This is a genomic window from Collinsella sp. An7 (assembly GCF_002159335.1).
Lineage (GTDB): Bacteria > Actinomycetota > Coriobacteriia > Coriobacteriales > Coriobacteriaceae > Coprousia.
This window is the reverse complement of the sequence record NZ_NFHP01000002.1, coordinates 1-115,343: the sequence shown is the minus strand read 5'-3', so window position 1 is coordinate 115,343 and position 115,343 is coordinate 1. Positions and strand designations below refer to the sequence as shown.

The 115,343-nt window shown below is 65.6% G+C and carries 100 protein-coding genes and 2 tRNA genes (1 of these 102 running past the window's edge); 82 read left to right on the top strand and 20 right to left on the bottom strand.

The window, feature by feature from the left end:
* The 3 genes from argJ to B5G20_RS02655 all read left to right on the top strand — a co-directional run.
* Nucleotides 1-816: the 3' portion of a bifunctional glutamate N-acetyltransferase/amino-acid acetyltransferase ArgJ gene (gene argJ / locus B5G20_RS02665; RefSeq protein WP_087354798.1), read on the top strand. 465 nt of this gene lie to the left of the window's left edge; 816 of the gene's 1,281 nt are visible here — the last part of the coding sequence; the start codon falls outside the window, past its left edge; the stop codon is at nt 814-816.
* Between the two features lie 108 nt (nt 817-924).
* Nucleotides 925-1,962 carry an acetylglutamate kinase gene (gene argB / locus B5G20_RS02660; protein ID WP_239286839.1) on the top strand — a complete coding sequence of 346 codons (1,038 nt, stop codon included), beginning with the start codon at nt 925-927 and terminating at the stop codon, nt 1,960-1,962.
* A gap of 283 nt (nt 1,963-2,245) precedes the next feature.
* Nucleotides 2,246-3,529, top strand: coding sequence for an aminotransferase class III-fold pyridoxal phosphate-dependent enzyme (locus tag B5G20_RS02655; protein WP_087354796.1), 1,284 nt, complete (start codon nt 2,246-2,248; stop codon nt 3,527-3,529).
* Between the two features lie 963 nt (nt 3,530-4,492).
* On the opposite strand, the gene B5G20_RS02645 is transcribed toward B5G20_RS02655, so the two are convergent.
* A tRNA-Thr gene (locus tag B5G20_RS02645) sits at nt 4,493-4,568 on the bottom strand.
* A gap of 708 nt (nt 4,569-5,276) precedes the next feature.
* On the opposite strand from B5G20_RS02645, the gene B5G20_RS02640 reads away from it, so the two are divergent.
* The 9 genes from B5G20_RS02640 to nagA (B5G20_RS02600) all read left to right on the top strand — a co-directional run bounded on the left by B5G20_RS02640 (nt 5,277) and on the right by nagA (B5G20_RS02600) (nt 14,317).
* A complete protein-coding gene (locus B5G20_RS02640; RefSeq protein ID WP_087354792.1) occupies nt 5,277-7,085 on the top strand; it encodes a beta-galactosidase family protein in 1,809 nt (602 codons plus the stop codon).
* A 1-nt stretch (nt 7,086) separates the two neighbouring features.
* On the top strand, nt 7,087-7,551 hold the full coding sequence (locus B5G20_RS02635; protein ID WP_087354790.1) for a PTS sugar transporter subunit IIB: 465 nt from the start codon (nt 7,087-7,089) through the stop codon (nt 7,549-7,551).
* Nucleotides 7,552-7,671: 120 nt separating this feature from the next.
* Entirely contained in the window at nt 7,672-8,559 is an 888-nt protein-coding gene (locus tag B5G20_RS02630) for a PTS sugar transporter subunit IIC (RefSeq protein ID WP_087354788.1), read from the top strand.
* Entirely contained in the window at nt 8,540-9,370 is an 831-nt protein-coding gene (locus tag B5G20_RS02625) for a PTS system mannose/fructose/sorbose family transporter subunit IID (RefSeq protein ID WP_087354786.1), read from the top strand. Before B5G20_RS02630 ends, B5G20_RS02625 begins: the two co-directional genes overlap by 20 nt.
* 189 nt (nt 9,371-9,559) lie before the next feature.
* On the top strand, nt 9,560-10,183 hold the full coding sequence (locus tag B5G20_RS02620) for a hypothetical protein (protein WP_087354784.1): 624 nt from the start codon (nt 9,560-9,562) through the stop codon (nt 10,181-10,183).
* 195 nt (nt 10,184-10,378) lie between these two features.
* On the top strand, nt 10,379-10,813 hold the full coding sequence (locus B5G20_RS02615) for a PTS sugar transporter subunit IIA (protein ID WP_087354782.1): 435 nt from the start codon (nt 10,379-10,381) through the stop codon (nt 10,811-10,813).
* A gap of 75 nt (nt 10,814-10,888) precedes the next feature.
* A complete protein-coding gene (locus B5G20_RS02610) occupies nt 10,889-11,620 on the top strand; it encodes a GntR family transcriptional regulator (RefSeq protein WP_087354780.1) in 732 nt (243 codons plus the stop codon).
* A 64-nt stretch (nt 11,621-11,684) separates the two neighbouring features.
* A complete protein-coding gene (locus B5G20_RS02605; protein ID WP_087354779.1) occupies nt 11,685-12,848 on the top strand; it encodes an SIS domain-containing protein in 1,164 nt (387 codons plus the stop codon).
* A gap of 299 nt (nt 12,849-13,147) precedes the next feature.
* Nucleotides 13,148-14,317: an N-acetylglucosamine-6-phosphate deacetylase gene (nagA, locus tag B5G20_RS02600; RefSeq protein WP_087354777.1), complete on the top strand. Its 1,170-nt coding sequence runs from the start codon at nt 13,148-13,150 to the stop codon at nt 14,315-14,317.
* Nucleotides 14,318-14,750: 433 nt separating this feature from the next.
* Here the strand turns inward: nagA (B5G20_RS02600) and B5G20_RS02595 are convergent, their stop codons facing one another.
* From B5G20_RS02595 to B5G20_RS02585, 3 genes are all read right to left on the bottom strand, one after another.
* Nucleotides 14,751-16,367, bottom strand: a complete 1,617-nt coding sequence (locus tag B5G20_RS02595) for a UDP-glucose--hexose-1-phosphate uridylyltransferase (protein WP_087354775.1) — start codon at nt 16,365-16,367, stop codon at nt 14,751-14,753.
* Nucleotides 16,358-17,563, bottom strand: a complete 1,206-nt coding sequence (locus B5G20_RS02590; RefSeq protein ID WP_087354773.1) for a galactokinase family protein — start codon at nt 17,561-17,563, stop codon at nt 16,358-16,360. The genes B5G20_RS02595 and B5G20_RS02590 overlap by 10 nt, the downstream gene beginning before the upstream one ends.
* Before the next feature lie 175 nt (nt 17,564-17,738).
* Nucleotides 17,739-18,833, bottom strand: coding sequence for an aldose epimerase family protein (locus B5G20_RS02585; protein ID WP_087354771.1), 1,095 nt, complete (start codon nt 18,831-18,833; stop codon nt 17,739-17,741).
* A 266-nt stretch (nt 18,834-19,099) separates the two neighbouring features.
* Here B5G20_RS02585 and B5G20_RS02580 point away from each other — a divergent pair, with 266 nt between their 5' ends.
* The 8 genes from B5G20_RS02580 (at nt 19,100) to B5G20_RS02545 (ending at nt 28,128) form a co-directional block, all read left to right on the top strand.
* Nucleotides 19,100-19,864, top strand: coding sequence for a DeoR/GlpR family DNA-binding transcription regulator (locus B5G20_RS02580; protein ID WP_087354769.1), 765 nt, complete (start codon nt 19,100-19,102; stop codon nt 19,862-19,864).
* Nucleotides 19,865-20,180: 316 nt separating this feature from the next.
* Nucleotides 20,181-20,609, top strand: a complete 429-nt coding sequence (gene lacA, locus B5G20_RS02575) for a galactose-6-phosphate isomerase subunit LacA (protein ID WP_087354767.1) — start codon at nt 20,181-20,183, stop codon at nt 20,607-20,609.
* A gap of 12 nt (nt 20,610-20,621) precedes the next feature.
* Nucleotides 20,622-21,140 carry a galactose-6-phosphate isomerase subunit LacB gene (gene lacB / locus B5G20_RS02570; RefSeq protein ID WP_087354766.1) on the top strand — a complete coding sequence of 173 codons (519 nt, stop codon included), beginning with the start codon at nt 20,622-20,624 and terminating at the stop codon, nt 21,138-21,140.
* A 200-nt stretch (nt 21,141-21,340) separates the two neighbouring features.
* Nucleotides 21,341-22,276, top strand: coding sequence for a hexose kinase (locus B5G20_RS02565; RefSeq protein ID WP_087354764.1), 936 nt, complete (start codon nt 21,341-21,343; stop codon nt 22,274-22,276).
* Between the two features lie 420 nt (nt 22,277-22,696).
* Complete coding sequence (locus B5G20_RS02560) at nt 22,697-23,548, top strand: class II fructose-bisphosphate aldolase (RefSeq protein WP_087354762.1); 852 nt, start codon at nt 22,697-22,699, stop codon at nt 23,546-23,548.
* A 354-nt stretch (nt 23,549-23,902) separates the two neighbouring features.
* Complete coding sequence (locus B5G20_RS02555; RefSeq protein ID WP_087354761.1) at nt 23,903-25,189, top strand: DUF4143 domain-containing protein; 1,287 nt, start codon at nt 23,903-23,905, stop codon at nt 25,187-25,189.
* Nucleotides 25,190-25,625: 436 nt separating this feature from the next.
* Complete coding sequence (pyk, locus tag B5G20_RS02550) at nt 25,626-27,086, top strand: pyruvate kinase (RefSeq protein WP_087354760.1); 1,461 nt, start codon at nt 25,626-25,628, stop codon at nt 27,084-27,086.
* 511 nt (nt 27,087-27,597) lie between these two features.
* Nucleotides 27,598-28,128 carry a DMT family transporter gene (locus B5G20_RS02545; protein ID WP_239286837.1) on the top strand — a complete coding sequence of 177 codons (531 nt, stop codon included), beginning with the start codon at nt 27,598-27,600 and terminating at the stop codon, nt 28,126-28,128.
* A gap of 57 nt (nt 28,129-28,185) precedes the next feature.
* Here B5G20_RS02545 and B5G20_RS02540 read toward each other — a convergent pair whose 3' ends face one another.
* Complete coding sequence (locus B5G20_RS02540; RefSeq protein ID WP_239286836.1) at nt 28,186-29,280, bottom strand: beta-eliminating lyase-related protein; 1,095 nt, start codon at nt 29,278-29,280, stop codon at nt 28,186-28,188.
* Nucleotides 29,281-29,401: 121 nt separating this feature from the next.
* Here B5G20_RS02540 and hisS point away from each other — a divergent pair, with 121 nt between their 5' ends.
* The 14 genes from hisS (at nt 29,402) to hisE (ending at nt 46,826) form a co-directional block, all read left to right on the top strand.
* Nucleotides 29,402-30,724 (top strand): histidine--tRNA ligase, encoded by a 1,323-nt coding sequence (hisS, locus tag B5G20_RS02535; RefSeq protein ID WP_087354756.1) that lies wholly within the window; start codon nt 29,402-29,404, stop codon nt 30,722-30,724.
* 294 nt (nt 30,725-31,018) lie between these two features.
* On the top strand, nt 31,019-33,787 hold the full coding sequence (locus B5G20_RS02530) for a phosphoenolpyruvate carboxylase (protein WP_087355252.1): 2,769 nt from the start codon (nt 31,019-31,021) through the stop codon (nt 33,785-33,787).
* Nucleotides 33,788-34,573: 786 nt separating this feature from the next.
* Complete coding sequence (gene aspS / locus B5G20_RS02525; RefSeq protein ID WP_087355250.1) at nt 34,574-36,328, top strand: aspartate--tRNA ligase; 1,755 nt, start codon at nt 34,574-34,576, stop codon at nt 36,326-36,328.
* 363 nt (nt 36,329-36,691) lie between these two features.
* Nucleotides 36,692-37,537 carry an ABC transporter substrate-binding protein gene (locus B5G20_RS02520; protein WP_204207629.1) on the top strand — a complete coding sequence of 282 codons (846 nt, stop codon included), beginning with the start codon at nt 36,692-36,694 and terminating at the stop codon, nt 37,535-37,537.
* Nucleotides 37,538-37,660: 123 nt separating this feature from the next.
* Nucleotides 37,661-38,935, top strand: a complete 1,275-nt coding sequence (locus tag B5G20_RS02515) for an amino acid ABC transporter permease (RefSeq protein WP_239286835.1) — start codon at nt 37,661-37,663, stop codon at nt 38,933-38,935.
* Between the two features lie 41 nt (nt 38,936-38,976).
* The gene (locus B5G20_RS02510) at nt 38,977-39,786 is read left to right on the top strand and encodes an amino acid ABC transporter ATP-binding protein (RefSeq protein ID WP_087354752.1); all 810 of its coding nucleotides are present in this window, start codon (nt 38,977-38,979) and stop codon (nt 39,784-39,786) included.
* A 190-nt stretch (nt 39,787-39,976) separates the two neighbouring features.
* Complete coding sequence (hisD, locus tag B5G20_RS02505; RefSeq protein ID WP_087354749.1) at nt 39,977-41,413, top strand: histidinol dehydrogenase; 1,437 nt, start codon at nt 39,977-39,979, stop codon at nt 41,411-41,413.
* A gap of 1 nt (nt 41,414) precedes the next feature.
* Entirely contained in the window at nt 41,415-42,521 is a 1,107-nt protein-coding gene (gene hisC / locus B5G20_RS02500) for a histidinol-phosphate transaminase (RefSeq protein ID WP_087354747.1), read from the top strand.
* Entirely contained in the window at nt 42,518-43,231 is a 714-nt protein-coding gene (hisB, locus tag B5G20_RS02495; RefSeq protein WP_087354745.1) for an imidazoleglycerol-phosphate dehydratase HisB, read from the top strand. Before hisC ends, hisB begins: the two co-directional genes overlap by 4 nt.
* A 126-nt stretch (nt 43,232-43,357) precedes the next feature.
* Entirely contained in the window at nt 43,358-44,317 is a 960-nt protein-coding gene (locus B5G20_RS02490; RefSeq protein ID WP_087354743.1) for an imidazole glycerol phosphate synthase subunit HisH, read from the top strand.
* A complete protein-coding gene (locus tag B5G20_RS02485) occupies nt 44,314-45,105 on the top strand; it encodes a HisA/HisF-related TIM barrel protein (protein WP_087354741.1) in 792 nt (263 codons plus the stop codon). Before B5G20_RS02490 ends, B5G20_RS02485 begins: the two co-directional genes overlap by 4 nt.
* Nucleotides 45,099-45,881, top strand: coding sequence for an imidazole glycerol phosphate synthase subunit HisF (gene hisF, locus B5G20_RS02480; protein ID WP_087354739.1), 783 nt, complete (start codon nt 45,099-45,101; stop codon nt 45,879-45,881). The genes B5G20_RS02485 and hisF overlap by 7 nt, the downstream gene beginning before the upstream one ends.
* Before the next feature lie 256 nt (nt 45,882-46,137).
* A complete protein-coding gene (gene hisI / locus B5G20_RS02475) occupies nt 46,138-46,455 on the top strand; it encodes a phosphoribosyl-AMP cyclohydrolase (RefSeq protein WP_087354737.1) in 318 nt (105 codons plus the stop codon).
* A 53-nt stretch (nt 46,456-46,508) separates the two neighbouring features.
* Complete coding sequence (gene hisE / locus B5G20_RS02470) at nt 46,509-46,826, top strand: phosphoribosyl-ATP diphosphatase (RefSeq protein WP_087354735.1); 318 nt, start codon at nt 46,509-46,511, stop codon at nt 46,824-46,826.
* 71 nt (nt 46,827-46,897) lie between these two features.
* On the opposite strand, the gene B5G20_RS02465 is transcribed toward hisE, so the two are convergent.
* Entirely contained in the window at nt 46,898-47,824 is a 927-nt protein-coding gene (locus B5G20_RS02465; RefSeq protein WP_087354733.1) for a PHP domain-containing protein, read from the bottom strand.
* A gap of 142 nt (nt 47,825-47,966) precedes the next feature.
* Here B5G20_RS02465 and B5G20_RS02460 point away from each other — a divergent pair, with 142 nt between their 5' ends.
* On the top strand, nt 47,967-48,338 hold the full coding sequence (locus B5G20_RS02460) for an arsenate reductase family protein (protein WP_087354732.1): 372 nt from the start codon (nt 47,967-47,969) through the stop codon (nt 48,336-48,338).
* A 203-nt stretch (nt 48,339-48,541) separates the two neighbouring features.
* Nucleotides 48,542-49,324: a nickel pincer cofactor biosynthesis protein LarB gene (larB, locus tag B5G20_RS02455; RefSeq protein WP_087354730.1), complete on the top strand. Its 783-nt coding sequence runs from the start codon at nt 48,542-48,544 to the stop codon at nt 49,322-49,324.
* A gap of 111 nt (nt 49,325-49,435) precedes the next feature.
* Here larB and nagA (B5G20_RS02450) read toward each other — a convergent pair whose 3' ends face one another.
* The 5 genes from nagA (B5G20_RS02450) to B5G20_RS02430 form a co-directional block, all read right to left on the bottom strand.
* Nucleotides 49,436-50,605, bottom strand: coding sequence for an N-acetylglucosamine-6-phosphate deacetylase (nagA, locus tag B5G20_RS02450; protein ID WP_087354728.1), 1,170 nt, complete (start codon nt 50,603-50,605; stop codon nt 49,436-49,438).
* A 12-nt stretch (nt 50,606-50,617) separates the two neighbouring features.
* A complete protein-coding gene (locus tag B5G20_RS02445; protein ID WP_087354726.1) occupies nt 50,618-51,439 on the bottom strand; it encodes a glucosamine-6-phosphate isomerase in 822 nt (273 codons plus the stop codon).
* A 287-nt stretch (nt 51,440-51,726) separates the two neighbouring features.
* A complete protein-coding gene (locus B5G20_RS02440; protein ID WP_087354724.1) occupies nt 51,727-52,800 on the bottom strand; it encodes an ABC transporter substrate-binding protein in 1,074 nt (357 codons plus the stop codon).
* Between the two features lie 116 nt (nt 52,801-52,916).
* Nucleotides 52,917-53,708: an ABC transporter ATP-binding protein gene (locus B5G20_RS02435; protein ID WP_087354722.1), complete on the bottom strand. Its 792-nt coding sequence runs from the start codon at nt 53,706-53,708 to the stop codon at nt 52,917-52,919.
* The gene (locus B5G20_RS02430) at nt 53,684-54,463 is read right to left on the bottom strand and encodes an ABC transporter permease (protein WP_087354720.1); all 780 of its coding nucleotides are present in this window, start codon (nt 54,461-54,463) and stop codon (nt 53,684-53,686) included. Before B5G20_RS02430 ends, B5G20_RS02435 begins: the two co-directional genes overlap by 25 nt.
* 409 nt (nt 54,464-54,872) lie before the next feature.
* Between B5G20_RS02430 and B5G20_RS02425 the strand changes: the two genes are divergently transcribed.
* From B5G20_RS02425 to B5G20_RS02340, 18 genes are all read left to right on the top strand, one after another.
* Nucleotides 54,873-55,943 (top strand): LacI family DNA-binding transcriptional regulator, encoded by a 1,071-nt coding sequence (locus tag B5G20_RS02425; RefSeq protein ID WP_087354718.1) that lies wholly within the window; start codon nt 54,873-54,875, stop codon nt 55,941-55,943.
* A 48-nt stretch (nt 55,944-55,991) separates the two neighbouring features.
* Nucleotides 55,992-57,146, top strand: a complete 1,155-nt coding sequence (locus B5G20_RS02420) for a class II fructose-bisphosphate aldolase (RefSeq protein ID WP_087354716.1) — start codon at nt 55,992-55,994, stop codon at nt 57,144-57,146.
* A gap of 3 nt (nt 57,147-57,149) precedes the next feature.
* On the top strand, nt 57,150-58,310 hold the full coding sequence (locus tag B5G20_RS02415; RefSeq protein ID WP_087354715.1) for a diphosphate--fructose-6-phosphate 1-phosphotransferase: 1,161 nt from the start codon (nt 57,150-57,152) through the stop codon (nt 58,308-58,310).
* 58 nt (nt 58,311-58,368) lie between these two features.
* Nucleotides 58,369-59,208 carry a triose-phosphate isomerase family protein gene (locus B5G20_RS02410; protein ID WP_087354713.1) on the top strand — a complete coding sequence of 280 codons (840 nt, stop codon included), beginning with the start codon at nt 58,369-58,371 and terminating at the stop codon, nt 59,206-59,208.
* A gap of 30 nt (nt 59,209-59,238) precedes the next feature.
* The gene (locus B5G20_RS02405) at nt 59,239-60,735 is read left to right on the top strand and encodes a lactate racemase domain-containing protein (protein WP_087204962.1); all 1,497 of its coding nucleotides are present in this window, start codon (nt 59,239-59,241) and stop codon (nt 60,733-60,735) included.
* Between the two features lie 153 nt (nt 60,736-60,888).
* On the top strand, nt 60,889-62,151 hold the full coding sequence (locus tag B5G20_RS02400) for a glucose-6-phosphate isomerase (protein WP_087354711.1): 1,263 nt from the start codon (nt 60,889-60,891) through the stop codon (nt 62,149-62,151).
* A gap of 16 nt (nt 62,152-62,167) precedes the next feature.
* A complete protein-coding gene (locus B5G20_RS02395) occupies nt 62,168-62,470 on the top strand; it encodes a hypothetical protein (RefSeq protein WP_087354709.1) in 303 nt (100 codons plus the stop codon).
* A 174-nt stretch (nt 62,471-62,644) separates the two neighbouring features.
* On the top strand, nt 62,645-64,108 hold the full coding sequence (locus B5G20_RS02390) for a LarC family nickel insertion protein (RefSeq protein ID WP_087354707.1): 1,464 nt from the start codon (nt 62,645-62,647) through the stop codon (nt 64,106-64,108).
* A gap of 159 nt (nt 64,109-64,267) precedes the next feature.
* On the top strand, nt 64,268-64,645 hold the full coding sequence (locus tag B5G20_RS02385) for a hypothetical protein (RefSeq protein WP_087204958.1): 378 nt from the start codon (nt 64,268-64,270) through the stop codon (nt 64,643-64,645).
* 231 nt (nt 64,646-64,876) lie between these two features.
* The gene (gene yfcE, locus B5G20_RS02380; protein ID WP_087354705.1) at nt 64,877-65,446 is read left to right on the top strand and encodes a phosphodiesterase; all 570 of its coding nucleotides are present in this window, start codon (nt 64,877-64,879) and stop codon (nt 65,444-65,446) included.
* A 3-nt stretch (nt 65,447-65,449) separates the two neighbouring features.
* Nucleotides 65,450-66,319 carry a nucleoside triphosphate pyrophosphohydrolase gene (gene mazG / locus B5G20_RS02375; protein WP_087354703.1) on the top strand — a complete coding sequence of 290 codons (870 nt, stop codon included), beginning with the start codon at nt 65,450-65,452 and terminating at the stop codon, nt 66,317-66,319.
* A 138-nt stretch (nt 66,320-66,457) separates the two neighbouring features.
* Nucleotides 66,458-67,747 carry a phosphopyruvate hydratase gene (gene eno / locus B5G20_RS02370; protein ID WP_087354701.1) on the top strand — a complete coding sequence of 430 codons (1,290 nt, stop codon included), beginning with the start codon at nt 66,458-66,460 and terminating at the stop codon, nt 67,745-67,747.
* A 283-nt stretch (nt 67,748-68,030) separates the two neighbouring features.
* Complete coding sequence (locus B5G20_RS02365; RefSeq protein ID WP_239286834.1) at nt 68,031-68,996, top strand: septum formation initiator family protein; 966 nt, start codon at nt 68,031-68,033, stop codon at nt 68,994-68,996.
* A gap of 53 nt (nt 68,997-69,049) precedes the next feature.
* A complete protein-coding gene (locus B5G20_RS02360; RefSeq protein WP_087354699.1) occupies nt 69,050-70,051 on the top strand; it encodes a hypothetical protein in 1,002 nt (333 codons plus the stop codon).
* 81 nt (nt 70,052-70,132) lie between these two features.
* A tRNA-Val gene (locus tag B5G20_RS02355) sits at nt 70,133-70,208 on the top strand.
* Nucleotides 70,209-70,777: 569 nt separating this feature from the next.
* Nucleotides 70,778-72,223: a DHA2 family efflux MFS transporter permease subunit gene (locus B5G20_RS02350; protein ID WP_204207628.1), complete on the top strand. Its 1,446-nt coding sequence runs from the start codon at nt 70,778-70,780 to the stop codon at nt 72,221-72,223.
* Nucleotides 72,224-72,381: 158 nt separating this feature from the next.
* Nucleotides 72,382-72,951, top strand: a complete 570-nt coding sequence (locus B5G20_RS02345; protein WP_087354695.1) for an isochorismatase family cysteine hydrolase — start codon at nt 72,382-72,384, stop codon at nt 72,949-72,951.
* Between the two features lie 410 nt (nt 72,952-73,361).
* Entirely contained in the window at nt 73,362-74,645 is a 1,284-nt protein-coding gene (locus B5G20_RS02340) for a solute carrier family 23 protein (protein ID WP_087354693.1), read from the top strand.
* Between the two features lie 83 nt (nt 74,646-74,728).
* Here the strand turns inward: B5G20_RS02340 and B5G20_RS02335 are convergent, their stop codons facing one another.
* The gene (locus tag B5G20_RS02335; protein ID WP_158094370.1) at nt 74,729-75,238 is read right to left on the bottom strand and encodes a GNAT family N-acetyltransferase; all 510 of its coding nucleotides are present in this window, start codon (nt 75,236-75,238) and stop codon (nt 74,729-74,731) included.
* Between the two features lie 103 nt (nt 75,239-75,341).
* On the opposite strand from B5G20_RS02335, the gene B5G20_RS02330 reads away from it, so the two are divergent.
* Both B5G20_RS02330 and B5G20_RS02325 read left to right on the top strand, forming a co-directional pair.
* Complete coding sequence (locus B5G20_RS02330) at nt 75,342-75,716, top strand: peptide chain release factor-like protein (RefSeq protein WP_204207627.1); 375 nt, start codon at nt 75,342-75,344, stop codon at nt 75,714-75,716.
* Between the two features lie 202 nt (nt 75,717-75,918).
* The gene (locus tag B5G20_RS02325) at nt 75,919-76,908 is read left to right on the top strand and encodes a CorA family divalent cation transporter (RefSeq protein ID WP_087354689.1); all 990 of its coding nucleotides are present in this window, start codon (nt 75,919-75,921) and stop codon (nt 76,906-76,908) included.
* Between the two features lie 264 nt (nt 76,909-77,172).
* On the opposite strand, the gene B5G20_RS02320 is transcribed toward B5G20_RS02325, so the two are convergent.
* The gene (locus B5G20_RS02320; RefSeq protein WP_087354687.1) at nt 77,173-78,156 is read right to left on the bottom strand and encodes a D-isomer specific 2-hydroxyacid dehydrogenase family protein; all 984 of its coding nucleotides are present in this window, start codon (nt 78,154-78,156) and stop codon (nt 77,173-77,175) included.
* Between the two features lie 398 nt (nt 78,157-78,554).
* Here B5G20_RS02320 and B5G20_RS02315 point away from each other — a divergent pair, with 398 nt between their 5' ends.
* Nucleotides 78,555-79,718, top strand: coding sequence for an SLC13 family permease (locus tag B5G20_RS02315; RefSeq protein ID WP_204207626.1), 1,164 nt, complete (start codon nt 78,555-78,557; stop codon nt 79,716-79,718).
* 100 nt (nt 79,719-79,818) lie between these two features.
* Here the strand turns inward: B5G20_RS02315 and B5G20_RS02310 are convergent, their stop codons facing one another.
* Together B5G20_RS02310 and B5G20_RS02305 are read right to left on the bottom strand one after the other, a co-directional pair.
* Nucleotides 79,819-81,318 (bottom strand): ABC transporter permease, encoded by a 1,500-nt coding sequence (locus tag B5G20_RS02310; RefSeq protein ID WP_087354683.1) that lies wholly within the window; start codon nt 81,316-81,318, stop codon nt 79,819-79,821.
* Nucleotides 81,319-81,320: 2 nt separating this feature from the next.
* On the bottom strand, nt 81,321-82,211 hold the full coding sequence (locus tag B5G20_RS02305; RefSeq protein ID WP_239286833.1) for a type II toxin-antitoxin system RelB/DinJ family antitoxin: 891 nt from the start codon (nt 82,209-82,211) through the stop codon (nt 81,321-81,323).
* Between the two features lie 121 nt (nt 82,212-82,332).
* Here B5G20_RS02305 and B5G20_RS02300 point away from each other — a divergent pair, with 121 nt between their 5' ends.
* Nucleotides 82,333-82,881, top strand: a complete 549-nt coding sequence (locus B5G20_RS02300; RefSeq protein ID WP_087354679.1) for a DUF5714 domain-containing protein — start codon at nt 82,333-82,335, stop codon at nt 82,879-82,881.
* Between the two features lie 152 nt (nt 82,882-83,033).
* Here B5G20_RS02300 and B5G20_RS02295 read toward each other — a convergent pair whose 3' ends face one another.
* On the bottom strand, nt 83,034-87,254 hold the full coding sequence (locus B5G20_RS02295) for a M60 family metallopeptidase (RefSeq protein ID WP_087354677.1): 4,221 nt from the start codon (nt 87,252-87,254) through the stop codon (nt 83,034-83,036).
* A gap of 505 nt (nt 87,255-87,759) precedes the next feature.
* Here B5G20_RS02295 and B5G20_RS02290 point away from each other — a divergent pair.
* From B5G20_RS02290 to B5G20_RS02270, 5 genes are all read left to right on the top strand, one after another.
* The gene (locus B5G20_RS02290; RefSeq protein ID WP_087354675.1) at nt 87,760-89,313 is read left to right on the top strand and encodes a SpaH/EbpB family LPXTG-anchored major pilin; all 1,554 of its coding nucleotides are present in this window, start codon (nt 87,760-87,762) and stop codon (nt 89,311-89,313) included.
* A 3-nt stretch (nt 89,314-89,316) separates the two neighbouring features.
* Nucleotides 89,317-90,297: a class C sortase gene (locus B5G20_RS02285; RefSeq protein WP_087354673.1), complete on the top strand. Its 981-nt coding sequence runs from the start codon at nt 89,317-89,319 to the stop codon at nt 90,295-90,297.
* A gap of 112 nt (nt 90,298-90,409) precedes the next feature.
* Entirely contained in the window at nt 90,410-91,105 is a 696-nt protein-coding gene (locus tag B5G20_RS02280) for a hypothetical protein (RefSeq protein ID WP_143750202.1), read from the top strand.
* Nucleotides 91,106-91,305: 200 nt separating this feature from the next.
* Nucleotides 91,306-91,863, top strand: a complete 558-nt coding sequence (locus tag B5G20_RS02275) for a TetR/AcrR family transcriptional regulator (protein WP_087354669.1) — start codon at nt 91,306-91,308, stop codon at nt 91,861-91,863.
* An 80-nt stretch (nt 91,864-91,943) separates the two neighbouring features.
* Entirely contained in the window at nt 91,944-92,369 is a 426-nt protein-coding gene (locus B5G20_RS02270) for a hypothetical protein (protein WP_087354667.1), read from the top strand.
* A gap of 53 nt (nt 92,370-92,422) precedes the next feature.
* Here B5G20_RS02270 and B5G20_RS02265 read toward each other — a convergent pair whose 3' ends face one another.
* The gene (locus B5G20_RS02265) at nt 92,423-93,040 is read right to left on the bottom strand and encodes a hypothetical protein (RefSeq protein WP_087354665.1); all 618 of its coding nucleotides are present in this window, start codon (nt 93,038-93,040) and stop codon (nt 92,423-92,425) included.
* A gap of 181 nt (nt 93,041-93,221) precedes the next feature.
* Here B5G20_RS02265 and B5G20_RS02260 point away from each other — a divergent pair, with 181 nt between their 5' ends.
* From B5G20_RS02260 to B5G20_RS02250, 3 genes are all read left to right on the top strand, one after another.
* Nucleotides 93,222-93,938, top strand: a complete 717-nt coding sequence (locus tag B5G20_RS02260; RefSeq protein WP_087354663.1) for an alpha/beta hydrolase-fold protein — start codon at nt 93,222-93,224, stop codon at nt 93,936-93,938.
* Nucleotides 93,939-94,059: 121 nt separating this feature from the next.
* The gene (locus B5G20_RS02255; RefSeq protein ID WP_087354661.1) at nt 94,060-94,575 is read left to right on the top strand and encodes a hypothetical protein; all 516 of its coding nucleotides are present in this window, start codon (nt 94,060-94,062) and stop codon (nt 94,573-94,575) included.
* On the top strand, nt 94,576-94,758 hold the full coding sequence (locus B5G20_RS02250) for a hypothetical protein (RefSeq protein ID WP_087354659.1): 183 nt from the start codon (nt 94,576-94,578) through the stop codon (nt 94,756-94,758).
* A 240-nt stretch (nt 94,759-94,998) separates the two neighbouring features.
* Here the strand turns inward: B5G20_RS02250 and B5G20_RS02245 are convergent, their stop codons facing one another.
* The gene (locus tag B5G20_RS02245) at nt 94,999-96,018 is read right to left on the bottom strand and encodes an AraC family transcriptional regulator (protein ID WP_087354657.1); all 1,020 of its coding nucleotides are present in this window, start codon (nt 96,016-96,018) and stop codon (nt 94,999-95,001) included.
* A 127-nt stretch (nt 96,019-96,145) separates the two neighbouring features.
* On the opposite strand from B5G20_RS02245, the gene B5G20_RS02240 reads away from it, so the two are divergent.
* From B5G20_RS02240 to hemH, 3 genes are all read left to right on the top strand, one after another.
* Nucleotides 96,146-97,996: an ABC transporter ATP-binding protein gene (locus tag B5G20_RS02240; protein ID WP_204207625.1), complete on the top strand. Its 1,851-nt coding sequence runs from the start codon at nt 96,146-96,148 to the stop codon at nt 97,994-97,996.
* Nucleotides 97,997-99,772, top strand: coding sequence for an ABC transporter ATP-binding protein (locus B5G20_RS02235; RefSeq protein WP_087354655.1), 1,776 nt, complete (start codon nt 97,997-97,999; stop codon nt 99,770-99,772).
* A gap of 148 nt (nt 99,773-99,920) precedes the next feature.
* Nucleotides 99,921-100,943: a ferrochelatase gene (gene hemH, locus B5G20_RS02230; protein ID WP_087354653.1), complete on the top strand. Its 1,023-nt coding sequence runs from the start codon at nt 99,921-99,923 to the stop codon at nt 100,941-100,943.
* Nucleotides 100,944-101,128: 185 nt separating this feature from the next.
* Here hemH and B5G20_RS02225 read toward each other — a convergent pair whose 3' ends face one another.
* Nucleotides 101,129-102,121 carry an IS3 family transposase gene (locus tag B5G20_RS02225; protein ID WP_158094369.1) on the bottom strand — a complete coding sequence of 331 codons (993 nt, stop codon included), beginning with the start codon at nt 102,119-102,121 and terminating at the stop codon, nt 101,129-101,131.
* Complete coding sequence (locus tag B5G20_RS10280) at nt 102,040-102,327, bottom strand: transposase (RefSeq protein ID WP_158094368.1); 288 nt, start codon at nt 102,325-102,327, stop codon at nt 102,040-102,042. Before B5G20_RS10280 ends, B5G20_RS02225 begins: the two co-directional genes overlap by 82 nt.
* A 762-nt stretch (nt 102,328-103,089) precedes the next feature.
* Between B5G20_RS10280 and B5G20_RS02215 the strand changes: the two genes are divergently transcribed.
* The 13 genes from B5G20_RS02215 to B5G20_RS02160 all read left to right on the top strand — a co-directional run bounded on the left by B5G20_RS02215 (nt 103,090) and on the right by B5G20_RS02160 (nt 115,231).
* Nucleotides 103,090-103,602 carry a hypothetical protein gene (locus B5G20_RS02215; protein ID WP_087354647.1) on the top strand — a complete coding sequence of 171 codons (513 nt, stop codon included), beginning with the start codon at nt 103,090-103,092 and terminating at the stop codon, nt 103,600-103,602.
* A 43-nt stretch (nt 103,603-103,645) separates the two neighbouring features.
* Nucleotides 103,646-104,554 carry a sugar transferase gene (locus B5G20_RS02210; RefSeq protein WP_239286832.1) on the top strand — a complete coding sequence of 303 codons (909 nt, stop codon included), beginning with the start codon at nt 103,646-103,648 and terminating at the stop codon, nt 104,552-104,554.
* Nucleotides 104,554-105,696: a glycosyltransferase family 1 protein gene (locus B5G20_RS02205; RefSeq protein ID WP_087354643.1), complete on the top strand. Its 1,143-nt coding sequence runs from the start codon at nt 104,554-104,556 to the stop codon at nt 105,694-105,696. The genes B5G20_RS02210 and B5G20_RS02205 overlap by 1 nt, the downstream gene beginning before the upstream one ends.
* 2 nt (nt 105,697-105,698) lie before the next feature.
* Nucleotides 105,699-106,808 carry a glycosyltransferase family 4 protein gene (locus tag B5G20_RS02200; protein WP_239286831.1) on the top strand — a complete coding sequence of 370 codons (1,110 nt, stop codon included), beginning with the start codon at nt 105,699-105,701 and terminating at the stop codon, nt 106,806-106,808.
* A 35-nt stretch (nt 106,809-106,843) separates the two neighbouring features.
* Nucleotides 106,844-107,965: a polysaccharide pyruvyl transferase family protein gene (locus B5G20_RS02195; RefSeq protein WP_087354638.1), complete on the top strand. Its 1,122-nt coding sequence runs from the start codon at nt 106,844-106,846 to the stop codon at nt 107,963-107,965.
* Entirely contained in the window at nt 107,959-109,113 is a 1,155-nt protein-coding gene (locus tag B5G20_RS02190) for a Coenzyme F420 hydrogenase/dehydrogenase, beta subunit C-terminal domain (protein ID WP_087354636.1), read from the top strand. The genes B5G20_RS02195 and B5G20_RS02190 overlap by 7 nt, the downstream gene beginning before the upstream one ends.
* 185 nt (nt 109,114-109,298) lie before the next feature.
* The gene (locus B5G20_RS02185) at nt 109,299-110,366 is read left to right on the top strand and encodes an EpsG family protein (RefSeq protein WP_143750200.1); all 1,068 of its coding nucleotides are present in this window, start codon (nt 109,299-109,301) and stop codon (nt 110,364-110,366) included.
* A 38-nt stretch (nt 110,367-110,404) separates the two neighbouring features.
* A complete protein-coding gene (locus tag B5G20_RS02180; RefSeq protein WP_087354632.1) occupies nt 110,405-111,460 on the top strand; it encodes a glycosyltransferase family A protein in 1,056 nt (351 codons plus the stop codon).
* A gap of 94 nt (nt 111,461-111,554) precedes the next feature.
* Nucleotides 111,555-112,715 carry a polysaccharide pyruvyl transferase family protein gene (locus B5G20_RS02175; protein WP_087354630.1) on the top strand — a complete coding sequence of 387 codons (1,161 nt, stop codon included), beginning with the start codon at nt 111,555-111,557 and terminating at the stop codon, nt 112,713-112,715.
* Nucleotides 112,716-112,720: 5 nt separating this feature from the next.
* The gene (locus tag B5G20_RS02170) at nt 112,721-114,160 is read left to right on the top strand and encodes a polysaccharide biosynthesis C-terminal domain-containing protein (RefSeq protein WP_087354628.1); all 1,440 of its coding nucleotides are present in this window, start codon (nt 112,721-112,723) and stop codon (nt 114,158-114,160) included.
* Between the two features lie 275 nt (nt 114,161-114,435).
* On the top strand, nt 114,436-114,618 hold the full coding sequence (locus tag B5G20_RS10275; protein ID WP_158094367.1) for a hypothetical protein: 183 nt from the start codon (nt 114,436-114,438) through the stop codon (nt 114,616-114,618).
* Nucleotides 114,566-114,976 (top strand): hypothetical protein, encoded by a 411-nt coding sequence (locus tag B5G20_RS02165; RefSeq protein WP_143750199.1) that lies wholly within the window; start codon nt 114,566-114,568, stop codon nt 114,974-114,976. Before B5G20_RS10275 ends, B5G20_RS02165 begins: the two co-directional genes overlap by 53 nt.
* Nucleotides 114,977-114,979: 3 nt before the next feature.
* On the top strand, nt 114,980-115,231 hold the full coding sequence (locus tag B5G20_RS02160; protein WP_239286830.1) for a hypothetical protein: 252 nt from the start codon (nt 114,980-114,982) through the stop codon (nt 115,229-115,231).
* The last annotated feature ends 112 nt before the right edge of the window (nt 115,232-115,343 follow it).

Genomic DNA, 115,343 nt, shown 5'->3' with positions numbered 1-115,343 from the left:
GCGGACGCCGCGCGCGCCATCATGACCACCGACACGCATCCCAAGGAGTACGCCGTCACCTACGAGACGGCCGACGAGGCCTACGCGGGCGCGACCTTTACCGTGGGCGGCATGTGCAAGGGCTCGGGCATGATCATGCCCAACATGGCCACCATGATTGCCTGTCTCACCACCGACGCTCCCGTCTCGCCCGAGGTGCTGCACGAGCTTCTGGTGGGCGCCGTCAACCGGACCTTCAACAAGGTGACGGTCGACTCCGACACCTCCACCAACGACACGTGCCTCATGCTCGCCTCCGGCTCCGCCGTGGCGGCCGAGCCCGACTGCGAGGTTCCCGGCATCACCCCGGGGACGCTCGCCTACGAGGAGCTCGAGCGCGCGATCGGTGTGGTGTGCGAGACGCTCGCGCGCGCCATCGCGGCCGACGGCGAGGGTGCCTCGCGCCTCGTGACGGTGCATGTTGACGGTGCGGCCAACGATGCGGAGGCCGACCTTGCCGCCCGCGCCGTCGCCAACTCGCCGCTCGTAAAGACCGCTATCGCTGGGCACGACTGCAACTGGGGGCGCATCGCCATGGCGCTCGGCAAGTGCGGAGCCCGCTTTGACCAGGCCGATGTGGCGATCGATATCATGGGGCTTCCCGTGTGCCGTGGTGGCCTCACGGTGCCCTTTGACGAGGACGAGGCCCTCAAGCGCTTTGAGGCGCCCGAGATCATCATCGCGGCCGACCTCGGCGCAGGCGAGGGCGAGGCGACCGTGTGGACCTGCGACCTCACGCACGACTACGTCTCCATCAACGGCGACTACCGTACGTAGACCGCAGCGGGGTCGCCGCCCCTGCGGCGGCAGTCCCCGGTGGCGCCCTGCCGGTGCCGCTCCGAACCGCGGGCTCGCCCGCCCCGTTGTGATCACCAGGAGGTCAGCATGTTTCAAGAAGACGCCCTGCCGGGTAGTCCCTTCGTTCCCACGGGAGAGTTCTATATGAAGTACGCACGCGATCGGCGCTCGCCCATCTCCAACGAGCAGACGGCGCAGCTCCTCTTTGAGGCGCTGCCCTGGATCAAGAACCTCACGGGCAAGACCATCGTCATCAAGTACGGCGGCGCGGCCATGGTGGACGAACAGCTGCGGCGCGACGTGATGGCCGACATCCTCCTGCTCAAGATCATCGGCGTGAACATCGTGATCGTGCACGGTGGCGGTGCGGCCATCAACGAGGCTCTCAGTCACTACGACCTGCCAGTGGAGTTTAAGGGCGGCCAGCGCGTGACCACGCCCGAGGTGATGGAGATCGTGCGCGAGGTGCTCGTGGGCAAGGTCAACCAAGAGCTTGTGGCGGCGCTCAACCAGCACGGCAACGTGGCCGTGGGCGTGTCGGGCACCGACGCCGGCACGATCGTGGCCGAGCAGCTCGACCCGGAGCTCGGGCGCGTGGGAAAGATCTCGCGCGTTAACGCCGACTACCTCGAGAGCCTCATGCGTGGCGAGTACATCCCCGTGGTGGCCACGGTGGCTCAGGGGGAGGACGGCGGCTTCTATAACATCAACGCCGACGTGGCAGCGGGCGCCGTGGCCGCTGCCGTGCACGCGCACAAGGCGATCTTCCTCACCGACGTCGACGGCCTCTACGAGGACTTCTCTGACAAGACCTCGCTTATCTCCAACCTCACGCTCGAGGAGGCGGATGAGATGATTGAGCACGGCGACATCGCCAAGGGCATGATTCCCAAGCTGCAGTCGTGCGTGACCGCGCTCAAGGGCGGGGTCTTCCGCGCGCACATCATCAACGGTACGACTCCGCACGCGCTTCTGCTCGAGCTTCTGACCGACGCGGGCCTGGGCACGGTGATTCACTCCACCCGGGTTGCCTACGAGCTCGACCGCGAGCCGCACCCGCTCGGGACCTTTGCCTCGCGCCTTGCCGAGAACATCGACGGCGCGGGCGAGGAACCGGTGGCGTAGCGGCGGCGTGCGCTGGGCGCGGGGCAACGTGGCCCGTGCGGTACGAGCCGGACGGCCTGGGCGCGGGGCGGCCCGTTCCCAGTGGGCAGACCGCCGTTGCCGCAGATTGTCACCTACGAGGTTAAAAAACGGGCCCTAGGTGACAATCTGCGGCAGCGGCGTAAACGGGATAACGGCATTGCCGCATTTTTGTTACCTGAGGGCCTTCGCTGGCCACCGTAGGAGACAATCTGCGGCAATTGCGATAGCAGAGTAGCGGTATTGAACGAGAAAGGCGAACGACATGTCCTTTGAACAGGAGCGCGTATTGGAGGGCACCTACGTAATGCCCACCTACGGACGGATGCCCGTGGAGTTTGCGAGCGGCTCGGGGATGACCCTCGTCGATAGCGAGGGCCGCAGCTACCTCGACTTTCTAGGCGGCATCGGCGTGTGCGCGCTCGGCCACGCAAACCCGGTGCTGACACAGGCCATTTCCGAGCAGGCGCAGAAGCTCCTCACCGTCTCCAACTACTTCTATGCCGAGCATCGCGGCGAGGTGGCGGCACTCCTCTCCAAGCTCGCCAACGATGACCTTGCCGGCGCCCGGGCGATCGTGGACGCCGTGGACGCGGGCGACTCCGAGGCGCTCGCCGCTGCGACCGCCCCTGCGGAGGGCGAGCAGGTGTGGCAGACGTTCTTTGCCAACTCGGGCGCCGAGGCCAACGAGGGCGCCATGAAGCTCGCGCGCCTTTACGCTCAGCGCCAGGGCAACGGCGGCAACACGATTGTGTGCCTCAAGGGCGGTTTTCATGGGCGAACGCTCGAGACCATCGCGGCCACCATGCAGGATTGGCTGCAGGAGAGCTTCCGTCCGCTGCCGGGCGGCTTTGTGGCGTGCACGCCCAACGATGTAGACGAGCTGCGGGCCATCTTCGAGCGCCTGGGGAGCGAGATCTGCGCGGTGCTCTTTGAGCCCATCCAGGGCGAGAGCGGCGTGCATCCGCTCACGCCTGAGTTTGCCGAGGCGGCGGCCGAGCTCGTGCACGGTGTGGGCGGCGTGCTCATCTCGGACGAGGTGCAGGCCGGTATCTTCCGCAGTGGCAAGCCGTTCGCGGTGCAGCTGCTCGGTGTGACGCCCGACATCATGAGCCTCGCCAAGGGCATCGCCGGCGGTATGACCATGGGTGCCTTTACCGCGCGGTCCGAGATCGCGTCTGCGTTCCGTCCGGGCGACCATGGCTCCACCTTTGGCGGCAGCAGCCTCGAGGTGGCGGCAGCATGGGCGACTCTCTCGGAGCTCGTCCGTGGCGACTATGCCTCGCATGCCGCCGAGGTGGGGGAGTACTTGGCCGAGCGTCTTGCCGAGGTGCCGCACGTAACGGAGGTGCGCGGGGCGGGCCTGATGCGCGGCGCCGACCTCGACGAGGCCGCGGGCGATGCACACGATGTGGTGTCGCGCCTGCTTGAGGAGGGCATCGTCGCCAACGCAACCGGTGCGCACACGTTGCGCTTCCTTCCGCCGCTCATCTGCAAGCGAGCGGATGTTGACGCACTCGCGGCGGCGCTCACCTGCGTGCTGGGGTAGGCGCTGGTCATAGCGTTTCGGGGCGCTTCGCCCTGCGTGATCCCTTGTGCCTGGTCCCCGCTACGTCCGACTCCTTCTATCTTGACCCCGTCATGCCTGTTGACCCCGTCATGTCTGATCTCTTCTGTCTCGTTCGTTCTATTAGAACGAATCGGACAGAATGGGCTCCGTTTTTGACCGATTCATTCTGCTAGAAGGAATCGGACGCAGCGATAGGCGGGTGCATGGCGCGGAGGGCGCGACGCGGACGCGCCGGGCCGGACGCACGGTTGGGTGGATGGGCCCGAAGGTGAAGAAGGCGAACAGCGGGGCATCGGGTTCGAAGGCGGGGAGGGCGCAGCGGCGCTGCCCCGGCGCGGCCTGAGGCCGTAGGCGCCCGCCGCGGCTGTCCGGGGCGCGAGAGCCTAAAAATGGGTTAGAGCGAAAACGCCCCCAGCTGACCCGTTCAGAGCTCTCGTGGAGGTGAGAAGCCGGCCCTTCCCCGGGGCGTCGTGTGGATCCCCGGGCGCGCGTCGGCCGTTTGCCTGCGTGCCGCCGGCCGCGTCTCGATCAAGTGCGCCCCGGCCGACCGCGCCGTGCAAAAGGCCCGTCAGTGAACCCGGCGATGAACCCGCAAATGAACCCGTGAGGGGAGCGCAGGTAGGGGGCGTGCGTTTTCGCGCGCAACGCGCCCGCTCGCGGGGAAACCGCCCTGTAGCGCATCTGCGGGTTCATTGCCGCGAGAAACGCACGGAGCGCCTTGGCAAAAGGCCCAGCCGTGAACCCGCGAATGCACCCTTCGGCGCACTGCGCCGTACGGTGCCGCGCGTGGCTGTGCAGGGTCGCTTCGGCGCTTCCCGCCTCGCGCGCTGCGCTGGCAAAGACGCTCATGCGCTTTGCCTAGCTCCGCGACCTCATCGGTTCGAATCCATGAGAGGGGCTCATACCAAAAACGCCTCCTAGCTAGGAGGCGTCGAAAAATCATGGAGCCAGCAATCGGACTCGAACCGATGACCCCCGCTTTACGAGAGCGGTGCTCTACCAACTGAGCTATGCTGGCGTCCTTATGGATGGCGCGAGAGCCGCACCAACGAGTGACTATATTACGTGGAAATGCCGCGCGGCGCAAGATGCCCACAAGAAAATGCTCGACGTATGTTGCTGCGGCGCTATCGGTCCCCGGCGCAAAGCGCGGCATGGCGTCCATCGCGTTATGCAGCGGAGTGGGGTAAAACGCCCCCGCTCGGGTTCATCTGAACCGGATAGTTAGGTACCCGGCCATTACACCAGCGGCAAATCATGGGCCAAATCGGGCACGATTTGCCGCTCAGGTAATGGCCGGGTACCTAACTATCCGGCTGTGTGGGGGTCAGGTAGGGACGAGAGGGGTCCCGCGGCTGGCCACAGCCGCCCTGGCGGGTGCCCAGTGCCGTCCCGCAGTCGCGCGCACCTACCGCTCCGCGCCCATTTTGACCCCCTAGTGACGAATGCTGTTCACGCGTCAATACCAGTGGTCTAACAGTTGGGGTTGTTACTACCAGTTAAACACTTGGTAAACAGTCACCTCGACGGTGGTTCTCAAATCAGACACCACTTTACCTGCGGAATTGTTTGCTACCGCTCGCGGGGCAAATCATACCGTTCGGCGTTTGCTTCACAATTCTTCGATAACTATTCGGAAAGTGTGTATGATAGCAAGCATCGGGTCCAACCCCCTCGGCACCGCCGTGGGCGTCGACCCCAGGGGAAGGATCGAGCAAGGAGGAGCATGCACACGTTTGAGATCAGCGACCGGTTTCTGCTCGACGGAGCGCCGTTCACGATCCTGTCCGGCTCCATTCACTACTTCCGCGTTCACCCCACCGATTGGCACCATTCCCTCTACAACCTGAAGGCCCTCGGCTTCAATACGGTCGAGACCTATGTTCCCTGGAACTTGCACGAGCCTGAGCGCGGCAGCTTTGACTTTGCCGGTGCGCTCGACCTCGCGCGCTTCCTCGACGAGGCGGCCGAGCTCGGCCTCTGGGCGATCGTCCGCCCGAGCCCGTTCATCTGCGCCGAGTGGGAGTGGGGCGGTCTGCCCGCGTGGCTCCTGGCCGACCGCGACATGCGCCCGCGTTCGCGCGATCCGCGCTTCCTTGAGCGCGTCGCTGCCTACTACGACGAGCTCATGCCCATCCTCACCGAGCGCCAGATCACGCGCGGCGGCAACATCATCATGATGCAGGTCGAGAACGAGTACGGCTCATACGGCGAGGACAAGGAGTACCTCCGCGCCATCCGCGCGCTCATGACCGACCGCGGCGTCGATGTGCCGCTGTGCACCTCCGACGGTCCGTGGCGCGGGTGCCTCCGCGCGGGCACGCTCATCGACGACGATGTCTTTGTCACCGGCAACTTTGGCAGCCGCGCCGCCGAGAACTTCAAGAACCTCAAGGCCTTCCACGAGGAGCACGGTAAGAACTGGCCCCTCATGTGCATGGAGTTCTGGGACGGCTGGTTTAATCGCTGGGGCGAGAACGTCATCACCCGCGATGCCGACGACCTCGCCGCATGCGTCCGCGAGCTCCTCGAGCTCGGCGGCAGCATCAACCTCTACATGTTCCACGGCGGCACGAACTTTGGCTTTATGAACGGCTGCTCGGCCCGCCATACCCACGACCTGCACCAGGTCACGAGCTACGACTACGACGCCGTCCTCAACGAGGAGGGCAACCCCACCGAGAAGTGGTACCGCCTGCGCGACGTAGTGCGCGAGCTCTTCCCCGAAGCGGAGCAGGCCGAGCCGCTCATCAAGCAGGCCGTTACCGTGCCCGCCGACCGCATCCGCCTGACCGGCCGCGCGGGGCTCTTCGAGAACCTCGAGAACCTGAGCGCCCCTGTGCACGCGCTCTACCCCTGCTCCATGGAGGACCTTGGCCAGTCTTATGGCTACACCCTTTACCGCACGAGCATCGAGCGCGACGTGGCCGAGGGCACCGAGGAGCGCATTCGCGTCATCGACGGGCGCGACCGCGCGCAGGTCTTTGTTGAGGGCGAGCTCGTGGCCACGCAGTACCAGGAGCACATCGGCGAGGACATCCGCACGCCGCTGCCTGCGGCCGAGAGCCGCCTCGACATCCTCACCGAGAACATGGGCCGCGTGAACTACGGCCACAAGTTCTTGGCCGACACCCAGCGCAAGGGCATCCGCACCGGTGTGTGCGTCGACCTGCACTTTGCAACCGGGTGGGACATGTATCCCCTCCCGCTCGAGGACATCTCGGGCGTTGACTATACCGCCGGCTGGCGCGAGGGCACGCCCTCGTTCACCCGCTTCGAGTTCACGCTCGACGAGCCGGCAGATACCTTTATCGACACCACGGGCTTTGGCAAGGGTGTCGCGTTCGTCAACGGGGTTAACGTGGGGCGCTACTGGGAGATCGGTCCCATCATGACGCTCTACGTCCCGCATGGCCTCACGCGCGCCGGCGCAAACGAGCTCGTTCTGTTCGAAACCGAGGGCCGCACGGCGGACACCATCTCCCTGTGTGCCGAGCCCCTCATCCGTCACCTTGAGACCGAAGGAGTTGAGTGACATGATCGTTGGAGCACGAGTTGACTTCCGTCTGATTCATGGCCAGGTGGGCAACCTTTGGGCCAACGCCCGTCAGGTGAGCCGCTTTATGGTCGTTGACGACCAGATCGCCGAGGACGCCACCCAGAAGCAGGTCCTTCGCATGGCCACCCCCGCCACCTGCAAGCTCTCGGTTCTTCCCGTCGAGAAGGCCGCGGCCAACATCACCGCCGGCAAGTACGACGCGCAGCGCCTATTCATCGTGGTCAAGAAGCCCGAGACCTATGTCAAGCTGGCCAAGGCCGGCGTGAAGTTCGACCAGATCATTCTGGGCAACATCACCTCGATGGATATTGTCAAGAGCTACAGCCGTAACCTCAACTGCGGCCAGGATGACGTCGACGCCCTCACCGAGCTCAAGGAGATGGGCATCCCCATGGTCATCCAGCTCACCCCGCAGGATAACCCGGTCGACTTCTCCCTCTAGTCCCGCTGGGGGAGTGCATCCGACCACCCAAACTTGGTGCTGAGCCGTGAGGGGAGATGCACGGCTTGACATAACGTAGGGAATGTACGTTTACGTTCGAAGGAAAGAAGGAGGAAAACCATGATTGCTTGGTGGCAAATCATTTTGCTCACGGCATATGCAGGCTTCCAGATCATGGACGAGCTCGGCTGGTACTCCAGCGCGGGTTCCGCCGTGTTCTCCGGTTTCATCACCGGCCTCATCATGGGCGACATGGCAACGGGTCTCTTCATCGGTGGTAGCATGCAGCTCACCATCCTGGGTGTGGGCACCTTCGGTGGCGCGTCCCGTATCGACGCCAACTCCGGTACCCTGATCGCCACGGCGTTTGCCGTGAGCTCCGGCATGGACCCCGAGCAGGCGCTCGCCGCCCTCGGCGTGCCGGTGGCCGCCATCCTCGTCTACACCGACATCCTCGGTCGTATGGCCAACACCTTCTGGGGTCACGCCTGCGACGCCGATATCGAGAAGATGAACTGGAACGCCTACAACTTCCATTACTGGATGGGTGCCGTCTCCTGGTGCCTCTCCCGTATGGTCCCCGTGTTCCTGGCCCTCGCATTCGGCCAGCCGCTCGTCGAGGCCATCACCGCGGCCCTCAACGGCGACTTCGCGTGGCTGGGCAACGGCCTGACCCTCGCCGGCGCTATGCTTCCGGCCGTGGGCTTCGCCATCCTGCTCCGCTACCTGCCCGTTAAGAAGCACATCGCCTACCTGATCCTCGGCTTCGTGATCGCCGCCCTCCTTGGCACCGCCTTCACGAGCATCGTGACCATCGGTGGCGACGTGGCGACCATCGCCGGTGCCACGGAGACCACCATCACCGGTGGCAACTTCAAGAGCCTGTCCATGCTGACGGTCGCTCTCATCGGCTTCGCTCTGGCCTACATCTACTATCAGCAGCATCAGAACGCTCCCGTTGCGGCTGTCTCTGCTGGCGTGGAGGGAGATGACGACGATGAGCTCTAAGACCACCGGCTACAAGCTCACCAAGGCTGACTTCCAGCAGATTAACCGCCGTAACCTCGCTGGCTTCCAGGCTGGCTGGAACTACGAGCGCATGCAGCACTCCGGTTATCTGTGGATCATCCTGCCCCAGCTCCGTAAGATCTACGGGGATGGCACCGAGGCCCTGAAGACCGCCTGCCGCACCCAGTGCTCGCCGTTCTTCAACACCTCGAACTTCCTCAACACCATCATCACCGGTATCGACCTCGCCATCGAGGAGACCGACGGTCTCGACGGCATGGAGACGGTCGCCTCCCTCAAGACCGGCCTGATGGGCCCGCTCGCCTCCATCGGCGACTCGATCTTCGGCTCGCTGCTGCCGACGATTTTCGGCGCCCTCGCGGCCAACATGGCCATGCAGGGCAACCCGCTCGGCATCTTCATCTGGATCGCCGTTAACATCGTGGTCGACTGGTTCCGCTGCAAGCAGACCTACATCGCCTACGATCAGGGCATGAAGCTCGTCACCACGATGAGCGACCGGCTCAACTCCATCACCGACGCCGCCACCGTCATGGGCGTCTTCATGGTCGGCGCGCTGATCTCCACCAACGTGGGCGTCGTGCTCAACATCGTCCCCGACATCGGCGGCGTTACCGTCGACGTTCAGGACATCCTGAACACCATCTGCCCCAAGCTCGTGCCCGCGGCCCTCGTTGGCTTCGTGTACTGGCTCCTCGGCAAGAAGGGCATGACCTCGACCAAGGCGATTCTCATCATCCTGGTCATCGGCATCGTCCTCGGTGGCCTCGGCCTCGCCGTCAAGGGCTAAGGGTAAGGTCCCCCTCCGGGATGCCCGGGCACGCTCCGGGCATCCCCGTCGCTCGGCGACCGTACGGGCGGGCGCGCATCTCACGGTCGGAACGCTGCGGTTCCCTCCCATTCTCCCGAGGTGCGCGCCCGTTTTTCACATTCGGGCGCAGGCCCGAGCGAGCAGATACCATACGCGGAAAGGTTCATCGTGAGACCAGAGGTCGTAGCGTTCATCATCGTGGTCGTCGTGTACTTCGTGGGCAGCGAGGGCCTTAAGCGCTATTACGACGCCAAGATCCAGGCGTTCTACAACGCCGGTCTCTTTGACGAATGTCTCGATGAGCTCAATAAGTTTCTGCCGCGCATCCTACTCACCACGTTTAAACAGCACTACTACCGCTTCCTCGTGCACGATGCGCGCGGGGACCGCGAGCTGGCGGAGCGCATGATCGAGCTGCTCGTTCGTATGCGCAACTCCGCCAAGCGGCAGGCTCAGATTCTGCCCATCGCCTTTAACTACTTTGCCGAGAACGGCAACAAGAAGCGCGCCAAGGAGCTCTTGGCCGAGCTCAAGGAGACGAAGGGGGCCGACAAGGCGGTTATTGCCGATTGCCAGCTCACCTACGAGATCGTCTTTGGCAAGCGCTGCGACATGATCGACAAGATGGAAGCCATGCTGCCCCGTGCCAACCAGCAGCTCAAGGGGAAGCTCTACTACCTGCTGGCAAAGCAGTACGCCAACGCCGGCAACCGCGAGCGCGCCCGCCACTACCGCGCAGAGCTCAATGAGCTCAGGCGCCGCGAGCGCGAGGTGCAACCCAACGAGGCCTAAACGGCCCAGGCGCGGACCCGCCCCGGCGGTGCCGCGCATACGCGTGTCTGCGCAAGTTGCTCCCACGCCTTCCGTGCGATGCGGCGCGGTGCAACGGCGCGCGCCCAAGTTTGACTATTCCCGGGCACGCCCGCCCGTTCCATTTGGTCTTAACCCCAAGAAGGAGTGGGGTTTGCACAAAGGAGGTACCAACCCATGATCGGATTCATCCTGACTGGCCACGGCCACTTCTCCAACGGTCTCAAGAGCGCCATCGACATGGTTGCCGGCGAGCAGCCCGCCTTCGAGATCGTTCCCTTTGAGGGCGACAAGGCCGGCGAGTACGCCGACACGCTCCGCGCCGTGATCACCAAGATGGCGGGCGAGTGCGAAGGCGTGCTCGTGTTTGTGGACCTCCTCGGTGGTACCCCCTTCAACCAGTCGATGCTCGTCTCGGCCGATGTGGACAACATGGCCGTCGTGGCCGGCACCAACCTGCCCATGCTCGTCGAGCTCATCATGACCCGCAGCTTTGGCGACCCGACCCTGGGTGAGCTCGTGGAGAAGGCCGTCCAAGTGGGCAAGGACGGTGTCACCACCATGACGCTCGGCGCCGCTGCCGCTGACGACGACGAAGACGACGAGATGTAGCAAGCAGGGCGCTGTGGCGGGGAGCGTGCCGGCCAGACGCTCCCCGCGGCACGGCGCATGGCGGAAGAGGACTCCATGGCCATGCGGGCAAAGCGACAGCCGCTCTACGACCAGCTCGTAGACATCCTGTCACAGAAAATCGAATACGAGTACCGTCCGGGAGACCTCATGCCCTCCGAGCGCGAGCTTTCGGAGCGCTATGGGCTCTCGCGTACCACGGTGCGCCTTGCGCTCCAGGAGCTCGAGCGCCTGGGGCTCGTCGTGCGCCAGCACGGCCGCGGCACGTTCGTGGCCGACCGCTCCGCCCGCACCACCAACCTCCTCTCCTCCTACAGCTTTACCGAGCAGATGCGCGAGCTTGGGCGCACGCCCGAGACCACCATCCTGGAGTTTGCCGAGCAGGACGCCGATCCCAAGATCGCCGAGTGCATGCGTATGCGGCCTGGGGACCGGCTCTTTAAGCTCAAGCGCCTGCGCTCCGCCGACGGCATGCCCATGATGGTTGAGCGCTCGTACCTGCCGGTGCGCAAGTTCTTGTCGCTCCGCCGCCCGCTTCTCGAGCAGAAACCCCTCTACGACATCATCGAGCAGGACTTCCACGAGGAGATCCGCGTGGCGGAGGAGGAGTTCTACGCGAGCATCGCCCGGCCGGCAGATGCGCGGCTGCTCGGCATCGCCGAGAACGCGCCGGTGCTCGACTTGGTGCGCACCACCTACAACGTCAACAACGAGGTCGTTGAGTACACGCTCTCCGTGGCGCGCGGCGACCAGTTTAAGTACAAGGTCTATCACCATCGCGGGGAGTAGCCCGCAGCCGGCCTCCGGCATGGTGCAGGGAGGCCCGGCCCAGAGTAACCAGAAAGGAACGAGCATGTTCGAGAAGTCGACCGACGAGCTCAAGGCGATGGGTGCCGATATCACCACCGCCGAGATCGCCCAGCAGCCCGATCTGTGGGAGGACACCTTCCAGATCTACGCCGACCACAAGGCAGAGATCGAGACCTTCCTTGCCGAGGCCAACGCCATGGGCGAGGGGCGCACCGTGGTGGTCTTTACCGGCGCCGGCACCTCCGATTACGTGGGCGACACCTGCGCGAGCTACCTCCGCCGCGCCGGCGACACCGACACCTACGACTTCAAGCCGATCGCCACGACCGATATCGTCTCGGCGCCCTACGACTACCTGCGTCCGGCCGACCCCACGATCGTGGTGTCGTTCGCCCGCTCCGGCAACAGCCCCGAGAGCCTCGCTGCGGTTCAGATCGCCAAGCAGGTTGTCAAGAACGTCAAGTTCCTCAACATCACCTGCGCGCCTGAAGGGCGTCTCGCCGTCGAGAGCGCCGACGACCCGGATGCGCTGACGCTCCTCATCCCGCGCGCGAACGACAAGGGCTTTGCTATGACCGGCAGCTTTAGCTGCATGACGCTGCTCGCTACGCTCATCTTTGACACCGCCTCTGACGAGCAGAAGAAAGCTTGGGTCGACGAGATCGCCAAGATGGGTCGCGAGGTCATCGCCCGCGAGGACGAGATTGCGAGCTACCTTGCCGGCGACTTTAACCGCGTGACCTACTTGGGCTCCGGCTCCTTTACTGGCCTTGCCCAGGAGGCCCAGCTCAAGATCCTCGAGCTCGCGCACGGCCTCGTGGCCACCTCGTGGGACAGCTGCATGGGCTATCGCCATGGACCCAAGAGCTTCGTTGACGACAAGACCCTCGTCTTTGTCTTTGTGAACAACGACCCCTACACGCGCCAGTACGACCTCGACATCCTGAACGAAATCGACGGCGACGGCATCGCCCAGAAGACCATCGCCATCCAGCAGGACGTTGAGCCCGCCTTTGAGCACGAGGCCTTCACCTTCAGCGGCTACGAGGCGCTGCCTGAGGGCTACCTCGCCCTGCCGTTTATCATGGTGGGCCAGACCGTGTCGCTCCTGAACTCGGTGCGCGTGGGCAACACCCCCGACACCCCGAGCCCCACCGGTACCGTGAACCGCGTGGTGAAGGGCGTGACGATCCACCCGTTGGGATAGCGCACCTGAGCGGCCTCCCGTGGCACCCGATCTTGTCCCTCAATCGTCGGTGGCCGCACGTGTTGATGGGTCAGTTGGGGACGTGTTCCGTTTGACCCATTTCGTGACAAGGGGGACAGGTTATTTTGTCACGTGGCAAACGAACCTGTCCCCATTGTCACAGGGTCGTCGGGTGGCAAAAACGGGCTCGTCCCCAAATTCCCGCTGTGGCGCAGGGCGCGGCGGGGTATCTTGCAGGCAGGGTGTTAGTTCGGCGCGCGCCGCAAGCGGCGCCGCAAGAGTAAGGAGAGCGCGTAACGATGAGTACCTTTGCGATCAAGGCCGACCGCTTCGTCCTGCCGGGGGCGACCATGCAGGGCGGCTACCTCACCATCAAGGACGGCGTCTTTGGCATGTGGAGTGCCGAGGAGCCCGCGTGCGAGATCCGCGACTATACGGGCTGCATCGTGGGCCCGGGCCTCGTGGACACGCACATTCACGGTTTCCACAACCACGCGACCACCGACTGCGACCCCGACGCCATCGACGACTCGAGCATTGCGCTCGCCCAGTCGGGCACGACGGCCTGGGTGCCCACGACCTTTACCGAGTCAGTCGACGACATCGCCCGCGCCTGTGCCGCCATCGCAGAGGCCGACGAGCGCCGCGACGACGACTTCCGCGGTGCGCGCATCGCCGGCATCTTCCTCGAGGGCCCCTTCTTTACCACGGCGCACGTGGGCGCCCAGAACCCGGCCTTTCTCATCGACCCGGACGTTGAGATCTTCGATGGCTGGCAAGAGAAGGCGGGCGGCCGCATCGTCAAGAGCGCGCTGGCAGCCGAGAAAGACGGTGCCTGCGACTACATCGCCGCTCTCGACCAGCGCGGTGTGGTAACCGCAATCGGCCACTCCGACGCGCACTACGACGAGGCGCTCGCCGCCGTCAACGCCGGCGCGAGCTGCTTTGTGCACACCTACAACGGCCAGCGTGGCCTGCATCACCGCGACCCGGGCGTGACGGGCGCCGCCATGACCACCCCCGAGACCTATGCCGAGATCATCTGCGACGGCAAGCACGTGGTGCCGGGCGCCATCAAGGCACTCGTGGACGCCAAGGGCTGGCAGCACTGCGTGCTCATCACCGACTGCCTCATCTGCGGCGGCATGCCCGAGGGCGAGTACGTCTCGGGCGGTATGGCCGTCGTCATGAAGGACGGCCTGTGCTACCTCAAGGGCGAGGACGGCGCCACCGGCAACATCGCCGGCTCGGTGCTCACCCTCGCACGCGGGGTCAAGAACATGGTCGACTGGCAGATTGTGACGGCCGAGCAGGCCATCCGCATGGGCACCGAGGTCGCGGCGCGCTCCGTGCGCGTGGACGACCGCTTTGGCTACATCAAGCCCGGTCGCGCGGCCGACCTCACCATCTTCAACGCCGATATGACGCTTGCGGACACCTACGTGGGCGGCGTTTCCGTTACCGCGTAGCCGGTCGGTACAAGTTCGCACGCCAAGCGAGCCGGGGGCAGCCGCCTCCGGCTCGTTTTTTTTCGCGCGGGGCGGGAGCGGGCGCTGCGGTGGCTTGCTTCTGGTTCCCCGTTTAGCCCCGAGGGCGCCCTTAGGTGACAATCTACGGCAGCCGTGAGCTGGCCTGCTGCCGTTGCCGCGTTTTGTTATATAAGAGGGCTTCAAGCCGCCCTTAGCTAACAAAGTGCGGCAACCATGAACAAGCGTTTTCGCCGTTGTCGCAGATCGTCACCTAAGGCGGTTCTAGGTGGGCCTTAGGTGAAAAAGTGCGGCAACCGCAGCGTTGTCCTTCACGGTTACCGCAGGCTGTCAAACAACAGCGGGGCCGAGGGTGGTTGCCCTCGGCCCCGCTTGTGTACGTGCGATGCTCAGACTTGCGCAGACTTGCGACAGGTTACAGCGCGTCGATGAAGCGCTGCTGTGCGGCGCGACCCGCCTCGTCCCACTTAAAGACGCCGGCGTCCTCGAGCACGTGGCCAAAGACGGCGCCGACCTCCTCGCGCAGGATCGCGTCCACATCGCCCGCGGCGATCTCGTCGCTGCGATGCGCGTAGATGCCGCTCGCCCACGTGGCGTGGGAGGAGCACGCCGGGTCGGACTCCAGCGTGGCAAGAACATCGATGGGGGACTGCCCGGCATCCGCGGCGGCCTTGAGGTGCGCGCCCGTCACCGCGAGCTCATCCTTGAGGCGCGCGGGCAGGATCGCGAGGCCCATGACCTCGATGAGCCCGATGTTCTCCTTCTTGATGTGGTGGTACTCCGCGTGCGGGTGGAAGACCCCCAGGGGATGCTCCTCGCTGGTGATGTTGCAGCGCAGCGCGAGGTACGCCTCATACCGCTCGCCGCCCACGCGGCCCTCGGTATCCACGCGGCGGATGACCGGCGTCACCGTGTTGTGGGGCGTGCCGTCCGGCGTGCGGGCGATGACGTCGACCTTCTCATCGGTCCAGTCGCGCCATGCGTCGATGACGTGCACGCAGGCGTCGAGTAGACGCTCCCGGTCGGCCCCGCGCAGGCGGAGCACCGAGAGGGGCCAGGTGAGCACCACGCCCTCGATGTCCTCAAACCCGGGGATGGTAAAGCTCTCGGCAACCTCGGCGTGCATCATGGGGAAGACGTGCGCGCCGCCCTGGAAGTGGTCGTGCGAGAGGATGGAGCCGCCCACGATGGGCAGGTCGGCATTGGACCCAATGAAGTAGTGGGGGAGCGTGTCCACAAAGTCAAAGAGGCAGGTAAGGCTCGCACGGTCGACGTGCATCGGGCGATGGCGCGCGCTCATGGCGATGCAGTGCTCGTTAAAGTAGGCGTACGGGCTGTACTGGAAGCCCCAGCGCTCGCCGCCGAGCTCGATGGGCACGATGCGCAGGTTCTGGCGTGCAGGGTGGTCGCCCGAAGGGCTCGCCGCGCCACGGCCCGAGTAGCCCTCGTTCTCAATGCACAGTTGGCAGGCGGGGTACTTCTCGCCGGTGTTCTTGGCGGCGCCGGCCGCGGCGATGTCGCGCGGGTCCTTTTCGGGCTTGGAGAGGTTGATGGTGATCTGGAGCTCGCCCCAGCGGGTAGGCGTGGTCCAGCCGATGTTGCGCGCGATGGCGCTGCGCCGCACGTAGCCGGCGTCGCAGCAGAGGCGATAGAACCAGTCGGTCGCCGCCTTGGGGCCGGCCTCGTCCGCCAGCTCGTCAAAGCGCGCGGCGATGACGGAGGGGCGCGGCAGGAGCGCGCCCATCACGCGCATCGCGGCGCGGTCGTGGCCGGTCGAGGTGTCCTCGACGCGCCCGTTTTGGGCAGAGGCCTCGGCGAGCACCGCGAGCGTGGCGTCGAGGTCAAAGTCCGCCGGCGCGACGGCCTCGCCGAGCGCCCAGCCCTCGGCGGGCGCGGGACCCTCGGCCCCGATCTGGTCGAGCACGGTGTTGTAGGCCCACACGCGGTCGGCGGGCTCGATCATGCCCGCGCTCACGGCGTAGTCGACGAGCGCCGAGGCGGCGGCACCCCAGGTGTCTGCGGTTACAGCCATGCGGCGGTCGCCCCCTCCTCGGAGATGTGGTAGTGGCGGCACGCGCCCTCGCTCAGCCAAGCGTCCATCTGGCGCGCGAAGTCGTCTACCATGTCGATCGGCACGAAGCACTGGATGGAGCCGCCAAAGCCGCCACCGTGGATGCGGATGGCGCCCTTGCCGCCGAGCAGCCGCTCGGCCAGGCCGAGGGCGAGCATCGCGGGCTGGAAGGAGCCGCCCGTGGAGACGTTCTGGAGGAACATACCCGAGCTTGCACCCGAGGCGCGGGTGAGGGCGAGGAACTCGTCCACGTTGCCGGCGTTGAGGGCGTCCCAGCGCTCGTCCACAAGGTCGTTCTCGTACCAGTAGTGGATGGCGCGCAGCACGGCGCGATCACCCAGCTTCTCGCGGAGCTCGGGGATACGCGCGTTAAAGGCGGCGGGGTCGACCTCGCAGAGGCGCTCGACGCCAAACTCGCGCGCGACCTGCTGCATCTCCACGGGCACGGCGGCGTAGTCGTCGGTAAAGGGCGCGTGGTCGCAGCCCACGTCCACGAGGCAGAGCGCATAACCCGCGGCATCGAAGTCAAAGTCGAGCTTGGCCGTGGCGGGCTCGCTCTCGCGGAAGTCCATAAAGGCGAGGCCGCCCATGCATACGGCGAGCTGGTCCATGAGGCCGCAGGGCTTGCCAAAGTAGCGGTTCTCGGCCATCTGGCTCATCTGCGCGAGCTCGACCGGGGCGATGGCGCGCCCGGGCCAGAGAAGCTCCATGGCGCGGCCGTACGCCGCCTCGACGGCTGCCGAGCTGGAGAGGCCGCCGCCTGAGGGCACGGTGCAGACGAAGGCAAAGTCAAAGCCGACGGGGGTGCGGCCCGTGTCGGCGAGGGCGCGCGCCATGCCGCGCACGAGGCTGGCCGAGGAGACCTTCTCCTCCTCAACGGGATCGAGGTTGTCGAGCGTGATGCCAAAGCTCGGGTAGCCCTCGTCGGCCACGCGGATCTGGTCGGTGCCGTTGGCGGCCGCCACGCCAAAGACCGCCACGTCCACGGCGCCGGCGATTACGTGGCCGCCCTCGTGGTCGGTGTGGTTGCCGGCGATCTCGGACCGGCCGGGGGCGTAGACCGCAACGAGCTTGGTGTCGGGCGCGGGCGTGCCAAACTCTTCCTCAAAGAGGGCGCGGGCGCGCGCGAACTCAGGGGCTTGCGTAAAGTCGGACATGGACGGTACTTCCTTTCGACGGCCCCGTGCGGGGCGGTTGATGGACGAGTGGAGCGCCGCGGTAGGTCGGGGTTGGCCGATCGGGCGCGGCGGGGGACGGGCGGTGAGCCGGCGCGCGGAGCCGGCCGCTGGGTCTTGATTGCCGGGTCGGCACCGCCAGAGCCGTCAGCGCGGCTTACCCCTCGACGTGCGCCTCCTGCGCGCCGAGGGTCTCGGTGGTGCCAAAGCGGTAGACGATGGTCTCTTCGTAGGGGTGCTCGGGTGTGCAGATGGGCTGCGGCCAGTCTGCGTGGTGCATGCCGTTGGGGTAGTACTCGGGCTCCACGGCAAAGCCAGCACGCGGGCCGTAGGCACCGCCGTCCTTAACGGGCTCGTCGTCGAGCCAGTTGCCGGTGTAAAGCTGGATGCCGGGCTGGGTGATAAAAACCTCGAGGGCGCGCCCGCTTGCGGAGTCCTCGGCCGCGAGTGCGCGCCGGGGCGCCGCACCGGGCTCAAAGCCGTCCACGCAGAAGCAGTGGTCGTAGCCGCGCCCGAGGCGGATCTGCTCGTCCTCTGAGCCGAGGCCCTCGCCGAGCCGCTTGCCATAGCGCAGGTCGAAGGGCGTGCCGGTTACCGGCTCGACCGCCCCGGTGGTAACGGAGTCCTCGCGGATGGGCAGGTAGCTCGCCGCCTCGATGGTCACCATCTGGTCTTCGACGGTGCCGGAGCCGTGCCCGGCAAGGTTGAAGTAGGTGTGGTTGGTCATGTTCGCAAACGTGGGGCGGTCGGTCTCGCAGCGCTGGGTGAGCGTGAGCGTGGAACCCGTCAGCTCGTAGCGCACGGTGGCGGTGCGCTCGCCAGGGAGGCCGAGCTCGCCGTGGGCGAGCATGCAGCTAAAGGTAACGGCGTTTGCCGCCTCGTCCACCGTGGCACTCCACAGGCGCTTGTGGAAGCCGTGGCCGAGACTGGTGTGGAGGTTGTTCTCGCCCTCGTTGGGCTCGAGGTGCCAGACCTCGCCGGCAACCTCAACCGAGGCGCCCTCCGTGCGGTTGGCCACGGGGCCGATCGTTCCGCCGTAGCAGGCGGCGTTGACGCCGGCGTAGCCCGCGAGCTCGCCAAAGCCGAGCACGATGTCGGCCGGCTCGCCGGTATGGTCGGGGCAGGTGATGCCGAGCACCGTCGCGCCAAAGTCCGACAGGCGCACCTCAACGCCGCAGTCGGGCGAGGTGAGCGTGAAGACGTGCGCCTCCTGCCCGTCAGGCGTGCGGCCAAAGCGATCGATTGCGATCATCGAGCCTCCCTTGGTGTTCGGGCGGTGTCCGTACTGTTTCATTATGGGGCTAGCGGTGCGCGGGGTGTGCGTAAACTATCGACCAATTTGCGATATGCACAGTGGTGCGGGGTGCGAGGTCGGGGAGGTCCGGGCTGCACCTGCGTGGTCCGCTCCCGCCCTCCGCGCGTTACCGCCCCACGTCCTCGATGCTACCGAGGCGCGATGGTTTGTGGCCGCGGGGTACAATGGGGCTCCGGCAGACGCGGCAAGACAAGGGGCCCGGCATGATCAAGGCAGAGCGGCAGCAGAGCATCAAGGGGCTCGTGGACGAGCGCGGCTCGGTCTCGGTGCGCGAGATCGCCTCCGAGCTTGGGGTCTCCGAGATGACGGTCCGCCGCGACCTCGAGGAGATGTCGGGTGCGGGGGAGCTCGTGCGCGTGCACGGTGGCGCCCGGAGCATGGCCGGTCGCCGGCCGTCGATGCTTCGCCGCGAGTACAGCCACGCCGAGAAGCGCAGCCGCAACGTCGCCGAGAAGCGTGCTGCGGCCGAGCGCGCCGTTGCGCTCATCGAGGCCGACACCACGGTCTTTTTGGGGGCGGGCACCACGGTTGAGCAGATGGTGCCGCTTCTGCCGGCGTGCCACCTGCGCATCGTGACCAATTCCCTCGCGATCTTCAACCTCTTGGAGGCGCGTCCCAACCTGGAGCTTTGCCTTATCGGCGGCACGTACCGCCCCCGTACCGCCGCCTTTGTGGGGCCGCTCGCCGAGGATGCCATCGCCAAGCTGGGGCTCGATATCGCCTTCATCGGGGCCAACGGTATTGCCGCCGGCGAGGTGAGCACCTCCAACGCCGAGGAGGGGCGCTTTCAGGAGCTGGCGTTTGACAAGGCTGACGCGCGCTACCTCGTAACCGATGCGAGCAAGCTCGGCCGCCGTGACTTCTACACCTTCTACCACCTTATCAAGCTCGATGGGCTCGTGTGCGACCCCGGCATCGCTCCCGAGGCGCGCGCCCGGGTAGAGGAGTACTGCGAGGTCATCGTGTAAAACCGGCAGCGTCCGCAGCGTCTCGTGCCACGCGGGTGCTAGAGACGCTGCCTCTGGCGTGAGCGCGCTTTTGGCTGCTTGGCCGCACATCGATCGCCGCGCCCTCCATGGGCAGCGCGCCTAGCGCAGACAGCGCACGGACAGATGGTGCATCGGGGCGCTCCTCGCCAAACCACTGCTTCGCCTAAAAGCACAATATCAAACAAATTCATACGTATTATTCAGTAATATGTTTGTATATGTTGAATACATTGTTTAATTGTGTTCTAATAAACTAGAAATAAACAATATCGAACGTTTCCAATAAGGAGGACGCATGAGAGTCGTTATCTCATCCGACACCGAGGGCATGCCCCTCAAAGAGACCGTCAAACAGGCGCTCATCGCCGACGGGTATGAGGTGGTCGACTATGCCGAGGTCCCGGCGGCCGACTGCATCGACTCGGCGCTTGCCGTGGCGCACGATCTGCTTGAGCATGAGGACTCGCTCGGCTTTGCCTTTGATGGGTACGGCGTGGGGAGCTACATGGCCGCCACGCGCGTAAAGGGTATGGTCGCGGCCAACATCTCCGACGAGCGCAGCGCCTACATGACGCGCGAACACAACAACGCCCGCATGATCTGCATGGGTCCGAACGTCGTGGGCACCGAGGTTGCCAAAAAGATCGCGCGCGAATTCCTCGCGGCGGACTACGCCGGCGGGCGTCACCAGATCCGCGTCGACATGCTCAACAAGATGGCGTAAGGAGAACCGACCATGATTATCGCTTTAGGCTGCGACCACATCGTGACCGATGAGAAGACCTATCTGCACGACCGCCTCGAGGAGGCGGGCTACGAGGTGCTCGACGTGGGCACCTACAGCCACACCCGCACCCACTACCCGATCTTTGGCAAGGCGGTGGGCGAGGCCGTGGCGAGCGGTCGGGCCGACGCCGGCGTGGTGCTCTGCGGCACGGGCATCGGCATCACCAACTCCGTCAACAAGGTGCCGGGCGCGCGCTGCGCCCTGGTGCGCGACATGACGAGCGCGCTCTACGCCCGCCGCTGCCTGGGCGCCAACGTGGTGGGCTTCGGCGGCAAGATCACCGGCGAGTTCCTCATGGCCGACATCATGCTCGCCTTCCTCAAGGCAAGCTACGAGCCCACGCCCGAGCACGACGCCTTTGTGGCCAAGCTCGACGCCATCAATCAGGCCGACCCAGTAGCCCAGGCCGACCCGCACTTCTTTGACGAGTTCTTGGAGAAGTGGGACCGCGGCGAATACCACGACTAGGGGGCGGCGCTGCTGCGGGACGTTGTACGGGACGCCCGCCCAGCCGCGGGGTGCTGCGACGCGCCGCGCGGCCTGTTGCGGGGCCTGGCAACGGGGCGCTCGTCCAGCCGCGAGGTGTTGCGACGCGGCGCCCGCCCCGCGCATACCGTCCCCGCGGGGGTTACAATAAGGCCACGTTTGGCCTGCTTCAAGGAGGACCCATGATTCTCACCGTTACCATGAACCCGTCAATCGACACGGCCTACCAGCTCGATCACCTCGTCATCGACGACGTTAACCGCGTAACGCCCATCAAAACCGCGGGCGGCAAGGGCCTCAACGTCAGCCGCGTGCTTGTGCAGCTGGGCGATGACGTGCTCGCCACGGGCCTCCTCGGCGGCCACATGGGCGAGTTCCTCGCCGACCGTATGGACGACGACGGCATCCCGCACGACTTTACGCCCATCGCGGGCGAGAGCCGCATCTGCATCGCGGTCCTCCACGACGGCAACCAGACGGAGTTCCTCGAGAGCGGTCCCACGGTTGCGCCCGAGGAGCTCGCCGCCTTCAGCGCGCACTTTGCCGAGCTCGCGGCTAAGGCCGATTGCATCACCATCTCGGGGAGCCTCCCCAAGGGCATCGATGCCGGCTACTACGCCGAGATGGTCAAGGTTGCCGCCGAGGCCGGCAAGCCGGTTTTGCTCGACACCTCGGGCGCCGCGCTTGACGCCGCCCTTGCCGCTGACGTAAAGCCGACGCTCATCAAACCCAACCTCACCGAGATCAACGGGCTCCTCGGCACGAGCTTTACCCCCGACGACCTGCCGGCCCTCCAGCAGGCGCTCGCCGAAGACGCGCGCTTTGCCGGGATCCCCTGGGTCGTGGTGACGATGGGCGGTGCGGGTGCCGTGGCCTTCCACGAGGGCACGGGCTACCGCGTGATTATGCCTAACATCCCGGCCGTCAACGCCACCGGCTCGGGCGACTCCACCATCGCGGGCTTTGCGCACGCCATCGCCGCCGGGGCTGACGACGACACGGTGTTGAGGTGCGGCAATACCTGCGGAAAGCTCAACGCTATGGATCCCCAGACGGGCCACCTCGTGATCGACCGCTGGGACGAGGTCTACAACGCCGTCGAGGTGACGGAGCTCTAAGAGCGACGCGGCGGGAGACGGCGCACCGGGGCTGGAGCCGTCCCGCAGGGCTGTTTGAGGCTCCTCTGGCCACGGTTTTCGCTCTGCAAAAAACTCGACCCCGGATGTGAGTGTATCTTTTGGGAACCTCCGGTAGCACCCCATTTTGATGACCCGAGCGCCATCGTTTCCGCAGGAAAGCGCTTTAGCATGCTGCAGTGCTACTCGCACATCCCAAAAGATACACTCACATCGGGCATCGAGTTTTAGCGAGAGGGCTCCTCGGCCCAGAAAAAGGGGCCTCGGGGGGCGAAGCGCGGCGGGAACGACGGGCCTTTGCGCTGGTACGCCCATTTTGGCCCAGTTGGCGCCGGTTGCCTGGCATAGAATAGACGCTGGTGATTGCCCGTGCTGCACGGGCGCAGACGAAAGGAGAGCGCAATGCTCGTTACCACCAAGGAGATGCTGCTCGACGCGCAGAAGAACCATTACGCCGTCGGCGCCTTCAACATCGAGAACCTCGAGTTTGTCATGGCTGTGCTTGCCGCCGCCGAGGAGACCAAGTCGCCCGTGATCATGCAGACCACGCCGGGCACCGTCAAGTCGGCCGGTCTTGATTACTTCTACGGCATGGTCAAGGCTGCGGCCGAGCGGGCGAGCGTTCCGGTGGCCCTGCACCTCGATCACGGTGACGGCTTTGACCGCTGCATGCAGGCCCTGCGCACGGGCTACACCTCCGTCATGATCGACGGCAGCCACGTGGGCTTTGAGGAGAACATCGCCCTCACCAAGTCGGTCGCCGCGGTGGGCGCCGCCATGGGTATCCCCGTGGAGGCCGAGCTCGGCAAGGTCGGCGGCAAGGAGGACGACGGCCCGGCGGTGGAGGGCGAGAACCCCTACACCGACCCCGCGGAGGCCGCCGAGTTTGTTGAGCGCACCGGCTGCACCTCGCTCGCCATCGGCGTGGGCACCGCGCACGGCGTCTACACCGAGACCCCGCACATCGAGCAGGACGTGGTGAAGGCGTGCGCCGCCTCCGCCGGTGTGCCGCTCGTGCTCCACGGCACCTCCGGCGTGCCCGACGAGCAGGTGGCCGAGGCCGTTAAGAACGGCATCTGCAAGGTCAACTACGCCACCGAGCTGCGCCAGGCGTTCATGCGCGGCTTTATGGGTTTTATGGCCGAGAACCCGGATGTGTTCGACCCGAAGAAGCCGGCCAAGGAGGGCATGGCCGAGATCACCAAGCTCGTGAAGGTGCGCATGGAGAACCTGGGCTCCGTGGGCCGCGCGTAACTCCGGATAGCCGATCTGCTCCCTACGGGCCGGCGCGCTGCTTCCACGCGAATGTCCTCGGCGCAAAAAGCGCGCCTGCGGGATGTTCGCTCAGGAAGCAGCGTGCCGGCCCTGCGCGTATCGGGCTTTCTGCGTAGGGCGCGAGGGGCCATCTTTGGCGAAAATGCCTTGTGGTTGAAATCGATATTTACGGGGTTCCAATTCGATATTTTCGGGTATCTCAATCCAATGATTACGGGAACTTCAATCCAATATTTACGGGGAATCACTTCAATAATTACGGGAGATTCAGTCCGATATTCGCGGTATAATTGCGCTGTACCTGCTAAAACATGCGGCTAGGGCGATGATCTCGTGACGCTCAAGAAGAACGGCTACCTTCCCCGTTACATCGACGAAGTCGTTGACCGGCACCTCCGTGCTTTTGGTGCGGTGGAAATTACGGGCACGATGTGGTCGGGCAAGACGTGGACCGCCATGGCCCATGGCAGTAGCCGCGTGTCGTTCGACAATGACCAGGCTCGGGCTCTCGCCGAGCTCGATGTTCAGGCGGTGCTCGACGGGGATAGTCCGCATATTATCGATGAATGGCAGGAAGTGCCTGCTGTTTGGGATGCCGTTCGCAACAAGGTTGATGACGCAGCGGGCGAGCGCGGCCTGTTCATCCTGACGGGCTCTTCTCGTCCCGCTCGGGGCAAAACGCACCATACGGGGTCCGGCAGGATCTCGCGCGTGCGCATGTGGCCCATGAGCCTTGCGGAGCTCGGGTTATCGACCGGGCGGATTTCACTCGCCCGGCTTTTCGACGGAGAATTCGAAAGTGGCTCGACGTCGACCGACTTGCTGGATATAGCGCGCTGGATCTGCCGGGGTGGTTGGCCGGCGGCGCGCGACCTCGATGATTCCGCGGCGCTTCTGGTGCCAGATCAATACCTCGAGGCGTTGCTCGCAAAAGATGACGACAAGGCTCCCGCCTCTGAACGGAGTCTTCGCTCCTGCTTGAGGTCGCTGGCGCGCAACATCGGAAGTGCGGCGAAGCTTCAGACCATTGCCGCAGATATGGGCTTGCCCGTCGACGTGGAGCATCGGGATGCGAGCGAGCGCAATGTGAGCGCCATCATCGATTATTTAGAGAACCGCTATGTTCTATGCGACCTGACGGGATGGGATGCCCCCATCAAGTCCCCGCAGCGCCTGCGCGTCAAGCCCAAACGCTGCTTTGCGGATCCGTCGTTGGCAGCATCTCTCCTCGGTGCCGCGCCTGAGCGACTCTTGGGGAATCTTCAGCTCATGGGTCAGCTGTTTGAGGAGCTCTGCTTGCGCGATCTGCGCGTGTACGTTGAGGCCATGCCGGAGGCGGGTCCGGATGCTCTTCACTACTACCGCGATTCCGATGGGCTGGAAGTCGACGCAATCATCGAGCTCCGCGACGGGAGATGGGGCGCCATTGAAATCAAGCTGGGGGCCAACAAAGCGGCGGACGCCGAGGGCAACCTGTTGCGCCTCAAGAGGAAGATAGCCAACAACCCCGCGGCTCGAAATCCCGAACCGAGCTTTATGCTGGTGCTCGTTGGGAAGACCGACTTTATGTATCGGTTGCCCTCTGGTGTGCTCGTCGCGCCCATCAACGCGCTCTGCTAGGGAGACGCCGATTAAGGCGCGATATCGTCGAATGCCCGACCATGCATCCGCTCGTCAACCCGCCCTCATCACCGATATGCCCACCCGCGCGGCTGAACAAGGAGTTCTGGCGGCCGCGCGCCTGGGCAGCCCGCGAAGCTACGGGGCGCAGCGGCGCTCCGCGAGAGATGTGGTTCATTTTGAGTAACGCTTTAGGTAGCGACATGAGGTGCTGGGTATCCGTCTCTAGGGATGGGTGCCCGGCACCTGCTTGTCTGTCTGGTAGAGATATGCTGCCGAATTCGAACAATTTATGTCGGAATGCTGGTAAGGGCAGGTTATGCGCCGTGTAAGGGCTGTGCGAGCGGGGCGAATGGCAAAAACTTTCGACCCATATGCCGGCGAGAGCCGGTACACTAGATGAGATGGTACCGGTCAGAACCTCTGGGAGGATTGCATGAACAAGCGCACCAAGATCGTATGCACCATGGGACCGGCGTGCGATGACGAGAATATTCTGCGTGAGATGATCAAGGCGGGCATGAACGTGGCCCGCTTTAATTTTAGCCACGGCAGCCACGAGGAGCACCACGAGCGCATGGAGCGCGTCAAGCGCATCTCCCACGAGCTCGGCATCCCCGTGGGCATTCTGCTCGACACCAAGGGTCCCGAGATCCGCACGGGCTTCCTCGAGGGGCACGCCAAGGTTATGCTCGCCGAGGGCTCGCAGGTCACGATAACTGCCGCCGTTACCTCCGAGGAACTCGAGGGCAACGCCGAGCACTTCTACCTCGATCACCTCGAGCTGCCGCGCGAGGTCAAGCCCGGCAGCACCATTCTTATCGATGACGGCCTCATCGGCCTCACTGTCGACTCCATCGACGGCCAGGACATTCACTGCACCGTGCAGAACGGCGGCGAGCTGGGCGAGAAGAAGGGCGTGAACGTCCCCAACGCCAAGCTGTCGCTGCCCACCATCACCGAGCAGGACCGCGCCGACATCCTCTTCGGTCTTGAGGAGGGTATCGACTTCATCGCCGCGTCGTTTGTGCGCGACGCCGAGGGCGTTAAGGAGATTCGCCAGCTCTGCCGCGAGAACGGCGGCGAGCACGTGAGCATCATCCCCAAGATCGAGTGCGCGCTGGCGGTCTACCACTTCGACGACATCCTCAAGGTCTCCGACGGCATCATGGTTGCCCGCGGCGACCTGGGCGTGGAGGTTGCGCCCGAGGTCTGCCCGGTCATCCAGAAGGAGATCATCTCCAAGTGCAACGCCGCGTGCAAGCCGGTCATCACGGCCACGCAGATGCTCGACTCCATGATCCGCAACCCGCGCCCGACGCGCGCCGAGGTCACTGACGTTGCCAACGCCATCAACGACGGTACCGACGCCACGATGCTCTCCGGCGAGACCGCTGCGGGCAAGTACCCCGTCGAGGCCGTGAAGATGATGGCCAACGTGGCGCTCATTGCCGAGGCCACCATGCCCGAGCACAAGCCGCTCGACTTTGACGCGCTCGAGCCCGGCCGCAACAAGGTCAACGCCGCCGTGGGCCTCTCGGCTGTGACGACCGCCTTTAACGTGGGCGCTAAGGCCATCCTCACGCCCACCAACTCGGGCCGTTCGGCGCGCCTGGTCTCCAACTTCCGCCCGGTGCTGCCCATCCAGGCCGTGACGCCCAACGAGTGGGCCGTCCGCACCATGACCATCTACTGGGGCGTTGAGCCGATTCTCTCCGGCCGTTCGGTGGGGAGCATCGCCTACGTGGTCGACAACGCCGTGGTCGAGGCCAAGATGACGGGCATCGTCAAGGAGGGCGACCTTGTGGTGGTGACTGCGGGCGACCCTGCCATCCCCGTTAAGCTCCGCGACAGCGAGGTCTCGACCAACGTGGTCTACGTGTCGCAGGTGATGTAGCGGCTGCACGGGTTTGCGTGGTGCCTGCGCGGCGCGGTTGCAGCCGGAGCGGTCGGCGGGCAGCGTGCGAGCCCGGTGAGTGGCGCTCGTTGCCTGCGGGCGGCGTGCGCGGCTTTTGGCTGATCGATTGCCGGGCTAGCGCACGGGCTGCTTGACGCTTGCGTTCTGCACGATGTATGCGGCGCCCCTTCCAGATGGAGGGGGCGCCGCTTTTGCATGAGGGTGAGGGAGCCTGCGGGTCTATCGCACCGCTCTGGCGCCAAGCTCCGCCCTGTCGTCAGCTCCCCGCTCTTGTGCCAAGCCCCCGTTCCCCCTCTTGTCACCGTGACAGCCGCCCAGCGTGGCGGCGCGAACCGCTCCGTTTTTACCCTTTGCGTGGCCGAGCAGCATAATGAGGCGTGCGCTCGCGGCGCCCCGGTAGCTTGCCAGGCTGCGCGGTGGGTGCTGGTACGACAAAGACCGCGGCCGCTGCGGTGCCGTCGCGCTGCGGGGGGGGCAGGGAGATGCAACGGTGGTGGTGGCTCGCTCGCCGCCCTACTGGAAGCTCATGCTCGTGGCGCTCGATGATCTTTCCATCCGCATGGGCGATCTGCTTACGCTCGCCGGGGCGGTGTTCTATGCGATTCAGATCTCGGTTGCGTCGATTTATGGGCGCGACCTCGACGTCAACGTCTCCACGTTCTGGATGTTCGTCACCGTGGCTGTGGTCTGCTCTGTCCCGACGGTGATGCTTGAGCCCGCGCAGGTGGCGGGCGTTGTATGGGCGCCGTCGCTCGTGGGCGTGCTCGCCTTCCTCTCGGTGGGATGCACCTGCGTGGCGATCCTCGTGCAGAACCTCGCGCTCGCACATGTGCCCTCGGCAACGGGGTCGCTCTTGCTTTCGCTCGAGTCTCCCTCGGGCGTGCTCTTCTCGGTGCTGCTGGCGGGCGAGATGCTCTCGGCGCGGCCCGTGGCGGGCTTTGCGCTCATCTTCTGCTCAATCGTGGTCTCTGAGACCAAACTCGCCTTCTTGGCGCGCCCCCTCAGGGAGGCCCGCTCGTAGCAGCGTTGGAGGGGGCGCCCGGCTGGCCTGCCGCGCCCCCCGCACTGCTCCGGCCCGTTACCCCCGCAGTGTGTGCGCGAAGGCAACGGCCTCGTCCACGTGCTCCTGCTCGGTGGCCCAGCTCGTCACAAAGCGCGCGACGATGCGCCCCGCGCCCAACGGATCGGGCTGCACCTGCAGCTCGGCGCCGAGCGCCTGGGCAAGCCGCGCCCCCTCCTCTGGCGTGACCCAGAAGAACTGCTGGTTGCCGGTGGTGTAGAGATACGGTTCAAAGCCCGCCCCCTCAAACCCCTTGGCAAGGGCGACCGAGAGCGCGTTGGCGTGCGCGGCGAGCTGCCAGTAGAGCGCGCGGCCCGAGGCGTCGGCAAGCTCTGGGTCAAAGGCAGCCTCGTACATAACGCCCATGACGCGCCCTTTGGCCGAGAGCTGCCCGGCGCGCTTGGTGAGGTAGGGGAGCCGCTCGATGGCGCGCCGCCCGCGTGCGGTGCGCGGGCTCACCACAAGGGCCTCGCCAAAAAGCATGCCGTTCTTGGTGCCGCCGAGGGTAAAGACATCGGCCCGCTCAGCCAGGTGCTGGATGGTAAGGTCGCAGCCCTCGGCCATCATGGCGCTCGCCATGCGCGCACCGTCCACGTAGACGGCCAGCTCGCGCTCGGCGGCCCAATCGCAAAGCTCGTCAAACTCGGCGCGTGTGTAGACGTGGCCGAGCTCGCTCGTGTTGGAGAAGTAGAGCATGCCCGGGCGCGTGGTGGCGGCCCCGTTAGCAACGGACGCCTCCCAGAGTGGCTGCATGCCCGCCACAGTCAGGCGTCCCAAGGGGTCCGCGGTGGCAAGGAGGCGTCGCCCGTGCGCCTCGATGGCGCCCGTCTCGTGGATGGTCGGGTGCGCGTCGGCCGCGCAGAGCGGCCCCTCAAACTCCTCGGTGAGCGCGGTGATGGCGAGGATGTTGGCGGGCGTGCCGCCGGGGACAAACGCCACGTACGCGTCGGGTTGGCCGATCTCGGCGCGAATGAGCTCGGCCGCGCGCTCGCAGTGCGCGTCGGCACCGTAGCCGGGGCACTGCTCGGCGTTGGTGCGCACGAGCGCCTCGAGGATCTGCGGCGCGGCGCCCTCGGAGTAGTCGTTGCGGAACTGGTGCATGGGTACCTCCATGGTGTCTGATTGCGAACCTATTGTCGCACTTCCATCCCGCGTCGCGGCTTCTCGTATAATGGGGCGTCGATAACGAATGCAGGTGGCGCCCCGGGCGCGGCAACGATAACGGAGGATGCGCATGCAGGCACAGAAGGCCGAAGGCACGAGGGACCTCATCGGGCGCGAGATGCGCGCGTGGCAAAAGATGCAGCAGGTGGCGGCCGAGACGTTTGGTCCCTACGGGTTCGCCCCCATGGAGACCCCAGCGATCGAGCAGCTCGACGTCTTTGTGCACGGCATCGGCCAGTCCACCGACGTGGTGCGCAAGGAGATGTTCCGCGTGTTCTCGGGCGCCAACTTTGCCCGCGTGCTCGAGGAGGGCGCCGACGCGCGCCTCAAGCCCAAGCAGCGCCTGGCCCTGCGTCCCGAGGGCACTGCGGGCGTGGTGCGCTCGGTGGTGGAGAACAACCTCGTGCCCCAGGGCGGCACGCCTTTTAAGGCCTGGTACGCCGAGGCGATGTTTCGCGGCGAGCGCCCGCAGAAGGGACGCCTGCGCCAGTTCCACCAGGTGGGCATCGAGTGGCTGGGCGCGCCCGACCCTGCGGCCGACGCCGAGTGCATCATCATGCTCATGGACTTCTACCGTCGCCTTGGGTTTGACCTCTCCAAGCTGCGCCTGCTCATTAACTCCATGGGCGATCCGGCGTGCCGCCCGGCCTATCGCGAGCAGGTGCGCTCGTTCATCCTCGACCACGCCGACGAGATGTGTGACGAGTGCCGCGAGCGCGCCGAGCTCAACCCGCTCCGTGCCTTCGACTGCAAGAACGGGCACTGCCGCGAGGTTATGAAGGCCGCTCCGCTCATGCGCGAGAGTCTCTGCGACGATTGCCGCGAGCACTACGAGCAGGTCAAGCGCTATCTGGACGCCGCGGGCATCGAGTACGTGGAGGACCCGACGCTCGTGCGCGGACTCGATTACTACACCCGCACGGTGTTTGAGGTCGAGGCGCCGGGCGCCGGCGTGGGCTCCATCGGCGGCGGCGGGCGCTACGACGGGCTCGTGGAGCTCGAGGGCGGCAAACCGACCCCGGGCGTGGGTTTTGCCGTGGGCTTTGAACGCGTGCTCTTGGCGCTCGAGGCGCAGGGCGTGGAGCTCGGCGACGAGCCGGCGGGCTGCGTGTACGTGGCCAACGCGGGCGACGAGCTGCGCAGCGAAGTCTTCGGCATCTGCCGGGAGCTGCGTGCCACGGGCCTTGTGACCGAGGCCAACTACCAGGGCCGCTCGCTCAAGAGCCAGTTTAAGCAGGCCGACAAGCTCGGCGCGGCGCTCATGGTGGTCGTGGGCGGCGATGAGCTCGCGGCCGGCCAGGTGCGCCTGCGCAACATGGCCACGCACGAGGAGCGCCTCGTGGCGCGCGCGGAGGTTGCCGCCGAGGTGGAGGCCGAGCTGGCCGGGTGCTAGGGCAACGCCGATCAATGGGTCAGTTGGGGACGTGCTCCATTTGCACCATTTTGAAAATGGTGCAAATGGAGCACGTCCCCAACTGACCCAGCGGCCGGCCCTGTCACCTGCCACCCGCGCCGCCAACCGAAGCGGGACCACCGTCGGCAAAGTTTTTCTTGCGAAGGCGGGGGTGCTTTGGTAACGGCTTCATTTCGTGTCCGCCCGGGTGCCTATAATAAGAAGCCGTTGACCGCACACGTGTAGGGAGGCAGCGTGACCGCATCATCCGCTTCGACCGTTGGCCACGAGTGCGTGTGGGCGGGGGCCCACCGGCTCGGCGCAGCTGACACCGACTCGGCCATCGAGTCCTACACCGAGATCGATATTCCGCAGAGCCTGCGCGACAACCTGGCGCTCTTTCTGCGCCTTGAGCGCCGTGTGCTCCAGGAGTACGATCCCGCCATCTGTGACGCCTTTGACCAGCTGCTCAACAGCGTGATTCACGCCAACGAGGGCAACCCCGGCTCCGCTGCCGCGTCCGAGCCCGTCGACGGCGAGGGCGTTCCCACCGCCGACACTCCGGGGGCCGCGGCCTTCCGCCATGCGGTCGAGCTCATCGACGCCCTGCCGCTCGACCACGCCCAGGTGGTGGTCCGTGCGTTTACCTCGTTCTTCCACCTCGCCAACCTCTCCGAGGAGAACTACCGCGTAGAGAAGCTGCGCGAACGCGAGCGGTCCGTCTCCATCGATTCGGCCGTCGACATCTCCAACGAGCTCACCGTGGCCTACCACCAGCTGCTCGAGGAGGTCGGCCCCGAGCGCGCCAACGCGCTGCTGCGCAAGCTCGAGTTCCACCCGGTCTTTACCGCGCATCCCACCGAGGCGCGCCGCAAGGCGGTCGAGGGCAAGATTCGCCGCATCTCCGAGCTGCTCGACGAGCACCCGCACCTCGGCGGCTCCGCGCTCGTGGAGAACGAGCGCCACATGCTGCAAGAGATTGACGCCCTCGTGCGCACGAGCCCCACGGCCATCAAAAAGCCCACGCCCGTGGAAGAGGCCGACACCATCATCGACATCTTCGACAACACGCTCTTTGACGTTGTGCCGCTCGTCTACCGGCGCTTTGACGACTGGGTGATGGGCGACCTCGCCGGCAGCGTGGAGCCCGTGTGCCCGGCGTTTTTCCACCCCGGCAGCTGGATCGGGTCCGATCGCGACGGCAACCCCAACGTCACCGCCAAGGTGAGCCGTGAGGTGGCGGCCAAGTTCTCGACCCACATGGTTCAGAAGCTCGCCGACAAGTGTCGCCGCGTGGGCCGAAACCTCACCCTCGAGTCGCGCTACACCAAGCCGTCCGAGGAGCTCATGAACCTCTGGAACCACCAGGTCGAGATGAGTGAGGTGCTCACGCGCCGCGCGAGCGAGATCTCGGCTTCCGAGCCGCACCGCGCCGTGATGCTCGTTATGGCCGCGCGGCTGGATGCTACGGTGCGCCGCAACGCCGACACCATGTACCGCTCGGCCGAGGACTTCCTTGCCGACCTGCGCGTGGTGCAGCGCTCGCTCGCGGCTGCCGGCGCCACGCGCGCCGCGTACGGCCCGGTGCAGACGCTCATCTGGCAGGTCGAGACCTTTGGCTTCCACATGGTCGAGATGGAGTTTCGTCAGCACTCACTGGTGCACACCCGCGCGCTCGCCGACATCCGCGAGCACGGCTTGCACGGCGAGCGCGGCCCGCTCGACCCCATGACTCGCGAGGTGCTCGACACATTCCGCGCCATCGGGTCGATCCAGCGGCGCTACGGCCAAAAGATGGCCCGCCGCTACATCATCAGCTTCACCAAGTCGGCCCAGCACGTTGCTGACGTGTACGAGCTCGCCAACCTCGCCTTTGCGCATGCCGAGGACGTGCCGGTGCTCGACGTCATCCCGCTGTTTGAACAGCTCGAGGACCTCGAGGGCTGCATCGGCGTGCTCGACGAGATGATCGCCCTGCCGCCCGTGCAGAAGCGCTTGGCCCAGACCGGGCGCAAGCTGGAGGTCATGCTCGGCTACTCCGACTCGTCCAAAGATGCCGGCCCCACCACGGCCACGCTTGCGCTGCACTCTGCGCAGGAGCGGATCGCCCGTTGGGCGGAGGAGCACGATATCGACCTCGTGCTCATGCACGGCCGCGGCGGCGCCGTGGGCCGCGGCGGCGGCCCGGCCAACCGCGCGGTGCTCGCGCAGCCGGCGGGCTCGGTCAACTGCTTCTTTAAGGTGACGGAGCAGGGCGAGGTTATCTTTGCGCGCTACGGCAACCAGGCGCTCGCCATGCGGCACATCGAGAGCGTGGCGGCAGCGACGCTGCTCAACTCGGCGCCTTCGGTGGAGCGCACCAACACCGAGACCACCGAGCGCTACGCCGAGATGGCGGGCCGGCTCTCGGACGCGTCGCACGAGGCGTTCCTCAAGCTGCTGCACACCGACGACTTTGCGCCGTGGTTCTCGACGGTAACGCCGCTCACCGAGGTGGGCCTGCTGCCCATCGGCAGCCGCCCCGCCAAGCGCGGTCTCGGCGCGCAGTCACTCGACGACCTGCGCACCATCCCGTGGGTGTTCTCGTGGAGCCAGGCGCGCATCAACCTCGCCGCCTGGTACGGCCTCGGGTCTGCGTGCGAGGCGCTCGGCGACCTCGAGCTTTTGCGCCGCGCCTATACGGAGTGGCCGCTCTTTGCGACGTTCATCGACAACATCGAGATGTCGATCGCCAAGACCGACGGCCGTATCGCCAAGATGTACCTGGCGCTCGGAGACCGGCGCGACCTTGCCGAGACGGTCTACAGCGAGATGCAGCTCACGCGTTCGTGGGTGCTCAAGATTGTGGGCGACGAGTGGCCGCTCGAGCACCGTCGCGTGCTCGGCCGCGCCGTCCGCGTGCGCAATCCCTATGTGGACGCGTTGTCGCTCGCGCAGGTGCGCGCGCTTCGCCAGGTGCGTGAGAACCAAGACGAGCTTGCGGCCGAGGCCAAGGCCGAGTACCTGGCGCTCATCCTCTCGACCGTGACCGGCGTGTCGGCGGGGCTCCAGAACACAGGGTGATGCAATCGCCGTGGCTCCCATCGGCTGGAACGGAGAGCGCCCCTCCCTCAGACGTGCTTGTGCCCTTTGGGCACCGCTTCGCGAGCGACGTCTGAGGGAGGGGCGCTCTCCGTTCCGACCTGCGTCGCCGTCGTTGCGGGGAGGGGAGGAAAAGATGGTGCGCCCTGCGGGCGCTCGCTTCGCGAGCGACAAACTGGGGAGGGCCACCGCCCCGCCCGTTTCTCCCTGCGTCGCCGTCGTTGCAGGGGAGAGAGAAAAAGATGGTGCGCCCTTCGGGCGCTTGGGAAGGGTTTCGTTGGCGGTTGCTCGGGGGTAGACCGGGCATGTCCAATTCCTTCTGCTAGATTGAATCGGTCGAAATCGGGCCCAAAAATGTCGGATTCTATCTGGTAGATAGAACTCGACAGTGCTGGTTTGCTGTTTTGAGGAATGTGGGCGTGGCTGCCCCTGCGTCGGCAGCCTGGTGCCCGGCGCCCCGGGCTGTAATTGTTGCCCCACTGTTACCGTGCCGCCGCGGGCCCCGCCGGCGGTTGGCGTGCGTGCGGCCGAGATGGTAGCATACTGCCTCACGTGGGCAGACTGCGCCCGGGTGCCGCGCCCCACGCGCGCGTCCGGTAGACGCATGCGCCCGCTCCCACGTCGCGCCTGCGCCGTTTACGCAGGGCGACGGTCTGTAGAGAAGCCGCCCGTTCCGGCACGGGGCGGCGCAGATGCAAAGGAGGAACCGTGGCAGAGCACCACGCCGCCGGCTGCCAGACCGGCACCAACCCCGCTGACACCCATTCCATGCACACCCGCACCGCGGGCGAGCTCCGCGCCGAGAACATCGGCGAGGAGGTCACCCTCACCGGTTGGGTGTGGCGCCGCCGCGACCATGGTGGTCTCATCTTCTGCGACCTGCGCGACCGCACGGGCATGACGCAGTGCACCTTCGACCCCGAGCACGCTGCGGGCGAGGCCTTCCACACGGCCGAGACCATGCGCCCCGAGTGGCCGATCCTCGTGCACGGCACCGTTATCGCGCGCGACGCCGAGACTGTGAACCCCAAGCTCCCCACCGGCGAGATCGAGGTTCTGGTCGACCGCGTCGAGGTCCTCAACCGCTCCAAGACCCCGCCCTTCCAAATCGAGGACGGCATCGAGACAGCCGAGGACACGCGCCTTAAGTACCGCTACCTCGACATCCGTCGCCCGGAGATGATGGAGCGCTTGAAGCTCCGCTCCGACTTTACCTTTGCCATCCGCACCGCACTCCACGACCGCGCCTTTATGGAGGTCGAGACGCCAGCGCTCTTTAAGTCCACCCCCGAGGGCGCGCGCGATTTTATCGTGCCCTCCCGCCTGCAGCCGGGCAGCTTCTACGCTCTGCCGCAGAGCCCGCAGCTCCTCAAGCAGCTCCTCATGGTGGGCGGCGTTGAGCGCTACTACCAGGTAGCCAAGTGCTTCCGCGATGAGGACCTGCGCGCCGACCGTCAGCCCGAGTTCACGCAGGTGGACATCGAGATGAGCTTCGTCGACCAGGACGACGTCATGGGCGCCCTCGAGGACGTGCTCTCCGACGCCTTCGCTCGTGTGGGCGTTGAGATGCCCACGCCGCTGCGCCGCATCTCGTACTGGGATGCCATGGACACCTACGGTTCCGACAAGCCCGACACGCGCTACGGCATGCACCTCGTCGACCTTACCGACGTCTTTAAGGGCTCGGCCTTTAAGGTTTTCTCGAGCGCGGCAAACACCGAGGGTCACGTGGTCAAGGCCCTCAACGCCAAGGGTGCCGGCACCTGGCCGCGCGCCAAGATCGACAAGCTCGCCAAGGTGGCCGAGACCTTTGGCGCCAAGGGCCTCGCCTGGATTGCCTTCCGCGAGGACGGCTCCATCAACTCTCCGATCGTCAAGTTCTTCTCCGACGAGGAGATGACCGAGCTGCGCCGCCGCTGCGACGTGGAGCCGGGCGACCTCGTGATGTTCGCCGCCGGCCCGCGCCTTGCCTCCGACGAGATCCTGGGCGGCATGCGCTCACACATGGCCGACGCGCTCGAGATTCCGCGCGAGGGCCACGACTTCCTCTGGGTGGTAGACTTCCCGCTCTTCCACTGGGACGACGAGGCCAAGCGCTACGAGGCCGAGCACCAGCCCTTCACCCAGCCGCACCTCGATCAGGTCGAGCTGCTGGAGACGGACCCGCTCGCCATGGGCAGCTGCACGTACGACTTTGTGATGGACGGCTTCGAGGCGGGCGGTGGCGGCATGCGCATCCATGATTCCGCCCTCCAGCTCAAGATGCTCGAGTTCATGGGCTTTACCGAGGAGCGCGCCCGTACGCAGTTCGGCTTCCTCATGGACGCCCTCGAGTTCGGCGCGCCCCCGATGGGCGGCTTTGCCCTCGGCCTCGACCGCGTGTGCATGCTGCTCGCCGGTTGCGACTCAATCCGCGACGTCATGGCGTTCCCCAAGACGTCGAGCGGCTCCGACCTTATGAGCGCCGCCCCGAGCGAGGTTTCGATGGGCCAGCTCAAGGAGGTCGGCCTGCGCCTGATGTAGCGGGTGCGGCTTTTGCCGTTTGGGAGGCCCCGATGGTGCCCGGTTGCGCGCGATGCGCGGCCGTGTGCCCTCGGGGCCTCTTTGTGTTTGAAGGGGTGGACGCCGTGCCGAGCGGCGGTGCGGACGTGCGGGCCCCGGTGGGTTTCGGCATGGATGGTGACGCGCCGCAGCCCCTGTGTCCCGCCCGGCGCACCCCAAGCGTGTCGGTTATGTTTCAGACGTGCGAACTTTCTGCAACATTTCTCTTTCATTTGCATATACAAGCCAAAAAGTGCATACTAACGTGCATAGCAACGCAAGTTTATGCAAATCAGTTGCATGTACTTGCGCCCACTGCAAATGGGGACAGGGAAGGAAGACCTCATGAAGAACTTCAAGGCAATACTCAAGGCGCCGGTCGCGCTCGCGGCCACCTGCGCGCTCGCTCTCGGGCTCACGGCCTGCGGCGGCGCTCCCGCAACCGAGGGCACCGGCTCCGCCGCCGGTTCCGCCACCACCGACCAGGCCACCGGTAGCTTCACCATGACCGATGGCACCATCACGTTTGCCACCTCGCCCGATTACCCGCCGTTCGAGAACCTCGAGGACGGCGAGTACGTCGGCCTCGACATGGACCTCGGCCGCGCCATCGCCGAGGAGCTCGGCCTCGAGTGCGAGTACACCAACATCGACTTCGACGGCATCATTCCGGCCATCGTCGCCGGCGGCCAGGCCGACGCGGGCCTCTCGGGCATCTCCATCACCCCGGAGCGCGAGGACCAGGTCGACTTCTCCGAGCCGTACTACGTCGATAACCAGGCGGTCGCCGTCATGGCCGACAACGCCGACATCACCGAGGACAACGCCGCCGAGGCGCTCAACCAGGAGGGCGTCAAGATCGCCGTCCAGAGCGGTTCCACCGGCGAGAGCTTTGCGGCGGAGAACTTCCCCAACGCCGAGCTCGTCTCGTTCCCCAACTTCACCGACGCCTTCGCTGCGGTCAACTCCGGCCAGGCTGTGGCTGTGTGCGGCAACAGCGCCGTGGTGAGCCAGATGCTCTCCGGCGCCTACACCGACCTGCACACCGTCTACACCTCGGCCACCGGCGAGGAGTACGCCATCGCCGTCTCTAAGGATAACCCCGAGCTGCTGGCCAAGATCAACGACGCGATCGCCAACCTGCAGGAAGACGGCACCCTGGACGAGCTTATCGCCAAGAACATGGGTTAAGCGGTATCGTTAGCACATACGAACGCTCCAGCGGCCCTTCTTCCGTGAGCGGGAGAAGGGCCGTGCGTGTTGAGGAAGCGAGGCCCCTCCGTGACCATTCCGAGCATCCATTCCCCCCGCGGTGTGCGCCGTCTATCTCTGGCGTTCATCGCGATCGCGCTTTGCCTAACGGCCTGTCTTGGCGCGTTTGCCGCTCCCCGGCAGGCGCTCGCCATGGACATCGTGCGCTGCACCGGTCGTCCCAACTCTACCGACGACAAGACCGTTATCCAGGGCGCCACGCAGTCGCGCATCACCTTTGAGGCCTCGATCGAGGAGGGCGAGGGCGTGAGCGCGCTCACGCTCACCATTCCGCCCGACACCACCTTTGAGACCGAGGACCTTGCGGTCACGCTCCTCACGGGCCCCGACCTCATGACGCGCAACGACGTTGCCTACGACCTCGACGTCAAGGGCCAGAACATCATCCTCACCTTTGACGAGCCGCTCGATGAGGCGGGCAACCTCAACATCATCGTCTACGGGGTGTACTTCCCGCAGGCGGGCGGCGACATGCAGGTTGAGGCGAGCTACCGCCTCGCAGACGGCGACGAGCATGATGTCGAGGGTATCCCCGTGATCCCCGTCCAGGGCATCTCGCCCACCGAGGCGCTCTCGCAGTGGCTCGAGCAGCAGCCGTGGGTGCAGGCGTGGAACGCCAACCGCTTCCTCCACCTCTTCCTCGACCCCACGATCCTCGTTACGAGCTTCCCCGTGGTGCTCAACGGCTTCTTTATGTCGGTGGCCATCGTGGCGCTGGCCTTTCCGCTGGCCATCCCCGTGGCACTCGTGCTCGCGCTCATGCGCATGTCCAAGTTTGTGGTGTGGCGCGGCATTGCCACCACCTACGTGAACCTCATGCGCGGCACCCCGCTCTTCCTCCAGATTTACGTGGCGTTCTTTGGCCTTCCGCTCGCGGGGATCCAGATTCCCAACTTCCCGCTCGGCGTGATCGTGATGACGCTCAACTCGGGCGCCTACATGTGCGAGATCTTCCGCGCGGGCATCCTCGCCATCAACAAGGGGCAGACCGAGGCGGCGCGCTCGCTAGGCATGACGAGCACGCAGACCATGCTGAACGTCGTGCTGCCGCAGATGTTCCGTCTGGTGATCCCCAACCTGACGAGCGAGTTCATCACGCTCTACAAGGACACGTCGCTCCTTGCGGCCGTGGGCGTCATGGAGCTCGTGATGTACGCGCGCACCATCGTGGCCTCGACGGGCTCGATCACGCCCTACATCGTGGCGGCGGTGTTCTATCTGGTGATCACCCTGCCGCTCTCTAAGGTTACGCACCATCTGGAGCAGCGCGCGCTCGGCGGCAAGCGGCGTCGGCGCAAGGCACGTGCGGCGGCGTAACGCAGGCGGGCAGATTTACGAGCAGACAGGGGAGGACTCCCATGACCGATACACACAGCGCGGCCGCAACGGCCGAGACGGCGGGCGCGGCGGCGACCCCGCAGGCGGGCTCGGGCGCGACAGACGACGTCATCATTTCCATCCGCGACCTGCACAAGAGTTTTGGCGAGCTCGACGTCCTCAAGGGCATCTCGCTCGACATCCACCGCGGCGAAGTCGTGGTGATGCTCGGGCCCTCAGGCTCGGGCAAGTCGACGCTGCTCAGGTGCCTTAACCGCCTAGAGGAGCCCACGAGCGGCCAGATCCTCTTTGAGGGCGAGGACATCACCTCGCCCAAGGTCAACATCAACAAGGTGCGCGAGCGCATGGGGATGGTGTTTCAGCAGTTCAACCTCTTTCCGCACAAGGATGCGCTGCACAACGTGATGCTCGCGCAGATGAAGGTGCTGCACCGCAGCCGCGAAGAGGCCGAGCGCGTTGCCCGCGAGCAGCTCGACCGCGTGGGTCTTGCCGACCGTGCGGACCACTACCCCTCCGAGCTCTCCGGCGGCCAGCAGCAGCGCGTCGCCATCGCGCGGGCGCTCGCCATGGACCCGCACGTGATGCTCTTCGACGAGGCGACCTCCGCCCTCGACCCCGAGCTCGTGCGCGGCGTGCTCGACGTCATGCGCGAGCTCGCCCAGGGCGGCATGACGATGGTGGTGGTAACGCACGAGATGGGCTTTGCCCGCGATGTGGCCGACCGCGTGGTCTTTATGGAGGGTGGCGTGATCGTGGAGGAGGGTTCGCCCGAGCAGATCTTTGGCAACCCCAAGAACGAGCGCACGCGGGCCTTCATCGGTCAGCTGTAGCGAGCGCTCGGCGGAGGCGAGAGACAACTTGAGGCGACGGGAGGCGGCCGGGGTGAGCATGTGCCCGGCCGCCTTTTGCCACCGCGGCGGGGTGTTCGTCACCGCTTTGTTACCGGTTTGTCGCAGACGCTTTACCATGCTAAAGTAGACGAGCTAATGACTTGAATTTACTCCAGACCGAGGAGAGGCTATGAAGACCATTCAACTGGCGAGTGGTGAGCGGCTGGACGCGCGGCAGCTCACGCGCGAGGGCGTGCTGCCCACTAAGATCGTGGAGGCGGCGCGCGATATCGTGGCGCGCGTGCGCGGAGAGGGCGACGCGGCGCTGCGGGCGCTCTCGCTCGAGTTTGACGGGGTGGAGCCTGCGTGCTTCCGTCTGCCCGATGAGGTGCTCGACCGCGCGCTCGACGGGCTTGACCCGGCGTTTGTGGCCTCGCTCGAGAAGGCGGCGGCGCAGATCCGCGCCTTCCATGAGCGCGAGCTCACCCAGAGCTGGTTTACCACGCGCGCGGACGGGACGCTCCTCGGCGTCAAGGTCACGCCCGTGGCCGCCGCCGGCATCTACGTGCCCGGCGGGCGCGCCCAGTACCCCTCCACGGTGCTCATGAACGCCATCCCCGCCAAGGTTGCGGGCGTGGAGCGGGTCGTCATGGTCACACCGCCCCAGCGCGAGGCCGCCCCCGGCGAGCCCGCCATCTCGCCCTACACGCTCGCGGCGGCCAAGCTCGCCGGCGTGGACGAGGTCTACCTCGTGGGCGGCGCGCAGGCCGTGGCGGCGCTCGCCTACGGCACCGAGTCCATCCCGCGGGTCGACGTCATCACCGGGCCGGGCAACGCCTACGTGGCGGCGGCCAAGCAACTCGTCTCGGGCGATGTGGGGATCGACATGGTCGCCGGCCCCTCCGAGGTCTGTGTACTCGCCGATGCCACGGCCGAGCCCATGGTGGTCGCGGCCGACCTGATGGCCCAGGCCGAGCACGACCCGCTCGCCGCGTGCTACCTCGTAACGGAGGATGCCGCCTTTGCCGAGGCCGTTGAGCGCGGCATCGAGACGCTCGTGGCACAGAGCCCGCGAGCCGAGATCACCCGCACCTCGCTCGATAACGAGGGCGTGATCGTGGTCGCGGCCGACCGCGCCGCTGCGGTGGACGCCGTCAACACGATCGCTCCCGAGCATCTGGAGCTCCACTGCGCCGATGCGCTCGGGCTCCTCGGCTCCATCCGCAACGCCGGCGCCATCTTTGTGGGCGCCTGGAGCTCCGAGCCGCTCGGCGACTACGTGGCCGGGCCCAACCACACGCTGCCCACGGGCGGGACGGCGCTCTTCTCGAGCCCGCTTTCGGTAGAGCACTTCCAAAAGAAGTCGTCGGTGGTCTGCTACACGCCCGAGGGCCTGCTGGCCGATGCGCCCGCCACGCAGCGCCTGGCCGAGGCCGAGGGCCTCTGGGCGCACGCGCTCTCGGCGGGGCTCAGGCGCCGCATGCTCGAGGAGGGGCCGGAGGCGGTCTCGGCCGAGGCGCTGGCGTCGGCCGACCTTACCGCGGTGGCCTGGCCGGGCGATGTGGCCGAGACCTGCGCCGAGGGTGTCGGTGGGGCCGCCGCGCCCGCTGCCGGCGGGGAGGCCTAGCATGGCCGCGCTCTCCGACCGCATGCGCGCGCTCGTGCAGCCGCGCCTTGCCGACTTTGAGCCGTACGACCCGGCCTTTACGCCCACGCGCATCAACCTTTCGGCCAACGAGAACACCTACCCCATGCCCGCGGCCGTGCGCGCGGAGCTCGATCGGGCGCTCGCCGCAACGCCGCTCAACCGCTACCCCGATCCCATGTCGGGCGAGCTCAGGGCGGCCATCGCCGAGCGCCATGGGGTGGAGCCGCGTCAGGTCTGCGTGGGCAACGGCGGAGACGAGCTCCTGTTCAACTTCCTCTTTGCCTTTGGCGGGGCGGGGCGCACGCTCCTCAACCTGCCACCGGCGTTCTCGGAGTACGAGCTCTTTGCTCAGATGACCGAGACCGCCGTGGTAAACGTCTGGCGCGACCCTGCAACCTTTGAGATACCGGAGGACGAGGCGCTCGCCGCGGCTGCCGAGGCGGATCTGGTGATCGTGACCTCGCCCAATAACCCCACGGGAAACCTCATCGCGCCCGAGTTTGCCGAGCGCCTCTGCGCGGCGTGCCGCGGGCTTGTGATGGTGGACGAGGCCTACATCGAGTTCGCCCGGCCGGGGGCGTCGGTGCAGCCGCTGCTCGAGCGCTGCCCCAACCTCGTGATCTTGCACACGCTCTCCAAGGCGTTTGGCGAGGCGGGCATCCGCTGCGGGTACGTGCTCGCCACCGCGGACGTGATTGACGTTTTTGCCGCGGTGCGCCAGATCTACTCGGTAAACGTGCTCACCCAGGCGGCGGGGCTCGTTGCCATCCGCGAGCGCGCGGCTTTTGCGCCGGTGGTGGAGAAGATCCGCGCCGAGCGCGCCCGGATGCTCGCCGGTCTTGAGGGGCTTACCGCCGGGGCGATCGGCGCTGTGGTGTGGCCGAGTGAGGGCAATTTTCTGCTCGTGCGGTTGCCCGGGGCCGCCGAGATCCGCCGTCGGCTCCGTGACGACTACGATATCCTCGTACGCGATTTCTCCGCCGCGCCGGGGCTCGCGGGATGCCTCCGCATTACGGTGGGCACGCCCGAGGAGAACGACGCGGTGCTTCGCGCCCTCACCGACCTTGTGAAAGGGGAAACCCGATGACTGTTTACCGTAAGCAGCCTAAGACCCTCGCCGAGACCTCGGCCGCAACCGTCTCGGAGGTGGATGCGCGCCAGAGCTCGGGCCTGACCTCGCTCTTTAAGGGGTCGGGTCTCACGGCCGACGCGCCGCGCACCGCGAGTGTGCGCCGCACCACCGGCGAGACGGACATCTCCATCACGCTCGGGCTCGACGGCTCGGGTACCTGCGACATCAAGACGGGCGTGCCGTTCTTCGATCACATGATGAACGCCTTTGGGCGGCACGGGCTCTTTGACCTCAAGATCGACGCGACGGGCGATACCGAGGTCGATGCGCACCATACCGTTGAGGACACGGGCATCGTGCTCGGCCAGACGTTTGCCCAGGCGCTCGGTGCCAAGGCGGGCATCACGCGCTTTGCCAACGTGGCCATCCCCATGGACGAGACGCTCGTGATGGCCGCCGTGGACATCTCGGGCCGCGGTCAGGCGTACTGCGAGCTGCCGCTGCCCACCGAGCGCGTGGGGGATTTTGACACTGAGCTTGCGGTGGAGTTCTTCTATGCCTTTGCGCGCGACGCGGGGGTGACTCTGCACGTGCGCGAGCTCGCCGGCGGCAACTCGCATCACATCATCGAGGCGGCGTTTAAGGCGGTCGGCCGGGCGATGCGCTTTGCCTGCGAGCTGGACCCGCGGGTGGAGGGTGTGCCTTCCACCAAGGGCGCCCTCTAGCTGCGAGGCGCACCGTGGCACGCCTCGCCGACCTGAAATGGGTCGTTTGGGGACGTGTTCCGTTTGCACCATTTTCGCGGGACCGGCGGGCAGGCTGACTGTTTTATATGTTGGAAGGGGGACGCTATGACGGCAAGCAACGTGGCAGATGCCACTGCGACGATTTCGTGCACGGTGCCGGTCGTTAACCTGAGCGATGCCGAGGCAGCTGCGTGGCGGGCCTGGCGCGCACCGATCGTGGTCGTGGATTATCACAAGGGCAACCTCTCGAGCGTGATCCAGGGGCTCTCCCATGCGGGCGCCGTCGAGGTGTCGAGTTCGGACGACGTGGACGCTATCCGCGGAGCTGCGGGTGTGGTGCTGCCGGGCGTGGGCTCGTTCTACGACGCCATCGACTTCATGGCCCAGAGCGGCGAGGCGGCAGCGGTGGCCGACGCAATTGCCGTCGGGGTGCCCTTCTTAGGGATTTGTCTTGGCCAGCAATTGCTCTTTGAGCGGGGCGACGAGGGCGTGCCGGCGGATGCGCCGTGCGTGCCAGAGGCTGAGCTCGCCGATGCGTACGGCTCCGGTCTGACTCCGGGTACGGTCTTCGAGGCCGAGGGCAAGCGCTGGGTGCGCGGCCTTGGTATCCTCAAGGGCAGCTGCGTGCGCCTCGACGGGAGCCGCCTCAAGGTGCCGCATGTGGGCTGGGACCAGGTGCATCCCACCGCCGTCGGCGCGTCGTGCCCCCTCATCGAGGGATTCCCCGAGGGGGCGAACATGTACTTCACCCACTCCTACGCGCTCGACGACGACGTGGACCCTGCCGTCGTGGCGGCGCGGACGCACTACACACGGAGCTTTGCGAGCATCGTGGCGTGCGGCAACGTGTTCGGCTGCCAGTTCCACCCCGAGAAGAGCTCCGGGCGTGGCCTCGACATCCTGCGGAACTTCGTGCGCACGGTGCGCGCACGGGCGGGTGCAGACGATGTCGACCAGGATGCGCTCGCCGCGGCGCAGGCCAAGATCGAGGCGGCGGCAGATGCGGCGCCGGTCGCCGTATGCGGAGCGTCGGGCTCGGCGGCTCCCGGGGAGGTGCGCGCATGATCGTATTCCCTGCTATCGACCTCATTGCCGGCAAGGTCGTGCGCCTGGAGCGCGGCGACCGCGCGCGCATGAAGGTCTACTCCGACGACCCAGTGGCCGTTGCCCGCTCCTTTGCCGAGCAGGGTGCTTCTTGGGTGCATGTGGTCGACCTTTCGGCCGCGCTCGAGGAGGATGACGACGCCTGCGCGGCCAACGCCGCTGCGATCCGGGCAATCTGCCAGGTCGAGGGCCTCTCGGTCGACGTGGGCGGCGGCGTGCGCTCGCTCGCGCGAATCGACGAGCTTGCGGGCTACGGCTGCCGCCGCATTGCGCTTGGCACGGTGCTCGTTACCGAGCCGGGGTTTGCCGAGGTGGCCGCGCGCGGCTTTGGCAATCTTCTGGTTGCCGACGTTGCCGCCCGCGACGGCATGGTCAAGGTCAACGGGTGGCGCGACGACGTGGCTCGCACGCTCGACGATGTGGTCGGCGAGCTCACGAGTCTGGGCTTTCGGCACCTCGTCTACACCGACATCGCCCGCGACGGCATGCAGACGGGCATCGACGTTGCGGCCTACCGCCGCGTGGCCGAGCTCGCGGGCTTTCCCGTGGTGGCGTCGGGCGGCATTTCGTCGCTCGCCGACATCCGCGCGCTTGCGGTGGCGGGGTCGGACGCGATCGAGGGCGCCATCACGGGCCGGGCGATCTACGAGGGAGTCTTCTCGGTTGCCGAGGCGCTCGCCGCGGCGGAGGATTCCGGCACGGCGGCCAAGGATACGGCTGCCGCATCCGGAGAGGAGGGCGTATGCTGACAAAGCGGGTCATTCCCTGCCTCGACGTCAAGGACGGGCGCGTGGTCAAGGGCGTCAACTTTGTGGATCTGCGCGACGCGGGCGACCCAGTGGAGCTTGCGCGCGCGTACGACCGCGAAGGCGCCGACGAGGTGGTCTTTCTGGACATCACCGCCACGAGCGACAACCGCGCCACCACGATCGGCATGGCGGCTCGCGCGGCGTGTGAGCTCTCCATTCCCTACACGGTGGGCGGTGGGTTCCGCGACCTTGCGGGGATGCGTCAGATGGTCGCCGCCGGGGCGGACAAGGTCTCGGTCAACTCGGCCGCGGTGCGCCGCCCCGAGCTCATCAGCGAGGCTGCCGCGGCGTTTGGCAGCCAGGCGGTGGTGGTGGCGATCGACGCCAAGCGCGTGGGCGAGTCCGGGGCACCGGGCGCCGACCGTTGGGAGGTCTACCTTGCGGGAGGCCGGCAACCCACGGGTATCGATGCGGTGGCGTGGGCCGAGGAGGCCGCTCGCCGCGGGGCGGGGGAGATACTGCTCACGAGTATGGACCGCGACGGCACCAAGGAGGGGTTCGACCTTGCGCTCACCCGTGCGGTGGCGCGCGCGGTGCCCATCCCCGTGATCGCGTCGGGCGGCGTGGGCACGCTCGAGCATTTTGCCGAGGGTATCATCGAGGGCGAGGCCGACGCGGTGCTCGCAGCGAGCGTGTTTCACTTCGGCACCTTCAGCATCCGCGAGGTGAAGGAGTACATGGCGGCACAGGGTATCCCCGTACGGCTCGACTTCTAGGCTGCGAACGCCCCAGGCACCGCACCTCGGCCTTCACTCGTCGGTCGCGGCGCAAAGGCCTGCTCCCTCCTCGTTCAGGTCGATCTGCGGCACCTGAGACGTTCTCGCCGACCTGAGAGGGGTTCTCGCCGACCTGGGGGGGGGTTCTCGACGGCCTGAGGATATCCCGAGGACCGCGCTTGGGACGTCCTTACCGATCTGAGAGGGTTTTTCGCCGACCTACCGGGTTACCATCTGCGACTGAAGGAGACAGACGATGACGATCGATGCGCTCACGTTTGACGACCGCGGGCTCATTCCCGCGGTGGTGCAGCAGTACGACACGGGCGAGGTGCTCATGGTGGCGTGGATGAGCGCCGAGTCGCTGCGTCTCACGCGCGAGACGGGCACCACGTGGTTTTGGAGCCGCAGCCGCCAGAAGCTCTGGAACAAGGGCGCCACGAGCGGCAACATGCAGCAAGTGCGGGAGATTTTGGCCGATTGCGATGCCGATACGCTGCTCGTAAAGGTCGACTCGCCCGGCCCCGCTTGCCATACGGGCGCACGCAGCTGCTTCTTTAACGAGCTCGACTGAGAAATGTATCGCCGCGGGCCGAAGGGCCTGAGGCGCGCAGGGAGGGAACGGTTATGGGAGAACGCACGGCAAACGTGCAAGACGGCAACATCGGCGAGACGCTCACGGGCCTTGCCGCCACAATCAGCGGCCGGCGCGTCGCCTCACCCGAGGAGAGCTACACAGCCCGGCTCCTCACCGGCAAAGAGGACAGCCTCCTCAAGAAGCTCGCCGAAGAGGCAAGCGAGGTCATCATGGCCTGCAAGGACAACGACCACGACCACATCCGCTACGAGGCGGCGGACCTCGTCTATCATCTGCTCGTGGTGCTCGAACGCTACGGCGTGACCTTGGACGAACTCGCCGGCGAGCTCAACGCACGCAGGCGCTAGCCTGAGCGCCGTGTCGGACCGGTGTAGGTACAAAGCCCCTGTCCCTTTGTGCCGGTGCGGCGCGGCAGACCCTACAGCGCGACGGTCTCCCAAGAACCGTCGGCGTGCGGCGCCTCAAAGCTGCGGTAACCGGCCTCCCAGGCATGGCGCTGAGCGTCGGTGATGCCCCAGCAGATATCGCGCGCCACGTGCGCGTCGGAGCTGAATACGAGCGGCACCTCCGCCCGGGCAAAGCGCGCTAAGAGCCCCGCGGCGGGGTAGTAGTCGCCCACACCCTTGCGCAGGCCTGCCGTCGAGAGCTCGATGCGGCGCCCGGTGTCGTGGGCGCACGCGACCATCTCGCCCCAGAGCGGTGCGAGGTCGATGGTGGGGGCGAGCCCCTCGGCGGCAAAGCGCATGGCGAGGTCGGGGTGGGCCATCACGTCAAAGTCGAGCGGGCTCTCGCAGGCGCGGCACCAGGTCGCAACGTAGCGGCGCCAGAGCTCGTCAGGCCCAAGCTCGTGCCAAAGGTGCAGGTCGTCTCCGTCGTCGATCCACCCGGCGTCGCTGCCGGGCATGCCCGCGCGCGCCACACGGAGAGCCGGGTCATCCACCGCCTCGGGATGTGCGGCGACCGTGGTAACATCGCCCGGGTCGCCGATCCAGTGCACGCTCCCCAGCCGCACCACCGCGCCCGCACTCCAGCGGGCCACGTTTGCCTCGCATCCCTCGTACCAGTCGCATTCAAAGCCGTAGACAAGCTCGAGCTCGGGCGCGATTTCGGCCGCAAGCGCACGAGCTTCCTCCCACGCCGCACGATGGGCGGCAAGTTCGTCTTCTGCCACCGAGACCTCGCACGCGGGGTCCATGCTTGCAGGCAGGGTAAGGTGGTCGGTCGAGACGAGCACACGGCAGCCGCACGCCGCGGCGGCGCGCACGTTTTCGGCAAAGGTGGAGACGCCGTCGGAGAAGCTCGTGTGGGTGTGGCAGTCGATGCGCGCGCATGCAGGCAGGCTCATGGGGGCTCCTCAGGTTGGAATGGCGGGCGGGGCGGCGTTAGTGGAGCAGTGCGTTGGGGTACCATGGTAGCGCCCGGCACCACGCAAAACGCCGACGCTCTGGCGGACGTGTGCCACCATCTTACGACACGAGGAGAGCACCATGGCAGAGGCTACCCCCATCCTGTTTGTTGAGTATCCCAAGTGCAGCACCTGCAAAAAGGCCAAGAAGTGGCTGGACGAGCACGGCGTTGCCTACACCGACCGGCACATCGTGGAGGACGCCCCCACCGCCGAGGAGATCGCCGACTGGCAGGCCCGCTCGGGACTGCCCGTGCGTCGGTTCTTCAACACGAGCGGCATGCGCTACCGCGAGCTCGGACTCAAGGCCAAGCTCGACGCCGGCATGTCCGACAAAGAGGCCCGCGCGCTGCTGGCGACGGACGGCATGCTCGTCAAGCGGCCGATCGTTGTGGCGGGCGACACGGTGCTCGTGGGCTTTCGCGAGCCGGCGTGGGCAGAGGCATTGCTCTAGCGCCGTCGCGATGCCGTCGGGCTGGCAGCGCAGGCCATCGGTAGCCGCCGGAGGCCTCGTCTAGTCGGCCTGAGCGGGCGGCCGCAGTCAATCGCGTGCAGTCTGCGCTCGGCTTGACCTGGAGCGCGCTTCACATGCGACGATAGCAAGAAAGGCACGATAAGCCGCGGGCGCTCGAGACGCAAGCGGCGGGGGAGGGACGTATGGACGCAACGGATCTGGAGGCGCTTGCGCGTGCCGTTGCCTCGGGCGAGCTCGCGCCCGAGGAGCTCGTGCGCCGCGTGCACCTCGACGCGGTGGCCGACCTCGGCTATGCGCAGGTCGACACGGCGCGCGGGGCCCGTACGGGCGTCTCCGAGGTGATTTACGGTGCCGGCAAGACGGCGGAGCAGATCGCGGGCATCGTGGGTGCCATGCGCGCCGCGGGGCAGGAGCGCATCCTCGTCACCCGGCTCGATGCCGCTAAGGCGGCGGAGCTCGCGGCCCGGCCCGATTTTGCCCCGGCGGCGGATGCCTTCGCCTACCACGAGGCGGCGCGCGCGGGGGTTGTGGGCGCGCTCCCCGAGCCCACGGGCAACGGCGAGATCCTCGTCATCACGGCCGGCACGAGCGACCTGCCTGTGGCCGAGGAGGCGGCGCTCACGGCGCGCTTTTTGGGCAATCGGGTGCGCGTGGTGCACGATGCGGGCGTTGCCGGCATCCACCGGCTGCTCCGGCACGCGGGCGATATCGACCGCGCCCAGGTGATCATCGCCGTTGCCGGCATGGAGGGCGCGCTGCCGAGCGTGGTGGGCGGTCTTGCTTCCTGCCCGGTCATCGCGGTTCCCACGAGTGTGGGGTACGGTGCCAACCTCGGCGGCGTGACGGCGCTCCTCGCCATGGTCAACAGCTGCGCGAGCGGCATCTCCGTCGTCAACATCGACAACGGATTTGGTGCGGCCTATCAGGCATCGCTCATCAACCACCTGCCGGGTCCGCGCGCCTAACGGGAGGCTCCGCCCGAAAAAGCGCCCTGAAAAAGCCGCCGCCACCTCGAGTCGCTGAGATGGCGGCGGCTTTACCGTGCCCTGCGACGCAGTCGCCGCTGGGTCGCGATGTTAACGGGTGTAGACCGTGCGGCCGCCCACGATGGTCCGGACGACCTCGAGGTCGCCGTCGACGAGCGTGAGGTCGGCATCGCAGCCGCGGGCGATGTTGCCCTTGGTGGGGAGGCCGATGAGGCGCGCCGGGTTTGCGGTCATGAGGTGCGCGGCGTGCGCCACGTCCGTATCGGCGAACTTCACGATGTTGCGGAGCGCCTGGGCGAGCGTGAGCGTCGAGCCCGCGCGCACACCGGTGTCGGCGAGCTTCGCGTCGCCGTCCTCCACGACCACGTCGTTCACGCCGAGCTTGTAGTTGCCGTCGGGGAGGCCTGCCGCCATGATGGAGTCGGTGATGGCGACGACGCGGTCCCAGCCCTTGTCCTTGAGGTAGAGGCGGACGCTGCCGGGGTGCAGGTGGCGTCCGTCGCAGATGGCTTCCACATAGAGATCGCTCTCGAGCGCCACGCCCCAGATTGCGGGGTCGTGCTGATGGAAGAGGCGCATGGCGTTACCCAGATGCGTGGCGCTTGCGGCGCCCGCCGCCACGCAGGCTTGGGACTGGTCGTAGCCCGCGCCGCTATGGCCGATGGCGCAGACGATGCCCATGGCGTTGAGCTCGGGGATGATCTTCTCCACACCCGGAACCTCCGGGGCGAGCGTGGTGTAGCGCACGTGCCCGCCCGAGGCCTCCTGATACTGGCGGAAGAGCTCGGAGGTCGCCTCGTGCATGAGCAGGTGCTCGGGCATGGCGCCCTTGTACTCACTGGAGAGGCACGGGCCCTCGAGGTGGATGCCGAGCAGCGCCGCACCGTCGTACGGGCCGCCCTCGATGACGCGCCGCGCCTGCTCCATGCACCAGAGTGTCTGCTCCGGGGTGTCGGTCAGAACCGAGCAGAGCCAGCCGGTGACGCCCTGGCTCGCAAAGAAGCGGCCGATGGTGCGCAGGCCCTCCTCGTCGGCGGCGTTCACGTCGACGTTGGCCGCGCCGTGCGTATGGATGTCGATAAAGCCGGGCAGGACCGTGAGCCCAGCGGCGTCGAGCTCGGGCAGGCCCTCGATGTTCGCCGTCTCGCGGGGCAGGCCGGCGATGCGGCCGTCCTTGACGACGACATCGGTCCTCGTCATGCCCTCGGGCAGAAGGACCGTCGCGCCCTTGAGGTAGAAGGAGTTCTCGGTTGCAGTCATGTAGGGGCCTCCTTAGTAGGCCTGACCGGCGGCGACGCTGTTGACGAAGATCTTCGCGTCGGGGTGGTTCTGCAGAAGCGTCGCCGGGAAGGCGGCGGTGACCTCACCGTAGGCGGCACGGCGGGCGACGGCGCGGTGCCAGTCGCGGAAGACGCCGAGACGCACCTTGCGGGCGCCCAGGATCTCCTTCATGCCGATGGTGACGCAACGGTGGGGCATGTCCTCAAGCGCACCGCCGAGGTCGCCGATGCAGTTGGTGGCGCGGGTCTCGGGATGGATGGAGAGCACGCGGGTGTCGAGCGCGGCGAACTCCTCCACGGAGAGCTCGGGGTCGGGCTCGTTGAACGCGAGGTGCCCCGTGATGCCGATGCCGCCGAAGGCGATGTCGACGCCGCCGAGCTCATCGATGACGCGACCGACGCGGCCGGGGTCTGTGGGGTCGGGGAAGATGCGCTGCTCCTCGGGAACGACGAGCTCCGGGCGAATCTTGCTGTAGACCGTGCGCTCCATAAAGCCGCGGAACGAGAGCGCGTCGGCTGCGTCGATCCACTCGTCATCGTCGGTCAGGTACTCGTCCATGTTGATGAACCAGCACTTCTTGAGCGAGACGTTGCGCTCGTTCACCAGGCGGACGAAGATGGGGTACTGGCCGACAGGGCCTACCGGGCAGATGAAGACGGTCTTCTCGTCGCGGGCGTTGTGCGCCTCAATCTCCTCGACCATCGTGAGGGCCATCTCGTAGAAGATCTCGCCTGAGTCGCCGAGCACCTCGAGCGGAATCTTGGCGCCCTCGCCCAGCTGGTCTGCCGGAATGTGATAGTAGTCGTGTGCCATGTCGCGTCCTTTCCGCGTGGGGTGGCGCCGGGCGCCTCAAGGGCGCGGGGCTGATGGGGTGGGGCAGCCGGCAGAGGTGCGCCGGGCTGCGGGTGTGGGAGGAAGGCGGGCCTCAGGGGCTGCGAAAGCGCACTGTGGCTGCCGCAAGGGGTTGCGCGGGACCGAGCCGCATGCGGCTCGGTGTTCTCGGGCATAGCGCGCAGCCGGGCGCTGCGAAGTGCAATGCCCGGCTGCAGAGAGGAACCGTTGGGGTACCGATCGCGATGCGGACACCGCGTCAGCGGAAGCTACTTGATCTCCTCGTAGATCTTGTTGGCCTCGTCCATGACGGCGGTGTCGACGTAGTTCTCCACCGGGACCTCCTCGGTGACCGTGCCGGCATCGAGGAAGACCTGCTGCTGGGCCTGGTAGTACCCGAGGATGGTGTCGGTGTCGCCCTGGCAGTCGACGGCGCCCTGCCAGTCGCCCTCGCCCGTGGACTGCAGGAGCGTGTCCTCGGGGAGGTCGAGCTCGGTGGCGAGGAGCTTGGCGACCTCGTCGATGTGCGCGGCGCGGTAGTCGTGGCCCTTGGCGATCGCAGCGCCGAAGCGGGCGAGAATCTCGGGGTTCTCCTCGGCGTAGGAGGGCAGGCACACGAAGCTGCCGGGGAAGGCGACCTCGTCGGAGTAGTCAGTGTTGGTGCCGAGGACGAGGTAGTTGTCGCCGAGCTGCTCCTCGATGGTCACGGTGTTGGGCGACCAGGTGGCGGCGGCGTCGATCTGGCCGGAGATGAGGGCGGTCGTCATGCCGGAGACGTCCATCTCGACCTTGTTGATGTCGCTCTCGGTGAGGCCGGCGTCACGAAGCACGAGGCCGAGGATGATTTCGGACGAGGTGCCGGTGGAGACGCCCACCGTCTTGCCCTTGAGGTCGGCAGCCGTGGGTACCTTGCTCTTGTCGACGACGACGGCGTCGGCCTGAGAGAGCTGGTCGAAGGCGAAGACGGTCGCGTCGCCGGAGATGCACAGGGTATGGGCACCGTGGCCGATCTGGGCGATGTCGATGTCGCCGGACTGCATAGCCGTGATCTCGGCCGGGCCGCCCTGGAACTGCGCGGGCTCGACGGTGATGCCGACCTCATCGAAGTAGCCCTGATCGATGGCGGCGAAGAGGGTGCCGGCGGAGCCGAGGTTGGGCATGAAGGCCACGCGCAGGGTCACGGGCTCGTAATCGCTGCCGCCCGTGGAGGCACTGCCGGCGGTGCTGCCGGACGGCGCAGTGGTGCCGGTGCAGCCGGCGAGGCCGGCGACCGCGAGGCCGAGCCCGCCGAGACCGGCGAGCATGCTGCGACGGCTGAGGACGAAGTCGTTCAGGTTGGACATGGCGTTCTCCTTCTCTGGTAGAACCTCGCACCGCATGCGGTGCGCTTTGGCCGGATGGCGGTGATGGAGCCGGGTCGCTCGCGCGGGAATGCCGAGCGACCCGGGCGCCCTGTGCGCTACTTGCGCACGGACAGGTACTCCTGGTAGACCTGGCTCCAGATCTCGTTCTTGAGCTCAAGGAAGCGCGGGCTCATCTTGGTGGCCTGGTCGCGCGGGTAGGGGATATCGATATCGATGATGTCCTTCACGCGGCCGGGGCGGGCGCTCATGATCACGCAGCGGTTGCCCAAGATGATGGCCTCCTCGACATCGTGGGTGATGAAGAAGCAGGTCTTGCGCTCCTTCTCCCACGTCTCGATGAGCTCCTGCTGGAGCTGGGTGCGGGTCTGCGCATCGAGCGCGCCGAAGGGTTCGTCCATGAGCAGGACCTGCGGGTTGGTGGCGTAAGCGCGAGCGATGGCGACGCGCTGCTTCATGCCGCCCGACAGCTCCTTGGGGTAGTGGTTGGCGAACTCCTCGAGGTCGACCATCTTGAGGTACTTGCGGGCGATCTCCTCGGCCTCCTGGTTGGACTTTCCTTGCAGTTTGAGGCCGAACATGACGTTCTTGATCACCGTGAGCCACGGGAAGAGCGCGTACTGCTGGAAGACGATGCCGCGCTCGGGGCTCGGGCCGTTGACGGGCTTGCCGTCGACGAGCACCTGGCCGTCGGTGGGGGTCTCGAGGCCGCCGATGATGTTCAGAAGCGTGGATTTGCCGCAGCCGGACGGACCGACGACCGTGATGAACTCGTTCTCGTGGATATCGAGGTCGACGCCGTTCAGAGCCGTCATCTCACCCTTGCGCGTCTGGAACTTCTTCACCACATGGTCGACGTGGACCTTTACTGCTGAACCGTTTCCTGCCATCCGGTGAACCTCCTTTCAAGGAAGCGAACGATCTTCTCGAAGCAGATGCCGATGATGCCGAGCATGATGATGCCGAGCAGCACCGTGTCCATCTGGTAGTAACCGCTTGCCTGCTGGATCATCATGCCCAGGCCGCGGTCGCCGCCGACGATCTCGGAGGCCATGAGCGTGGTGAGCGAGGTGGACAGGCCGAGGCGTGCCGCGACGAGGATAAAGGGCGTGGTCGCCGGGATGGTCACCTTGAAGAAGATGTCCGTCTGCTTGGCGCCCAGCACGCGCGCCGCCTTGATGAGCGTGGTGTCGACGCCCTTGACGCCCTGGTAGATGGTGACGACCTGCACGAGGAAGGCCGCGATGAAGATAACCGCGATCTTGCTCTCGTTGCCGATGCCCAGCCAAGCGATGAGCAGGAACACGTAGGCCAGCGGCGGGATGTTGCGCACGAACTGGATCCACGGCTCCACGATGTGGCGGATCGGGTCGTACCAAGCCATGAGGAAGGCGACCGGGATCGCCGTGATAAAGGCGAGGCCGAAGCCGATGAGCACGCGCGACAGCGAGGCCCAGACGTGCTCGAGGAGGATGCCGCTCTCGATCTTGCTCACGAAGGCCGCCCAGACCTCAGTGGGGGGCGCGAAGACCGCGGGCAGCTGGCTCGATGCGAAGAGCCACAGCGCGATGGCGCAGGCGAATGAGATAAGTACCCACACCCAGTTGGGTATCTTCGCCCAGATCGGTTTGTTCTTGTCCTGCATTGCGAAGGGCTCCTTTCTCCGCGGGTGGACCGGTTTCTCGGTTGATCCTTCGTCACTTAAACGTATAAGTAGACGATAGGGCGTGCACACCCAGAATAGTACGCGCGAAGTGCCCACAAGAACAAGAGGGAAGTGATTCGTCAAGTTTTGGCAAGATGCGTTTCAGAAGTATTAAACTAGCAGGTAAAACACGCCAAAAACAGCACTGTGCGCGCTCCTTCGCAAATCTCCGAACGGTAGTTTTTTGACCCCTAGCGGTCAATTAAGAGCGCTTTCGAAGATGTGCATCCACCGCGCTGTACTTCGTGGTAACTTAAACGTATAAGTTGAGGCACTATGTCCGCCTGCATCCCACGGTGGACGGTGCCAGGGTCCCGCGCAGACGGGGCGGAAAGCGAGGTGGAGGGACATGGGCAAGCGCGTAACGCTACGGGATATTGCAGAAGCCGCCGGTGTCACCACCGCCACCGTCTCCTATGTCATCAACAACACCCCGGGACAGAAGATCGCGCCCGAGACGCGCGAGCGCGTGCTCATGGCCGCCCGCGAGCTCAACTACGTTCCCAACAGCGCCGCCCGCGCGCTCAGGGCGCGCCGCTCGCGCTGCGTGGGCGTGGTCGCCAAGAAGAACGTGGCCGTCCCGCGCTTTTCGCAGACCATCCGGGGCATCCAGAGCAGGCTCGAGGACCTTGGATACAACCTCTTGCTGTGCACCAATACCATCAAGACCGCCGGCTTGAGCGACTATCTCCTCGCCTATCTGGAGGGGCGTGTCGACGGGGTGATCTTCCTCGGCAAGGACAATGTGGGTCCCGGCCCCGAGAGCGTCGAGGTCATCGAACGCGACCACGTACCGCTCGTGGCTTTCGACTGCTGCGAGGGGGCGAGCGTCTACAGCACGGTGGACTTCGACTACCGCGGCGGTGCGCGCCAGCTCGCCGAGCGCGTGCTCGAGCGCTCTCCGCGCCGCCTGCTCTACATCAGGCCCGATATCGACACCCCGCAGGAGCGCGATCGCGCCGAGGGGCTCGCCGAGGCGCTCGAGTCGCATCCCGAAACCGAGCTGGTGACCCTGGTGACCCCCATCACCCTCGACAACCTCGATACGTGGGACCTGCGTTACTCGGTGGGGAACACCCCCGAGGGCGATGAGCTCTCGGCGCGGTTTGCCGCCCAGCTGCGCGACGCCGTCGACACGCTCGAGGCGGGCGACGCCGCGGTTGCCAGCTGGTCGGGGTGGACCGAGCCCATCCGCTATCGCTGCCGCGAGCGGGGGATCTTGACCGCCGAGCTCGCCAACAACGGGGAGAGCAGCTTCTACCCCGATCTGTATGTGCGCCTACCCAACTTCGACGCGGGCGTCGCCTGCGCCGACGAGCTGCTCTCGCTCATCGAGGGCAAACCCACGAGCGCCCGCGTCCTGCACCTCACGAGTGTGCTCGACGGAACGCGGGGCGTCTACGGGGCCGAACCGCGGTAACGCCGGCGCCGGACCGGATCCGGCACAAGACGAAGGAGCTGTGATCACATGCCTCTCGTTCCGCTCAAACCCGTACTCGATGCCGCCCGGCGCGGCGGCTACGCCCAGGGCGCGTTCAACGTCAACGCGGTCTGTCAGGCGAAAGCCGTCATCGAGGTGCACGAGATGTTCCGCAGCCCGGCGATCCTGCAGGGGGCGGACCTCGCCAACGCCTTCATGGGCGGCCGCGCCGACTTTGCCAACGGAACGGTCGAGGACAAGATCCGCGGCGCCAAGAACATCGGCGAGGCCGTCAAGCGCTTCGGCGAGAACTCCCCGGTGCCGGTGGTGCTGCATCTCGACCACGGCCGCGACATGGAGAGCGTGAAGGCGGCCATCGCGGGCGGCTACACATCGGTCATGATCGACGGCTCGTCGTTGCCGTTTGACGAGAACAAGGAGCTCACGCGCGAGGTCGTGAAGTACGCGCACGCCCGCGGCGTCTCCGTGGAGGGTGAGCTCGGCGTGCTGGCGGGCGTGGAGGACCACGTCTTCGCCGCATCGAGCACCTACACCAACCCGCTCTCGGCGGTGGAGTTCGTGCGCGACACCGGCGTCGACGCGCTCGCCATCTCCTACGGCACCATGCACGGCGCCTCCAAGGGCAAAGACGTCAAGCTCCGCCGCGAGATCCCCATCGCCATCCGCGAGTGTCTGGCGCACGAGGACCTCGACTGCGCGCTCGTGAGCCACGGCTCCTCCACGGTCCCGCAGTACATCGTGCGCGAGATCAACGAGCTCGGCGGCAAAATCGGCGAGGCGCACGGCATCCCCATCGCCGAGCTTCTGGAGGCCATCCCCGCCGGCATCAACAAGATCAACGTCGATACGGACATCCGCCTCGCCGTCACGCGCAACATGCGTGAGCTCTTCGAGCGCGAGCCCGAGCTCAAGGGGAGCTCGCTTGCGGGCGTGTGGCAGCTGCTCGATGAGAAGCGCGACCAGATTGACCCGCGCGCCTTCCTGCCGCCGGTGTACGACCTCGTCATGTACGGTACCGTCGCCGACGAGGCGCAGGAAAAGCTCGTGGCCGCCATCGAGGCGGGTGTCAAGGAGGCCGTCGGTACGCTCATCGTGCAGTTTGGCAGCTACGGCAAGGCTCCTCTGGTCAAGGTCGCCACGCTCGACGAGATGGCGGAGCGCTACGCGAAGGAAGGACGGTAGCTTATGGCAGGTAAGAACATCCTCGTCATGCACGGCGGCGGCCCGACCGCGGTCATCAACGCCTCGCTTTACGGTATCGTGGCCGAGGGCAAGCAGCATGCCGAGATCGCCCACATCTACGGTGCGCACGGCGGCCCCTCGGGTCTTGTGAACGGCTCCCTCATCGATCTGGGCGCCATGCCCGATAGCGAGCTCGTGCGCCTGCGCGACGCACCGGGTTCCGCCATCGGCACGGGCCGCGACGCGCTCGCCGGCCACTATCCGGCCATGGTGGAGCTCCTCATCAAGAACAACATCGACATCGTCATGCCCACGGGCGGCAACGGCACCATGAACACCTGCGCCCTCTTGCAGGAGGCCGTGAACGAGGCCGGCGCCGACATCCAGGTCATCGGCGTGCCCAAGACCATGGACAACGACATCGCCGAGATCGACCACGCCCCGGGTTACGGCAGCGCCGCCCGCTATGTGGCGCAAAGCGTGGGCGAGGTGTGCGCCGACGTGCACAGCATGCCCATCCACCTGGTGGTGGTCGAGGTCATGGGCCGGTCCGCCGGTTGGGTCGCGGCGGCGAGCTCGCTTGCCGCCTCCTGCGGCCAGGGCGGCCCCGACCTCATCTACATGCCCGAGCGCCCCTTTGACGAGGAGGCGTTCCTGGCGGATTGCCAGCGCGTGATCGACACCAAGCGCGGCGGCGTCATCGTGGCGAGCGAGGGCCTGCACGACGCCGAGGGCAACCCCATCGTCGACCCCATCATGGAGGTCGAGCGCGAGACCTACTTCGGTGACGTGTCCTCACATCTCGCTAACCTCATCGTGGCGAAGCTCGGCTACAAGGCGCGCTCCGAGAAGCCGGGTCTTCTCGGCCGCGCCTCGGTGGCGCTGCGCAGCCAGGTGGACGTCGACGAGGCGGAGGAGGTCGGTCGCGCCGCCGTGCGCGCCGCACTTGCGGGGGAGACGGCGAAGATGGTCGGCATCCAGCGCGTTCCGGGCGATGCGTATGCCATCGAGACGAACCTCATCGACGTGGAGCGCGTGCGCCTCATCGAGCGCTGCCTGCCCGACGCCTTCATCAACGAGGCCGGCAACGGCGTCACCTCGGCGTTCACGGAGTGGGCGGCCCCGCTCGTGGGCGAGCTGCCGAGCTTCGTGAGCTTCCTGTAACGATACCGGTGGGGGCGGGCCCGGTATAGGGGCCGCCCCTCCATCTGAAGGAGCGTGTATGAAACACATCTTTTTGAATCTCAAGCGCTTTGACATCACGCCCGAGCACGGAGGCGTGAACCGCTTGGCTTCCCCCGACGCCTGGGGCGAGGCGGTGACGTCGTCTATCAAGGACGTCTCTGCGCGCTACGCCGATGCGGAGTTTGCCGCCTTTGTGCCGGAGGCGCACCTCATCGGCGCCGTCGCCGGCGCGGCGGGGTCGCCCCTCGGCGTGGGGTGCCAGGGCGTGCACACGGCCGATACCGCCCCGGGCGGCAACTTCGGCGCGTTCACGACGCTGCGCACGGGCAACGCCGTCTCTCAGCTCGGCTGCACCTGGGCGCTCATCGGCCACTGCGAGGAGCGCATGAACCTGCGCGCCATCATGGGCGAGGCGGGTGCCGACGCCGCGGCGGTGGAGGCCGCCGTGAACCGCATCCTCAACCGTGAGGTCAAGGCCGCCCAGGCCGCGGGGTTGAAGGTGCTCTTCTGCATGGGCGAGCGCGAGGAGGAGGTCGACCGCTGGGACGAGGTGCTCGCCACGCAGGTGCGCGAGGGCCTCGAGGGTGTGGACCTCTCCTGCGTGCGTGTCGCCTACGAGCCCGTGTGGAGCATCGGCCCCGGCAAGACGCCGGCGGACGCGCCCTATATCCAGAAGGTCGCCCGCCTCATCAAGGAGACCGTTCCCGGCGTGGACGTCGTCTACGGCGGCGGCCTCAAGGCGGATAACGCCGAGATGCTCGCCGGTATCCCCGAGATCGACGGCGGTCTCATCGCCCTCACGCGCTTCACGGGGGAGATCGGCTTCTATCCCGAGGAGTACGCCGAGATCGTCGATCTGTACATGAACGCCTGCTAGACCCTGCGACCCTAACCGAAAGGACCGACCATGCATCTTGATTTCGAGTACGGCAACGGCATGCTGGGGGCGGAGCTCCCCGATACGACGGACGTCTTCGTCACCGGCGAGACCGTGAAGGACCCCGAGTGCCTGCCGCAGGATTGGGACAGCCTCTACAACGCGACGCTCGAGTCCATCCGCAACCCCATCGGCATGGAGCCGCTCGCCTCCTACGCCGGACCGGGCAAGAAGGTCGTCATCGTCATCCCCGACATCGTGAAGGGCGGCACGCAGCCGACGGCGCACCGCAAGGTCGCCATCCGCGCCTGCCTGGACGAGCTCTTCGCGCAGGGCGTCAAGCACGACGACGTGCTCCTGCTCTTCTCCAACGGCCTGCATCCGCGCACCTCGACGGCCGAGGCGAAGCTGATCTTGGGCCTCGACCTCTACAACGAGTTCGAGGGCACGGGCCAGATCACGAGCCATGACTCCGAGGACTATGATCACCTCGTCGACCTCGGCTTCACGCCCCAGGGCGACCACGTCATCATGAACAAGTACGTCTACGATGCGGACATCGCCATCCTCATCGGCCATACGCAGGGCAATCCCTACGGCGGCTACTCGGGCGGTTACAAGCACTGCGCCACCGGCATCACCCACTGGCGCTCGATCAGCGCGCACCACGTGCCGCGCGTCATGAGCCGTCCCGACTTCGTGCCCGTGTCGACGAGCTCGCTCATGCGCGACAAGTTCGACCAGCAGGGTATGTTCATGGAAGAGAAGATGGGCAAGAAGTTCTTCTGCGTCGACGCGGTGCTCGATACCTGGAGTCGCCAGATCGCCATCTTCTCCGGGTATGCGGCAGAGATGCAGCCCATCTCCTGGGCGCTCGCCGACAAGCGCACGTACGTGCACTGGGCGGAGAAGAAGTACGACATCGTGGTCATGGGCATGCCGACGAACTTCCACTACGGCGACGGCATGGGCACGAACCCCATCCAGATGATGCAGGCGGTCTCCGCGCAGGTCATCCGCCACAAGCGCATCCTCTCCGATCACTGCGTGTTTGTGATCGCGAGCTACTGCAACGGGTGGTTCCACGACGAGCGCTGGCCGTACCTGCGCGAGCAGTGGGAGCTCTGGCAGTCCGATAAGATGAACACGCTCGATGAGATGATCGAGTACGGCGAGTACTTCGCCACCAACGAGGAGTACATCCGCAAGTACCGCTTCGCCCATGCGTTCCACCCGTTCCACGGCTTCAGCATGATGACCTGCGGCAACCTGGCTGAGAAGTACCTCTCCGCCACCTACATCGTGGGCGCTCAGAAGCCCGGCATCGCCCGTACCATGGGCCTCAAGACCCGCCCGACCTTCGAGGAGGCCATCGCCGACGCCACGCGCAAGTACACCGACGGCAACCCCAACATCCTGGCACTGCCGCATGCGTACAACCGCGCCGTGCCGCATCTCTGCATGAAGGACCCGTCGCAGAACAGCACGTTCAGGGACGACGCCCCGGCGCATCCCTGCGGCTGCTAGTACCGCTTCGGCGCCGTCCGGGCGCGAGGTTCTCGAGTCCGGACGACCTCGCCGCAGGACGGGCGGCGCCGGGGCGCAGCGTCCCGGCGCCACCGCCACGCCGCGGATGGCGACGGCTGCCCCTCGCCCTTCTCCCATCGTTAGGAGCGCCACATGCTCGATTTGAACACCACCTATACGGAGAAGTTCGTTGCGTCCGGCGAGCTCGCCGCCTACGCCGAGGCGCATGCGCACGTGCTCGCGCGCTGCCAGGCGGGAGAGGAGCGCTACGCCGACTCGCAGGGCTGGCTCGAGGTCGACGAGTGGGCCGGTCCCGCGGTGCTCGACCGCACGGAGCGCCTTGCGGCGGAGCTGCGCGCCATCGCCGATACCTTCGTGATCATCGGCGTCGGCGGTTCGAACAACTCCGCCCGCGCCGTCATCAAGGCGCTGCGCCCCAACGGCGCGCGCATCGTGTACGCCGGCAACACGCTCTCTGCCCACGAGCTCAACGGCGTACTCGCCGAGCTCGAGGGGCACGATGTGGTTATCGACTGCATCGCCAAGAACTTCGAGACGCTCGAGCCGGGCTCGTCGTTCCGCTTGCTCCGTCAATACCTCGTCGGCCGCTACGGCAAGGAGGAGGCTGCCCGCCGCATCGTTTGCACGGGCACCATCGGGTCTTCGCTCGAGGAGCTGTGTCGAGCCGAGGGCTACACCTTCGTCCCCTTCGCGACCAATGTGGGCGGTCGCTACACGGCGCTCACCGAGGTGCATCTGCTACCGCTCGCGGTGGCGGGTGCGGACATCCGGGCGCTTGCGGCGGGTGCCAAGCGAATGCAGGAGCAGCTCCGGAAGACAGATGGTCTCGAGAACTCCGCATGGCGCTACGCGTGCCTGCGCAACATCCTGTGGGACCGCGGGTACCGCGTCGAGCTCCTCGGCTTCTTCGAGCCGCGGTTCCGCTGGTTCTCCAAATGGTGGGAGCAGCTCTATGCGGAGAGCGAGGGCAAGGACGGCAAGGGCATCTTCCCGGCGGCGCTCGAGTGCTCCGAGGAGATGCACAGCCTGGGCCAGTACGCGCAGGACGGTACGCACCAGCTGTTCGAGACCTTCATCGACCTTATGGAGCCCGGTGCGGGCGACAGCCTCGTGCTCGGCGGCACCGATGTGGCGGACGCCTTCGGCTATCTCGACGGCAAGGACTTCTGGGATATCAACAAGGCGAGCTTTAACGCCACGCGCGCCGCGCACGCCGAGGTGCTGCCCGTGCTCACGCTCGAGATCGACCGTATCGACGAGGAGCGCTTCGGCATGCTGTTCTACTGGTTCGCCTTTGCATGTTATGCTTCTGGCAGTCTGCTGGGCGTGAATCCCTTCGATCAGCCCGGTGTGGAGACCTACAAGCGCCTTATGTTCGAGGCGTTGGGGAAATAGAGAAAGGACCGTTTGAATGAAGAACGTCAAGCTGCTGTGCGCCGCCGGCACCTCTACGCAGGTGCTCGCTGCCAAGGTTCAGGAGACGGCCGATAAGCTCGGTCTCGAGATGAGCGTCACGGCGGGCCCGGTCGCGGGCTCCGACGAGTCCTGCAAGGACGCCGACCTGCTGCTGCTCACCCCGCAGGTCGAGTTCAAGCTCGATCTGGTCAAGCTCACCTATCCCGACAAGAAGATCGGCGTCATCGACGCCGCTGCGTTCACCAGCCTCGATACCGAGGCCATCATCGCGCAGATCAACCAGGAGCTCGGCGCCTAGGGTTTGTCGCGAGGGTACAACTCAGCTCGATGCGAAAGGCATCGCATGGCGGGGCGTGCGAGCGCCCCGCTTGGCTTAGAGCCGGCTTCAGGGGCTACGCTTGCCGCCTATGCACGGCGGGCGGCGGCGCATGGGTCGGCGACCCGCCTCAAGGGGCGGTAGGAAGGGAAACGAATGGGAAAGACGCTCTATCTGGATTGCACGAACGGCATCAGCGGCGATATGACCGTCGCGGCGCTGCTCGATGCGGGCGCCAACGAGGCGCGCCTGCGCGATGCGCTCGCGAGCCTGCCGTTGGATGGCTACGAGGTGCGCATAAGCCGCGTCAAGAAGGCGGGTATCGACTGCTGCGACTTCGATGTGGTGCTCGATGAGGCGCATGGGAACCACGACCACGATATGGCGTACCTCCATGGGCGCGACCACGACCATGGTCACTGCCACGGGCATGACCACGCCTGCGACCACCACGACCATGGTGGCGCCCATGACCACGAGCACGCCCACCACCACGACCATGGGCACTGCCATGAGGGGCGCACCTGTGACCACGGTCACGACCATGCTCACGAGCACGGCCATCACCACCATCATCACGAGCACCGCGGCCCCGCGGACATCGACGCCATCATCGATGCCGGCCAGCTGGCGCCGCGGGCGCGCGAGCTCGCCCACCGCATGGTGGACGTCATCGCGCATGCCGAGGCCAAGGCGCACGCCGTCCCGCTCGATGAGGTGCACTTCCACGAGGTGGGGGCCGTCGATTCCATCGTCGATATCGTGGCGGTCGCCGTGTGCCTCGACGACCTCGACGTAACCCGCGTCATCGTGCCGCGCCTCGTCGACGGAACGGGTACGATTCGCTGCCAGCACGGCATCATCCCCGTCCCCGTCCCCGCCACGCTCAATATCGTGGAGGCGCACGGGCTGCCGCTCTCGATCGGCGATGTCGAGGGCGAGCTCGTGACTCCTACGGGTGCGGCCATCGTCGCGGCGACGGGGGCGGAGAGGCGGCTGCCGGGGCGGTTCCGCGTTGTGCGCACGGGCCTCGGCGCCGGCAAGCGCACCTACGAGCGTCCGAGCATCCTGCGCGCCATGGTGATCGAAGAGCTCGCGCCTGACGGCGCGCCCGCCGCTGCGGCCACCCACGGCGCGTTTGCGGGCGACCCCGCAGCCGAGCCCACCCTCGGCGCCGATGCGCCCGCGGAGGTCGTGCGCCTCGAAAGCGATATCGACGATGCGACGGGGGAGGAGCTCGCCTTCGCCGCCGAGCGCATCCGCGAGGCGGGGGCACGCGAGGTCCACTGGGTACCCGTGTTCGCCAAGAAGGAGCGCCCCGCGTGGCAGTTGCAGGTCGTCGTGGCGACACCTGAGCTCGGCGCGGTCGAGCGGGCCATCTTCACCCATACGACCACCATCGGCATCCGTCGCTGGACGTGCGCCCGGACGGTGCTTGCACGCGAGGACATCGAGGTTACGAGCCCGTGGGGTCCGGTGCGCGCTAAGCGCGCGACGCTGCCGGACGGCACGAGCCGCGTCAAGCCGGAGTTTGCAGACTGCGCCCGCATCGCCCGGACGGAGGGCGTGGCGCTCCGCGAGGTGGTCGAACGGGTTGTCGCCGCGGCATCGACTGTCTAGTGCGCTACCGGCTCCTGCGGCTCCTGCGGGGCAGCCGTTTGCCAGACAGACCGGGTTCGCGTTGCGTTCGCGCGGTCACCTTGGGTATAAGGCCTGAAGCGATACACCAGGCGCTGCGGGGGATGTATGAGCGCGGCGAATGAGCGAAGGGAGCGGGATATGTCCCAGAACCAGAAGATGCTCAAGATCATGAGCTTCATCACGTTGATCGCGGCCTTTGGCATGGCGGCGTATGCGGCGATGTCCATCGCGTTTGCGAACACCTCACCGGGCCTTCTGCTCGCTATCTGCGTCATCGTCCAATGCTTCTTGGACGCCGCGCTCGGCGTATGGGGCATCGGCGCCGCCAACAAGCCGGCGCGCAGCGTCGAGACGCCGTTTGTGGGGCTCAACTGGCTGGCGCTTGTGCTCAACGTGGTCGCGGTGGTGGTCACGGTGCTTATCGGCGGCTTCCCCTGGGCGCCCATCGTAAACGCCATCATCGTGGCGGCGTACTTCTTCTACGCCAGAAACGTCCGCCAAGAGGCGCTCGATTAGCGATTGTCTTTACGAGCTACTGATGAGGCCCGGTCGCATGACCGGGCCTTTTTCGGCGCAAGTTCGATTGCGCTATGGTGGGGAACCTCCTTTCGCCGGCAGTGCGCCTGAGGCTCCGGCACCTGCGCCCGTGCGGGGCCGTTGCGGGTACAATAGCGGCGTTTGGCACCGCATCCGCAGCGGCATAGCGCCAGCTGCGGTGGTGAGCGCATCGCTAGAGGAAGGCTTCCCATGAAGGTTCTCATCGCTTCCGATATCCACGGTTCCGCCTATTGGGCGGAGCACCTCGTCCGGGCGGTCGAGCGCGAGCAGCCGGACCGTATCGTGCTGTTGGGCGACCTGCTCTACCACGGCCCGCGCAACGATCTTCCGCGCGACTATGCCCCCAAGCGGGTCATCCCCATCCTCAACCGCATGGCGGAGGAGGGCGCGCTTATCGCTGTGCGCGGCAACTGCGACGCCGAGGTCGACCAGATGGTGCTCGACTTTCCCTGCATGGCCGATTACGCCGAGCTGGTGGACGAGGAGGGCCGCACGCTCTTCCTCACGCACGGGCACGTGTACGGCGCGGGGTTCCACAACAGCGTCGAGAACCTGCCCGCGCTTCCGGCGGGCAGCGCCATTCTGTACGGCCACACGCACGTGAAGGTGAGCGAGCCCGTGCCCGATCAGCCCACCGTCTGGGCGTTTAATCCCGGCAGCGTCTCGATCCCTAAGGACGGAAGCAACAGCTACGGCATCTACGAGAGCGGACGTCCGGTGGCGGAGGCGTTCCGTCACGCGGTGCTTGAGGAGGCGTAGGCGATGCTCGATCCCTTTGGCGGTACAGTTCGCGCACCGCAGCGCGATCTCTCGACTCGCGCCGACGCCCGCGACGCATTCGACGCGCTGACCGAGACCATCTGGCGCCTGCGTCAACCGGACGGATGCCCGTGGGACCGGGAGCAGACGCATCAGAGCATCGCGCAGAACATGATCGAGGAGGCCTACGAGGCCGTCGACTGCATCGAGGCGGGTGACGCCGCGCATCTGCGCGAGGAGCTCGGCGACGTGCTCATGCAGGTCATGCTCCACGCGCAGATCGCGGCGGACGCCGGCGCCTTTACCATCGCGGATGTGGTGGGCGAGCTCAACGAGAAGCTCATCCGCCGCCACCCGCACGTCTTTGGCGCGCACGCCGCCGCGGACGATGCCGACGAGGTGCTCGACATCTGGGACAGGGTAAAGCGCGACGAGCGCGCGGGCGACGGCGGCACTCGGCCGGCGGGACTACTCGACAGCGTACCCAAGGCCTTTCCGGCGCTTATGCAGGCGCAGAAGATCTCCAAGCGCGCGGCGAAAGTGGGGTTCGAATGGGATTCCGTCGATGCCGTATGGGACGAGGTCGCTTCCGAGCGCGCCGAGTTCGAGGCTGAGGAGCCGGGCAGCGCCGCGCGCGAGCTGGAGTTCGGCGACATGCTGTTTGCCTTGGTAAACGTGGCGCGCAAAGAGGGCATCGATGCCGAGCGCGCGCTCCGGGCCTCGACGGCCAAGTTCCGTCGGCGGTGGGCCGCCATCGAGGAGGCCGCGTTTGCCGCGGGCATCCCCGTCGAGAACCTCACTACCGAGCAGCTGAACGCCATGTGGGACGCTGTGAAGGAGGCCGAGCGCTCTGAGGGCGCGGGCGCGGCGTAGGCATCCCGTAGGCATCCCCGGGTCCGCCTCGTGCAAAAATCCGGAATCTCCCGCATCGGGTGGGGAAATTCGGGCATACTGATAAAAGTTTAGTCAGGCTAACCTTAGCGGTCTGACATGACGAGAAGGGATGACCCCATGAGTGAGATTCTGGATGTCTACGGGCGCGAGGTCCTCGATTCGCGCGGTAACCCCACCGTCGAGGTGGAGGTCGTGCTCGATGACGGTTCGTTCGGCCGCGCGATGGTGCCCTCCGGTGCCTCCACCGGCGCGTTTGAGGCTGTCGAGCTGCGCGACGGTGACAAGGGCCGCTATCTCGGCAAGGGCGTTACCAAGGCCGTCGACCATGTGAACAAGGAGTGCGCCGAGGCCGTCATCGGCATGGACGCCTTCGACCAGCGCGCCGTCGACGCCGCGCTCATCGCGGCGGACGGCACCCCCAACAAGGGCAACCTCGGCGCCAACGCAATCCTCGGCGTGTCGCTCGCGGTGGCCCGTGCCGCTGCGCAGTCCGCGGGACTCGAGCTCTTTAGCTACCTCGGCGGCGTGAACGCGCACACCCTGCCCACGCCCATGATGAACATCCTCAACGGTGGCGTGCATGCCGACAACAACGTCGACTTCCAGGAGTTCATGATCATGCCAGTGGGCGCCCCCACCTTTACCGAGGGCCTGCGCTGGTGCGCCGAGGTCTACCACACGCTCAAGTCCGTGCTGAAGGACTCCGGTCACGCCACGGGCGTGGGCGACGAGGGCGGCTTTGCGCCCGACCTCGCCACCAACGAGGAGCCGTTGAGCTACATCGTCAAGGCCGTCGAGGCCGCCGGCTTTACGCCCGGCGAGGACTTCATGATCGCCATGGACCCGGCAACGACCGAGCTCTACAACGCCGAGACCGGCACCTATGAGCTCAAGGGCGAGGGCCGCACCCTCACCACCGACGAGATGATCGACTACTGGGCGGCGCTCGTGGAGAAGTACCCCATCATCTCCATCGAGGACGGTCTGGCCGAGGAGGATTGGGACGGCTGGGTCAAGCTTACCGAGCGCCTGGGCAAGAAGGTCCAGCTCGTGGGCGACGACCTCTTTGTCACCAACACCGAGCGCCTGAAGAAGGGCATCGAGCTCGGCGCGGCGAATGCCATCCTCGTCAAGGTGAACCAGATCGGTACGCTCACCGAGTCGCTCGAGGCCATCGAGATGGCCAAGCGCGCCGGCTACGCGTGCATCGTCTCCCACCGTTCGGGCGAGACGGAGGACACCACGATCGCGGACATCGCCGTGGCCACCAACGCCGGCCAGATCAAGACCGGCGCCCCGTGCCGCTCGGACCGCATCGCCAAGTACAACCAGCTCATCCGTATCGAGGACGGGCTGTTCCAGTCGGCTGAGTACGCGGGGCGGAGCGCGTTCTACAACCTGCGCTAGGGAGACGCTGATCCAAGCGCTGCACTGCGCGCGGAAAGTTCGACCCCTATGTTACCGATGCGTGATGGTCCACGATAGGCCGATTATGCGGTCCATCGTGGACCATCGCGTATCAAGGCTGGGCGCGACGCTCGCTTTGTTCGGCGCTCTTTGATAGGCCCGGACGCAACGGACTCCCCAGCGCGTGCCGATTGATTGTAAGAAGAAAATCGCGTGTCCCTCGGCGCCGGCACGCGTGGCATAATGGGTGTGCGCACATACACCTCAACCGCACAAGGCGCCTATGAACATCTTTGGCAACAACGCATCCCGCTCGGGCTCGACTCGTCGCACCGTTCCGTCTGACCTCCAGGCAACGGGCGACCTTTCGCAGGCCGCGCGCATCGCAAACGCCCGCGCCCCGCGCGCCGGAGCCTCGTCGGCGCCGCGCCGGCGGAGCGCGTCGTCTGCCGCGCCGGCAGAGCGGGGGAGCCGTGCCTCCCAGGGCTCGTCCCGAGGGCAGCGCCGCGGTGTGGTAAACGCAGATGCCGCATACCGATCTGGCCGAGCCAGCCGCTCGGGCTCCGGCCGCGCCTCCACCCGTCGCGGGCCGCTCATGCGCTACGCGAGCGACAACCGCGTGGTTCGCGCGCTCTACACCATCACGGCGGGTCCGTTCCGCTTAGCCTTCTATCTTGCGGTGATCGCGGTGGTAGGCATCAGCCTCTACTTCCCGGTGCGCGACCTCTACACCGCGCACCGCACCGGTGAGATCCTGCGCGCGCAGCTCGCCATCCGCGAGGCGTACAACAACAAGGTTCAAAGTGATGTAGACAAGCTGCTTTCCACCGAGGGTATCGAGGACACTGCTCGGCAGAACCTCGGCCTCGTAAAGCCCGGCGAGACGGCGATCAACGTCGTGGGGCTCGACGATGCGGAAGACGCATCTGCGGGTGATGCGGCGGATGGTTCCGATGCGGCCGCAACTACGGACGGGGCTGATGCTGCGCAGGCCGACGCCGCCGAGGGAGACGCCCAGACGGCGAACGAGGACGGTGCGGATGCGGGCGAGTCTGCGGATGCCGCGTCTGCCAGCGTGGCAAACGACGAGGCTGAAGAGAACGCCGAGCCCACCACGAGCGCGGAGGCCCTTGCCGCCGAGGAGGCCGTGGCCGCCGATGCCCCCTGGTACGTCCATATGCTCGATACGTTCTTCTGCTATACCGGGGTGAACGGACAGAAGGTCGCCTCCACGGGCACGTCGTCGTAGGGTGTTGCCCCGCGCGGCGCTTGCGCACGTGCACAAAAGAAAGGAATACGGCTATGAACGATGCGGACCAGCCGCGCCATCGGGTCGCTGCGATCGATATCGGTACGGTCTCGTCGCGGCTCTCGCTTGCCGAGGTTGCGGGCGGGCGGGTGCTCGCCGCGCGCAAGCACACCGAGATTACCGACTTGGGGCAGGGGGTCGACGCCACAGGTCGCTTTGCCGCCGATGCCGTCGCCCGTGTGGTGGAGGCCTGCCGCGTGTTTGTAGGCGAGGCGCGCGCCTTTGGCGCCGAGGCGGTCTCGACCACGCTCACGAGTGCCGCGCGCGATGCCGCCAATGCCGAGGAGCTGCTCGGTCCTCTCCGCGAGCTGGGGCTCATCCCACAGGTTATTCCCGGTGAGGTGGAGGCCCGGCTCACGTTCTACGGAGTTGCGCACGATTTTCCCGGCGAGCGCATCGCCGTGGCGGATTCGGGCGGCGGCTCGACGGAGATCGCGGTGGGGAGCTACCTGCCCGAGTCGGGCGTGCTGGAGCTCGAGCGGGTGCAGTCGCTCGACATCGGCTGCCGCCGCGTAACGGACCGCTTTTTGGCGGGCGATCCGCCGTGCGGGGCCGACATTCTGCGCGCGGGGCGGTGGGCGGCCGAGCAGTTTGAGGCGTACTGGTGCGACCTGCCGGACCGGCCCGAGCGGTTGGTTGCCGTGGGCGGGACCGTGACCACGCTCGTTGCGCTCACGCACGAGCTCGTGCCGTATGATTCGTCGTTTGTGCACTTGCGCTCCCTGAGCGCGCTCGAGGTAGAGCGCGCCATCGACCGGATGCGCAAGCTGCCGGCCGCCGCTATTGCGGAGCTGCCGGGGATTCAGCCTAAGCGCGCGCCGGTGATGCTCGCGGGCGCCGTGGTGATTCGCGAGCTCATGCGTGCCGGCGGGTACGACAGCCTCACGGTGAGCGAGAACAGCCTGCTCGCCGGTGCCGCCTCTACGATAGGCGAGGTGCTGGCGGACGAGCAGCCGGCCGTGGGCTGGACGCCGGACCTGTCGCGGCTGGCGTAGCACGCATGGCAGTGGGGTCGGGTTAGGATTTGCGATGCAGACGTTCCCTGATACGCCGCGTTTACGCTATACTTCCCCTGCGGGCGATTGGCGCAACGGTTAGCGCAGGTGCTTTACACGCACAAGGCTGGGGGTTCGAATCCCTCATCGCCCACCATAGGATATGAAGACCCTGCGCCTGCGGGGTCTTTTCTGTTTGGGCCCCTATCAGGGGATTCGAACCCGAGAGAGTCTCATGGTGCGCAAAGCGCGTGAGCGTCTTTGCCACCATGAGCCGCAAGGGCGCGGAGCGCCCGCAGCGGGCGCGGGCGGCGCAGCCGCGCGCGGAATCCCTCATCGCCCACCATAGGATATGAAGACCCTGCGCCTGCGGGGTCTTTTCTGTTTGGGCCCCTATCGGGGGATTCGAACCCGAGGTGGTGCGAAGCTGAGGAAGGCGCGCGAGCAACCGGGTTCCCGGCCGCAGTCCGCCTGGCTTGGTTTTGCCTCGCTGGTTTTACCCCGCCCGACCTGCCTCCGTCACCCCCTCTCCCTCCTCGTCGCATGTGAAGCTCCTACGCGGCGGCCCCGTTTTGCGCCGCCGTGCCGTATCATGGGCGTGCCGTTTGCGGCGGTGCGACAGCCCAAACCAACCCGTACCAGCGCGCAAAAGCGTCCGGCAGCATGCCGGAGAGGCGCGTTCTCAGGCGCGTGGAGATATCCGCGGCAACGTCTGGGAGGAACACTATGCCCCGCGCCATCTCGTCTGCAACCACGCCGTCCGCACGTCCCAACAAGTGGATCGTGCTTCTCACCGTGGTGCTCATGACCTTTATGTCCACGCTCGACAGTAGCATCGTCAACGTTGCCCTGCCCGCTATGCAGCGCGAGCTCGGCGTTGGCGCGGCCGATATCCAGTGGGTCTCGAGCGTCTATCTGCTGGTTTGCTGCGCCGCCGTGCTCGTCTTCGGCCGGCTGGGCGACCTCTTTGGCAAGGTCCGGCTCTTCCAGGCGGGGGTGGCGCTCTTTACCCTCGGCTCGCTTCTGTGCGGCCTTTCGGCCTCGCTCCCCGCGCTCATCGGTGCGCGTGTGGTCCAGAGCCTCGGCGCGGCATGCGCCACGGCCAACAACATGGGCATCGTCACCGAGGCCTTTCCGGTGGAGCAGCGAGGCCGCGCGCTCGGGATCGTCTCGACTTTCGTCTCGCTCGGCATGATGTGCGGCCCCACCATCGGCGGCATGCTTGTTGCCATTTACCCGTGGGAGTCGATCTTCCTCATCAACGTGCCGGTGGGCATTGTGGCGTTTGCCGTGGGCCTCAAGACGCTCCCGCGCGACGCGCGTCCCGTCGAGCGCGAGCGCTTCGATCTCGCGGGCGCCGTGCTCATCGCCCCGGCGCTGCTCACGCTCTTCTTTGCCCTCACCAGCCTCGCCAGCGGCGTGACGCCGGCCATGCTCGTGCTCCTTGGGGTGGGGGCTGTGCTCCTTGCGGCGTTCGTGGCGGTGGAGCTGCGCGTCTCCTCGCCGCTCATCCAGCTCGGCATCTTCCGCAACGGTCTCTTCTCGCTGAACCTCCTCACGATGCTCCTTTGCTTTATCGCTGTGGGCGGCACGGAGCTTCTGCTGCCGTTTTACCTGCAGGATGCCTGCGGCTTCTCGTCGAGCGTGGCGGGTCTTGCGCTTACGGCCATCCCGCTTGCCATGGCGGTGGTTGGCCCGGCGGGCGGCGCGCTTTCCGACCGCATCGGGTGCGCGTGGCCGTGCCTCGTGGGGCTCACGGTCTATGCGGTGGGCATCGTGCTTGTGGGCGCCCTGCCCGCAACGGCGCCGCTTGCGCAGATCGTGGGGCTCATGGCGCTTATGGCTGCGGGCACGGGGCTCTTTCAGTCGCCGAACAACTCGCTTGTTATGGGGTCCGTCGGCACCGGGCAGCTCGGGTTTGCGGGCAGCATGGTCTCGCTCGTGCGCTATATGGGCATGTCGGCGGGGGTGACGGGCGGCACCACGCTGCTCTATGGCCACATGAGCGCGCTCGCGGGGCGCGCCGTCACGGCGTACGTGCCCGGCGAGCCCGAGCTCTTCCTCGCGGGCTTTAGCTTTGCCTTTAATGTGCTGGTGGCCGGGGTGCTTGTAGGTGCTGTGCTCACCGCGGCGGCCATGGTGCTCAAACGTCGCCAGAAGCGCGCGGCGTAAAGGGTGGGCGAGCTGACGCGGGCTGGACGTTCTGACCACTCGCCAGCGCGTTGACGCTCGAGTTGACGCTCGACGCTCGCGCGGTCGGCAACCCGGCCGGCGCAGCACTGTGGTACCGTGGGGCTGTTCCGTTCCGCCCGCACGATGTGGAGGTTCGCATGCCCTGCAACAAGACCTTCGCCAAGAACGCTACCGCGCTGCTCGTTATCGATGCCATCGAGGCAACAGGTGACGACACGCTCTACGACCCCGATGCCGCTACCGCTGCTTACCGCGCTGCCGTCGCGCGAGCCGTTGACGCGTGCCACGCCGCCGGCGTGCCCGTGATCTTTTGCAACGACGCCCACGTGCGGGGGCTCGACCGCGAGCTTGAGCTCTGGGGCGAGCACGGCATCGCGGGGGAGAGCCGCATCTTTCCCCAGATTGTCGTCGAGCCGGGCGACCGCATCATCCCCAAGCGGCGCTACTCGGGCTTCTTCCAGACCGATCTTGACCTCACCCTGCGCGAGCTGGGCGTGCGCGAGGTCATTGCCGTTGGGGCGGACACCAACATCTGCGTGCTCCACACGCTCGCCGACGCGTACTTCTTGGGGTACGGCTCGACGGTGGTGACCGACGCGACCATGACCTTTCTCTGCGGCACGCAGGAGGGCGCGCTCGAGCACTGTGAGAAGTGCTACGGCTCGGCGCTCATGACGGTCGAGGAGCTCGAGGCGGCACTCGCGTAGGGCGGGCGTTGCGGCGGCGCATCGCTCGGTCGATCGGTCGCTGACTGGCCATAATATCGCGTAGGGGTAATGAATAACCCATCATTTGGGCGCGATGCGCGACAAGAGCGATGCGAATCCTGCGGGTTTTGGCGTCCGTGGCTGCAAAAGCCTCTCAATAGGGGGTTTACAGTTACCCCTACGCGATATTTTGACCACCGACGATGATCTCACGCGTTCTGGCGAGGGCTCTCCCGCCCGTATCGAATCGCCCGCATCCGATGCGCCGCTTCTCGTCCTGCTCTATCCTGCTGTACGTCGACGGGTGCTGGCGGACACCGCCGCCGGCGCCCGCATCCCCGCGTTGTGCGACAATGGGCCCAACCGCTGCCGAGCGTCAGGTGCGGCAGCCTGGGAAGAGGGGAGTCTCCATGGCAAGACACGAGCGAGAGGTTATCGGCGTTGACGACCGGGTGTCGGTCGGGCGCGCCATCCCGCTGGGCATCCAGCACATGATGAGCATGTTCGGCTCGACGGTGCTCGTGCCGGTGCTCACGGGGCTCGACCCCAACGTCGCCATCATGTGCTCGGGCATCGGCACCATCTGCTACCTGCTCGTTACGGGCAACAAGATTCCGAGCTACCTCGGGAGCTCGTTTGCGTTCATCAGCCCCATCATCGCGGTCGGGGCCACGCAGGGGCTCGATGCCGCCATGTCGGGCGTGGTGGTGGCGGGCATGGTGTTCCTCGCGGTGGCGGGCATCATCAGGCTTGTCGGCACCGGCTGGCTCGACCGGCTGCTCCCGCCGGTGCTCGTGGCCTCGGTGATGGTCGTGATCGGCGTGGGGCTCTCCGCCACGGCGGTCGACATGGCCTTTATGCAGGACCTTTCGGACGGTTCCTCGGTGTTCTACGGGCTCGGCGCCATCGTCGCGGCGATCACGCTCGTGGCGGCCGTGGTGTTCTCGAGCATGGGCGGCATCATCGGGACGATCCCCGTACTGCTCGCCATCATCGTGGGCTACCTCGTGTCGGTGCCGCTCGGGCTCGTGGACTTTGCGCCCGTGGCGGAGGCGGCCTGGATCGGCCTGCCCAACATCTCCGCACCGCGCTTTGACGCGGGCGCCATCGCGCTCATCGCGCCTGTGGCCGTGGTCGTGGTGATCGAGCACATCGGCCATCTGCTCGCCGTGGGCGAGATCGTGGGCAAGGACTACCGCTCCATGCTGCCGCGCTCGCTCGCCGGCGACGGTATCTCGACCATGATCTCGGGCTTCCTGGGCGGTCCTCCCACCACCACCTACGCCGAGAACATCGGCGTCATGAGCGTCACGCGCGTCTACTCCACGCAGATCTTCTGGTACGCGGGCGGCTTCGCGCTCGTGATCGGCGGCTTCTGCCCCAAGCTCGCGGCGCTCATCCAGTCCATCCCCGGACCGGTGATGGGCGGCGTGTGCCTGCTGCTCTTTGGCCTCATCGCCTCCAACGGCCTGCGCATGCTCGTGTCCAACAAGGTGGACTTCGACGTCAACCGCAACCTCATGATCGCGTCGGTCGTTATCATCGTGGGCGTGGGCATGGAGACGAGCGGCATCTCGATCCCCATCGGCGACTACACGCTCCCCGGCATGGCGACCTCGGCGCTGGCGGGCATCTTGCTCAACCTCATTTTGCCGGGCGGTAAGGCGGAGCCTCAGGCAGACGTCACCGAGTAACGAAGCGCGGGCCCTGGCAAACAACTGCCGGGGCCCGTTTGCGCTACGGTGCATTTTGCGGAGGTTTCTAGGCCGCATCGTTTCTATGCCAGGTCGAGGCGCATTAGGTCGCAGGCTATGGGCTCGCCGTCGATTTCGAAGAATCCCTCGTAGCGTGCGTAGCGGGTAAAGCCCAGGTTTTGGTAGAGATGGATGGCGCGCTCGTTGTCGCTCCGCACCTCGAGGTCTATGGTCTCAACACCAGCGTTGCGGGCAAAGGAGATGAGCTCGCGCATCAACGCGGTCCCGATGCCGTGACCCCATGCGTGCTTCTCGACAGCGATGCCAATACCGGCGCGGTGCGCGAGCCGCGGCCGGGATGAGCCGACGAGATTGGCGGTTCCAACAAGCTCGCCATCGAGAAACGCCGCAAGAAACGTGTTGCGGGGCGAAGCAAGGGTTTCGGCGAGGAAGGTCCGCTCCTCGGCGACGCTGGGCAGGGGCGCATGGGCATCGCGTGCGAGGTTGTCGGTCTCGGTTTGGGTGATGCGTAGAACGCTCAACACCGCCTCGGCATCTTCCGGGCGCGCGGCGCAGACCTCGATAGTTGCCATGATGCCCTCCTGTTCTTGGCGCACGTTGCCCCATGCGGGACTTGCGGGATAGTATAGGGCGACGAGGTTGTGGGCAACGAGGTCAAGCGAGAGGAGGTGGCCCATGGAGCAGGCAAATCTGAGGTATCGCGAGTACGCGGCGTTTGCGCGTCAGGATGATGCCGCGCTCGAGCGCGATTGCACGCTCGAGGTCTTTCGGGCCACCGGTCCGGGCGGGCAGGGCGTCAACACCACCGACTCCGCCGTGCGGCTGCGCCACCTCCCCACGGGCATCACGGTCACCGCGCGCGAGACGCGCAGCCAGTACCGCAACCGGCAGCTCGCCCTGGGCAAGCTCCGTGCCGTTCTGGAGCGGCGCGCTCAGCCGCCTCGACATCGCAAGAAGACCAAGCCTTCGCGCAAGGCGCGCGAGCGCCGGCTGGAGGCCAAGCACCGCCGGAGCGACATCAAGCAGAGCCGGCGCCGCGTGTCGTGGTGAGCGCCGGGGCGATGCGGGGCGGACGCGCTGCCCTGGGCGGAGCGCGCGGTGCCGATGGGGCGTTTTGGTACAGCGCCGCCCGGGCCCTGCGCGGACCGTCCACCGCGGCCCTGCGCCGCGACGGGCATAATGGGGTCAAGGTGTCGGGGTGGCTAACGGTTTGCCGCAGCACCTGTCCGGCGGCGACGGCAGGGGAGGTCTTATGCGTCGATGGACGATCGAGGGCGGACGCCTCGTGGCGGAGGAGCCCGGGCAGGCAGCTGCGGTCAGGGCTGAGGATGCCGATGCGGCGCCGCACATCACCCTCATGAGCGTCTGCCGCGCCACCGAGCAGCTCACCGATCCGCTCGCGTGCGGGGTGCTCGGCACTATGGCCCACGCGGCGCTCCCGTTCGCTGAGTTTGGGGAGCGCCGCGCCGCGGGCGTGGTGGTGCTGCCGGCGGGCGAGGGGCGCTCTGCGGATGCGCGGCGCTTTGCCTTTGTGCTCGAGCCCGGCCGGCTGCTCCTGGCGGACAGCGACGGCGTCTGCGAGCCGGTGCTCGCCCACCTGGCAGATGAGCGCCAACCCGTCGCCGGCGCGGCTGCCGTCCTTGCCGTGCTGCTGCGTCTTCTCCTCCGCGACCATCCCGAGGCCCTCTCGCGCGTCCGCGATGACCTCGAGCTCATCGAGGAGCGCATCCTCGAGGGGCGCGAGCGCGTCGACCGGGCCAAGATGGTCGCCGACTCGCGCCGGCTGCTCGGATACGACACCTTCTACCAGGGGCTCTCGGATGTCGCGGACGATCTGGGCGACGATGCCCTCATGCCCCTGACGGGCAAGGATGGGCAGCGCGCCTTTCGCTCGCTCGCGCGCCAGCTCGACCGTCTCTCCGCGCGCCTCGAGACGCTGCAGGACTACAGCCTCCAGATCAACAGCCTCTACCAGGAGAGCATCGACATACGGCAGAACAACGTCATGCAGTGGCTCACCGTCGTGGCGACGATCGCCATGCCGCTCACGTTCATCACGAGCTGGTACGGTATGAACTTTCCCAACATGGTGCTCATCAACACGTCGTGGGGCTACGCGGTGGCGGCGCTGCTGTGCCTCGCGATCGTCGTGGCCGAGGTGGTGTTCTTCCACCGCAAGGGGTGGTTGAGCTTTGGTCCTGGCAGGCGCCGGCGCGGGCGCAGGGGAGGCCGCGACGCCTAACGGCAGGGCCCTGCCGCGTGTCGGCTGCCAGCGGGCGACAGGCGTCGGCAGCGGTCGGCGTGTCCGAATCCTGCTACTTTGCCTGACTGATTCCTTCTAGTAGAACGAATCAGTCACTTTAGCCCTCGTTTTTGTCGGATTCCTTCTACTAGAAAGAATCCGACAAGGGAGAGGGCCTATTAGTAGAAGGAATCCGACAGAGGAGAGGTGGCTCGCGAGCCGTTCGCTGCAGGGGCGGCCCTCTTCGGCCTCCGCGCCCCTCAGCTACCGCACCTCAAACGGCGAGTCCTCGCCGCGGCAGAACGCGTCGAGTGCGCCCACACTTGAGCGCACCATGTGCTCCACGTCCTCGGCCGTGTAGAACGCCATGTGCGGCGAGACGATGACGTTGGGGAGCGCCATGAGCACGGCGCGGTCGCGATGGGGGAGCACGTCGAGCCGGCGGTCGAGGTAGTAGAGGCCGGCCTCGTTCTCGATGGTGTCGAGCGCCGCCCCGCCCAAGCGGCCCGACTCGAGCGCAGCCACGAGCGCCTCGGTGTCTACAAGCGAGCCGCGCGCCGCGTTGACGAGGAGCGCCCCGGGCTTCATGAGTGCAAGCTCGCCGGTGCCGATCATGTGGTGGTTCTCGGGCAGGCCGGGCGCGTGGAGCGTCACCACGTCGGACTCGGCGAGGAGCGTCTCCAGATTAACGTAGGTTACCTGGTCGCGAAGTGCGTCTTTGGGGTACGGGTCGCACGCCAAGATGCGGCAGCCAAAGCCCGCAAGCTGACGGATTACGCACGCGCCGATGGCGCCCGTGCCCACCACGCCGACGGTGCATGACGCGAGCGTGCGGCCGAGCTTGCCCTCGAGCGAGAAGTCCTGTGCCTCGGCCTGCTTGAGGACGAGCTTGGCGCGGCGGAGTCCCATCAGCATGAGCATGATGGTGTAGTCGGCTACGCCCTCGGGCGGGTAGGCGGCGTGCGCCACGCGGATGCCGAGGCGGCGCGCGGCGGCGAGGTCGATGTGGTCGTAGCCGATCGAGCGCGTGGCGATGGCGCGGATGCCCATCTGGTGGTAGCGCTCGAGCAGCTCGGGTGTCATGGGGTTGGTGATGATGGAGAGCGCGTCGGCGCCGGCGGCAAGCTCGGCGTTGTCGAGCGTGGGGTAGTCCTCGGTCCACGCAAAGGTAAAGCCGAGCTCGCGGCTGAGGGCCTCGAGGTAGCCGAGCTCGTCAAAGGGGCGGAGGGCAAAGGCAAAGAGCTTCATGGGAATCTCCCTGGGTGCGGTGTGGTTCGGCGCGGCGTGGAGCGGCAAGCCGGCCGTCGCGCGCGGAACGGTGCTGAATGGGCGCCCCTATGATAGCGCGGGCGACACGGGGCGGTGCGGCGCTGCGCGGGGCGGCTTGGGCAGGCGACGGGCCCGGAGCGCCGGCGCGGGTGGAGAATGCGGCCCCTCTGTCGCTCCGACCGCGGGCCGCCCCGTCCGGGCCCCGGCGTGCGGCGGGCGTCGTACCGTGCGGGCGTCGGCCATCTTGGCGCCACCCGCTGTCGCAGCCCGCGCGCCGCGCCCCGAGCGGCTATACTGGTGCGCTTGAGTGCGCGGCGCGGAACGTGCCGGCGGCGCGCGCAGGGCGCAGGGGAAGACAACGGCGGCGGGGGAGAGCCATGGCTATGTTGGCGAGATATCGCATGCAGGTGGGGGATCTGGTCCGGCAGGACCCGGTGCTCGCGGTGGCGCTGGTGCTGGCGGTGCTCTCGTGCCTCGTTGTTCCGCCCGACGCGGGGTACCTCTCCTACGTAGACCTGCGCACCCTCGGCATGCTCTTTAGCCTCATGACGGTCATGGCAGGGCTCTCGCGTCTCGGGGTGTTCTCGGCGGCGTGTCGGGGCCTGCTCGCCGTGGCGCGCGGTCCGCGCCGTCTGGCGCTTGCGCTCACGCTCCTCGCCTTCTTCTCGAGCATGCTCATCACCAACGACGTGGCGCTCGTCACCTTCGTGCCGCTCGCGCTCCTGGCCCTCGGCGCCCTCGGTTCGGAGCGTCTCACCTGTTTTACCGTGGTCATGATGACCATCGCCGCCAACCTGGGGAGCATGTTCACCCCGGTGGGTAACCCGCAGAACCTCTACCTCTACTCTGCCTCGCACCTGCCGCTTGCAGATTTCCTCCTGCTCATGCTGCCCTATACGGTGGGCGCGCTCGTGCTGCTCGTGGTCGCGGTGGGGGTGTTTGGCCGCGTGGCCGACGCCCGCCTTGGCGACGGGGACGCGCCGGAGCGCACGGACGGCACCCCGAGCGCGGCCGCGCGCGTGCCGCTGGCGCGCGTCCTGCCCTGGCTCGTGGTGTTTGCCTGTGCGCTCCTCTCCGTCGCCCGCCTGCTGCCCTTTGAGGTCACGGTGGTGGCTGCGATCGCGGTTGGGTTCGTGGCGGACCGCGGAGCGCTTGCGCACGTAGACTATGCGCTGCTCGTCACCTTTGTGGCATTCTTTGTCTTTGTGGGCAACATGGGGCGCATCGAGGTGGTGGACGGCGTGATCGCGGGGCTTGTAAACGGGCACGAGCTCGCCGTGGCCGTGGGCGCGAGCCAGGTGCTCTCCAACGTGCCCGCCGCGATTCTGCTCTCTGGCTTTACGAGCAACTGGCAGGCGCTCATTGTGGGCACTAACCTGGGCGGCCTGGGCACGCTCATCGCCTCGATGGCGAGCCTGATTTCGTACAAGCAGGTCGCGCTCGTGCTTCCGCGCGCCAAGGGCCGCTACCTCGCGCTCTTTACCGTGTGGAACGTGGTCTTCCTCACGGTGCTGCTGGTGCTTCACGCGCTGCTGCCGTAGATGACTCATTCTGGGACGGGGTTACAATGAGTCATGTCTGCCGCCGGGACGCGGCTTGAGCGTGCGGGTGAACCCCCCTACGTGACTCACATCTGCGTGCCTACGCCAGGTCGACTGCGAGCGTCGCCCCGTCTCGCAGAATCTGGCGCTCGCCCAGCCAGTAGGCGAGTCGCACGAGCAGCCAGCAGGTTAGGACGAACACCGCTACGTGCGCGATGGGCATGTTGGTAAGGAAGGACCCCCAGGTGACGGGGCTTGCCTCCACGGCAAGCACGGCAACCACGATGTTCAGCGCCATTGCCCATGCGAGCGGTTTTGCCACGATGAGCACGGACTCTCGGGTAAAGGTCCGTTGCAGCTGTGTGCGCGTGATGCCCGCGGCGAGCAGCTGTGCCACCTCGCGGCGTCGCTCGGGGATCCGACCGAGTACGCTCGCGAATACGTCTGAGATGCCGATGCAGGCGAGTACGGCGGCAAAGACGTCTACGAAGAGTCTCAGTCCCGCCCGAGCACTTGCATCGCGCTCGGCCTCTTCGGAAAGGCTGAGCACCTCGACGCCCCTGTCGTCCGCAAGCTGCGCCTCAAGCGTCCGTGCTACGCGGCCTTCCGCCGCCGGCGAATCCACGAGGATGTTGTAGAAGAGGTCGCCGCTGTCTGCCTTGTACGCATCGCCCAGTGTGACCGAAGTGACCCCGTCCAAAGACTGCAGCTCTCCGAGCAGCGCCTCGTCCGCGCCGTCGGCTGCCCCGTCGTCAACGATCACGCGCACGTCCCAGACGCTGTCATAGCGCTCGAAGTAGGTGACTTGCGTCGAGAGGTGCGAGAGGGTCTCGACGTTCATGAGCGTTACGAAGGCGAGTACGGCGAGTGCAATCGACGCGTTGGCGGTGCGCATGGTGTGCCTGCGGGTGCGGAGGGACTGGAATGCGATCGACGACTCGATCCCCATCCGTTTGGAGAGGACGCGAAAGAGCGGGCCCGGGCGCCGCCCCGCTGCGGGTTCGTCGTCGCCCTCGGAGATGGCCCTCAGCACGCTGATCTTTCCGAGTCTGCGGGCGGGGAGGAGCGCTGAGAGCAGGATCGTCGCGGCGGCGACGAACAGTCCCACCAGCACAGTGACGGGGGAGAGGTCAATCACAGGCTCGTAAACGCGGCTCTCGGCCGTTAGGGCGAGGATGATCGCGACGAGAACGAGCGAGAGGCCCATGCCCGTGAGCACTCCAAGGCACGCTGCAGGCAGCGAGAGCGTACACCCCTCTGCAAGCAACAGGTGCCTGATCTGTGCGTCGTTGGCGCCGACCGACTTCAAGATGCCCAGCTGCCGGATGCGTGCGCTCATCGAGACGCCAAAGGCGCTTTTGAGCATGAGCAGGAGCGAGACCGCGGCTATCGCCGTCACCACGCCAAAGGCGATGGTCGAGCCGGTGATGTTTGGAGTTTGGCCGAGGTAGTCCATGCGCGCAAGATAGTCGGTCACGACCATCTGAGAGACACCGATTACGAGCCCGAGCAGCGCGGAAGCGATGAAGGAGATCGCAGCGAGCGAGATGGCTGAGGTCCGGTTGTGCCGGATGTAGCTCGCAAGGTAGGCGCGCAGCATGGCTACTCCTCTTCGTTGATAACTCGGCCGTCAGAAATCCGCACGATGCGGTCTGCCGCGTGCGCTACGTCCTCGTCGTGCGTGACCAGAACGATGGTGGTGCCAAAGTGTTCGCGTGCCCTCCCCAGGAGCTCAACGACCTTCTCGCCGTTCGCGCGGTCGAGGCTCCCCGTGGGCTCGTCGGCCAAAACGACGGCTGGGCGTGAGACGAGGGCCCGCGCGATGGCCACGCGCTGCTGCTGACCGCCAGAGAGTTCCGAGGGCATGCTCTTCTCACAGTCCGCGATGTCGAGCAGCTCCAAGAGCTCCGAGACCGTTGCGGAATCTGGTCGGGAACCGTCAAAGCGCACGGGGAGCTCGATGTTGTCACGTGCGGAGAGGAACGGCACGAGGTTGTGGAACTGGTAGACGAGTCCAACCGTGTGCCGGCGGTAGAGCGCGAGGGCGTCTGAGCCGAGCGTCGAGAGGTCCATGCCGTCCACAACTACGCGTCCCGAGGTGGCGGCATCGACACCGCCGAGAATGTGCAGCAGCGTTGACTTGCCGGAGCCCGAGGCGCCCATGATGGCGACGAACTCGCCCCGGCGCACGGTGAGCGAGGCACCGTCGAGCGCCCGGCGCTCCGCCGCTCCCTCACCAAAGATGCGCACGACGTCCTCGACAATGACGGCGGGGTCAGCGTGGTTTGCGGCGATGGTCACCGGCTGCCCTGCGGCGGGCGCGGCGGTGCCATCGAGTGAGACGTCGAACGGGATGCGCCGTTCGCGATCCACCTTCTTGGCAAAAAGCGTAAACGCCGTGGTCATGCTCATGCCGAGGTCGCGGCAGATGCCCTCCATGGAGCGCTTGGTCTCTTGGTCGAGCCGAAAGTTGACGAGCGTGGTCGCAGTCATGGTCACCTCCATAAAGACAGTGTCTTTATAATAGCTTACCGGATGACTCATTCTGGGACGGGGCTACAATGAGTCAAAATGAGTCATCCGGGGCGGCTGAGATGCAGAGAGGGGTGGCAAGGTGGCGGAATATGCGTGGGCGAGGGAGCTCTGCCGGCAGAGCGAGTCGGCGTGCCCGGCGGAGGTGCTCGAGGAGCTGATGGCGGCGCCGGAGTGCCAGGCCTTTGGGCCCGTGCACCATTTCTTAACGGGTGCGGCGCTACTGGTTGCCGGGTCCAACGCGGGGTTTGCTGGAGACCTCGAGGCTGAGCTCGATGAGCTTGCCGAGCGTGCCGCGTGCGTGCCCGGCGGCGCATGCGCGCGTTGGGGCGTGTGCGGGGCCGCAGCCTCGTGCGGCATGGCGCTTGCGATCGCACAGGACAACGCTCCGCTCAAAGCCGAGGGCTGGAGCGAGACACAGCTTATGGTGGCTGACCTGCTCGAGAAGATCGCCCGCTCCGGCGCGCCGCGCTGCTGCAAGCGCGATGCGCGTATTGCCGTGCGCGCGGCGATGCCGTGGTTTGAGCGCGCGCTCGGTGTGAGGCTGGCGCTCCCCACCGAGGAGCCCGTCTGTGCCGTCTCTGCCCAGAACACGGCTTGTATGGGAGAGGCCTGCCCGTACCACGGGTGAGCGCGCCGGCGTTTGGCGAGCGCCTGCGCGCGCGAAAGCGCTTGATTAACTGTTGAGAGATACCAGCAAGGCCCACCGTTCAGCCTGGGAACGGTGGGCCTTGACCTGTTGGCTCTGCCTGTGTTGCTGAGAAGGCCAGCTGCTGGGTGTGGTTACGACTTGCGAAGCCGTTGGGCGATGGCGGTGCCGATAAAGGCCGCGGCGGAGCCCAAAACTGCTATGCCGCCGGCGAGGAGCGACGTATCGCCCGTTGCCGTGAGCGTGCGCGCTGCGACGTCGGTCGCCTGTCCGTCACCCGTCGTCTGATCGACGGCGTTCCCATCCGGCTGGGCACCGGCATCGGGCGCGGTCGATTCATCGCCGGCCGTGTCTCCGCCGGTACCGTTGCCGTTGTCCTGGCCGGGAAGATCGTCGCCCGCCCCCGGCTTGTCCGCGCCGGACTGGTCTCCGTCGGCATCCCCTTCGGCGTCCTCCTCCGAGTCCCCGGTGTTTCCGCCACCGGGCTGCTCGGGCTCGTTCTCGTTTCCGGGCTGCTCGGGCTCGTCCCCGTCGCCGGGCGTGCCGGGAGCGTCCGGACCGTCGCCCGAGTCGCCGTTCTCGGAACCGCTGCCGCCATCGCCCGTCCCGGTGTCCCCGCCGGGTGCGCCGATGCCGCCGTTCTCGCCGTCGCCCGGCTGCTCATCGCTGCCTGGTAGACTGCCGTCCTCGTTCTCCGGCGTGTCGTCGGCAACGGGGCCGTCTACGTTGGCGGCACGGCTGGGGTTCAGGCGCACGTCGTAGGCAACCACGGTGTACTCGGCGGGGTCAAACGCGCCGTCAGCCGCATCGTCCGCACTGTCATCGGTCAGCGTAGACGCCGCGCCCGCTCCAGCCTCGCCGCCATCCGCGCCGGCATCCGCTGCCACGTCAAACGACCCGTCGCGCGAGAACCCGATCAGCGTGCTGTTGCGGTACAGCTCGTAAGCGGTTGTGGCATGCTTGAGCGCCTCCGTCTTCATGGTGGCCGTCACCAGCACGCGGCCATTCTCACCCTGCTCCACGGCGACCTCTGGCGCCACCTCGCGGGCTACACCCTCAAGCTCAGCGTATGTCTGCGCGCCGTTGATAATCGCAGCGTCGGTGTCGAGCGAGAAGTACTGCACCTTGTGCGGCATCGAGGGGTATTTCGCGCAATACGCCAGCACCTCGTCTGTGAGGTCGCGTTCGCCCAGCTCGTAGAGGTACTCGGCAAAGTTGTAGCCCGTGCCCATGGTAAACGCCACGGCAATGCGGTTGTACTTAACCGCCTTATCCGATGAGGCGCCCGAGGCCAGCCGCCTGATGGTCTCCACCGCATCGGGGTCGCTGCGCAGGATGCGCACCGAGGCCCCATAGGCGCCGTAGCGCTTCACATCGTCTGCGGTCTGCCGCGTGTAGGGACTGTTCTCAAAGTCGTAGTCGCTATAGTCCCAGCCGTCAAAGAAGTGCAGGCCGTTCCACCAGGCAACAAGGTGGGTCCAGATGTAGGTTCCCCAATTGTCGTTGTTCGTCCAATCGGGCACGTAGCCGGGCTCTGCCGCCACGCGCGCCAGCTCCTCGTCGCGCCGCTTGGTGGCCTCCACGGCGTTGCCGTGGTAGTGCTCCTTGGGGATAAACTCCTTGTTCGTAGCTTCCCGCTGCTCAATGCCTCCTTGGCGCGAGCCAGCCAGGGAGTAGAGGTTGTTCGTCTCCTCGCCGACGGCGATGAAGCTGTTGTCGAGCATGTGGCCGTATTCGTGCGACATGCCCCAGCTGTAGACGTTCTCGCCCGAGAGGAACGACTCGACGTACCCCTCCGGCATGTGGTGGTAGCGCATGTAGGCGTAGAGCGTCGAGGGGTAGGTGACGGTCTTGGTAAACGCGGTGTATACGCGCGCCAGCGAGATGGCGTTGTGCCCGGTCTCGGCGGCGTCGTAGCCGTCAAACGTCCAGAAGAGCTCAAAGCGCTTCTGGATGGCCTCGTTTGAGCGGGTGATATAGGCCCGGGCGGCTTCTGCGGAGTCGATGCCCGCGTATGCCTTGGCGAGCACCGTCGCCCTGAGGGCAAACTGCGCGTGCCCGCCGTCGCCCATCTGCAGCAGCGTCATGTCGGCCGCCTCGCCGCGCTCTACGCGCTCGGCGTACGCCTTGATGTTCTGGACAAAGTCCCAGAAGCGCTCCGGGTGCTCGGGGTCGTGCTCATAGAAGGGGTGCTCGCCCAGGCTCGTGCCCAGCGCGGGGTTGGTGCTTGCCTGCGCTGTCGCCGCTTGGCCGGCCCCCTCGGCTGAGTCGGCCGCGCCTGCGCTGCCAGCCGTCCCCGCTCCGTCGACCGTGCCGACTGCCACGTCGGGCGCGTCCGCCGCCTCGATGCGCACGCGCGCCGGGTTGTCGGTCGAGTCGTTGCGCAGGTAGAGCATCGTGCCGTACGTGTTGTTGCTGAGGTCCACGGCCACGCGGTTGGGACCGTTTGCCAGCCCGCTCTGCTGGCCCAGGTTGAGCGTTAGGTAGCTATTGCTTTCGGTCAGACCCACCTGGCGCCAGGCAACGGAGAGCTTGGAGGGGTCCTGCGCCTCAACGTAGACCACGAGCTCGTGCCTCTGCCCCGGCTTGAGATAGAGCCCCGTGGCGTCGAGGTTGTCAAACTGGTACCCCTGCTGGGTGCGCTGCGCCTCGGCGCCGGGGTTGCCCAGCTCGGAGAGTTCGATCACCGAGTCGGCGAGCTTCTCGCGGTGCGCCTCCAGATAGGGGGCGTACCGCTCGAGGTCATCGATCTGCCGCAGGCGCGCGCGGCGCTCGGGCGTGCCGACGCCGCCAAAGTGCGCCTCAACCTTGGCGCGGAGCCGCTCGAGGGCGTTGGGCCCGGTGAGCTCGCTCTGCAGCTCAAGCCCCAGGCCGCTGGTAAAGGGGTTGTCGAGCAGGGCGAAAGTCTGCGCCATCTCCTCCGATGCCAGGGAGATGCTGCTTGGGGTGGCGGGGTCGATACCCACCGACGCCACCTGCTCCGGCGCGCCGCCGCGCGTCACGGAGAGGCGGGTGAGCATATCCTGTGCAATCTGGGGGGAGCCCGTCGTGGCGACCACCGTGCCGTGGTCCCACGTGCCCGCGAGCACGACCTCGAGGGGGTCGTCGACGCTGTGGGCGGTTGGCGCGCCGGTAACGTTCAGGCGCGCGCCCTGGGCGAGCTCGATGCGGTCGACACCCTCCATGTTCGCATCGGCGCCGAGCGAGAGCGAGCCGCCGCCGTCGATGCGCATGCCAAAGGTGTTGCGGGGCTTGTTGTCTCCGATGGTGCCGCCCTCAAAGACAAAGGAGCCGCCCGAGAGCACCTGCACCACGGCGCCTTCCGACACGTTTGAGCTGTTGTTGGCAATGATGCCGCCCGTCATGCGCACGGTGCCCTTGGTCCACACCATAGACTGGGAGTAGGTCGCACGGCTGTCGGCGATAATGCCGCCGCGCATCTCAAAGGCGCTGCCGCGCTCAACCGCAACCGCGGCGTTGCGCATGGCAAAGCTGCGGCGGATCTCGCCCCCGTCGAGCACGAAGGTGCCGGAATTGACGTACACGGCGCCCCACGGTGCCCACGAGCAATGGGCCTCATCGATCCGGGAGCCGTTGCGCATGGTAAAGGTGGACGATTCGCGCAGCGTAACGACGGCTTCGTTGGAGTCCTTGTTCTCGCCGCTCAGGGTGAGGGTGCCGTTGCCGGTGCCCTCCAAGGTGAGCGAGGCGCCATCGTTGAGGAGAATCATCCCAAGGGGCTTGCCGCCCGAGAGGGGGAAGGAGCTGCCGCGGGTGATGGCCACCTCGGCCGCGGCGCGCAGGGTGAGGTCGAGGTTGCCCGAGATGACGAGCTGCCGGTCGAGCACCTGATCGCGCGCGAGCTCGATGACGTCGCCGTCCTGTGCCGCCGCGACGGCGCCGGCGAGGTCGTCGAAGGTCTGCCGCGCGTCGCCGCGAACGATGGCCACGGGGGCGTTTTCGGTGGCGGTGGCCGAGGCGGCTGCGACGGCGGCGTGCTTGGATGCGACCGCGCCCTCGGCGTTTCCGCTCGTGGCGTCCGTCGCGGCGTCCTCGGCGGCACCTGCATCGGTAGCGGTCTCGGCTTTGTTCCCTTCGTTTGCGCTCGCGCTGTCTGCTGGGGCGTCTTCGACGGTGCCAGTGCTGGTATTGGTTTCGGTCTCGTTTTCGGCGCCCTCCACCGCGGTGTCCGCTGCAGTGTTCTGAAGCGCCTCTACGCTCTCGCCGCCAGCTTGGGCTGTGGCGAGGGCCGCGGTATCTGCGGGTTGCCCATCAGTGGCGCTGGCATGAGTGGGCGTCAGACTCGCAGCGAGTACAGTCCCTAGGATTACCGGGGCGAGCTTGCTGTGGGGCATGTTGTTCCTTTCGCGCCTCGCGCCTCCGTGGGGAGGCGTGGCCGCGCTGCGGATTTTGAGCGCGGAGGCATAGCTATGTCTAGGTGCGAATTAGTTATACCCTGCTAACATTTTGCCGGGAGGCGCCGCGCGACCGACCCCACGGGTCTTCCAAGAATTGGACGCCCACGGGTCTGCGGGCCTGCTAACGGAGTGTGGCAGGTGGTAAAACATGCGTCCCCCTACCGATTTGTAGGGGGCGTAGGGCATTATTTGTTTCTTTTACGATTTAAACCTAGCAGAAAATGGGGATAGTCATAGATACGTGCCGGTTGCTGGCGCGGTGGACAGATTTGGACCGCCGGGACAGAAATCGGCTTGGGCACGTGGCTTGCCGCAAGAGCTAGTCACGGGTGCGTGCATGGCAATCGACGCGCTCGGGCAGAGCGCACCGTGGTGGCACATCGGTAACGCAACGCGAGAAGGGAGAGCGGGGACCACCTAAGCACAAGCAAAAGGAGCAGACATGCTGCAAACGATAGGCAAGAAACTCACGGTGGCCATGGCCACCTTCGCATTGGCACTCGGGGCGCTGCTCTTCGCAACGCCGGCGTTCGCCGCCGGAGCGGACGGCTCCATCGCGGTCGCGGGAAACGGCCCCTTCGCGAGCATCAACGTCTACCAGATGTTCGCGCAGAACGACGCAACAGCTACGAACAGCTACGTGCTGAACGACGATTGGAAGAGCTTCTTCACCACCGACGCTGGCGGCGGCATCGGGCTCGCCGCCGATGATGCGGATCTCTCCAACGCGGCATATACCTACATTAGGGGTCTTGGCAACGACGACGCGGAGGAGATGGCGACCTTTGCGAAGCAGGCGGCAGCGTGGGCTACGGCCCATTCGCTGACGGCGACCACTACGGCCAACGCGGACACGACTTCAAAGACGGCAACGGCAGCAAATCTCGCATACGGTTACTACCTGGTCGTTCCGAGTCCTGCGGGTTCGACGGATCAGACCGACCCGTCTCGCGGGACCGATGCTCTGCTCGTGAACGTGAACAACGCCACCCCGGTTGCGATTAACCTCAAGACCGTCTACCCGACCATTCAAAAAGTAGTTAATGGATCCGATAACCATGCGAGCGCGAGCGTCGGCGACTCCCTGCCGTTCACCCTGACCTCCATGGTCCCCGACGTGAGCGGGTATACGAACGGGTATCAGTTCGCGATTCAGGATACGCTCAGCCAGGGCCTCACCCTTGACAAGGGGAGTGTGAAGGTCGCGATCGGCGGCACCGACGTGACCAGTTCGTGCATCATCCAGTACGGGGAGGACACGGGCAACACCTTCGTCATCAACTTCGGTACTGAACCACTGGCAGCGGGGAAGTACGACGCCACGGACCTCTTCACGGGCAAGGCGGGCCAGACCATCACGGTGACGTACACGGCGACGCTCAACACGAGCGCGTCTCTCGCAAGCACGGGCAAGGACAACACCAACTCCGCGAAGGTGTTTTACTCCAACGGCCCGACCGTGGACGACCTCTATGCGTCCGACGAGATCTTCACGTATCAGTACACGTTCAACTTCGACCTGAAGAAGACCGACGGCACGAACCCACTCGCCGGGGCGACGTTCCAGCTGAAGGACGCGCAGGGCAACGTCATCAACCTTGTCGCCACGGGCAGCAGCAATACCTACCGTCCGGCCATGGCCGATGAGGCCTCGAATGCGGTGACCGAGGTTACCACCCCCACCGATGGCACCATCCACTTCATCGACCTTGCCGAGGGCTCCTACATGCTTACCGAGACCAAGGCGCCCGAGGGCTATAACAAGGCAACCGACACGACCGTGACCATCGCGGCTACGTACGCCACCGATGGCGAGCTTCAGAGCTGGTCGGTCAACAACAACGGTGAGAACGCCGTCGAGATCGTCAACAACGCCGGCATCCTGCTGCCCGGAACCGGCGGTGTGGGAACGGTCGCATTCACCGTGGTCGGCGTGGTCGCCATCGTGGGCGGCACGGCGTGGATGGTGTCGCGTCGAGCGCGGAGGAACAGCTAGCGCATGGCGAGGGGGTGGCTGAGCAGATTCGCCCCGCTGCTGGTGGTGCTCGCGGGCATCGCGCTCCTGCTGTACCCGACCGTCTCGAACCTCATCATCGAGCAAAACGCGTCGCACGTGGTCCAGCGCTACGGCGAGGCGGTCGAGGTGATGTCCGACGAGGAGCGCCGGGAGATCCTCGACGCGGCGCGCGCCTATAACGCGGCGCTCGCCCAGAGGGAGGGCGTGACCTCCGGGGAGGCGGATGGAGCGCAAACCGCCTCCCCGGAGGAGCGGGAGCAGGTGCTCGCCGGTTACGACGAGGTGCTCAACCTCGACGGCAACGGCCTCATGGGCTATATCTCCATCCCGCGCATCGACGTGACGCTGCCCATCTACCACGGCGTCGAGGAGCGGGTGTTGCAGCAGGCGGTCGGGCACGTGGAGGGGACGTCGCTGCCCGTCGGTGGCTCATCGGCCCATGCGGTGCTCTCCGGGCACCGGGGGCTGCCCTCGGCGAAGCTCTTTACCGATCTTGACGAGATGCAGGTGGGCGACGTCTTCTACATCCGCGTGCTCGAGGAGGTGCACGCATACCAGGTGGACGGCATCGAGACCGTGCTCCCCGACGAGACGGAGTCGCTCGCCATCGTGCCGGGGGAGGACCGCGTGACGCTCGTCACCTGCACGCCCTACGGCATCAACTCGCACCGGCTGCTTGTGCACGCCCACGCCATTCCGTATACGGCGGAGATGGAAAGCGAGGTGGGGCGGACCGGAAACTTTATCAACATTCCGCTGCCGTACCTCATGCTCATCATCGGGCTCGTGGCGATTGCGGTGGCGCTTGTAACGTTGCGCGTTTGGTCCGGTCGGCGAGGTGCGTCGGAGGGCGGGGCTGCAACGGACGATGGGGCTGCTGCGGCCGGTCATTCTGGCGACGGGCCATCGGGGGTTGCGAAGAGGGGACGGTTTCAGAGAAAGGACGGTTCGCGTGACGGCTGATTCTTATGGCATGTTGCCCCGTGGCCGGCGGGCCGCCCTCTGTCGTCGGCATGCGCCGAGGCATATCGAGCTGGTGCGCAGGGTGGGCGCGTGCGTCCTGATGGTTGTGGCGATGGCGCTGGCTTCCCTGGTTGTGCGGCCCGTTGCCGTGGGCGCGGAGACACTGGGGTCGATTACCGTCACTGCCAGCTATAGACAGGGGGAGGAGGCGGCCCCGGTCTTCGGCGACACGTGGCGTCTGGCGCAGGTCGCCTCGGCGGAGCTCTCTGCCGACGGCGCTCCTGTGTACTCCACAACCAGCGCCTTCGATTCGTTCGATTGCGATTGGGCGTCACTCGGCGCCTCTGGGGAGCGCAGGGCGGCGCGCGAGCTCGGTACCTACGCTCAGGGGCACGGTCTTTTGACCGACGGCTCGGCTGTGACGGACGCGGCCGGGCGCGCGGTGTTCCGCAATCTGGCGCCCGGTCTGTATCTTCTGGTGCGTGACGGCGTGGCGAGTGGCAACCAGACCCTGACCTGTGACCCCGTACTGGTGGGCGTGCCCCTTTTGGAGGATGGCTCCTGGGTGTTCGATGTCTCGGTTGCCCCCAAGTTTGAGAGCTCAGGCGATGCGGCTGGTGAGATGCCTGAGGGGCCCACGACCGAGCCGCAGGAGCCGGAGAGCGCGCTCGACCAGCTGCTACACGCGTTCGGCCTCCCGGCCCTCGGCGACGCCCAGCTCGCAATCGTGCTGGTCATCGCTGCTGCAGCGCTCCTCAGCGCAATCATCGCCTGGCTCCTGACTCATTCTGGGACGGGGTCAAAATGAGTCATGTCCACGGCACTGAGCCCGAGCGCCCACTCCGTGCCTGACATCCAGCGCTCGACACCTGGCGACCGATTATCCCCAACTCCACCATCCCCAACCCTGTCATCAATAGATGCATTTTCTATGGTCGGCTGCTCCCTTCGCTAACATGAACACTGTTCATGTTGAAGTTCACACGGGTCCGAGGGGAGGCATATCGCATGAACAGCGCTGCGACCTCGAAGGATGAGATCCTGGCAAAGAGCCGCGAGCTCGTGCGGCAAAGCGGCTGGTCCGCGGTCAGCATCCGCTCCGTGGCGGCGGCATGCGGGGTGTCGGTCGGGTGCATCTACAACTACGTGGACTCCAAGGCGGATCTGGTGGGCGCCACGGTCGAGAGCGTCTGGCGCGAGATATTCCATCGCCAGGATGAACCCGCCGCCTTCCGCAGCACGGAGGCGTGCGTAACGTGGGTGTACGAGCGCCTGGCATACGGGCACGAGCGGTATCCCGGGTTCTTTACCCTGCATTCCCTGGGCTTCATGGGCGAGGAGAAAGAGGGCGGCAGGCGGCGGATGGATGGCGCGTGGCGGCACATCCTCGCCATGCTGCGGGCCGTGCTGGAGCGCGATGCGCGCGTGAGGCCCGGTGCGTTTACCGAAGCCTTTACCGCCGAGCGCTTCGCCGACGCCCTCTTCTCGCTCATGCTGGCCGCCATGCTGCGTGGCGACTTCGACCCTGCGGCCGCGCTCGAGATCGTCCGCAGGACCCTGTATTAGCCGCTGCGCCGCCTGCCCGTCTGCCGCTTGGCCAGCGAGGCCGGCCGGAGGCGGGCGAGGCGACGGAAAGGAGACGCATCATGAAGGTCAAGCCTGCCACGCTGCTGCTCATCGCGTGCGCGGTATGGAGCATCGCGGGGGTCAACATCCTGCGGATCGGCCTGGCGGCCTACCCGGCGTACCTCGGCGTGCTCAACATCGTGCTCTCGCTTGTGGTGTTCTGCATCTTTCAGCTCTTCGTCTTTAGAAAGCTGGTGCGCAAGCACAGCGCGCGCATCGGCGGGTACCGGGACGAGCGACAGTTCTTCCTCAAATTCTTTGACGTCAAGTCGTTCATCATCATGGCGGTGATGATGACGGGCGGCATCTGGCTCAGGGCGAGCGGCATCGCGCCCGAGCGGTTCATCGCGGTGTTCTACACCGGGCTGGGCGCTGCGCTTCTGCTGGCAGGGTTGCTCTTCGGCCGCAACTTCGGCCGTGCGCACCGCGCAGCGCAGACAGCGTAGGACCGGTGCATTTGGGGACGGGGTCGTTTTGCACCATGGCGATATGGCCATGTCTAAACAGTCGGCTCATCGGGGCGCGCCTGAGGGGTACGCGTTTTGGCGCGTCGCGCCGCGAGGGCGAGGATGATCGTGGCGATGCCCGCAATCGCCGCCGCGATGAGCCCGAGGCTGGGGGAGAGCGTAGGGTCGAGCCCGGCGATACCGCGTCCCACCGCCCAGGGATTGCCGCGCGCGGTGGAACGGACGATGAGGAAGAGTTGCCAGCTTATAACCGAGCAGAGCAGCATGATGGAACCTGCATCCGCCATTACGAGCGCGCCGGCGAGTACGGCGCGCCACGTGCGATGTTCGCGCAAGAGGTTCAGGCATGCCAAGATGATGGCGCCAGCGCAGACGGCGATGTGGATGGCGCTGAGCGCAAGGGCGAGATACGCGAGCATACCCTGTGAGGAGCTCTGCAGAAATGAGATGATTTGCGAGAGGCGCCCTGACGCTCCCGGAAAGTCCCCGAAGGAATCGGAGACCTGCAGCAGGGTGTCTGCCAGCCTGCCCGCGGCGTGCGACATGGTGGCAAGCGGTAGCTCGATGCCGAATATGCCGACGGAACCAGATAGCGCCAGTGCGCCGGCAACGATGCCACAGACATCCGACCAAGTCCTTGTGCTGCTCATGGGTTAAGCCTCCAAGGTCTTATTCCTTGCCGAGTATAGTACGGTGCCATTGGGCTCTGTGAGCTGCTGGTTTATGGCGATACGATTCAGTCGAATCGTCAACATCGGCGAGTGGCGCAGTGCCTGGGCAAAGCGGTTTGCTATCGTATGCTGGCAAGGCTGGGGATGAGGGGTGGTGCGCATGGGATATGTTGATGCAACCGGGTGCGAGGTCTTTGCGGGGAAAGGTCGGCCCGGAGCACTCGGACCCGAGGCGTGCGCACTCGTGGCGTCCGGACCCGAGGCGCCCGTTATCTACGTGATCGACTCGCCGGAGCACCCCTTCGATGTGGCGATGGCCGCATCGGGCATTCGTGCCACGGTGGTGCGCGTGCCCGTGCGCAGCTGGAACGACAGCTTGACGCCTTGGCCTGCGGCGGGTCTACGCCCGGGCGCGCCTGACTTTGGCGGGCACGCGGCCGAGACGCTGACCGAGCTGGTGAAGGCGACCGTTCCCGCGGTAGAAGCCGCGCACGGCCTTGCCCCGGCACGGCGCGCGATCTGCGGCTACTCGCTTGGCGGGCTCTTTGCGCTCTATGCGTTCACGCGCGAGCGCTCGTCCTTCTCGGCCTGCGCGTGTCTCTCGGGCTCGGTTTGGTATGAAGACTGGGTCGATTACCTCCGGCGCGCTTGTCCGGACGGCATGGGCCGCTACGCGTTTCTCTCCATCGGGAAGAAGGAGCGCCGCGCCGGAGCGCCCATCATGCGGACCGTTCAAGACAAGCTGGAGACGTGCGTGGCCATCCTGCGCGAGCGCGGATGCGAGGTGGACCTCGTCATCGGCCCGGGCAACCACATGCAGCATCACACCGAGCGCCTCGCTGCCGGCTTGGCGGCGCTCGACGTGCACCTCACCTGATGGCTCATTTGGGGACGGGGTTGTTTTGAGTCATGGCCGGCCGGCATCCGCTGGGAAAGCCGGCGTCATTTCGCTTACCGCAGACCATCAGGTTTTTATAACCACGACCGCACAGGCGTCCGTGGCCGAGCCCATCACGTATGGCTATGCGGGCGGCTGGGCGAACATCATCAGTTGCGCGGCGTTTCTTGTCTTCTCGATTCTGGCCGTGTGCGTGACGCTCGCGCCGGTGTTCTCGCTCGAGTACCAGTCGGGCGCCGACGCGGTGGTGCTCGCGACGAAGCGTGGCCGCTCCCAGCTCGTTGCGGCAAAGATTATCGCTGCGCTTCTGTACGCCACGTTCTACTTCGTGCTGTGCGCATCAGTGGTCATGGGGTTCTCGGTCGCCTTCCGCGGGGCGGATGGGTTCGATCTTTCGGTGCCGGCGCTGGGGCTCTCCTCGCCGTATCCGCTCACGGCGGGTCAGGCTGCGCTCATTTCGGTGGGTCTCATGTACGTTGCGTGCCTAGGCTTTGCGTGCCTCACACTCGCACTGTCCTCGCGCACCCGGTCGACGCTCGCCGTCTTCCTGGTCGACGTGGTGCTCGCGCTCTTTACCGGCTTTATCCCGGCGGGCGGCATCGGCATCCTCGAGTGAGTGCTCGCGCTGTTCCCACTCAACTTCGCGAACTTCAACATGCTGTTCTCGGCGCTCGAGTCCTATGCGCTGGGGCCTGAGGTGATTGACCTGATCGGCATAGTCACGGTGATCTACCTCGTGCTCGCGCTCGTCGCGACGCCGGTCGCAGCCGTCTCGCTCCGCCACCACCAGGTGGCTTGAGAACACGGAGCGGATTTGCCTCGCCCTCCCGCTCCACGAACTTGGCCGTTGCGTTGGTGATGTCGAACAGCAGGTAAGCCTCCCGGGCGTAGCCCAGGTACGCGATGGCGGTGTCATGCTCCAACTTTTGCCCGTCTTCTATACTCGACAAAAGTACCGACATTCCGTCTTATACCGTCGACAAACTTGTTGCCCATGGGCTGGTTGGGAACGGGTTCGTCTCATTCCTCTTTGGCTTGCTCAGGGCGTCCTCGGCTGCGGCGAGGCGCACTTTCTTTGGGTGCGCCAGGCGTGCGGGGAGAGGCCCGTTGCCCTGGTGAAGGCGTGGTCGAACGCCGAGAGGCCGGGGTAGCCAAGCCGGGCGGCGACGTCGGCCACCGTGAGGTCGCGGTTGCCCAGCAGCTCGCACGCGCGCTCGATGCGCGTCCGGCGCACGTACAGCCCGGGGCTCTGCGCGGTCTCGCGCTGGAATGCGGCGCAGAGCCGGGAGCGGCTTACGTAGAGCGCTTTTGCGAGCCCATCCACCGTGGGCGGCGCCGCTCCCTCGTCGAGCGCTTGCGCGACGAGGTCCTTTGCCTGGCGTACCAGCTCGACGGCACCCTCCTCGTCTCGCGTCGAGGTGTCCCTGCCCGCCGCAAGCGACGCCATGAGACCGTCTACGGCGGCGCGCAGGGCGAGCGCCCCGCCCGACCCGGTTGGCGGACGGGAGGAGATCCGGCTGAGCGCGTGCCCGATCTCCCATCCCGCGCGTGCTCCCAGATGCGTGTCGAACAGGCCGGGCATGTCGCGAAACTCACCGGGGTAGCTCCGCTCAAGCCCGGCAAAGAACTCGGGCAGCAGGATGATGGAGCTCGAGCGGTAGCGTTGCCCCGTGTGCAAGGGGCTGGTGAGCGTGCGCGGTTCGCGTTCGACGAACGTCGCCAACTTGGTGTGCTCGACCCCGTGCCTCTCGCCGGCGGGCCTCAGCGCCAACCCGCAGCTTTGCGAGCAGACAAGCGCCGCGTCTTTCAGCATGCACGCGCAGGCGTACGGCCCGCGCGACTCTTCCCGAAGACGCATGTCGGCGCGCGGGACCACGTCGTGATAGAGCACGAGGCACCCCGGGGAGGGCGACGAGAACCACATCGTTCCCTTGGCGACGGAACCCGTTGCGGCGCCCGCCCAGAACCACCCGCGGCGCTCAAGCCTGATGCCGAGCTGCTCGGCCTGGGGAAGGCAAAGCGCGAGGAGGTCGGCGGATATGCCGGCGTTGCCTGCCATGTTGAAGAACCGTCCCTCCTTTTTGCCGTTGCGTCCCATACAAGTTAGTTTAAGCAAACATTTCTAGCTCCGCATGATACCGTGCCTCGGAACGTCAATCAAGAATGCGATACGTTAGGAGGACATCATGTCTGACGCGCAACAGACGGGAGGGGTTTCCGCTGGCGGAGAACCGCGGCAGTCCGGCGCCGTCGGCCGCCTGCTCGCCTTCGCCGGACCCCGGCGCGCGCTCACGTACCTGGGCTGCGCGCTCTCGGCGGTGTCGATGCTCGTGAGCTTCGGTCCCTATATCTGCATCTGGTTCGCGGCGCGCGACCTCATCGCCGTGGCGCCTAACTGGCCAGCGGCCACCGGCATAGCCGCGTACGGCTGGTGGGCGCTCGGGTTTGCGGTGGCGAGCATCGCGCTCTATTTCACGGGCCTCATGTGCACGCATCTGGCGGCGTTCCGCTGCGCCTCCAACATGCGCAAGCGCGCCACGGCACACCTCATGCACGCGAGCCTGGGCTACTTCGACACGCACGCCTCGGGCGCCCTGCGCCGCGTGGTGGACGGCTGCGCGGCCGAGACCGAGGGGCTTCTCGCCCACAAGCTGCCCGACACGGCGGGCTCCATCGCCATGATCGTAGGCATGCTCGTGCTGTTCTTCGTGTTCGACTGGCGCCTGGGCGCGGCGTGCCTCGTGCCGGTGGCGGTGAGCCTCGCCTGCATGTTCCACATGATGAGTGGGCGCGGCATGGGCTTCATGACGCGCTACATGGAGTCGCTCGTCAAGATGAACAAGACCGGCACCGAGTACGTGCGCGGCATTCCGGTGCTCAAGGTGTTTCAGCAGACGGTGCGGTCGTTCCGCGCCTTCCACGACGCCATCGAGGAGTTCACGGTGCTCGCGCAGGACTATGCCGTGAAGTGGTGCCAGACGCCGCAGGCGCTCTCGCTCACGTTCATCAGCGCGGCGGCGGTATTTCTCGTGCCGGTGGTCGCTCTCATCGCGCCGGGCGAGGCGGACGTTGCGCGTCTCGCGACGAACTTCGCCTTCTATGCCATCTTCTCCGCCGTCATCCCCACGGCCATGACGCGCGTGATGTTCATGTCCGAGGCGTTCCAGTCGGCGGCGGACGCTGTCTCCCGCGTGGAGGAGGCCATCGCCGCTCCCGTGGTCGAGGCGCCCGCCGCGCCCAAGGCTCCGCGCGACAACTCCGTGACGCTCGAGGACGTGAGCTTTACCTACGAGGGGGCAGACGAGCCGGCGCTCGACCACGTGAGCTTCTCGGTGCCGGCCGGCGCCACCGTGGCGCTCGTGGGGCCCTCGGGCGGCGGCAAGACCACGGCGGCCTCGCTTGTGCCCCGCTTCTGGGATGCGGACTCCGGGCGCGTGGCCGTGGGCGGCGTGGACGTGCGCCAGATGGACCCCCACGACCTCATGGACCGCGTGGCTTTCGTGTTCCAGGCCAACCGGCTGTTCTCGCAATCCATCTTGGAGAACGTGCGCGCGGCGCGTCCGGCGGCCACGCGCGAGGAGGTATTGGCGGCCCTTTCCGCCGCCCAGTGCGACGACATTCTCGCCAAGCTGCCGGAGGGCGTGGACACCGTGTACGGCGCGGAGGGCGTCCACCTCTCCGGCGGCGAGGTGCAGCGGCTCATGATCGCGCGCGCCATCTTGAAGGACGCCCCCATCGTGGTGCTCGACGAGGCCACCGCCTTTGCCGACCCCGAGAACGAGGCCAAGATCCAGGCCGCCTTCAAGCGGCTCGCGCGCGGGCGCGACGGCGCGCCCCGCACCGTGCTCATGGTGGCGCACCGGCTCTCCACCGTGCGCGCGGCCGACAAGATCGTGGTGCTCGACCGCGGGCGCGCGGTGGAGCAGGGCACGCACGACGAGCTCGTGCGCGCGGGCGGCCTCTACGCGCGCATGTGGGCCGACTACGAGCGGGCGGTCAGCTGGAGGATCTCGAGCGCCGAAAGGGGCGTGGCATAGATGTCGGTAAAAGAGAAGTACGCCCTCACGGACGAGGGCGCGCGGAACGTGCTGTTGGGCGCGGTGTGGACCACCGTCACCAACCTCGTGGTCTTCGCGGGGGTGGGGTTCGTGTTCGCGGTCATGAGCGCGCTGGTGGCGCGGCTCACGGGCGGCGCGGTTGCGCTGAGGCCGTGGGGCGCGCTCGGCTTCGATCCGCTTGCCGTGCCCGTTGCGGGGTGGGTGGCGGTGCTGGCCGCGTACCTCGTCGTGCTCTTCGTGTGCGAACGGTTTCAGTACTACTACCAGTACGGCGTCATCTACAAGGAGAGCGGCCGGCAGCGCATCGCCCTCGCCGAGCGCCTGCGGAGGCTGCCGCTGTCGTTTTTCGGCCGGCGCGACCTCGCCGACCTCACCGAGACGCTCATGACCGACGTCAAGACCACCGAGCACGCCTACAGCCACGTGCTGCCCGAGCTCTACGGCGCCTACGCCACCATGGCCATCGCCTTCGTGGGCCTCGCCGCCTTTGACTGGCGGCTCGCCGTGGCCTCGATGTGGTCGGGCCCGGTGGCGCTGCTTCTGCTGTTCGGCGTGCGCTCAAAGCTCCAGCCGCTCATGCGCGCGACGCGCCTGGCGGGGCTCAAGACCTCCGAGCTTGTCCAGGAGGCGCTGGAGTGCGTGCGCGAGGTGCGCGCCACCAACCAGGAGGAGCGCTACCTTGAGCGCGTGTACGAGAGCGTGGACGCGGCCGAGCGCTCCGCTGTGCGCAGCGAGCTGGCATGCGGCGTGTGCGTCAACGGCGCCCAGGTGGTGCTGCGCCTGGGGTTCGCCACCACGCTGCTGGCCGGCGCCTCCCTCGTGCTCGAGGGCGCCTGCGACTTCCTCACGCTCTTCTGCTTCCTTTTGGTGGTGAGCCGCATCTACGCGCCCTTCGATCAGGCGCTCATGCTCATCGCCGAGCTGTTCTCGGCCCGCACGGCCTCCGCCCGCATGCGGAGCTTCTTCGACGAGCCGCTGGCGGCGGGTGGCGAGGCGTACGCGCCCGCCGGCCACGACGTGGCGTTTGAGCACGTAGGCTTCTCGTACGAGAAGGACGGCGAGAAGGTGCTCGAGGACGTGAGCTTCACCGCGCACGCGGGCGAGGTCACGGCGCTCGTGGGGCCGAGCGGGAGCGGCAAGTCCACCTGCGCGCGGCTTGCCTGCCGGCTCTGGGACGCGAGCTCCGGGCGCGTGACCGTGGGCGGCGTGGACGTCTCCACCGTGGACCCCGAGGTGCTTCTCGGCGACTTCTCCGTGGTCTTCCAGGACGTGACGCTCTTTGACGACACCGTGATGGAGAACATCCGCCTGGGGCGGCGTGGCGCCACCGACGAGGAGGTGCTGGCAGCGGCGCGCGCGGCCAACTGCGACGAGTTCGTGGGCCGCATGCCGCAAGGCTACGCCACGATGATCGGCGAGAACGGCGCCCGCCTCTCCGGTGGCGAGCGCCAGCGCATCTCGATCGCCCGCGCGCTGCTCAAAGACGCACCCATCGTGCTGCTGGACGAGGCCACGGCGAGCTTGGACGTCGAGAACGAGACGCAGGTGCAGGAGGCGCTCTCGCGGCTGCTCGCGGGCAAGACCGTCATCGTGATCGCGCACCGCATGCGGACCGTGCAGGCGGCCGACCAGATCGTGGTGCTGGAGGGCGGCAGCGTGGCGGAACAGGGCACGCCGGCCGAGCTCATGGCGGCAGGCGGCCTGTTTGCCCGCATGGTGCGCCTGCAGACCGAGAGCGAGGATTGGACCCTGTAGCGTGGCCCTGCAGCGGGATGGGCTGGGCAGGGGCTTGCCCTGCTTGGGTGCGAGCTCATGGTACCGGACGGGGGCGCTGCGGCGCCCCCGCCTCCATGCGTGGTACCATGTCCTCGTTTTGCGCATTGCTGCTGACAAGGGGGCTCTCATGGATGCCGGCTGCGACCTGCCTGCTGATTCCGCGCGCGTGGGCGTGCTGCTCGTCAATACGGGGTCGCCCGACGCCCCCACCGAGGCGGCAGTCCGCGCGTATCTCTCCGAGTTCCTCATGGACGACATGATTCGCCCCCTGCCCAAGCCGCTGTGGCGCCTCGTGCTCAACCACGCGATCCTGCCGCGCCGCGCGCCGGTCAGCGCGTCTCGGTACCGCTCCATCTGGGAGGACGGCTCGCCGCTGGTGAACGGGTGCCGGCGCCTCGCCGCCGCCGTGGAGCGCGAGGCCGCCGCGCGGTTCGGCGCGGGGCGCGTGGCAGTGCGCGCCGGCATGATGTACGGCCTGCCCTCGCTTGCGGCGTCGTTGTCCGAGCTTCGCGCGCAGGGGTGCGAGCGCGTCCTCGTCGTGCCCCTCTATCCGCAAACCGCGCGCTCCACAACGGGGGCCGCCCTCCAGGCGCTGCGGGCGGCGCAGGACGAGGTGGGCTGGCATCCGCCGCTGGTAACCGTGGAGGGCTATGGCGACGACGGCGGCTGGCAGCGGGCGATAGCGGACACGGTGCGCGCCGCGGGGTTTGACGCGCGCCGCGACTGCCTGCTCCTATCCTTCCATGCGGTGCCGCTCGCAGACGTGCGCAGGGGCGACACCTATCCCGAGCAGGTCGATCGCTCCGTTGCCGGGATTGTCCGCGAGCTTGGCGCTCCTGAGGGCGCGTGGGCGTGCGCCTTCCAGTCGCGCTTTGAGGACGGCCGCAAGTGGACCGGCCCCTTTGCAACGGCGGCGGTCGAGAAGGTCGCGCGGGACGGCACGCGAAACCTCGTGGTGTGCTGCCCGGGCTTCTCGATCGATTGCCTTGAGACGCGTTACGACGTTGAGCAGGTCTTGCGCGCTGCGTTTTTCCGCAACCGCCCGGGGGCTCCTGACGACGCTTTTGCCTACGTGCCCTGCCTCGGTGCGTCGGCAGCGCACGCGCGCGCTCTGCTTAACGTGATGGCCCCGGCGCTCGGATTGAGGTGATGCGATCGGGTTCGCCTTGCCCCGTCAGCGCGTCGCCGCGCGGGGACGTCCGCGCCGGCCGAGCGCGCCGCCGCCGAATGGCTCTCGACGACGTGCCTGAGACCGGACCTGCTCAGCCTCCCGTGCTTGCCGGGGACGAGATGGTCGTCGCCGGAGATGAATTTGCCCCGATTCCGTTTACATCCTTACGCCGCCGTTTTGGCGGCGCCCTCCATATGCCTCGCCTCGAACTCCTCGGGGCTGAGGTGCCCCAGCGCCGAGTGGGTCCGCACCCGGTTGTAGAAGCACTCGATGTACTCGAAGATTTCGAGGGCTGCCTGCTCGCGCGTCTCGAACGTGCGGTCGTGTGCGCACTCGGACTTGATGGGCCCCATCAGCGACTCCATCGCGGCGTTGTCCCACGGGGACGAGGCCGACCCCATCGAGGGCCTGATGCCGGCTTCGCGCATCGTCTTGCCCGGCAGCAGCGACACGTACTGGGAGCCGTGGTCGCTGTGGTGGACGCACCCCCTCTTCGGGCTCCGTCTCGCTATCGCCATCTTGAGCGCGTCGTCGGCAAGGTCGGCCGTCATGTGCGGGGGCATCGACCAACCGACTATCATCCTCGACCATATGTCCATGACCACGGCGAGGCAGGGCCATCCCCGGTGCGTGCGCACGTAGGTGATGTCCGCGAACCATGCGCGGTTCGGCCCGTCCGCCGAGAAGTCTCGCTTGACCGGGTCGGGAGCCGCGTTCGCCTGCGGCGCGGCCGGTTTGGCCGCGCCCTTCGGCCTCCTGGCGCAGCCGCGCGTCGCTCCGACCATGCCGTTGTCGCGCATGAGGCGCGCGACGCGCTTGCGCGAGGTCCGCTCGCCGGCCCTCTTGAGCTCGGCGAAGACCTTCGGCGCCCCGTAGCTTCCCCGGCTCGCCCCGTATATCTCGGAGATCTTCCCGGCGAGCTCGGCGTCCCTCCCGTCGCGCGCGCTCGGCCGCCTCTTCCTCCACGCGCAGTAGCCCTGGCGGGCGACATGGGGCGCGCGGCACGTCTCGGACACGCTCCAGGCTCCTTCGTTGAGCAATATGAAAGCGAGCTTCGCCCTCTCCGCCCGGGCCCCTACAGCTGCCTGCCGGCGAAGAGGGCGCTCGCTTTCAAAAGCACCTCGTTCTCGCGCCCCAGCCGTTCGACCTCCCTGCACAGGCGCCGGTTCTCCTCGGCCACCTTGAAGGGGTTGTCCTCGGGCGGCGCCTGGGCGGTGTCGGCCCTCCTGACCCAGTCCGATATGCTGCCGGCGTCGACCCCGAGCTCCCGCGCGGTCTCGGCGTAGGTGCCGCCCCGCTCCCCGTACGGCCTCACCGCCTGCCGCTTGAACTCGGCCGAATACTCGGGCGGCGGATGTCCCACCCCATGCCCCCCTTCCCCGTTCACGGCATCATGCCGAGACGGAACTCCGTGTGTCAACGGGAATGGGGCAGATTCAGATTCAGAGGCGCCGGAGGGACGGGGTGCCAGAGGGCTTAGGCGCCGGAGGACCAAACTTCCAGAGGGCCGGGGTGCAAGGGAGTCCGAGGGCCAGCGCGCTCGATGGGCAGAGCATCCGATAGGCAGAGCGTCCGAGAGCCCGCGTTTCTTTACGAAATCATGACATGCCTCTTGCCGTTGTTGCGAGGGTGAGGCGGTGCGTCCGCGTGCGATGCGTCATCCGTGCTGGTTGCGCAGGGAGCGCGTGCGGGGAGCGCCCGCGATGCGGCGCACAGCGCAGAGAAAACGTGAGGGGGATACCTAAGCACGCGCGGGCCGCAAAGGTGCTGCACCGCAGTGGCGCAGAAGGGGAGAGGCGCCTCCTAAGATTCCCATAAATCGCAAGAATAAGCAGGTAGATAGGCGTAAAAAGGTACACCTTTTACGCAATCGGCCTATCGAAACGCGGGGTCGTTGGCTGAGTTGTGGAGTTGGGTCTTTGCGTTTGCCTTATGGTAGGGGACGTATATAATTGGCATGTTTTTAGGGGTTAGAAAGGTGTATCTTTCTGCGCTTTGCGGAGCGTGCGTGGCCGAGGGGAGGGCTGGGATGCCGGTTGCGGAGAGGGTTTCCGCTGCGTCTGGTCGGCGCGGTGTGCGTTTGGCAGATGGGTTGCCGCGCGGACGTCGCTCGCCACGGGGGCGTTTGCGCTGGTATCTCATCCAGGTGCCGGAAGGCCGCGAGCGGTCGCTTTGCGGGGACGTGCTCCGGTTGGTACCGCGCGACGTTCTGGCCGATGCCTTTGTCATCATGCGCGAGCGCTGGATGAAGCGCTCGGGTGAGTGGTTTACGCAGGAATGCGTGATGTATCCGGGATTCATCTTTGCGGTGACAGGAGACGCCGCGGCGCTTTCCAAGGCACTCGGCACGCTTACGCTCCCGGTGCGTCCCGCCGCTGCCGACGAGCGCTCGTGGGCTCCGCTTGCCGACGAGGCACGGGACTGGTTTGTCGCCGCGATGGACGAGCGACACGTGATCCGCAGCTCTACGGCGGTGATCGCGGACGGCGCGCTCCACGTTGAGGAGGGGCCGCTCGTGGGCCAAGAGGACCGGCTGAGCGGGCTCAACCGCCACAAGCGCTTCTGCCGCGTGCGTGTGGCGGACGCGGACGGCGGCTTTGTGGAGAGCGTGCCGCTCAGCGTTCCGAGTAAGAGCTAACGGCGCCAACGCGCTGATTTTTGGGGACCGGTGACGGGGTGGGATGGAACGAATCGCAGGACATAACTCCGCACATGCGGCGGCGGGGGCACTCGATGCTCGGGATAGCGCCGCGGGGGCGTGCGTGATGGCTGCTGCGGAAAAGCCAGCGTTGCAGGTGTCTGTGGCCGAACTGCAGGCAGGGACTGGCTCAGCTCAAAACCATGATTCGTCAGCGGCTTCTGCTGGCGAGGTGCATGGATCTTGGACTCGCGCGGATGTTACCGATTCTGAGGCGGCGCATATGCTGTACGGTGCCGACTCCGGAGTGCAGCCTCTCCTCGATCGGCACGCGTACCGCACGGTCAAACGTATTATCGATATCGTGGCATCGGGCGCTGTCATTGTTGTGCTGCTGGTCCCCAGCGTTGTTTTATCTGCGGCGATCTGCATAGCTTCGCCCGGCGCCGGTCCGCTCTATAGCCAGTTGCGCGTGGGGCGGGTACGTCGTGACGGCACGTTTTACCTCTTTCGCATGTGGAAGTTCCGCTCCATGGTCCCACATGCCGACAAGCTGCTCGACGAACTGAAGGATTTGAACGAGGCCGACGGCCCCATGTTCAAAATCAAGGACGACCCGCGTGTTATTCCCGGCATTGGAAAGTTCATCCGCAGGCATTCGATTGATGAGCTACCGCAGTTGCTGAACGTCTTCGCCGGGCAGATGTCGCTCATCGGGCCTCGCCCCGCGCTGCCCAGCGAGGTTATGCAGTACGACGGGCGTGCCATGCGAAGGCTCGCCGTCAAGCCCGGCTGCGGCGGGGCCTGGCAGGCGGGCGAGCGCTCCGACTCGACGTTCGAGGGGATGGTCGACGCCGACCTCGACTACATAGAGACGAGCTCGTTCCGACACGACCTCGCGCTCGTCTTCGGAACGCTGCGCTCCATGCTCGACGGGAAGGGGGCGTACTGATGGCGGAGCCGATACGCATCCTGGAGGTCGTGAACGCGATGGACCGCGCCGGTCTCGAGACGATGCTCATGAACTACTACCGGGAGTTCGACCGGGACAGCGTCCAGCTCGACTTCCTCACCCACCGGGACTGGCGTGGGGACTATGATGACGAGATCGAGTCGCTTGGCGGCAGGATATACCGCGCCCCGAGGCTCTACCCGCAGCACTGGCCAGCATACCGGAAGTTCATGCGTCGCTTCTTTGCGGAGCACCGCTACCCGGTTGTGCATTCCCATATCGATTCCATGTCGGCGTTCCCCCTGGCGATGGCGAAGTCGTGCGGCGTGCCGGTGAGGATCGCCCACTCGCACAACGAGTCGGTGGACCGCGACCTCAAGTACCCCGTCAAGGAGCTGGCGCGCCGGAGGCTGCCGAAGGTCGCGAACCGCTACTGGGCCTGCAGCATGGCGTCCGGCATCTACCTGTTCGGCGAGTCGCGCCGGGGCGAGATTCGCGTCGTGAGGAACGCCATCGACCTCGAGGCGTACCGCTTCGACGCCGTTGTCCGCGGGGAGGTCCGCTCCGAGGTCGGGATCGAACCGGGCCAGAAGGCGATCGGTCACGTCGGCCGCTTCTCCATGGCCAAGAACCAGGCGCTTCTCGTCAGACTCCTCGGTGAGCTTCGCTCGAGGGGCGAGGACGCCGTCCTCGTCCTCGTCGGTGACGGGGAGCTCCGCCCGGAGGTCGAGCGGGCGGCCGAGAGCGCGGGTCTCTCCGGCTGCGTCCGCTTCCTGGGCGTCAGGGGCGACGTCGCGCGCGTTGTCAACGCGTTCGACGCCGTCGTGTTCCCCAGTACCCACGAGGGAATCCCGTTGGCGCTCATAGAGGCGCAGGCGAACGGGCTGCCCATCCTTGCGTCCGACTCGGTGTCCGGCGAGTCGCTGCTCCTCCCGACGGCGGAGGCCCTGCCGCTCGACGCCCCCATCGGGACGTGGGCGGACGCCGCGTCCCGTCTTTTGTGCGAGAGCCGCCTCGCGGGGTCGATCGGCATCCTCTCCGACGCCGGCTACGAGATTCATCGCGCCGCGAGGGGGCTCGCGGATGCCTATCTCTCGCTCTACGGCGACGCCGAGAAGGACGGGGGGAAGCCGTGCGCATAGCGATGATCGGGCAGAAGCGGACGGGCTCGCGCGAGGGCGGGATCGAGGTCGTCGTGACCGAGCTGGCAACCCGCATGGCGGCTCTCGGCCACGAGGTGACCTGCTACGACCGCTCCGGCACCGATGTGAACGGCGAGCCTACGCCGATTGAGCCCTACGAGTACGAGGGCGTGCGCGTCGTGCCGGTACGCACGGTGAATATCAAGGGCCTCGCGGCCCTCACGTCGGCCTACGCTGCCACGCGGGTAGCCGTAAAGGACCGTCCGGATGTCATCCACTACCACGCCGAGGGGCCCTGCAACGCGCTGGCGCTCGCTTCCCATGCGGGCATCCGCACCGTGGCGACCATCCACGGGCTCGACTGGCGGCGCGCCAAGTGGGGCGGCATCGCCTCCCGCGTTATCAAGCGCGGCGAGCGCGTGGCGGTCAAGAATGCCGATGCGCTCATCGTGCTGTCGAGGTCCGTGCAGGACTATTTCCAAAACACGTACGGCCGTGGGGCCCGTTTCATACCCAACGGCGTGGACGTCGCCAAGCGCGTCCCCGCCGAACTCATCACGGAGCGATGGGGCCTTTCGGAGGGCTCGTACCTCCTCTACCTCGGCCGCATCGTGCCGGAGAAGCGCCCCGAACTGCTGTTGGAGGCGTTCCGACAGTTGGATACCGACAAGCGCCTGGTGATAGCGGGGGGCTCGTCCGACACGACGGGGTTTTACGAGGAGGTCCGCGCCCTCGCCGCGCGCGACCCTCGCGTCATCATGGCGGGGTTTGTCGAGGGCCGAACGTTGGAGGAGCTCTACTCCAACGCCTACCTCTACGTGCTCCCGTCCGACGTGGAGGGCATGCCCATGAGCCTGTTGGAGGCCATGGCGCATGGCTGCTGCTGTGTGACGAGCGATATCCCTGAATGTACCGATGTCATCGAAAATGCTGGGATTACCTTTCGGAATGGCGATGCGGGAGATCTGTGCAGGGCACTTCGGCTTTTACTCAGCGATTATGCCCGCGCTACCAGGCTAGGAGATTTGGCCCGTGTGCGCATTGAGTCCGAGTGCGATTGGGATTCTGTTGTGTGCAGAACTCTTTCACTCTACGTATGGCGACCCGACTAACCAGTAGTGCTGCTCCTAGGACATGAAAGGCAACTGTGAAAGTATCACTTATAACCAGGCATGCAGCCATCAACTATGGCTCTTTGCTGCAGACCATAGCCACTCAGCGCTCCATTGAGTCGCTCGGGCACGAATGCTCCGTCATAGATTACGTTCGGACGGACGAGGATATCTGGACCATCGAGAAGACGCTTCTCGAATCGAAGCCGGAATGGAACGGTTCCGCGCTCAAGCGCTTCCTCTACCTTGCGATGAGACAGCCGTCGAGCGTCATCGCCGGGAAGCGCTTCAAGGCAGAAAGGGAGCGCTACCTGTCTCTGACGCGCCGCTACTCCTCCTACGATGATCTTGTTGGCGATCCTCCCGAGGCCGACGTCTTTATGACAGGGAGCGACCAGGTTTGGGGGCCGGTCGCAGGGGGCGTGTACGATCCCGCCTACATGCTCGGCTTCGCTCCGGAGGGCGCCCATAAGGTGGCATATGCCGCGAGCTTCGGGAAGAACCGTCTGGATGACGATGTTGCATGGGCAATGCGCGAGCGCCTCGCTTCGTTCGACGCAATATCGGTTCGTGAAGACATTGCCGTCGAGCAGCTGCGGAAATGGGGCATTCCGTCCGAGCAGGTGCTCGACCCGACGCTCCTTCTGAGCGCGGACGAGTGGCGTGCTCTGTCCATGGAATCAGGTGATTCGTCGGGCAGCGGCTCGCCGTATGCACTCATATACCAAATCCACAACGACCGGCTGCTCTCTAGCTATGCAGAGAGGGCTGCCGAGTATCTGGGTTTACCGCTCGTCAGGGTCTCGCCCTACCTCCACCAGATCAGCCGTTCCGGCAAGCTTCGCTTCCTTCCGAGCGCGGGGAGCTTTATTGACCTGCTTGCGAACGCCTCGTGCCTAATCACGGACTCATTCCATGGTACGGCATTCGCCATCAGCTTCAACGTCCCGTTCGTGGAGGTCCTTCCCAACACCGGCACGACTGGGCGCGCGATGAGTCTCCTCCGGATGACGGGACTGCAGGACCGCGTACTAGCGGACCCGGATGATGTCGCCCTTGCGGGAGCCACGGTGGATTTCGGGAAAGCCAATCGCATCTTGGTAGAGCATCGAGTGCGCTCACTCAGCGTGATGAAAGGGCTGATCGAGGGATGCTAACCATCTGTGATGAGGGGATGTGCGCCGGCTGCATGGCCTGCGTCGACATATGCCCCACGGGAGCTGTCGCGATTGAGCCGGGCATCGACCGCTACCGTCCCGTCATCGACCAGGACAAGTGCATCGACTGCGGGCGCTGTAGAAATGTGTGCCAGCAACTTCATCCCGCCGGGCTCAGGGAGCCCGCCGAATGGTGGCAGGGCTGGGCGGAGGACCCTTCCGAGCGCGGGGCGTCCTCGTCCGGGGGATTCGCCTCAGCGATCTCGCGCGCCTTCGCGGAGTCGGGCGGCGCGGTGTGCGCTTGCGCGTTCTCGGAGGGCCGTTTCGGCTTCCAGGTCGTGGGCGACCCGGGCGATGTCGACCGGTTCAGGGGCTCCAAGTACGTGAAGAGCGATCCGTCGGGTGCGTACAGGCAGGTGAGGAGCCTGCTCAAGGCCGGCCGGAAGGTCCTGTTCATCGGACTTCCGTGCCAGGTGTCCGCCATGCGCAACTTCGTCGGCGAGCGCCTTGGGGGGCGCCTGTACACGATCGACCTCATCTGCCACGGCACGCCGTCCCCGCAGCTCCTCGAGATGTTCCTCGAGGAGCGCGGCTATAAGCTGGGCGAAATCGCTTACATCGCCTTCCGCCGCAAGGCGAGCTTCCAGCTGCGCGACGGTTCCGCTGCGATCGATACACCGGGCGTTGTCGACCGCTACCTCATTGCGTTCCTAGAGGGTCTCGATTATACCGAGAACTGTTACTCGTGCGCCTACGCGAGGAGGGAGCGCGTGTCCGACCTCACCCTCGGCGACTCATGGGGCTCCGAGCTCGAGGATGAGGCGGGCGGCGGAATCTCCCTCGCTCTCTGCCAGACGGAGAAGGGTAAAGAGCTGCTGCGGATGGCGAAGCTTAAGGTTCTTCCTGTCGACGAGAATCTCGCGGCTGCCAATAACAAGCAGCTCAATCGGCCTATGGAGCGACCTGCTGCGCGAGAGCAGTTCCTGCGAAATCTTAATTCTGGAATGCCGTTCGAACGTGCTGTACAGAAGGCTCTGCCCAAGCGGTGTCGCAGGCAGGATATCAAGCGCGCGCTGATCCGTCTGCGCCTCTGGAAGCCGTCGGGGGGGGGGCTCTATGAAACCAGCATCCTCGAATTCCATGGATAGGTAGTCCAGATGAGCATCTTTCGCCAGTTGTATAGGCGGAGTCGACAACGATTCGGGCCAGAAAGTGCGCTGTCGTCGCATAACGTTGAGATCGGACGGGGGTTAGGCAGTTGCTGCCGTATTTTGTTTCATTTTGCGCCACCTTGTTGATATTGGCGATCATACAGTCATGGTCCCGCAACAGCGTGGGCTACATATTCTGGTCCATCGTCGCGGTGCTGATCCCATGCCTTCTTGCCGGTATGCGCGCGGACAGCATCGGCACCGATGTCGCGGTCTACGCCAAGCCGCTCTTTGACGTCGCGCATTCCAGCAGTTCATTCGGAGAGTTCTATGGATCTGGATTGATTCAATATTGGTCGCGTGCTGATGTTTCAGAATTTGAAATCGGCTACCTTGCCCTCGTTTGGGTATCCTCAAGATTGTTCGACTCTGTTCAGGGGCTGTTGTTTCTGACGCAGCTGCTTGTTATCGTTCCGATTTACTGGACCCTGTCGCGCAGGGGAAACAAGGAGACCCTTGCCACGGGTATGTGTCTTTTCCTGTTTCTTTATTTCAATCAATCCTTGAATATGATGCGTCAGTGGATCGCGATGGCGTTTGTCTTTATGGGCATCTTGGGCTTGTACAAGAAGAACGGGAAGGCCAAGGATCATATCGCCGGAATTGTTCCGATATTGATCGGCGTATCGTTCCATACCTCTGCGGTTCTCGGATTTGTCATTTTCGCCATCAGAGCGTATATTGACTCGAATGCTGGAAGTCAGTTGAGAAAGGTCGCACTTGTCTGCGGCATAGCGCTGGTGGCCATCCTCTTCATAGGACCGGTTGCCTCGCTGCTCACGTCTTTTGGATTTGGCTCCTATGTCGCGGGATACTTGGGCAATCAGTCGGTGGGCATTATGCCCAACCAGATAATCATACGGCTCCCCTTGATCTTTATCGCACTTCTCGCTTTCAGACGAACCGAACGGCAAGACCCTTTCACTGCTTTTTTGCTTTGCATGACAATCGTAGGTGTTCTGCTTTCGCAGTTGACCTCACTGAGTGACCATGGCGGCAGGATTGGCTTATATTTCGATATGTTCACCCTCGCCCTTCCCCCTGCACTCCTGCGCACATATCAAAACGATGATGCGACGAAGCTTGTAATCGAATCTGTCCTGATTGTTTATGCCTTGATTTACTGGACTTATTTCTATGCCCTTATGGGCAGCAGTGAGACCGTTCCATACCTTGCCTTCTGGAGCTAGCAATTGTCTTACGTCATCTATCCGAGAAGAAGGGCTTTATGAAATACTCAGTTGTAGTTCCAGCATACAATTGCGAGCGCTTTGTTGGCCAGTGCATCGAATCGATCCTCAATCAAACATACGGAAGTCTTGAACTCATCGTGGTCGACGATGGGTCAACCGACGAAACACTGAAGATCTGCAACTCTTATGCGGAGAAAGATGCCCGCATGAAGGTCATCCACCAAGAGAACGGCGGTCCCTTTTCCGCTCGCATGGCTGCATACCCTTCGATATCGGGAGACTATGTGCTGCATGTCGATGCCGACGACTGCCTGAGGGTGGATGCGCTCGAGACTTTGAAACCGCTTGCTGAATCAGGTGGCTACGACATAATCTTCTTTGAATTCTCCCCTAGTCTGGATTATTCTTCCATGGACAAGAGGTTCCCTTTTAGCGATTCGCGGCCGTTCGGGTCTGAGGAGAAGGCGCAGTATCTCAATCTCGCCCTCGATACTTACTGTCTTCACAGCATGTGTTCGAAGGCGGTCAAAGCAGAGCTTCTTTTGAGCATGTCTTATCCTTCGGATGCTCAGCACCTTATCTCCGGAGAAGACCATCTCCAATCTCTCTTCCTACTCGACCGAGCGGACAAAGCATATTACCTGATGGATGCCCTTTATTATTATCGCGACACCTCAAGCGGCACAACAAGCACCTTTCGGCTCAATGACTACTTTGATTTCCAGGCAAAGGCGAAGTACTTCGCGCAGTTTCTTCAAAAATGGAAGACACTGCCAGGGTTTAGCCTGACGGATGACGATTTCGACGCTTACGTCCTCCTGTCAACTTGTCGCTATCTGACATCTGCGGTAAGAAATGGAAGTCGTTCTGAATATAAGCAAGCTGTAGGAATTGTCATCTCTGCTGAGATATTTCAAAGAGCCGACAGTAATCACGTAGCCATCCGCAAGCTGCGAATTGACAGGCGGCTGGTATCCAGACTGTTAGCGTTAGGTTGTACGTCATTGACGAAAGGACTTTTGTCACTCGTTTGTGCGGCTTCAAGGTCGCATAGTGCTCTCTGCAGTCTGCGCTCGAAGACGACGCAATGAGGAGAAGTATCACTGAAGCTATCGAAGTTGACCAGACTAGCTATCCAAATATTAAGCGGCAAGCATTTTATAGACGATTTGAAAGAGAATGTGAATGATGACCTCAAGAGATTTCTTCAACGCTACAGAATCCGCATCGCAACGATGCGGATTCGACACGACACAAGGCGGTGATGCAGTCTCAAGAGATCCTACTGTGCTGATTCATTTTTATGCAGCCAAAAACTTGGGTGACGACCTTTTTCTTCTCACCCTGATCGATAGATACCCAAACATCAGATTTCTACTTCGCGCTGATGACCGTAGCCTACTCCCCGGTGCCACAAGGAATAATTTAGAGATTATGGGGCCTGGTGTAGACGACAAGGAAAGCGATATAGACGTTGATTGTTTGTGCCAAATTGGTGGTTCGATATTTATCGAGCCAAATGGTCCTGGGGTACTTGGCTTCTATCGCACGGTAAGAATGATTGCTCGTAGAAAACACCTCTACTCTTCCGCTCCCCATGCTTTCGTTCTCGGCGCGAATTGGGGGCCGTGTAGGCATAGATTTTTTTATACAGCGTTCAAGAACCTGTTTCGCCGCGTTATCGACGATATCTGTTTTCGAGACACTGCTTCTTATGAGTTGTTCAAGGATTTACCGAACGTGCGCTACGCGCCCGACATTCTATTCTCTTTACGCCTTCCTGTTGTAGAGAAGCGACGTTCAGCCTTGTTCTCTGTAGTTGATTTATCTAGAAAAGACAAATTTGGGGAAATATCCCGTTGGGCTGATACGTACTTCACTTGGATGACGAACGCGGCCGAATGGCTGCACCAACGTGGGTATGCAATAGTTCTCTCTTCGTTTTGCGAACGGGAGGGCGACGAAGATGCGGTCAATCTTTTGGCTTCAAGGCTTTCAAAACGCGGGGTTTCTTGTGAAAAGCACCTCTATCGAGGAGATGTTGAGAAGGCGCTTTATACGATTTCTGAATGCGAGGTCGTTGTTGCAACGCGTTTTCACGCAATGGTTCTCGGCATTGTTTCCTGTGCGCGAGTGCTGCCAGTTCCATATAGCATGAAAACCGTTAACGTGCTTAACGACATTGGTTTCAGCATGGATAATGTTGTTGATGTTTCGGTCGTATCGTCTGATGATATGTCATTCTGCGCGAGAGTTGAAGCGTCTTGCCCTCTTTCCGTCGATAGCTTGAAGACGAGCGCTGAAGGCCATTTCCGGATACTTGATCGATTCTTAATTGGGCGGTAGTTGACATGGGAAAATACAAGGAGCTTGTGCTCAATCTCGGTTTGTTTGCGCTTAACTCGGTTGTCACCAAACTGATATCTTTTTTTCTTGTCCCGCTCTATACTGCCTACATGTCTGCCGGTGAATACGGTTTGACGGATATGGCGAACACCGTCATTTCATTGATTTTGCCGCTCGCGACTCTCGATATGTCGGAAGCTGCTGTTCGCTACATCGTGGGAGACAGGGTCAACAAGGAGAGGTATGTTGCTGTTTCCGTTGTGGTTACGTTTGCGTCTGTGCTGTTCGTTGCAATCCTTACGCCCCTATTTAATCTCGCAGCATTTGGAGGATTGGGCGATTACAAAGGATGGTTCATCTCAGTCTATGCGGCAACCGCCTTCTCGACACTGTGCGGTGAGGTCGCCCGTGCCGCAGGAGAAGTGAAACTTATTCCAATTTGCGCGGGAATATCTTCCGCAACAACGCTGATTTGTGCGATTATCTTAATCGCATCTATGGACATGGGAATCGTTGGTTACTTCGCTTCCGTTCTTGCAGGTGCAATTATCTCGATTGCAGTCTATCTCACCGTGGGTGGGATTTGCTCAATGACGGCAAAAGGCGTTTGCGAGCTGAAATCAGGCGGTGTTGTGTTAATAAAAAATACGATACTTCCTATGGTTCGCTATGCCTTTCCTTTGATTCCAAACTCGCTGTTTTGGTGGATCGGCACATCGATTAATCGGCTGTTTATCACCGGCATGCTCGGTATCTCCGCGTCAGGCTTATTTGCTGCCGCAGGAAAGATTCCTGGATTACTGAATACGCTATACAGTATTTTTTTAAAAGCTTGGCAGCTCTCGGCATTTCAAGAATCTAGGAATGGGGACATTGCAAAGTTCTATGCGACCGTCTTTCGTTTGGTTTCAGCTCTGCTGACGACGCTCTGCGCTTTATTGTCGCTTCTCGCTCCTTGGATTGCATCAATTATGCTCCAAGGGGAAACCTTTGATGCCTGGCCCATGATCTCCATCCTTCTTGTTGCCAACTTGATGAATGTATTCAATTCTTTTTTCGGCACTGTGTATACCTCGACTATGCACACAAGCTATGTGATGAAGAGCACTGTCTTGGGAGCGATTTCCTGTGTTGTTTTCACTCCGCTGCTCATCCCCATTATGGGGACCTATGGCGCCTGCGTCGCATCTGCGATTGGCCAAGGTTCAGTATTTATTATGCGAGCGTATGACTCCCGTAAGTACATCAACTTTGACGCAGGCTGGTCGGCCCTTGTGCCGACAATCCTGATCCTGATTGCTCAATCGGCCGTTACGGCTCTTCGTATTAATGGTTGGCAATGCATTTCTGGAGTATTCCTCGGAATCGTTGTTTTGCTGCAGGGGATAAGGATTGTCCCTCTTGTAAAGACGGCGATATTAAGGCTGTCTGATAAAAGGCAGTAGTTCTTAAGTTAGGTTTTTAATTGAAGTGAGAGGTTAGCGATGCGCAGTTCAGTTATGTAGATGAATCGTTGGGAGGGCGTTCCCGCTATCCAATCTTATCGACTGAGATCTTCGTAGCTAGTTGCTTGGCTTTCTTGGCGCGCTCCGGGTATGTCGCGGGTGGACGGATGGTTCGAAGCTCTGCTTGTATTATTTACTTGTGACCACCTCATAGCCTGTACCCATTTGATGGGTGCGGGCTTTTTTCTTGCCCGCCTGACTGAGAGGATGGGCAGATGAATGGCTTGCAGGAAAGCGCGGGGCTCGGCGAGGAAGGCGCGGCGCAGCAGGGCGTGCAGCAGCAGGCGGCGCAGGCGCAGCAGGTAACGGGCGGCAATGCCGACGGTATCGCGGCGACCGCTGCCGATGGCATCGCAGAGAGCGCGCAAAGACTACGAGGCGGCGCTCGCCGAGCGTGACGCGCGGATCGCGGAGCTGGAGGGGCAGATCGCCGAGACGGCCAAGACCGCGGAGTCCGCCGAGAAGCTGCGCGCCGAGATGGACGAGCTGCGCAGCCGGGGCGAGGAGCAGCGCGTGTCCTTCGAGCTGACCATGGCCGGGGCGAGGAACGTCAAGGCCGCGATGGCGCTACTGCCTGATTACGGCAACGACATCGACAAGTTGAAGGAAGCCGAGCCGTGGCTCTTCTCGGCATCTGCTCCCACGCCGACAGGTGCGACGGGGCGGCCGAACGCGGGGGCGGCGACGGACGCGGGAGCGACGCTCAAGCGCTGGCGGAAGATCGCCGGGCTGGACGACGGAGACAAGGAGGAGTAAGCCATGCCGAACAGCATCGAGTTCACACGCAACTACACAGCGGTGATTGACGAGGCCTACAGGCGTGCGGCCGTCTCGGGCTGCCTGAGCAGCCCCCGTCGCATGGTACGCGCCGGGCGCAACGCCAAGGAGATCATGATTCCGAAGATTGAGGTGACCGGTCTCGGGGGCTACGCCCGCAACGTGGGGTACAAGACGGGCGCCATCACATGCGGGTTCGAGACGAAGACCTTCAACTACGACCGAGGTGTCTAGCACGCGTTTTTAGTACCGGCGTTCCTCGGGGGCGGTACCGACCCTCCGGGGAGACGGTACCGCCCTTCCGCCTATCGGGTACCGGGCGTCAGTCCCAGTAGCCCTTCTCCGC

Coding starts and splice junctions, on each gene's coding strand:
- argB (WP_239286839.1), top strand. CDS start 925: ATGTTTCAAGAAGACGCCCTGCCGGGTAGTCCCTTCGTTCCCACGGGA.
- B5G20_RS02655 (WP_087354796.1), top strand. CDS start 2,246: ATGTCCTTTGAACAGGAGCGCGTATTGGAGGGCACCTACGTAATGCCC.
- B5G20_RS02640 (WP_087354792.1), top strand. CDS start 5,277: ATGCACACGTTTGAGATCAGCGACCGGTTTCTGCTCGACGGAGCGCCG.
- B5G20_RS02635 (WP_087354790.1), top strand. CDS start 7,087: ATGATCGTTGGAGCACGAGTTGACTTCCGTCTGATTCATGGCCAGGTG.
- B5G20_RS02630 (WP_087354788.1), top strand. CDS start 7,672: ATGATTGCTTGGTGGCAAATCATTTTGCTCACGGCATATGCAGGCTTC.
- B5G20_RS02625 (WP_087354786.1), top strand. CDS start 8,540: ATGACGACGATGAGCTCTAAGACCACCGGCTACAAGCTCACCAAGGCT.
- B5G20_RS02615 (WP_087354782.1), top strand. CDS start 10,379: ATGATCGGATTCATCCTGACTGGCCACGGCCACTTCTCCAACGGTCTC.
- B5G20_RS02610 (WP_087354780.1), top strand. CDS start 10,889: ATGGCCATGCGGGCAAAGCGACAGCCGCTCTACGACCAGCTCGTAGAC.
- B5G20_RS02605 (WP_087354779.1), top strand. CDS start 11,685: ATGTTCGAGAAGTCGACCGACGAGCTCAAGGCGATGGGTGCCGATATC.
- nagA (WP_087354777.1), top strand. CDS start 13,148: ATGAGTACCTTTGCGATCAAGGCCGACCGCTTCGTCCTGCCGGGGGCG.
- B5G20_RS02595 (WP_087354775.1), bottom strand. CDS start 16,367: ATGGCTGTAACCGCAGACACCTGGGGTGCCGCCGCCTCGGCGCTCGTC.
- B5G20_RS02590 (WP_087354773.1), bottom strand. CDS start 17,563: ATGTCCGACTTTACGCAAGCCCCTGAGTTCGCGCGCGCCCGCGCCCTC.
- B5G20_RS02585 (WP_087354771.1), bottom strand. CDS start 18,833: ATGATCGCAATCGATCGCTTTGGCCGCACGCCTGACGGGCAGGAGGCG.
- B5G20_RS02580 (WP_087354769.1), top strand. CDS start 19,100: ATGATCAAGGCAGAGCGGCAGCAGAGCATCAAGGGGCTCGTGGACGAG.
- lacA (WP_087354767.1), top strand. CDS start 20,181: ATGAGAGTCGTTATCTCATCCGACACCGAGGGCATGCCCCTCAAAGAG.
- lacB (WP_087354766.1), top strand. CDS start 20,622: ATGATTATCGCTTTAGGCTGCGACCACATCGTGACCGATGAGAAGACC.
- B5G20_RS02565 (WP_087354764.1), top strand. CDS start 21,341: ATGATTCTCACCGTTACCATGAACCCGTCAATCGACACGGCCTACCAG.
- B5G20_RS02560 (WP_087354762.1), top strand. CDS start 22,697: ATGCTCGTTACCACCAAGGAGATGCTGCTCGACGCGCAGAAGAACCAT.
- pyk (WP_087354760.1), top strand. CDS start 25,626: ATGAACAAGCGCACCAAGATCGTATGCACCATGGGACCGGCGTGCGAT.
- B5G20_RS02540 (WP_239286836.1), bottom strand. CDS start 29,280: ATGGAGGTACCCATGCACCAGTTCCGCAACGACTACTCCGAGGGCGCC.
- hisS (WP_087354756.1), top strand. CDS start 29,402: ATGCAGGCACAGAAGGCCGAAGGCACGAGGGACCTCATCGGGCGCGAG.
- aspS (WP_087355250.1), top strand. CDS start 34,574: ATGCACACCCGCACCGCGGGCGAGCTCCGCGCCGAGAACATCGGCGAG.
- B5G20_RS02520 (WP_204207629.1), top strand. CDS start 36,692: ATGAAGAACTTCAAGGCAATACTCAAGGCGCCGGTCGCGCTCGCGGCC.
- B5G20_RS02510 (WP_087354752.1), top strand. CDS start 38,977: ATGACCGATACACACAGCGCGGCCGCAACGGCCGAGACGGCGGGCGCG.
- hisD (WP_087354749.1), top strand. CDS start 39,977: ATGAAGACCATTCAACTGGCGAGTGGTGAGCGGCTGGACGCGCGGCAG.
- hisC (WP_087354747.1), top strand. CDS start 41,415: ATGGCCGCGCTCTCCGACCGCATGCGCGCGCTCGTGCAGCCGCGCCTT.
- hisB (WP_087354745.1), top strand. CDS start 42,518: ATGACTGTTTACCGTAAGCAGCCTAAGACCCTCGCCGAGACCTCGGCC.
- B5G20_RS02490 (WP_087354743.1), top strand. CDS start 43,358: ATGACGGCAAGCAACGTGGCAGATGCCACTGCGACGATTTCGTGCACG.
- B5G20_RS02485 (WP_087354741.1), top strand. CDS start 44,314: ATGATCGTATTCCCTGCTATCGACCTCATTGCCGGCAAGGTCGTGCGC.
- hisF (WP_087354739.1), top strand. CDS start 45,099: ATGCTGACAAAGCGGGTCATTCCCTGCCTCGACGTCAAGGACGGGCGC.
- hisI (WP_087354737.1), top strand. CDS start 46,138: ATGACGATCGATGCGCTCACGTTTGACGACCGCGGGCTCATTCCCGCG.
- hisE (WP_087354735.1), top strand. CDS start 46,509: ATGGGAGAACGCACGGCAAACGTGCAAGACGGCAACATCGGCGAGACG.
- B5G20_RS02465 (WP_087354733.1), bottom strand. CDS start 47,824: ATGAGCCTGCCTGCATGCGCGCGCATCGACTGCCACACCCACACGAGC.
- B5G20_RS02460 (WP_087354732.1), top strand. CDS start 47,967: ATGGCAGAGGCTACCCCCATCCTGTTTGTTGAGTATCCCAAGTGCAGC.
- larB (WP_087354730.1), top strand. CDS start 48,542: ATGGACGCAACGGATCTGGAGGCGCTTGCGCGTGCCGTTGCCTCGGGC.
- nagA (WP_087354728.1), bottom strand. CDS start 50,605: ATGACTGCAACCGAGAACTCCTTCTACCTCAAGGGCGCGACGGTCCTT.
- B5G20_RS02445 (WP_087354726.1), bottom strand. CDS start 51,439: ATGGCACACGACTACTATCACATTCCGGCAGACCAGCTGGGCGAGGGC.
- B5G20_RS02440 (WP_087354724.1), bottom strand. CDS start 52,800: ATGTCCAACCTGAACGACTTCGTCCTCAGCCGTCGCAGCATGCTCGCC.
- B5G20_RS02435 (WP_087354722.1), bottom strand. CDS start 53,708: ATGGCAGGAAACGGTTCAGCAGTAAAGGTCCACGTCGACCATGTGGTG.
- B5G20_RS02430 (WP_087354720.1), bottom strand. CDS start 54,463: ATGCAGGACAAGAACAAACCGATCTGGGCGAAGATACCCAACTGGGTG.
- B5G20_RS02425 (WP_087354718.1), top strand. CDS start 54,873: ATGGGCAAGCGCGTAACGCTACGGGATATTGCAGAAGCCGCCGGTGTC.
- B5G20_RS02420 (WP_087354716.1), top strand. CDS start 55,992: ATGCCTCTCGTTCCGCTCAAACCCGTACTCGATGCCGCCCGGCGCGGC.
- B5G20_RS02415 (WP_087354715.1), top strand. CDS start 57,150: ATGGCAGGTAAGAACATCCTCGTCATGCACGGCGGCGGCCCGACCGCG.
- B5G20_RS02410 (WP_087354713.1), top strand. CDS start 58,369: ATGAAACACATCTTTTTGAATCTCAAGCGCTTTGACATCACGCCCGAG.
- B5G20_RS02405 (WP_087204962.1), top strand. CDS start 59,239: ATGCATCTTGATTTCGAGTACGGCAACGGCATGCTGGGGGCGGAGCTC.
- B5G20_RS02400 (WP_087354711.1), top strand. CDS start 60,889: ATGCTCGATTTGAACACCACCTATACGGAGAAGTTCGTTGCGTCCGGC.
- B5G20_RS02395 (WP_087354709.1), top strand. CDS start 62,168: ATGAAGAACGTCAAGCTGCTGTGCGCCGCCGGCACCTCTACGCAGGTG.
- B5G20_RS02390 (WP_087354707.1), top strand. CDS start 62,645: ATGGGAAAGACGCTCTATCTGGATTGCACGAACGGCATCAGCGGCGAT.
- B5G20_RS02385 (WP_087204958.1), top strand. CDS start 64,268: ATGTCCCAGAACCAGAAGATGCTCAAGATCATGAGCTTCATCACGTTG.
- yfcE (WP_087354705.1), top strand. CDS start 64,877: ATGAAGGTTCTCATCGCTTCCGATATCCACGGTTCCGCCTATTGGGCG.
- mazG (WP_087354703.1), top strand. CDS start 65,450: ATGCTCGATCCCTTTGGCGGTACAGTTCGCGCACCGCAGCGCGATCTC.
- eno (WP_087354701.1), top strand. CDS start 66,458: ATGAGTGAGATTCTGGATGTCTACGGGCGCGAGGTCCTCGATTCGCGC.
- B5G20_RS02365 (WP_239286834.1), top strand. CDS start 68,031: ATGAACATCTTTGGCAACAACGCATCCCGCTCGGGCTCGACTCGTCGC.
- B5G20_RS02360 (WP_087354699.1), top strand. CDS start 69,050: ATGAACGATGCGGACCAGCCGCGCCATCGGGTCGCTGCGATCGATATC.
- B5G20_RS02350 (WP_204207628.1), top strand. CDS start 70,778: ATGCCCCGCGCCATCTCGTCTGCAACCACGCCGTCCGCACGTCCCAAC.
- B5G20_RS02345 (WP_087354695.1), top strand. CDS start 72,382: ATGCCCTGCAACAAGACCTTCGCCAAGAACGCTACCGCGCTGCTCGTT.
- B5G20_RS02340 (WP_087354693.1), top strand. CDS start 73,362: ATGGCAAGACACGAGCGAGAGGTTATCGGCGTTGACGACCGGGTGTCG.
- B5G20_RS02335 (WP_158094370.1), bottom strand. CDS start 75,238: ATGGCAACTATCGAGGTCTGCGCCGCGCGCCCGGAAGATGCCGAGGCG.
- B5G20_RS02330 (WP_204207627.1), top strand. CDS start 75,342: ATGGAGCAGGCAAATCTGAGGTATCGCGAGTACGCGGCGTTTGCGCGT.
- B5G20_RS02325 (WP_087354689.1), top strand. CDS start 75,919: ATGCGTCGATGGACGATCGAGGGCGGACGCCTCGTGGCGGAGGAGCCC.
- B5G20_RS02320 (WP_087354687.1), bottom strand. CDS start 78,156: ATGAAGCTCTTTGCCTTTGCCCTCCGCCCCTTTGACGAGCTCGGCTAC.
- B5G20_RS02315 (WP_204207626.1), top strand. CDS start 78,555: ATGGCTATGTTGGCGAGATATCGCATGCAGGTGGGGGATCTGGTCCGG.
- B5G20_RS02310 (WP_087354683.1), bottom strand. CDS start 81,318: ATGCTGCGCGCCTACCTTGCGAGCTACATCCGGCACAACCGGACCTCA.
- B5G20_RS02305 (WP_239286833.1), bottom strand. CDS start 82,211: ATGACTGCGACCACGCTCGTCAACTTTCGGCTCGACCAAGAGACCAAG.
- B5G20_RS02295 (WP_087354677.1), bottom strand. CDS start 87,254: ATGCCCCACAGCAAGCTCGCCCCGGTAATCCTAGGGACTGTACTCGCT.
- B5G20_RS02290 (WP_087354675.1), top strand. CDS start 87,760: ATGCTGCAAACGATAGGCAAGAAACTCACGGTGGCCATGGCCACCTTC.
- B5G20_RS02285 (WP_087354673.1), top strand. CDS start 89,317: ATGGCGAGGGGGTGGCTGAGCAGATTCGCCCCGCTGCTGGTGGTGCTC.
- B5G20_RS02280 (WP_143750202.1), top strand. CDS start 90,410: ATGGCGCTGGCTTCCCTGGTTGTGCGGCCCGTTGCCGTGGGCGCGGAG.
- B5G20_RS02275 (WP_087354669.1), top strand. CDS start 91,306: ATGAACAGCGCTGCGACCTCGAAGGATGAGATCCTGGCAAAGAGCCGC.
- B5G20_RS02270 (WP_087354667.1), top strand. CDS start 91,944: ATGAAGGTCAAGCCTGCCACGCTGCTGCTCATCGCGTGCGCGGTATGG.
- B5G20_RS02265 (WP_087354665.1), bottom strand. CDS start 93,040: ATGAGCAGCACAAGGACTTGGTCGGATGTCTGTGGCATCGTTGCCGGC.
- B5G20_RS02260 (WP_087354663.1), top strand. CDS start 93,222: ATGGGATATGTTGATGCAACCGGGTGCGAGGTCTTTGCGGGGAAAGGT.
- B5G20_RS02245 (WP_087354657.1), bottom strand. CDS start 96,018: ATGGCAGGCAACGCCGGCATATCCGCCGACCTCCTCGCGCTTTGCCTT.
- B5G20_RS02240 (WP_204207625.1), top strand. CDS start 96,146: ATGTCTGACGCGCAACAGACGGGAGGGGTTTCCGCTGGCGGAGAACCG.
- B5G20_RS02235 (WP_087354655.1), top strand. CDS start 97,997: ATGTCGGTAAAAGAGAAGTACGCCCTCACGGACGAGGGCGCGCGGAAC.
- hemH (WP_087354653.1), top strand. CDS start 99,921: ATGGATGCCGGCTGCGACCTGCCTGCTGATTCCGCGCGCGTGGGCGTG.
- B5G20_RS02210 (WP_239286832.1), top strand. CDS start 103,646: ATGGAACGAATCGCAGGACATAACTCCGCACATGCGGCGGCGGGGGCA.
- B5G20_RS02205 (WP_087354643.1), top strand. CDS start 104,554: ATGGCGGAGCCGATACGCATCCTGGAGGTCGTGAACGCGATGGACCGC.
- B5G20_RS02200 (WP_239286831.1), top strand. CDS start 105,699: ATGATCGGGCAGAAGCGGACGGGCTCGCGCGAGGGCGGGATCGAGGTC.
- B5G20_RS02190 (WP_087354636.1), top strand. CDS start 107,959: ATGCTAACCATCTGTGATGAGGGGATGTGCGCCGGCTGCATGGCCTGC.
- B5G20_RS02180 (WP_087354632.1), top strand. CDS start 110,405: ATGAAATACTCAGTTGTAGTTCCAGCATACAATTGCGAGCGCTTTGTT.
- B5G20_RS02175 (WP_087354630.1), top strand. CDS start 111,555: ATGATGACCTCAAGAGATTTCTTCAACGCTACAGAATCCGCATCGCAA.
- B5G20_RS02170 (WP_087354628.1), top strand. CDS start 112,721: ATGGGAAAATACAAGGAGCTTGTGCTCAATCTCGGTTTGTTTGCGCTT.
- B5G20_RS10275 (WP_158094367.1), top strand. CDS start 114,436: ATGAATGGCTTGCAGGAAAGCGCGGGGCTCGGCGAGGAAGGCGCGGCG.
- B5G20_RS02165 (WP_143750199.1), top strand. CDS start 114,566: ATGGCATCGCAGAGAGCGCGCAAAGACTACGAGGCGGCGCTCGCCGAG.
- B5G20_RS02160 (WP_239286830.1), top strand. CDS start 114,980: ATGCCGAACAGCATCGAGTTCACACGCAACTACACAGCGGTGATTGAC.